Annotated in this window: 108 protein-coding genes and 2 tRNA genes (2 of these 110 only partly in view); 49 read left to right on the top strand and 61 right to left on the bottom strand. The window is 61.7% G+C overall.

What is annotated here, in order from left to right:
- Nucleotides 1-326 carry the 5' end (the start) of a radical SAM protein gene (locus tag BM254_RS03610; RefSeq protein WP_091998739.1) on the bottom strand. It extends 646 nt beyond the left edge of the window, so the window shows 326 of its 972 coding nt (coding positions 1-326); its start codon is at nt 324-326; its stop codon lies off the left edge, out of view.
- Nucleotides 327-404: 78 nt separating this feature from the next.
- Nucleotides 405-2,603 carry an FAD-dependent oxidoreductase gene (locus tag BM254_RS03605; protein ID WP_091998736.1) on the bottom strand — a complete coding sequence of 733 codons (2,199 nt, stop codon included), beginning with the start codon at nt 2,601-2,603 and terminating at the stop codon, nt 405-407.
- 188 nt (nt 2,604-2,791) lie between these two features.
- On the opposite strand from BM254_RS03605, the gene BM254_RS03600 reads away from it, so the two are divergent.
- Both BM254_RS03600 and BM254_RS03595 read left to right on the top strand, forming a co-directional pair.
- Entirely contained in the window at nt 2,792-3,412 is a 621-nt protein-coding gene (locus BM254_RS03600) for an RNA polymerase sigma factor (protein WP_091998733.1), read from the top strand.
- Entirely contained in the window at nt 3,406-3,666 is a 261-nt protein-coding gene (locus BM254_RS03595; protein ID WP_091998731.1) for an anti-sigma factor family protein, read from the top strand. Before BM254_RS03600 ends, BM254_RS03595 begins: the two co-directional genes overlap by 7 nt.
- 18 nt (nt 3,667-3,684) lie before the next feature.
- Here the strand turns inward: BM254_RS03595 and BM254_RS03590 are convergent, their stop codons facing one another.
- Nucleotides 3,685-4,437 (bottom strand): DUF6969 family protein, encoded by a 753-nt coding sequence (locus BM254_RS03590; protein ID WP_175497196.1) that lies wholly within the window; start codon nt 4,435-4,437, stop codon nt 3,685-3,687.
- Nucleotides 4,438-4,509: 72 nt separating this feature from the next.
- A complete protein-coding gene (locus BM254_RS03585) occupies nt 4,510-5,340 on the bottom strand; it encodes a cytochrome c peroxidase (protein ID WP_245777343.1) in 831 nt (276 codons plus the stop codon).
- Between the two features lie 145 nt (nt 5,341-5,485).
- Here BM254_RS03585 and BM254_RS03580 point away from each other — a divergent pair, with 145 nt between their 5' ends.
- Nucleotides 5,486-6,676, top strand: coding sequence for an ADP-ribosylglycohydrolase family protein (locus BM254_RS03580; RefSeq protein ID WP_091998727.1), 1,191 nt, complete (start codon nt 5,486-5,488; stop codon nt 6,674-6,676).
- Here the strand turns inward: BM254_RS03580 and BM254_RS03575 are convergent.
- From BM254_RS03575 to BM254_RS03560, 4 genes are all read right to left on the bottom strand, one after another.
- Entirely contained in the window at nt 6,662-6,856 is a 195-nt protein-coding gene (locus BM254_RS03575; protein WP_091998723.1) for a hypothetical protein, read from the bottom strand. The genes BM254_RS03580 and BM254_RS03575 overlap by 15 nt on opposite strands.
- Before the next feature lie 14 nt (nt 6,857-6,870).
- On the bottom strand, nt 6,871-8,085 hold the full coding sequence (locus tag BM254_RS03570) for a YeeE/YedE family protein (protein ID WP_091998720.1): 1,215 nt from the start codon (nt 8,083-8,085) through the stop codon (nt 6,871-6,873).
- 23 nt (nt 8,086-8,108) lie between these two features.
- A complete protein-coding gene (locus tag BM254_RS03565) occupies nt 8,109-9,068 on the bottom strand; it encodes a sulfurtransferase (protein WP_091998718.1) in 960 nt (319 codons plus the stop codon).
- Nucleotides 9,069-9,232: 164 nt separating this feature from the next.
- Nucleotides 9,233-9,787 (bottom strand): carboxymuconolactone decarboxylase family protein, encoded by a 555-nt coding sequence (locus BM254_RS03560; RefSeq protein ID WP_091998715.1) that lies wholly within the window; start codon nt 9,785-9,787, stop codon nt 9,233-9,235.
- A gap of 113 nt (nt 9,788-9,900) precedes the next feature.
- Here BM254_RS03560 and BM254_RS03555 point away from each other — a divergent pair, with 113 nt between their 5' ends.
- Entirely contained in the window at nt 9,901-10,503 is a 603-nt protein-coding gene (locus BM254_RS03555) for a TetR/AcrR family transcriptional regulator (RefSeq protein WP_091998712.1), read from the top strand.
- Nucleotides 10,504-10,640: 137 nt separating this feature from the next.
- Entirely contained in the window at nt 10,641-10,793 is a 153-nt protein-coding gene (locus tag BM254_RS17730; protein ID WP_175497195.1) for a hypothetical protein, read from the top strand.
- Here the strand turns inward: BM254_RS17730 and BM254_RS03550 are convergent.
- Nucleotides 10,782-11,633: a UDP-2,3-diacylglucosamine diphosphatase gene (locus BM254_RS03550; protein WP_091998709.1), complete on the bottom strand. Its 852-nt coding sequence runs from the start codon at nt 11,631-11,633 to the stop codon at nt 10,782-10,784. The genes BM254_RS17730 and BM254_RS03550 overlap by 12 nt on opposite strands.
- A gap of 111 nt (nt 11,634-11,744) precedes the next feature.
- Nucleotides 11,745-12,368: a YbhB/YbcL family Raf kinase inhibitor-like protein gene (locus tag BM254_RS03545; RefSeq protein ID WP_091998707.1), complete on the bottom strand. Its 624-nt coding sequence runs from the start codon at nt 12,366-12,368 to the stop codon at nt 11,745-11,747.
- 176 nt (nt 12,369-12,544) lie between these two features.
- On the opposite strand from BM254_RS03545, the gene BM254_RS03540 reads away from it, so the two are divergent.
- Nucleotides 12,545-12,988 (top strand): ankyrin repeat domain-containing protein, encoded by a 444-nt coding sequence (locus BM254_RS03540; protein WP_091998704.1) that lies wholly within the window; start codon nt 12,545-12,547, stop codon nt 12,986-12,988.
- 90 nt (nt 12,989-13,078) lie between these two features.
- The gene (locus BM254_RS03535) at nt 13,079-13,261 is read left to right on the top strand and encodes a hypothetical protein (protein ID WP_091998702.1); all 183 of its coding nucleotides are present in this window, start codon (nt 13,079-13,081) and stop codon (nt 13,259-13,261) included.
- Between the two features lie 35 nt (nt 13,262-13,296).
- On the opposite strand, the gene BM254_RS03530 is transcribed toward BM254_RS03535, so the two are convergent.
- Complete coding sequence (locus BM254_RS03530) at nt 13,297-14,685, bottom strand: alanine/glycine:cation symporter family protein (RefSeq protein WP_091998700.1); 1,389 nt, start codon at nt 14,683-14,685, stop codon at nt 13,297-13,299.
- Nucleotides 14,686-14,723: 38 nt separating this feature from the next.
- The gene (locus BM254_RS03525) at nt 14,724-15,284 is read right to left on the bottom strand and encodes an LOG family protein (RefSeq protein WP_091998697.1); all 561 of its coding nucleotides are present in this window, start codon (nt 15,282-15,284) and stop codon (nt 14,724-14,726) included.
- 241 nt (nt 15,285-15,525) lie between these two features.
- On the opposite strand from BM254_RS03525, the gene BM254_RS03520 reads away from it, so the two are divergent.
- The gene (locus tag BM254_RS03520) at nt 15,526-16,836 is read left to right on the top strand and encodes an NAD(P)/FAD-dependent oxidoreductase (protein WP_091998694.1); all 1,311 of its coding nucleotides are present in this window, start codon (nt 15,526-15,528) and stop codon (nt 16,834-16,836) included.
- Between the two features lie 26 nt (nt 16,837-16,862).
- On the opposite strand, the gene BM254_RS03515 is transcribed toward BM254_RS03520, so the two are convergent.
- Nucleotides 16,863-16,936: transfer RNA gene (locus BM254_RS03515), tRNA-Gly, on the bottom strand.
- A 71-nt stretch (nt 16,937-17,007) separates the two neighbouring features.
- Here BM254_RS03515 and BM254_RS03510 point away from each other — a divergent pair.
- The 3 genes from BM254_RS03510 to BM254_RS03500 all read left to right on the top strand — a co-directional run bounded on the left by BM254_RS03510 (nt 17,008) and on the right by BM254_RS03500 (nt 19,882).
- Nucleotides 17,008-18,732, top strand: a complete 1,725-nt coding sequence (locus BM254_RS03510; protein WP_091998691.1) for a potassium/proton antiporter — start codon at nt 17,008-17,010, stop codon at nt 18,730-18,732.
- A gap of 108 nt (nt 18,733-18,840) precedes the next feature.
- Nucleotides 18,841-19,401, top strand: a complete 561-nt coding sequence (locus BM254_RS03505; RefSeq protein WP_091998688.1) for a L,D-transpeptidase family protein — start codon at nt 18,841-18,843, stop codon at nt 19,399-19,401.
- 202 nt (nt 19,402-19,603) lie between these two features.
- Nucleotides 19,604-19,882, top strand: a complete 279-nt coding sequence (locus tag BM254_RS03500; protein WP_091998685.1) for an Lpp/OprI family alanine-zipper lipoprotein — start codon at nt 19,604-19,606, stop codon at nt 19,880-19,882.
- A gap of 107 nt (nt 19,883-19,989) precedes the next feature.
- On the opposite strand, the gene BM254_RS03495 is transcribed toward BM254_RS03500, so the two are convergent.
- From BM254_RS03495 to BM254_RS03465, 7 genes are all read right to left on the bottom strand, one after another.
- Nucleotides 19,990-20,772: a slipin family protein gene (locus BM254_RS03495; RefSeq protein ID WP_091998682.1), complete on the bottom strand. Its 783-nt coding sequence runs from the start codon at nt 20,770-20,772 to the stop codon at nt 19,990-19,992.
- Nucleotides 20,773-20,810: 38 nt separating this feature from the next.
- Nucleotides 20,811-22,268: an NfeD family protein gene (locus BM254_RS03490; RefSeq protein ID WP_091998679.1), complete on the bottom strand. Its 1,458-nt coding sequence runs from the start codon at nt 22,266-22,268 to the stop codon at nt 20,811-20,813.
- 22 nt (nt 22,269-22,290) lie between these two features.
- Nucleotides 22,291-23,340, bottom strand: a complete 1,050-nt coding sequence (locus BM254_RS03485) for a L,D-transpeptidase family protein (protein WP_091998676.1) — start codon at nt 23,338-23,340, stop codon at nt 22,291-22,293.
- 50 nt (nt 23,341-23,390) lie between these two features.
- A complete protein-coding gene (locus BM254_RS03480) occupies nt 23,391-23,960 on the bottom strand; it encodes a TMEM165/GDT1 family protein (protein WP_091998673.1) in 570 nt (189 codons plus the stop codon).
- Nucleotides 23,961-24,449: 489 nt separating this feature from the next.
- Nucleotides 24,450-25,841, bottom strand: coding sequence for an MDR family MFS transporter (locus tag BM254_RS03475; RefSeq protein ID WP_091998670.1), 1,392 nt, complete (start codon nt 25,839-25,841; stop codon nt 24,450-24,452).
- A gap of 10 nt (nt 25,842-25,851) precedes the next feature.
- Complete coding sequence (locus tag BM254_RS03470; RefSeq protein WP_091998667.1) at nt 25,852-26,277, bottom strand: MarR family transcriptional regulator; 426 nt, start codon at nt 26,275-26,277, stop codon at nt 25,852-25,854.
- Between the two features lie 162 nt (nt 26,278-26,439).
- Complete coding sequence (locus BM254_RS03465; RefSeq protein ID WP_091998663.1) at nt 26,440-27,723, bottom strand: MFS transporter; 1,284 nt, start codon at nt 27,721-27,723, stop codon at nt 26,440-26,442.
- A 276-nt stretch (nt 27,724-27,999) separates the two neighbouring features.
- Between BM254_RS03465 and BM254_RS03460 the strand changes: the two genes are divergently transcribed.
- From BM254_RS03460 to BM254_RS03445, 4 genes are all read left to right on the top strand, one after another.
- Nucleotides 28,000-28,902: a helix-turn-helix transcriptional regulator gene (locus tag BM254_RS03460; RefSeq protein WP_175497194.1), complete on the top strand. Its 903-nt coding sequence runs from the start codon at nt 28,000-28,002 to the stop codon at nt 28,900-28,902.
- A gap of 10 nt (nt 28,903-28,912) precedes the next feature.
- Nucleotides 28,913-30,664 (top strand): ExeM/NucH family extracellular endonuclease, encoded by a 1,752-nt coding sequence (locus BM254_RS03455; RefSeq protein ID WP_245777341.1) that lies wholly within the window; start codon nt 28,913-28,915, stop codon nt 30,662-30,664.
- A 123-nt stretch (nt 30,665-30,787) separates the two neighbouring features.
- Complete coding sequence (locus tag BM254_RS03450; protein WP_091998656.1) at nt 30,788-31,675, top strand: alpha/beta fold hydrolase; 888 nt, start codon at nt 30,788-30,790, stop codon at nt 31,673-31,675.
- A gap of 157 nt (nt 31,676-31,832) precedes the next feature.
- Nucleotides 31,833-32,876 (top strand): helix-turn-helix transcriptional regulator, encoded by a 1,044-nt coding sequence (locus BM254_RS03445; RefSeq protein ID WP_091998652.1) that lies wholly within the window; start codon nt 31,833-31,835, stop codon nt 32,874-32,876.
- On the opposite strand, the gene queE is transcribed toward BM254_RS03445, so the two are convergent.
- Both queE and queC read right to left on the bottom strand, forming a co-directional pair.
- Nucleotides 32,877-33,533, bottom strand: a complete 657-nt coding sequence (gene queE, locus BM254_RS03440; RefSeq protein ID WP_091998648.1) for a 7-carboxy-7-deazaguanine synthase — start codon at nt 33,531-33,533, stop codon at nt 32,877-32,879.
- Nucleotides 33,533-34,198 (bottom strand): 7-cyano-7-deazaguanine synthase QueC, encoded by a 666-nt coding sequence (gene queC / locus BM254_RS03435; protein WP_091998644.1) that lies wholly within the window; start codon nt 34,196-34,198, stop codon nt 33,533-33,535. The genes queE and queC overlap by 1 nt, the downstream gene beginning before the upstream one ends.
- A 156-nt stretch (nt 34,199-34,354) precedes the next feature.
- Between queC and BM254_RS03430 the strand changes: the two genes are divergently transcribed.
- A complete protein-coding gene (locus tag BM254_RS03430; protein ID WP_091998640.1) occupies nt 34,355-34,867 on the top strand; it encodes a 3'-5' exonuclease in 513 nt (170 codons plus the stop codon).
- Here the strand turns inward: BM254_RS03430 and BM254_RS03425 are convergent.
- The gene (locus BM254_RS03425) at nt 34,836-35,072 is read right to left on the bottom strand and encodes a hypothetical protein (RefSeq protein WP_091998637.1); all 237 of its coding nucleotides are present in this window, start codon (nt 35,070-35,072) and stop codon (nt 34,836-34,838) included. The two genes, BM254_RS03430 and BM254_RS03425, sit on opposite strands and share 32 nt — an antisense overlap.
- A gap of 547 nt (nt 35,073-35,619) precedes the next feature.
- Here BM254_RS03425 and BM254_RS03420 point away from each other — a divergent pair.
- Nucleotides 35,620-35,892: a hypothetical protein gene (locus BM254_RS03420; RefSeq protein ID WP_091998635.1), complete on the top strand. Its 273-nt coding sequence runs from the start codon at nt 35,620-35,622 to the stop codon at nt 35,890-35,892.
- A 35-nt stretch (nt 35,893-35,927) separates the two neighbouring features.
- Here the strand turns inward: BM254_RS03420 and BM254_RS03415 are convergent, their stop codons facing one another.
- Genes BM254_RS03415 through BM254_RS03405 form a run of 3 tightly spaced genes read right to left on the bottom strand, consistent with a single transcriptional unit; the run spans nt 35,928 to nt 40,471 of the window.
- A complete protein-coding gene (locus BM254_RS03415) occupies nt 35,928-36,341 on the bottom strand; it encodes a response regulator (RefSeq protein ID WP_091998630.1) in 414 nt (137 codons plus the stop codon).
- Between the two features lie 51 nt (nt 36,342-36,392).
- On the bottom strand, nt 36,393-36,950 hold the full coding sequence (locus BM254_RS03410) for a hypothetical protein (protein ID WP_091998627.1): 558 nt from the start codon (nt 36,948-36,950) through the stop codon (nt 36,393-36,395).
- A complete protein-coding gene (locus tag BM254_RS03405) occupies nt 36,947-40,471 on the bottom strand; it encodes a response regulator (protein ID WP_091999190.1) in 3,525 nt (1,174 codons plus the stop codon). Before BM254_RS03405 ends, BM254_RS03410 begins: the two co-directional genes overlap by 4 nt.
- A gap of 167 nt (nt 40,472-40,638) precedes the next feature.
- On the opposite strand from BM254_RS03405, the gene BM254_RS03400 reads away from it, so the two are divergent.
- Nucleotides 40,639-41,667, top strand: a complete 1,029-nt coding sequence (locus BM254_RS03400) for a hypothetical protein (RefSeq protein WP_091998624.1) — start codon at nt 40,639-40,641, stop codon at nt 41,665-41,667.
- Nucleotides 41,668-41,675: 8 nt separating this feature from the next.
- Here BM254_RS03400 and BM254_RS03395 read toward each other — a convergent pair whose 3' ends face one another.
- Nucleotides 41,676-41,924, bottom strand: a complete 249-nt coding sequence (locus tag BM254_RS03395; RefSeq protein WP_091998619.1) for a hypothetical protein — start codon at nt 41,922-41,924, stop codon at nt 41,676-41,678.
- A 228-nt stretch (nt 41,925-42,152) separates the two neighbouring features.
- Here BM254_RS03395 and BM254_RS03390 point away from each other — a divergent pair, with 228 nt between their 5' ends.
- Complete coding sequence (locus BM254_RS03390) at nt 42,153-42,497, top strand: hypothetical protein (protein ID WP_091998615.1); 345 nt, start codon at nt 42,153-42,155, stop codon at nt 42,495-42,497.
- On the opposite strand, the gene BM254_RS03385 is transcribed toward BM254_RS03390, so the two are convergent.
- The gene (locus BM254_RS03385; RefSeq protein ID WP_091998612.1) at nt 42,498-43,784 is read right to left on the bottom strand and encodes a serine hydrolase domain-containing protein; all 1,287 of its coding nucleotides are present in this window, start codon (nt 43,782-43,784) and stop codon (nt 42,498-42,500) included.
- A gap of 104 nt (nt 43,785-43,888) precedes the next feature.
- Nucleotides 43,889-45,127 carry a sensor domain-containing diguanylate cyclase gene (locus tag BM254_RS03380; protein WP_091998609.1) on the bottom strand — a complete coding sequence of 413 codons (1,239 nt, stop codon included), beginning with the start codon at nt 45,125-45,127 and terminating at the stop codon, nt 43,889-43,891.
- A 109-nt stretch (nt 45,128-45,236) separates the two neighbouring features.
- Between BM254_RS03380 and ybaK the strand changes: the two genes are divergently transcribed.
- Together ybaK and BM254_RS03370 are read left to right on the top strand one after the other, a co-directional pair.
- Nucleotides 45,237-45,707 (top strand): Cys-tRNA(Pro) deacylase, encoded by a 471-nt coding sequence (gene ybaK / locus BM254_RS03375; RefSeq protein ID WP_091998606.1) that lies wholly within the window; start codon nt 45,237-45,239, stop codon nt 45,705-45,707.
- Between the two features lie 9 nt (nt 45,708-45,716).
- Nucleotides 45,717-46,910: a cation:proton antiporter gene (locus tag BM254_RS03370; protein WP_091998602.1), complete on the top strand. Its 1,194-nt coding sequence runs from the start codon at nt 45,717-45,719 to the stop codon at nt 46,908-46,910.
- Between the two features lie 91 nt (nt 46,911-47,001).
- Here BM254_RS03370 and BM254_RS03365 read toward each other — a convergent pair whose 3' ends face one another.
- The 9 genes from BM254_RS03365 to BM254_RS03325 all read right to left on the bottom strand — a co-directional run bounded on the left by BM254_RS03365 (nt 47,002) and on the right by BM254_RS03325 (nt 58,595).
- On the bottom strand, nt 47,002-49,245 hold the full coding sequence (locus tag BM254_RS03365; protein WP_091998600.1) for an NADP-dependent isocitrate dehydrogenase: 2,244 nt from the start codon (nt 49,243-49,245) through the stop codon (nt 47,002-47,004).
- 108 nt (nt 49,246-49,353) lie between these two features.
- Complete coding sequence (locus tag BM254_RS17645) at nt 49,354-49,563, bottom strand: hypothetical protein (RefSeq protein ID WP_139227005.1); 210 nt, start codon at nt 49,561-49,563, stop codon at nt 49,354-49,356.
- Between the two features lie 140 nt (nt 49,564-49,703).
- Nucleotides 49,704-51,695 carry an acetoacetate--CoA ligase gene (locus tag BM254_RS03355; protein WP_091998594.1) on the bottom strand — a complete coding sequence of 664 codons (1,992 nt, stop codon included), beginning with the start codon at nt 51,693-51,695 and terminating at the stop codon, nt 49,704-49,706.
- 16 nt (nt 51,696-51,711) lie between these two features.
- Nucleotides 51,712-52,491: a 3-hydroxybutyrate dehydrogenase gene (locus BM254_RS03350; RefSeq protein ID WP_091998590.1), complete on the bottom strand. Its 780-nt coding sequence runs from the start codon at nt 52,489-52,491 to the stop codon at nt 51,712-51,714.
- Nucleotides 52,492-52,550: 59 nt separating this feature from the next.
- A complete protein-coding gene (locus tag BM254_RS03345) occupies nt 52,551-53,921 on the bottom strand; it encodes a TRAP transporter large permease (protein ID WP_091998587.1) in 1,371 nt (456 codons plus the stop codon).
- Between the two features lie 17 nt (nt 53,922-53,938).
- A complete protein-coding gene (locus BM254_RS03340) occupies nt 53,939-54,556 on the bottom strand; it encodes a TRAP transporter small permease subunit (protein WP_091998584.1) in 618 nt (205 codons plus the stop codon).
- Between the two features lie 79 nt (nt 54,557-54,635).
- Nucleotides 54,636-55,721 carry a TRAP transporter substrate-binding protein gene (locus BM254_RS03335; protein ID WP_091998581.1) on the bottom strand — a complete coding sequence of 362 codons (1,086 nt, stop codon included), beginning with the start codon at nt 55,719-55,721 and terminating at the stop codon, nt 54,636-54,638.
- A 317-nt stretch (nt 55,722-56,038) separates the two neighbouring features.
- The gene (locus BM254_RS03330) at nt 56,039-57,451 is read right to left on the bottom strand and encodes a sigma-54 interaction domain-containing protein (protein WP_091998578.1); all 1,413 of its coding nucleotides are present in this window, start codon (nt 57,449-57,451) and stop codon (nt 56,039-56,041) included.
- Between the two features lie 115 nt (nt 57,452-57,566).
- Nucleotides 57,567-58,595 carry a GlxA family transcriptional regulator gene (locus BM254_RS03325; RefSeq protein WP_091999187.1) on the bottom strand — a complete coding sequence of 343 codons (1,029 nt, stop codon included), beginning with the start codon at nt 58,593-58,595 and terminating at the stop codon, nt 57,567-57,569.
- Between the two features lie 171 nt (nt 58,596-58,766).
- Between BM254_RS03325 and BM254_RS03320 the strand changes: the two genes are divergently transcribed.
- The gene (locus BM254_RS03320) at nt 58,767-59,867 is read left to right on the top strand and encodes a class I SAM-dependent methyltransferase (protein ID WP_091998575.1); all 1,101 of its coding nucleotides are present in this window, start codon (nt 58,767-58,769) and stop codon (nt 59,865-59,867) included.
- Between the two features lie 112 nt (nt 59,868-59,979).
- Nucleotides 59,980-60,885: an alpha/beta hydrolase gene (locus BM254_RS03315; RefSeq protein WP_245777340.1), complete on the top strand. Its 906-nt coding sequence runs from the start codon at nt 59,980-59,982 to the stop codon at nt 60,883-60,885.
- Between the two features lies 1 nt (nt 60,886).
- Here BM254_RS03315 and BM254_RS03310 read toward each other — a convergent pair whose 3' ends face one another.
- Nucleotides 60,887-61,246: a DUF6164 family protein gene (locus BM254_RS03310; protein ID WP_091998572.1), complete on the bottom strand. Its 360-nt coding sequence runs from the start codon at nt 61,244-61,246 to the stop codon at nt 60,887-60,889.
- 87 nt (nt 61,247-61,333) lie between these two features.
- Between BM254_RS03310 and BM254_RS03305 the strand changes: the two genes are divergently transcribed.
- From BM254_RS03305 to BM254_RS03290, 4 genes are read left to right on the top strand one after another with little or no spacing between them, the layout of a single operon-like run.
- Nucleotides 61,334-62,746, top strand: coding sequence for a DUF2868 domain-containing protein (locus BM254_RS03305; RefSeq protein WP_091998570.1), 1,413 nt, complete (start codon nt 61,334-61,336; stop codon nt 62,744-62,746).
- The gene (locus BM254_RS03300; RefSeq protein WP_091998566.1) at nt 62,743-64,173 is read left to right on the top strand and encodes a GTPase/DUF3482 domain-containing protein; all 1,431 of its coding nucleotides are present in this window, start codon (nt 62,743-62,745) and stop codon (nt 64,171-64,173) included. The genes BM254_RS03305 and BM254_RS03300 overlap by 4 nt, the downstream gene beginning before the upstream one ends.
- A gap of 50 nt (nt 64,174-64,223) precedes the next feature.
- Nucleotides 64,224-64,619, top strand: a complete 396-nt coding sequence (locus tag BM254_RS03295) for an ectoine synthase (RefSeq protein ID WP_091998564.1) — start codon at nt 64,224-64,226, stop codon at nt 64,617-64,619.
- Between the two features lie 11 nt (nt 64,620-64,630).
- Nucleotides 64,631-65,821 carry an MFS transporter gene (locus tag BM254_RS03290; RefSeq protein WP_091998561.1) on the top strand — a complete coding sequence of 397 codons (1,191 nt, stop codon included), beginning with the start codon at nt 64,631-64,633 and terminating at the stop codon, nt 65,819-65,821.
- A gap of 256 nt (nt 65,822-66,077) precedes the next feature.
- Here the strand turns inward: BM254_RS03290 and BM254_RS03285 are convergent, their stop codons facing one another.
- Complete coding sequence (locus tag BM254_RS03285) at nt 66,078-67,253, bottom strand: type III PLP-dependent enzyme (protein ID WP_091998558.1); 1,176 nt, start codon at nt 67,251-67,253, stop codon at nt 66,078-66,080.
- Nucleotides 67,254-67,436: 183 nt separating this feature from the next.
- A complete protein-coding gene (locus BM254_RS03280; RefSeq protein WP_091998555.1) occupies nt 67,437-68,252 on the bottom strand; it encodes an ATP-grasp domain-containing protein in 816 nt (271 codons plus the stop codon).
- 151 nt (nt 68,253-68,403) lie between these two features.
- On the opposite strand from BM254_RS03280, the gene BM254_RS03275 reads away from it, so the two are divergent.
- Together BM254_RS03275 and BM254_RS03270 are read left to right on the top strand one after the other, a co-directional pair.
- The gene (locus tag BM254_RS03275; RefSeq protein WP_175497192.1) at nt 68,404-68,772 is read left to right on the top strand and encodes a DUF6746 family protein; all 369 of its coding nucleotides are present in this window, start codon (nt 68,404-68,406) and stop codon (nt 68,770-68,772) included.
- A 68-nt stretch (nt 68,773-68,840) separates the two neighbouring features.
- Nucleotides 68,841-69,704, top strand: a complete 864-nt coding sequence (locus tag BM254_RS03270) for an eIF2B alpha/beta/delta subunit family protein (protein ID WP_091998553.1) — start codon at nt 68,841-68,843, stop codon at nt 69,702-69,704.
- Here the strand turns inward: BM254_RS03270 and hrpB are convergent.
- The 7 genes from hrpB to BM254_RS03235 all read right to left on the bottom strand — a co-directional run bounded on the left by hrpB (nt 69,658) and on the right by BM254_RS03235 (nt 77,669).
- Nucleotides 69,658-72,132: an ATP-dependent helicase HrpB gene (gene hrpB / locus BM254_RS03265; RefSeq protein ID WP_091999164.1), complete on the bottom strand. Its 2,475-nt coding sequence runs from the start codon at nt 72,130-72,132 to the stop codon at nt 69,658-69,660. The genes BM254_RS03270 and hrpB overlap by 47 nt on opposite strands.
- A 16-nt stretch (nt 72,133-72,148) precedes the next feature.
- The gene (locus BM254_RS03260) at nt 72,149-73,354 is read right to left on the bottom strand and encodes a YbfB/YjiJ family MFS transporter (protein ID WP_091998550.1); all 1,206 of its coding nucleotides are present in this window, start codon (nt 73,352-73,354) and stop codon (nt 72,149-72,151) included.
- A 95-nt stretch (nt 73,355-73,449) separates the two neighbouring features.
- Nucleotides 73,450-74,112, bottom strand: coding sequence for an SCO family protein (locus tag BM254_RS03255; RefSeq protein WP_091998548.1), 663 nt, complete (start codon nt 74,110-74,112; stop codon nt 73,450-73,452).
- Nucleotides 74,113-74,259: 147 nt separating this feature from the next.
- On the bottom strand, nt 74,260-75,180 hold the full coding sequence (cyoE, locus tag BM254_RS03250; protein ID WP_091998545.1) for a heme o synthase: 921 nt from the start codon (nt 75,178-75,180) through the stop codon (nt 74,260-74,262).
- A complete protein-coding gene (locus BM254_RS03245; RefSeq protein ID WP_091999161.1) occupies nt 75,177-76,232 on the bottom strand; it encodes a COX15/CtaA family protein in 1,056 nt (351 codons plus the stop codon). Before BM254_RS03245 ends, cyoE begins: the two co-directional genes overlap by 4 nt.
- 68 nt (nt 76,233-76,300) lie before the next feature.
- Nucleotides 76,301-76,951 (bottom strand): hypothetical protein, encoded by a 651-nt coding sequence (locus tag BM254_RS03240; protein WP_175497191.1) that lies wholly within the window; start codon nt 76,949-76,951, stop codon nt 76,301-76,303.
- Complete coding sequence (locus BM254_RS03235) at nt 76,932-77,669, bottom strand: SURF1 family protein (RefSeq protein ID WP_091998539.1); 738 nt, start codon at nt 77,667-77,669, stop codon at nt 76,932-76,934. Before BM254_RS03235 ends, BM254_RS03240 begins: the two co-directional genes overlap by 20 nt.
- Nucleotides 77,670-77,749: 80 nt before the next feature.
- On the opposite strand from BM254_RS03235, the gene BM254_RS03230 reads away from it, so the two are divergent.
- Nucleotides 77,750-77,953 carry a twin transmembrane helix small protein gene (locus BM254_RS03230; RefSeq protein ID WP_091998536.1) on the top strand — a complete coding sequence of 68 codons (204 nt, stop codon included), beginning with the start codon at nt 77,750-77,752 and terminating at the stop codon, nt 77,951-77,953.
- A 12-nt stretch (nt 77,954-77,965) separates the two neighbouring features.
- Here BM254_RS03230 and BM254_RS03225 read toward each other — a convergent pair whose 3' ends face one another.
- The 3 genes from BM254_RS03225 to coxB all read right to left on the bottom strand — a co-directional run bounded on the left by BM254_RS03225 (nt 77,966) and on the right by coxB (nt 81,688).
- Nucleotides 77,966-78,853, bottom strand: coding sequence for a cytochrome c oxidase subunit 3 (locus tag BM254_RS03225; RefSeq protein WP_091998533.1), 888 nt, complete (start codon nt 78,851-78,853; stop codon nt 77,966-77,968).
- A 69-nt stretch (nt 78,854-78,922) separates the two neighbouring features.
- The gene (gene ctaD / locus BM254_RS03220) at nt 78,923-80,506 is read right to left on the bottom strand and encodes a cytochrome c oxidase subunit I (RefSeq protein WP_091998531.1); all 1,584 of its coding nucleotides are present in this window, start codon (nt 80,504-80,506) and stop codon (nt 78,923-78,925) included.
- Nucleotides 80,507-80,563: 57 nt separating this feature from the next.
- A complete protein-coding gene (gene coxB, locus BM254_RS03215) occupies nt 80,564-81,688 on the bottom strand; it encodes a cytochrome c oxidase subunit II (protein WP_091998528.1) in 1,125 nt (374 codons plus the stop codon).
- Between the two features lie 204 nt (nt 81,689-81,892).
- Here coxB and BM254_RS03210 point away from each other — a divergent pair, with 204 nt between their 5' ends.
- The 5 genes from BM254_RS03210 to BM254_RS03190 all read left to right on the top strand — a co-directional run bounded on the left by BM254_RS03210 (nt 81,893) and on the right by BM254_RS03190 (nt 86,188).
- The gene (locus BM254_RS03210) at nt 81,893-83,221 is read left to right on the top strand and encodes an MATE family efflux transporter (protein WP_091998525.1); all 1,329 of its coding nucleotides are present in this window, start codon (nt 81,893-81,895) and stop codon (nt 83,219-83,221) included.
- Nucleotides 83,222-83,423: 202 nt separating this feature from the next.
- Nucleotides 83,424-84,074: a hypothetical protein gene (locus BM254_RS03205; RefSeq protein ID WP_091998523.1), complete on the top strand. Its 651-nt coding sequence runs from the start codon at nt 83,424-83,426 to the stop codon at nt 84,072-84,074.
- Nucleotides 84,075-84,124: 50 nt separating this feature from the next.
- On the top strand, nt 84,125-84,511 hold the full coding sequence (locus BM254_RS03200; protein WP_091998520.1) for a DoxX family protein: 387 nt from the start codon (nt 84,125-84,127) through the stop codon (nt 84,509-84,511).
- A gap of 11 nt (nt 84,512-84,522) precedes the next feature.
- The gene (locus tag BM254_RS03195; RefSeq protein ID WP_091998518.1) at nt 84,523-84,750 is read left to right on the top strand and encodes a DUF1653 domain-containing protein; all 228 of its coding nucleotides are present in this window, start codon (nt 84,523-84,525) and stop codon (nt 84,748-84,750) included.
- A 115-nt stretch (nt 84,751-84,865) separates the two neighbouring features.
- Nucleotides 84,866-86,188: a Na+/H+ antiporter family protein gene (locus tag BM254_RS03190; protein WP_091998515.1), complete on the top strand. Its 1,323-nt coding sequence runs from the start codon at nt 84,866-84,868 to the stop codon at nt 86,186-86,188.
- Nucleotides 86,189-86,437: 249 nt separating this feature from the next.
- Here BM254_RS03190 and BM254_RS03185 read toward each other — a convergent pair whose 3' ends face one another.
- A complete protein-coding gene (locus BM254_RS03185) occupies nt 86,438-86,689 on the bottom strand; it encodes a YheV family putative zinc ribbon protein (protein ID WP_091998511.1) in 252 nt (83 codons plus the stop codon).
- Between the two features lie 71 nt (nt 86,690-86,760).
- Nucleotides 86,761-88,806: an oligopeptidase A gene (gene prlC, locus BM254_RS03180; RefSeq protein WP_091998508.1), complete on the bottom strand. Its 2,046-nt coding sequence runs from the start codon at nt 88,804-88,806 to the stop codon at nt 86,761-86,763.
- Nucleotides 88,807-89,016: 210 nt separating this feature from the next.
- On the opposite strand from prlC, the gene BM254_RS03175 reads away from it, so the two are divergent.
- The 5 genes from BM254_RS03175 (at nt 89,017) to BM254_RS03155 (ending at nt 94,155) form a co-directional block, all read left to right on the top strand.
- A complete protein-coding gene (locus tag BM254_RS03175) occupies nt 89,017-89,562 on the top strand; it encodes a gamma carbonic anhydrase family protein (protein WP_091998506.1) in 546 nt (181 codons plus the stop codon).
- 69 nt (nt 89,563-89,631) lie between these two features.
- A complete protein-coding gene (locus BM254_RS03170; protein WP_091998504.1) occupies nt 89,632-89,877 on the top strand; it encodes a hypothetical protein in 246 nt (81 codons plus the stop codon).
- Entirely contained in the window at nt 89,870-91,969 is a 2,100-nt protein-coding gene (mdoH, locus tag BM254_RS03165) for a glucans biosynthesis glucosyltransferase MdoH (RefSeq protein ID WP_091998501.1), read from the top strand. The genes BM254_RS03170 and mdoH overlap by 8 nt, the downstream gene beginning before the upstream one ends.
- Nucleotides 91,948-93,507, top strand: coding sequence for an alkaline phosphatase family protein (locus tag BM254_RS03160; protein ID WP_091998497.1), 1,560 nt, complete (start codon nt 91,948-91,950; stop codon nt 93,505-93,507). The genes mdoH and BM254_RS03160 overlap by 22 nt, the downstream gene beginning before the upstream one ends.
- 195 nt (nt 93,508-93,702) lie before the next feature.
- Nucleotides 93,703-94,155 carry an Hsp20/alpha crystallin family protein gene (locus BM254_RS03155; RefSeq protein WP_091998494.1) on the top strand — a complete coding sequence of 151 codons (453 nt, stop codon included), beginning with the start codon at nt 93,703-93,705 and terminating at the stop codon, nt 94,153-94,155.
- An 84-nt stretch (nt 94,156-94,239) separates the two neighbouring features.
- Here the strand turns inward: BM254_RS03155 and aroE are convergent, their stop codons facing one another.
- The 5 genes from aroE to BM254_RS03130 form a co-directional block, all read right to left on the bottom strand.
- Entirely contained in the window at nt 94,240-95,064 is an 825-nt protein-coding gene (gene aroE, locus BM254_RS03150; RefSeq protein WP_091998491.1) for a shikimate dehydrogenase, read from the bottom strand.
- Nucleotides 95,054-95,983, bottom strand: coding sequence for an oxygen-dependent coproporphyrinogen oxidase (gene hemF, locus BM254_RS03145; protein WP_091998488.1), 930 nt, complete (start codon nt 95,981-95,983; stop codon nt 95,054-95,056). Before hemF ends, aroE begins: the two co-directional genes overlap by 11 nt.
- A gap of 8 nt (nt 95,984-95,991) precedes the next feature.
- On the bottom strand, nt 95,992-96,564 hold the full coding sequence (tsaC, locus tag BM254_RS03140) for an L-threonylcarbamoyladenylate synthase type 1 TsaC (RefSeq protein ID WP_091998485.1): 573 nt from the start codon (nt 96,562-96,564) through the stop codon (nt 95,992-95,994).
- 43 nt (nt 96,565-96,607) lie between these two features.
- On the bottom strand, nt 96,608-97,786 hold the full coding sequence (gene dprA, locus BM254_RS03135; protein ID WP_175497190.1) for a DNA-processing protein DprA: 1,179 nt from the start codon (nt 97,784-97,786) through the stop codon (nt 96,608-96,610).
- A gap of 79 nt (nt 97,787-97,865) precedes the next feature.
- Nucleotides 97,866-98,882 carry a LysM peptidoglycan-binding domain-containing protein gene (locus tag BM254_RS03130; RefSeq protein ID WP_091998482.1) on the bottom strand — a complete coding sequence of 339 codons (1,017 nt, stop codon included), beginning with the start codon at nt 98,880-98,882 and terminating at the stop codon, nt 97,866-97,868.
- A 309-nt stretch (nt 98,883-99,191) separates the two neighbouring features.
- On the opposite strand from BM254_RS03130, the gene def reads away from it, so the two are divergent.
- The 9 genes from def (at nt 99,192) to BM254_RS03085 (ending at nt 109,498) form a co-directional block, all read left to right on the top strand.
- The gene (gene def, locus BM254_RS03125) at nt 99,192-99,695 is read left to right on the top strand and encodes a peptide deformylase (protein WP_091998479.1); all 504 of its coding nucleotides are present in this window, start codon (nt 99,192-99,194) and stop codon (nt 99,693-99,695) included.
- A gap of 90 nt (nt 99,696-99,785) precedes the next feature.
- Nucleotides 99,786-100,721: a methionyl-tRNA formyltransferase gene (gene fmt, locus BM254_RS03120; RefSeq protein ID WP_091998476.1), complete on the top strand. Its 936-nt coding sequence runs from the start codon at nt 99,786-99,788 to the stop codon at nt 100,719-100,721.
- A 1-nt stretch (nt 100,722) separates the two neighbouring features.
- A complete protein-coding gene (gene rsmB, locus BM254_RS03115; protein WP_091998473.1) occupies nt 100,723-102,024 on the top strand; it encodes a 16S rRNA (cytosine(967)-C(5))-methyltransferase RsmB in 1,302 nt (433 codons plus the stop codon).
- Nucleotides 102,021-103,424, top strand: a complete 1,404-nt coding sequence (gene trkA / locus BM254_RS03110) for a Trk system potassium transporter TrkA (RefSeq protein WP_091998471.1) — start codon at nt 102,021-102,023, stop codon at nt 103,422-103,424. The genes rsmB and trkA overlap by 4 nt, the downstream gene beginning before the upstream one ends.
- A gap of 127 nt (nt 103,425-103,551) precedes the next feature.
- Complete coding sequence (gene glyQ, locus BM254_RS03105; protein ID WP_091998468.1) at nt 103,552-104,580, top strand: glycine--tRNA ligase subunit alpha; 1,029 nt, start codon at nt 103,552-103,554, stop codon at nt 104,578-104,580.
- 2 nt (nt 104,581-104,582) lie between these two features.
- The gene (glyS, locus tag BM254_RS03100; protein ID WP_091998465.1) at nt 104,583-106,664 is read left to right on the top strand and encodes a glycine--tRNA ligase subunit beta; all 2,082 of its coding nucleotides are present in this window, start codon (nt 104,583-104,585) and stop codon (nt 106,662-106,664) included.
- A 102-nt stretch (nt 106,665-106,766) separates the two neighbouring features.
- Nucleotides 106,767-106,843 (top strand) — tRNA-Pro (locus tag BM254_RS03095).
- Between the two features lie 127 nt (nt 106,844-106,970).
- Nucleotides 106,971-107,291, top strand: a complete 321-nt coding sequence (locus BM254_RS03090; protein WP_091998461.1) for a nucleotide pyrophosphohydrolase — start codon at nt 106,971-106,973, stop codon at nt 107,289-107,291.
- Nucleotides 107,288-109,498 carry a DNA/RNA helicase domain-containing protein gene (locus BM254_RS03085; protein ID WP_091998458.1) on the top strand — a complete coding sequence of 737 codons (2,211 nt, stop codon included), beginning with the start codon at nt 107,288-107,290 and terminating at the stop codon, nt 109,496-109,498. Before BM254_RS03090 ends, BM254_RS03085 begins: the two co-directional genes overlap by 4 nt.
- Nucleotides 109,499-109,507: 9 nt before the next feature.
- Here the strand turns inward: BM254_RS03085 and BM254_RS03080 are convergent, their stop codons facing one another.
- The 3 genes in view from BM254_RS03080 to rbbA are tightly spaced (at most 10 nt apart) and all read right to left on the bottom strand, a layout consistent with a single transcriptional unit that may run on beyond the window.
- Nucleotides 109,508-110,020: a lipocalin family protein gene (locus BM254_RS03080; protein WP_091998455.1), complete on the bottom strand. Its 513-nt coding sequence runs from the start codon at nt 110,018-110,020 to the stop codon at nt 109,508-109,510.
- Between the two features lie 10 nt (nt 110,021-110,030).
- Nucleotides 110,031-111,149 (bottom strand): ABC transporter permease, encoded by a 1,119-nt coding sequence (locus BM254_RS03075; RefSeq protein ID WP_091999155.1) that lies wholly within the window; start codon nt 111,147-111,149, stop codon nt 110,031-110,033.
- A gap of 2 nt (nt 111,150-111,151) precedes the next feature.
- A protein-coding gene (gene rbbA, locus BM254_RS03070; RefSeq protein WP_091998452.1) for a ribosome-associated ATPase/putative transporter RbbA crosses the window boundary here: on the bottom strand, nt 111,152-112,542 show its 3' portion. Its footprint extends 1,345 nt past the window's final position; only the last 1,391 of its 2,736 coding nucleotides appear in the window; the start codon falls outside the window, past its right edge; its stop codon occupies nt 111,152-111,154.

Below are 112,542 nucleotides of genomic sequence, written 5' to 3'. Positions count from 1 at the left end.
TCCCGGATGACGAAAGGTTCGCCACCGGTGAACGAAAACTGCTCCACGCCCATATCGATGGCCTCGTGGATAAACGGCTTCACATCACTGAGCTTCATGCCGGGAATGCGACCGTCGCCAGGGTGGGAGCCTTCCAGGCAGAAGGGGCAGGCCAGGTTGCAGGCGGTGCCGGTGTGAATCCATAGCTCCTTGAGCTTGTCCGCATCGATGTAACCTCGCGGATCACCGTTGCGGGTGTGGGTCCAGCTGTCGAACGCCCGGGGTTCGAGGACTTCCACGGCCGGAATACGTTTACTGCGGGCCGGTCGGGTTTCGGTCAGGGGCATAGATGCTCCTCGATCATTCAATGTTATTGGGCACAGACACGGGCAGGACGGTTTTGTTACAGCGACCGCCTGATTTTTTTACCCCGTTGTCACTTCTTTACGCTTTTCCTGCCGGCTCTGATCTTTTTTACCCCGGCGCCATCCGTGAAGTTTCTCAAGAAGCCTGAGAATGCCTTCCGGCGCGTGGGCGCGTTTCCATTCTCCGGCCGCGTACTTGGCGGACTCGTTCCAGGTCGGGTAGGGGTGGATGGTGCCCAGGATCTTGTTCAGGCCCAGACCATGTTTCATCGCCAGGGTAAATTCCGCCAGGATTTCACCCGCGTGGGCGCCCACCACCACGGCACCGAGAATCTTGTCCTTGCCCGGCGGTGTCAGCACCTTGATGAAGCCATAGTCCTCGCTCTCGGCAATCGCCCGGTCCAGGTCATCCAGGCCGTAGCGGGTGACCTCGCAGGCAATTCCCTTTTCTTTCGCTTCAGCTTCGCTCAGGCCGACCCGCGCCACTTCCGGCGAGGTGAAGGTGACCCAGGGCATTACCCGGTAGTCCACCCGGAAGCGTTTGAACTGGCCAAACAAGCCGTTCACCGCGGCATACCAGGCCTGGTGGGCGGCGGCGTGGGTGAACTGGTAAGGACCGGCCACATCGCCACAGGCAAACACGTTGGGGTAACGCAGGCTCATATCCGCTTCAACCGGCACGGTACCGTTGGGCAGGGTATCCACGCCGATCCGTTCCAGGTTCAGTCCGGAGGTATCGGCCGCACGCCCCACCGCGACCAGCACCTGATCGAAGGGAATTCTCACGCGTTCACCCTCATGATCGCAGTAGGCAACCTTCTCGCCTTCCTCAATGCGAAACTCGGTGGCCGAATGCTTCAGCCGGACGTCGATGCCATCGGCCTCAAACTGTTTCATGACCACCGAGGCAACATCCGCATCTTCCTTCGACAGCAGACGTTCGCCCCGCTCCACCTGGGTTACCTTGATGCCCAGGCGCGCGAAAGCATGGGCCAGCTCGCAGCCGATCGGGCCCCCGCCCAGTACCAGCAAGCGCTCCGGTTGATCCTGCAGTTCCCACAGGTTCTCGGAGGTCAGCGGTTGCATGTCTTCAAGTCCCGGAATCGCCGGCATGGCCGGTTTTCCACCAGTAGCCACGATAATACTGCGAGCCGTCAGTCGCTCAGTGCGGCCATCGTTGTGCCGAACCTCCAGTTCCCAGGGAGATACGAAGCTCGCCTCGCCGGAGATGCAGTCGACACCCAGCTTTCGGTAACGCTCGGGGGAATCGTGGGGCTCCACTTTGGCGATCACGTCCTTGACCCGATTCATGATGTTCCTGAACGAGCCCTTCACCGGCACCGACTCCAGGCCATAGCGGTTGGCGTGGCGCAAGGTGTCGGCCGCCTTGGCGCTGCGAATCAGGGCCTTGGAAGGCACGCAGCCGGTGTTGAGGCAGTCGCCGCCCATTTTGTTCTTCTCGATAAGGGCCACTTTTGCCTTGACGGCCGCAGCGATGTAGGCGGAAACCAGTCCTGCAGAACCGCCGCCGATGACCAGCAGGTTGTAGTCAAAATGGTCGGGTTTCTGCCATCCGGCATACACCCGACGGCGGCGGATGAAGCCCACCACAAACTTGGCAATGAGGGGGAACAGCCCGAGCAGGGCAAAGGACAGGAGCAGGTCGGCCGAGACGATATCACCGGTGGACTGGATCTGGCCCAACTGGGTGCCGGCATTCACGAACACGAAGGTGCCCGGCAGCATGGCAATCCAGCTCACCAGGGCATAGGTGCGCAACTTCATGCCGGTCAGGCCCATGGCCAGGTTGATCAGGAAAAACGGAAACACCGGCACCAGGCGCAGGGTTGCCAGGTAGAAGGCACCGTCTTTTTCAATGCCCCTGTCGATCCTGGCAATGGTGTCCTTGTATCGCTCCCGCAGGGTATCCCTTAACAGGAACCTGGCCACCAGAAAGGCCAGGGAGGCGCCCACGGTCGAAGCAATGGATACCGCAGCCAGGCCATAAAGATTTCCGAAGAAGGCACCGCCGGCCAGGGTCATTATGGTTGCACCCGGCAGGGACAGGGCTGTCACGACCACATAAATCAAGCCATACCCGAGAACCGCCACCAGAAGGTGCTGATCAATCCATTGCGCCAGCGCAGCCTGATGGGACTGCAGGTTCTCCAGGGTCAGCAGCTTGTGACCGTCGAGGCCGATAAACACAGCCACGATCGCGGCGATAACCAGAATGAGTAAAAGCTTGCTTCGATTCATGTCCATACCTGCAAAAAATGTATAAACCAGTACGTTGTTATTGCTGAGACACGATCACCGGCTGGATGTTACATCGTCCTTGATTTAATATTTTTGAGCAATCGCTACAGAATACCGGAACTTTTCCGGAATCCGAACCACTATAAAGACACAGCGATCGAAGCCAGACTGACAAGGGACGGAAACCCATGGACACAGCAGTGCATCCGGACATCGAAGGTTCACTGATAGAAGCACTCAAACAGGGCGATTCGACAGCGTACAAGAAAGCGGTACGCGGGTACTCCCCTGGCATGCTGGCGGTTGCCCGGTTCTACCTGGACCACTCCAGTGCCGAAGAAATTGTCCAGGATTGCTGGGTTACGGTGATTGATGCCATACACAAATTTGAAGGCCGTTCCGGTCTGAAAACCTGGCTGCACCGGATCGTCGCCAACCGGTGCAAGAACAAGTTACGTTCCAGCAAGCGCGAAGTAGCGACCGATTTTTCCGAAGGCCTCGAACCGGAGCTGGCCGAACGCTTCAACGCTACCGGCCGATGGGACGTGCCGCCCAAGCTAAAGTTCCACGAATCCGCCGATACCCTGATGGAAAACGGAGCACTCAGCGATTGTCTCGATAAACACCTCTCCGCTCTGCCGGAAACCCAACGCTCCGCCCTGATGCTCTACGAAGCCCACCAGCACAAATCCGAAGATGTCTGTAACATTCTGGATGTCAGCGCCTCTAACCTTCGTGTACTTTTACACCGTGCGAGGCAGAAGATCTTTCTCATGGTGGAAACCTTCCAGGAGACGGGCGAATGTTAATGTGCAGGGACCTGGCCGAAATAGCCAGTGACTACATCGATGGCGAACTCAGCGCCCGCCAAAACCTTTCCGTGAAGATGCACCTGATGATGTGCCAGGACTGCCGAACCTTTATCGGCAACCTGCGCGCAAGTACCAGGCTTATGCAGGCGCACTCCTCCGGCCACCCGGACGAAGAGCTCCTGCGCCGGATCGATGAACGGATCTCCGAAGCACTCAAAACACGAAGAACCCGGGATAACGACGAGGAATGAATGTTCCCGGCGCGGGTGTCACACCCCCGGGATTTGTTGCATGTCCCTGTACTCTCCCGCACCAGCCGCCCGGGTTCGTCTTTTCCGTTCGGCTTCGAGCCTGTCCGCCCAACTCTCGACATCGATCGGAATGGTCCCGGTAATCTCCAGGGATCGATCCTCCAGTACCTGTTCCAGGCTTTGCTCTCGCCGTTGTTCTATCACCTCGTCCCGGTGGTGCAATAAGGCTTCGATCTGGGGCCGGAAACCACGCAACATGGCCGTCAGCCAGCGGTTCACCGGCCAGCTGGGGTAAGCGTGATCAATGGCAAACCGGTCCAGAACGGTCGTGATTGTTGTCGCCGGCAGCCAGCTCTCGTCCGTCACCCAGCGATTTACCGCAAACAGGTCGGTGGGGTAGCCCCAGGCATCCATGGAAATGGCAACCAGATGCGCCACCCGGTCCTCGCCGGTGGGCCCCATCGCTGGCTCTACCCCCTCAGGTAATGAGGCGTCACGAAGGAACAGATGGAAATGGCCATGTTCGGCATGATCCTCCCGGTGAGCATGATAGTAATACTGGGACGCCGTATCCCGGTCATAAACGTCTTCTTTCGGGTAATGATCCATTTCATAGAAAGGGCCCTGCCCCTTGAGCACTTCCCCAACCACATTCAACCCGCCTTTCTCCAACACCCGGTAGCACTCCCGGATATCGTCAATGGCCGCCAGACTTATTTCCAGCTGCGCGTCCGTCAGGGTCGCCAGCCTGGGAATACGAAGTTCTGTCATAGCCTTTCATCTCCTGCCGGGGCGACTTCCGAAAATTCCCGGAAGTCGGGCCCATGAACATTTGCAGCAACCTCAGGCAGCGGCATCTGCCAGACGTTTCCCGGCACTGGCGGAACAGGGGTTCTTCGCCGCACAGGGATTTTTAGTTGCGCATGGATTTTTCGTGGCGCAAGGATTTTTACCGGCGCACGGGTTACAGGCTCCGCATTTACCGCCCTTCAGGGCACAGGGATTAGCAGCCAGTTGCTCCTGGACCTTACCCATATAGGTGGTGAGTGCCGCCAGCTGCTCGCCACTCCAGTCCAGGGGCTCGGCTGCCATGGGCTGGACCATGCAGATCTGGACCATCTCATCCAGATGCACCGAATCCATACCAAACATGTCGCGAGCCATGGCCACGGAATGCGGATAGGCGTTGGCAAAGGTGGCGTTGTAACCGGCACCATCGTTATGGCAGGTCGCGCAGGACAGACCATTGCCGCTCAGGGAGGTGTCATTGAACAGTTTCTCCCCCAGCGCCATCAGCTTGCAGGGATTCCCCTCATAGGGCTGATAGTTGGCCGGCCTGGTGACCTTTTTGGCAGCACAGGGATTGGGTTTGGCGCCACACTTCCCGGAAGCCGCACAGGGATTACAGGTTTTCGTGGCACAGGGATTACAGCCTTTGCTTGCACAGGGGTTCTTGCTGGCGCAGGGGTTTTTAGCGGCGCAAGGGTTACATCCGGCCTTGCAGTACTGCTCTGCCTTGCACTTGTTCTTGCATGGAGAGCAGGCGCTGCAGGCTGCAGCTGCGAGCCCGCCGGTGCCCAGCATGGCCGTCACCAGCGCCGCAGACCACCAGGTGGCGCGGCGATGTTCAAACGAAGTACGAATCGCATTTCTCAGAGGATGTATTGTGGACATTGTCTCTCTCCCCGATCATGGAGTTATGGTTCGGGCCTGCAGAGCCCGTTGCCGCCCGAAGGGGCGGTCAGGAAAGAGACACATGAATTCCGGAACTATTACACCAATTTGGAAAACCAATCGGCATCTAATATGAGTGCAATGCATGACCGACGCCCTGCCCAACGACAGAAAACCTGACGTTATCGCCGCCCTGGCCGGAGGCTGGGTCGCGGATGCAGCCAGCCTTGGTCTGCACTGGTTGTATGACAGCGCACGCATTCTGGAAGTAGGCGGTGAATCACCGGAATTCCTGCCTCCGGATGACGATTATTTCAAAGGCGGATTCGGTTACTTCGCCCATGAGGGCAAACAGGTTGGCGATGTCAGTCATTACGGGGCGGCCACCGGGGTACTGACCGACAGCCTGCTGGCAAACGAGGGCAGGCTGGATATCCGCGATTACCAGCGCCGCTTTCGGGCGTACTTCGGGCCTGGTGGTCAATGGCAGGGCTACATCGACAACCCGACGCGGGTCACCCTGAACAACCTGAACACCATTGAGCAGGAAGCCATTAAACAGGCCCAATCAACCGTCAGGGCCGAATTGACCGATCAACAAAGGCGGATACTGGTGCAGAAGGTACTGCCCTACACCCGGCGCCTGAGTGGCGAGCAACTGGCGGATCCGGTTCGCAGGGCCATCGACCTGACCTACCATGAATCGGAGGTTCAGGAAGCGGGCGTTTACCTCGCTGAAACCATCGACCAGCACCTATTGCCGGAAAGCGGCGCCAACGACATGCAACTGCCCGCGGTATCCAAACTGCCGCCCCTGGTGGCCAGTTATTGCGGCAGTGATCGATTGATGGAGCTGACCGAAGCCGCTGTCCGGGTCACCAATCACAATGACGAAGCGGTGGCCTGGGCAAAATGCGCGGCGCGGCTTCTGGATCTTCTTTTCCGGGGCGAGTCGATGTCGGCGGCCCTGGAAACGGCCAAAGCCGAAGCTCCGGACCAGGCAAGCCTGGCCAGGGCCCAGTCCGGTTCATCACTGGATGCGATACAAGCCGGCGACACTTTCGGCCGCACCTGCTACCTGCATGAAGCCATGCCGGTGATCTTCCATATTCTGACCCGCGCCAGAAGTTATACAGAGGCCATTCGCGCCAATATTCACTGCGGCGGCGATTCCTGTGGCCGGGCCTGGATTATCGGCCCGGCAATGGCTGCCTTACACGGAGTCGGCGGTGAGCGCGGCATCCCTCTTAGCTGGCTGGCGCGGGTCACCCATGCGCCTGCGATCCTCCGGGATATTGAAACTATGGTTAACGGGTCCTGGTCAGTCTCGCGTTGAGGGGCAAGGCGCCCCGCAGGGCGCACAGGCGGTTTCATCCCGCTGCATCAAGGCAGTTTCCACGTTGCCCTGACCGGAATTGAACGCAAAGGTCGGGCTGCCGAGATGATCCGCCATGATCAATGCCAGAATCACCCCGAGCATGACCACGATGCGGGTACGACTGTAGGCTTTGTTCATCCTATCCTCCCGCATCAGTTTGGCAGCCGGAACCACGGCCGGAGCCGGATTCCGATCAGCGAGCCGGCAAACGCGCAGGCAAACCAGATCCATGCATGCAGGCTGGCTGAGGCAATACCTGAGAACAGCGCGCCGATATTGCAGCCGAAGCCCAGCCGGGCACCATAACCCAGCAGCAAGCCACCCACCACGGCGGCCAGGAACTGGCGACCTTCCGGCCGGTTACGGCTGGCCTCGTTGAAACGGTTGGCCAGACCCGCCGCCAGCATGGCGCCAAGCAGCAGACCGAAGTTCATCACCGAGGGAATGTTGGTCAGCACCGAATCCTTCAGGGCCATGGCGGGGTAATCCCAGGTCCAGAACTCGAACTGGGCCATATTGACGCCCACCACTTCCAGAGCCTTGGCACCCCAGACGTTGAAGGCGAAGGTAATGCTCCAGGGGGCACCGCCGATGGCCAGGGTCAAGGCATTGCCGGCGGCCAGGATCAGGATTGCCCAGGTGAACGGCCAGCGGCCACTGACCAGGGTTCGAAGCACCCCGTGGCCCTGACTTTTCCAAAGCAGTTCGTCCCGCTCGATAGAGCCGTGGGCCTTGCGTTCAATACGATTCACCCACCAGGCAACCAGCCCGAGCCCGATAAACTGGACCAGAATGGCTCCGGTCACACCAAAGCTGTTCACCAGTGGTACCGGATCGAACCCGGGCTGATCCAGCCACCAGGGCAGGTGGATGGAGCCGAGCACGGCACCGGCAATGAAAAAGACCAGCGTGACCACCATGCGAATGTTGCCAGCACCCACGGTGAACAGGGTACCGGAACCACAACCACCCCCCAGCTGCATACCGATGCCGAACAGGAAGGAGCCCACCACCAGCGAAGTACCTACCGGTGCTACGGCACCCACCAGTCCTGCCTGGCCGCTGTGGAGCATGGGCACCATGATCAGTGAACTCACTGCGAACAGCAGCAGCTGAGCACGCATACCGGCGCCGCGTTTCTTGACTACCAGATTGCGCCAGCCGGCGGTAAAGCCAAAGGCACCGTGATACAGGGCCATACCCAGCACGGTGCCTACCACAAACAGCACCACCATGAAGGGGGCCGTTTCCAGCCAGATCAGTCCACCCAGCAGAGCGAAGCCCGCCAGTGCCGTCGAAACAATAAACCGGTCCACCTGCCAGGGTGGTTGTTGGAGATCCGGCTGAAGAACTGCAGAATCAGTCATCACGTTTCCACTCAATCAGGCAATCAGTTAAACAGGTCCAGCAGTTTGCTGAGGCCTTTTTTCGCCACCTGCATCGGGCGGTCACTGTCCTGGGACCATTCCGCCATGGAGCCGTCGTACAGTGCCACTTCCTCGAAACCCGCCAGTTCGCTCAGCACGAACCAGTCGGTGGCGGCCCAGTGTCCGGTGTTGCAGAAGGCAATGGTGCGGGCACCGGGGTCCAGCTCGGCTGTGTTTACCTTTTCGGTAATCGCTTGCCGGTTCAGATAGAACACCTGGTCCTGCTGGTTGATGAACGAGTCATGGGGCAGGTTCCGGGAACCGGGAATGGTGCCGGGTGCTTTGGCCGCCGGCGACTTGGTCTCGCCCCGGAAATAATCCGCCGGGCGGGCGTCTACCAGCTGCGCCTGGGTTTCACGGGCCTGCTGGACCTCCTCAAGGCTCGCCAGGAGAGGTTCCTGAAGCTCGCCCTCGAACTGTGCCACCGGCAGGCGTGCGCCATCGCCCGTGGCAACGTCATAGCTCGCCGCCTTCCAGCCGGCCAAGCCACCGTTGAGAATCGTTACCGCGTCATGGCCTAAAACCCGGAAGGTCCAGTAGACCCGGGCCGCACTACCGAAATCGGTCACCCCGGTTCCGGCGGGCACGACAACCACCGTCGTGTTATTGGTAATGCCCAGGCCGCCAATCAGGCGTTCCAGGGAACGGACCGGCGGCATGAGGCCGGTCACGCCGTCCCGGGTTTCCCGCCAGCCATCATTGGTGTAGCTGCTATAGACAGAGCCGGGAATGTGCCCTTGCTGGAAGCTGCTCCGATCACCACCGTTATCAATGCCGGAGCGAACATCCAGAACCACCAGCTGGTCATCGCCCAGACGGTCATTCAACCAGGCAGCGTCGACCAGGGCTGACACCTGGGCCTTGGCGCCGTAGCAGAAGGCGCTGAACAGAAACAGAATTGATAATGTCGCCAAACGAATCATGGGCGCACCTCCAAAGGGAGATTAATTTTGAATGATTATTATGATTTACGATTGGCGTTATTAAAATAGGACTATCTATATTTTTTAGAACTATGCAAATGAGAAAAATTTCCACTCAAAAGCCAGCGCCGCGTGGAATCGACCACGCGGCCTGAACCGGCGGTTTACTGGTTTTTGCTCCAGGCGAACTTCTTGAACGGCTCATCAACCGGCGTCTGGGCAATGTGGTTGATGTAGTTGCTCATGGTCTTCTGGGACAGGGTCAGGATGACGTCCAGTACCTGCCGGTGACCGTAGCCTGCCTTGAAGAAAGCATCCAGGTCTTCCTCGCTGACGTTGCCCTGCTTGCGCATCACCGCCAGGGTGAAGTCTCGAAGCGCTTCGAGCTTTTCGTTGGGAAGCGGCGTCTCGTTACGCAGCGGCTCGATGATGTCATCAGATACTTCCATCATCTTGGCGATGCCGGTATGTGCCGGCACGCAGTAATGGCAGGCATTTTCGACATTGATGGTCTGCCAGACCACGGTTTTCTCTTCATTATCGAAACTGCTGTCCAGCACCAGCTGATGCAGCTTCTGATACGCATCCAGCACCTGGGGGGATTCCGCCATTACTGCGTGCAGGCTGGGAATCATGCCGAAACCTTTTTGCGACTTCTCCAGAAGTGGCTTGGCGCCTTCCGGAGCAGATTCGATGTCATGCAACTTGAAATCAGCCATGGTGTATCTCCGTTTTTGAATGTTTGCTCAACAACAACGAGACTAACTGTTATTGAGCAGTCATTCAAGATATAATTGAGCGAACATTCAAAGTAACGGTAGATGGTATCGGTATGCCCAGACCTCCAAGTTATAATCGGGAATCCGCCCTCGCGAGGGCCGTCAGCCTGTTCTGGGAAAAGGGCTACCATGGCAGTTCGATGAAGCAGATCGAGCAGGCCCTGGATATGCGGCCCGGCAGCATCTACGCCACCTTTGGCAGCAAGGATGGTCTGTATTCGGAAGCCCTCACCCGCTATGCCGAAGCGGGCGGCGCGGAGCTGGCCGAGCACATGGCCGGTTACGATTCCATCATCGAAGGACTAAAGGACTATCTCCGCAGGATTGCGCAGGGCTGTACCAAAAAAGGCGTTGCACCCTCCCGTGCCTGTCTGATCGTCAAGACACTTCTCGAATCCAGCAATACCCACGCGGGGCTGTCCGAACAGGCGCAGGCGATTCTGGGCGCGATAGAGCAGTCCTTCTCGGACTTGCTTGAGCAGGCCAGAGAACAGGGTGAACTGAGGGAATCCGTCGATCCCGGGCGCCTTGCCCGGCTATTGCAAAGCCAGATCATGGGGTTACGCTCCATCGCCGAGCGCAACCTCCCTGATGATGAGCTGGAAACCCTGGGTGATGATATGGCGAGGATTCTCGACGCCTATCGTGCGGACTGAGCCCGGACCCTGAAAATAAGCAGCCAATCTTCGAGTAGCTCTGTAACGCTCTCTGCTCTCATGTGTCCATGTTGTGAACACCGCCTCGTGCGTTCTTGCACGGGAGGCGGCAAATCCGCAACACGGAGGACACAACCATGAGAATCCTTACCTTGATCGGTATCCTGTTCGCTTTCGCCATGGGCGCAACCGCCCAGGCTGAAGGGGTCAGCAAGGAAGATATCGAATGCGGCAACAAGGCAACCTGCCTGCAAAGCCCGGGGGATGAAGACCACGGCTCAGCTGGCTAGGCGATTCACCTGCTCCACAAACCCGGCCGGAACGCTGTCCAGCACTGGCCGGGCATCACCGCACACTTCGGGATGGGGCGCATCCGGCTCCACCGCCAGAACAGAGGGGGACTCGGACCAGTGCAGCAATTGCAGCTTGCCATTCTCCTGCTCCACCAGCGCCGTGCAGTGCTCCACCCAGTCACCGTCATTGCAGTACAGCCCGTCCTCACTGCGCAGAAATCCTGCGGAATGAATGTGGCCACAGATAAAGCCGTCGTAATGACCCTTTTCCGCCACCGTCAGCGCCGCCAGCTCGAACCGACGGATGAAGGTACGCGCCCTGCCGATCCGGCTTTTCACCCAGGCAGCCAGTGACCAGTACGGCTTGCCCTGCAGTCGGCGCAGGGCATTGAACCAGCGGTTCAGACGCAGTAACAGGCCGTGGGCACGGTCACCGACCAGCAGCATCAGCGGGCTGCAACGCACCACCTGGTCAAACTGGTCTCCATGACACACCAGGAACTGCCGGCCATCGGCGGTGGTATGGACGGCTTTGTAGTTCAATTCGATACCGGACAGGGTCTGGCCACAGAAACGCCGGAAGAACTCATCGTGATTGCCGGGTATGTAGACCACACGGGTGCCGGAGGCGGCCAGATCGATCAGCTTGTGGATAACCTTGCGGTGTGAATCCGGGAAGTGAGAGCGCCGCTGCATGGCGATGAGATCGACAATATCGCCGACGAGGTAGAGGGTCTCGCACCGGATGTTGTGCAGAAAATCCAGCAGGTACTCGGCCTGGCAGTCGGCCGTTCCCAGGTGGACATCGGAAATGAATACACTGCGATATTGTCGCACGGTGCCTCCCGTTTCGCCGGAGCTTGCAGTCAGGTGTCCTTGAGACAACCATGGCAAGCTCCGGTGACAACCGGGTGACGCCCGCAAGACAGTTTGGTTACCGGGGAGGCGTTACCGGAGATCCGGATTCAGGGTGTAGGTTCCCGTTACCCGGGCACTGTCGAGAACATGGCCTTTCATGGCTTGCCTGACATCATTGCCATCAAACTCACCCTCAAGACCCAGGCTCTCCACATCCAGTGCATGAACCTCGAACTGGTAATGATGGATAATCTCGTCGTTCCAGGGCGGGCAGGGACCATCGTAACCGGCGTAGGTACCGGCCATGTCCGGATTGCCGGCCAGGAACTGGGTGTAGTTATTGACGCCACGAACACCAATGGGGCCGGGGCCATGGTCCTTGCCCTTCGGGCTGACGCCATCGCTGTCCTCCCCCTCGGGAATCCGGTTCACATTGGCGGGAATGTCCACCAGCAGCCAGTGGAAGAAATCCACCCGCGGCAAATCCTTTGAAACAGTTTTGCCCTCCTGGTTCACGTCGTCCGCCACGCTTGGCACATCCGGATCAAACATCATGACCACAAAGCTTTTGGTTCCTTCAGGGGCATCCTCCCAGGTAATCTCGGGGTTCCTGTTCGGACCAAAGCTCATGTGGTCCTCTTCGCTGTAGACGCCGAATGCAAATTTCTCCGGAATCGGCTGACCTTCTTCAATACCTCGGACCTGCAGTTTCACAGCAATGCCTCCTGTTGATAATTGACCTCGACCTGGTTGATTTTGCCAATCCGTGACCAGATCTTTGATACAAACGGTTTTAACAGTGGTGTCGACCCTATGTCCAGATTAGCAGACGACAGCCGATGCCACGTTCCGCCATAACCACGCCCCAACCGACGGAGACCCAGGTCACCATGAGCGACCAGAAACCCGGCAGTCCGCAACCACCCGAAAACCAGAAGGACGAGGACGCCATTGCCCTTGCCCAGGGGCTGTTTGATCTCGCCCGTAACGGCGGTACCCGGATGCTCCGGCCACTGCTGGAAGCCGGCGTGCCCGTGGACATACGCACCAGTGACGGCGACAGCCTGCTGATGCTGGCCACCAAACACGCGCGCCTCGAGACCGTCCGCCTCCTGCTGGAGAAGGGCGCCAACCCCAACCTTGCCAACGACCAACTGCGTACGCCGCTGATGTCGGCGGCCATGGCCAATCAACTGGAGGTCTTGGAGCTTCTGCTGGAGGCCGGCGCCGATCCCCGGGCGGCCGATACCGATGGGGCCAGCGCCCTGGATCTGGCACAAGCTCATGGCGCCACGGAAGCGGGGCAGCGACTGGCTGCCCGGCTCACGGGATGACCGGGGTCAAACCCTCGGGCAAATACCCTTGATCATGACGCCAGATCAACCATAGTTACTATCAGAAAGCCCACATCGAGGAGAGCGAGTATGAGTGACGAAGAAGACTACAAGAAGCTGCATCCGATTCTGAGTTCGGTGACCCAGACCTACGTGGATCTGTATACCAACAAGCCCAACGAGAAGAATCGTGAGCAGCTGATCAAGCTGGAGAAACTGCTGCACGAGAAGCTGGATGAACTCAAGAAGGCCCGGGGCGAGGAAAACAGCTGATTCCGGATGCCCCACCGGCGCTCTGATGATCGGCGTCAGAGTGCCGCATCCGCTGTCCGGCGGAGGAAGTAGTCCCTGGTGAGCCGGATCACCAGCGGCGACAGCAACAGGATCGCAATGAGGTTGGGCACCGCCATCAGCCCGTTGGCGATATCACACAACGCCCAGACCAGCTCAAGATCCATCACCGCCCCCACCGGCAGCAGCAGACAGAACAGGTTGCGGTACAGCCGTACGGACTTGTTACCGAACAGGTAGCCGGTCCCCCTGTCCCCGTAGTAACTCCAGCCCACCACACTGGAGAACGAGAAGAACAGCAGCGACACGGTAACGGCCAGCTTGCCAAGATCCGGGACGGCGGCATTGAACGCCATGGTGGTCAGCTCCGAACCGCTGACACCGGTGGTCCAGACACCGGTCGTGACAATCACCAGCGCCGTGATGGTGCAAACCACCAGGGTGTCGAACAGGGGGCCGTTCATGGCCACCAGTCCCGCCCGCACCGGCTCGTCGACACGGGTCGCCGCCATGGCAATAGGCGTGGTGCCCAGACCGGCCTCGTTACTGAACACGCCACGGGCCACTCCGAACTGGATGGTGGTCATCACGGCCGCGCCCGCAAATCCGCCGGTGGCCGCGGTGCCGGTAAAGGCATCGGAAATGATCTGGACGAAGGCGCCCGGGATAGCCTCTGCGTTCAGGCCAAGCACCACCAGCGCACTGCCCACATAGATCACGAACATCAGGGGGACCAGGCGGGAGACCACCGAACCGATGCGCCGGATGCCGCCGACAATGACCATCCAGATCAGCAATCCATAGACGACGCCAATGCCCAGTTTGACCCCGAGCACCCGGTTTTCCGAAGGCTCGTAACCAATGATATCCCGCAGGGAAAACTCCATAGTGTCAGCTACCGAGTTGGCCTCGACCATATTGCCGGTGCCGTAGGCAGCAATGATCGCGCACAGGGCAAAGAACTGGGCCAGGGGTTTCCACTTCGGGCCCAACCCACGCTCGATGTAATACATCGGGCCGCCGGCATAGCCGGTTTCCGGATCGTAGTGACGAAACTTGAGAGCCAGGGTGGTGCTGGCAAACACCGTGGCCATGCCCACCACTGCGGTCACCCACATCCAGAAGATAGCGCCGGGCCCACCGAGAGCAATGGCGGTAGCCACCCCGGCGATGTTGCCATTACCGATGGCCGCGGACAGGGCAACGGTCAGGGCCGAGAAATGACTCAACTCCCCGACCTGGGACTTCTCGGCATCGCGGCCGCTCATGATGCGCATGGACAGCCCGAGCCGAAGGAGCTGGATGAAACGCAGCCGTATGCTCAGGTAGAGACCGGTACCCACCAGCAACAGGATGGTCAGTGGCCCCCAGATAATCGCTCCGATCTGATCAACCAGTTCCTGCATTCTACGCCATCCCTGCCCGAACTATTGCCGTGTCACCCTCAGGTCCATTTCTCGTGGGGTGGCCGGTAGTTGCCGAAGGCTTCAACCACCGCCTCCGGCGTTTCCGCCCGGATGATCATGTCGATGTATTCCTGGTTCAGGAAGCCGTTTTCCTGCATGGTCTGCACCATTGCCAGCAGCGGGTCGTAGAAGCCGTTGATGTTATACAGGCCACAGGGCTTCTGATGAAAACCCAGCTGGCCCCAGGTCCACGCCTCGAACAGCTCTTCCAGGGTTCCGATACCGCCGGGCAGGGCAAGGAAACCATCCGCCAGCTCCGCCATCCGGGCCTTGCGCTGGTGCATATCACGAACCACATGCAGTTCGGTCAGGCGGTCATGGGCCAGCTCCCGGTCCCTCAGGCTCTCGGGAATCACGCCATAGACCCGGCCACCGGCCGCCAGGGTGGCATCGGCCACGATACCCATCAAACCGACGTGGCCGCCACCGAAAACCACATCAATGCCATGGCTGCCAAACCAGGTGCCCAGTTCCCTGGCCTTGTCCACAAACACCGAACTGTTGCCGGGTCTGGACCCGCAATAAACCGCCACTTTCATCGACATCTCCCGTATTCTGACTGGTGAAATGCTCCATAGTATGGGCGTTCAACCAAAGCAGTTAAATGTTTGGGGGAGGTAAACCCTCCTTCAGTGCAATTGTGCCGGCGACCAGCTCCGAGTTAGTATTACTTCGGCAGCATTAGCACCCTACCTTTAACGATGCCTTTCCCAGTGAGGACAGCCAAGCACTTTTGGTCGCAAGAGTGCTTGGCTCTCTTCACTTCAAGGTCTGATTGTTATGGATAACCTTCCTCATATCGTGGTGGTCGGCGGCGGTGCCGGCGGTCTGGAGCTGGTCACCAGCCTCGGCAACAAGCTGGGCAAGAAGCGCAAGGCCCGGATTACCCTGGTCGATGCCGGCCTCACCCATGTCTGGAAACCCCTTCTGCACGAAGTCGCCTCCGGCTCCCTGGACGCCAGCGCCAACGAGATCAACTACCGCGCCCATGCCCGGAAACATCACTACGAATTCCAGCTTGGACGCATGAGCGGGCTCGACCGCAAGGCCAAAGAGCTGGTCATTGCCCCGTTTCATGACGAAGAGGGCCGGGAAGTGGTGCCGGCCCGCACGATCAGCTACGACACCCTGGTGATCGCCGTCGGCAGCACCGCCAATGATTTTGGCACCCCCGGCGCCCAGGAGCACTGCCTGTTCCTGGACAGCCTGAAACAGGCCCGGCGGTTCCACAACCTGATGCTGAACGCCTTTCTGCGCAAGAACCACGAAGCGCTCCAGGGCCATGAGCACACCCTCAACATCAGCATTATCGGTGCCGGCGCCACCGGGGTGGAACTTGCCGCGGAGTTGCGCCTGGCGTCCCGCGAATTGCCGGTCTACGGCATGAACCACCTCAAGCCCTCCGACGTCTCCATTTCCGTGATCGAGGCAGCCGACCGGATCCTGCCCGCCCTGCCCGGCAGGCTCTCCGCGGCAGCCACCCGGGAACTGGAGCGCCAGCACGTTCAGGTGCTGACCGGACAGCCGGTGAGCGAAGTCCGGGAACACAGCATCATCATGAAGGACGGCACCGAACTGCCATCGGAAATGACCATCTGGGCCGCCGGGATCAAGGCGCCCGCTTTCCTCGCCGAGCTGGACGGGCTGGAGGTCAATCGGAGCAACCAGCTGGTTGTGGAACAGACGCTCCAGACCACGCAGGATGTGGATATCTTCGCCCTCGGGGATTGCGCCGCCTGCCCGCAGCCGGATTCCGATCGCCCGGTGCCACCCCGGGCCCAGGCCGCCCACCAGCAGGCGGACGCCCTGTTCAAGACCCTGTGCAACCGTCTGGAAGGCAAAGCCGATGAGCCCTTCGTGTACAACGACCATGGCTCGCTGATCAATTTCAGCCGCTACACCACGGTTGGCAACCTGATGGGCAATTTATCCGGGCGCAGCATGTACATCGAGGGCAAGGTGGCCAGGCTGTTCTATGTCTCCCTGTACCGTATGCACCAGGTCGCTCTGCACGGGTTTGTACGGACAGGCATCATCTGGCTGATGGATAAAATCAGCCGTGCCATGCACCCGCGTCTGAAACTACACTGAAGGGAAAACCGGCCAGGGAAAGCTGGTGGAGCGGGTGAAGGGAATCGAACCCTCGTATGCAGCTTGGGAAGCTGCCGTTCTACCATTGAACTACACCCGCATTTGCGTTGGCCGCGAGTGAAATATAAGCGGACGGCCCGCTTTTGGGCAAGCCTTGTGTCTGGAGATTGAATGGATCCCACTCTCACCCTAGTCGGAGCCCTGATGCTGGTGATCAGCATTGTGCTCAGCCCGCTGTCCAGCCGCGTCGGCATGCCGGTGCTGCTGATCTTCCTGGTGGTGGGCATGATGATGGGCGAGGACGGCCCCGGTGGCATCGAATTCGATAATTTCGAACTGGCCTTCCTGATAGCCAACCTGGCCCTCGGAGTGATCCTGCTCGATGGCGGCATGCGCACCCGGGCGGAAACCTTCCGGGTGGGGCTGCGTCCGGCGCTGGTGCTGGCCACCCTCGGCGTCTTCCTGACCGCCGCCGGAGCGGCCGTGGTCGCCCGCTGGGTGTTTGACCTGGAATGGCTGACCGCCCTGCTCATTGGCGCCATCATCTCCTCCACCGACGCCGCAGCGGTGTTCTCGCTGCTTCAGGGCCGGGGGTTGCACCTGAACGAACGGGTCAGCGCCACCCTGGAGATCGAGTCCGGCAGTAACGATCCCATGGCCATTTTCCTGACCCTTTTGCTGGTTACCCTGATCGGCAACGAGGGGGCGGGCGCCACCTGGTCGGCTTTGCTGATGCTGATCAAGCAATTCGGCATCGGCGGTATTGCTGGCCTGGCGGGGGGCTTTGCCGTGGTGGAGCTGGCCAACCGTATCCGCCTGACCCCATCCCTGTATCCCCTCCTGGTAGCCGCCGCCGGGATATCCGTGTTCTCTGCCACCAACGCCCTGGGTGGTTCCGGCTTCCTGGCCATCTACCTGACCGGCGTGGTGATCGGTAACCGGCCGGTGCGCATGATGCCGATGATCCTGCAGGTCCACGACGGCCTGGCCTGGCTGGCCCAGCTGTGCCTGTTCCTGATGCTCGGCCTGCTGGTCTCGCCCTCAGAGCTGCTGCCCCTGGCCGGGAGCGGCCTGATCCTGGCTCTGGCGCTGATCTTTGTCATCCGGCCGGCCACTGTCTTTGCCACCCTCTGGCCTTTCGGCTTCAAGCGTCGCGAGCTCGGCTTTATCGGCTGGGTCGGTCTGAGAGGGGCGGTGCCGATCGTCCTGGCGCTGTTTCCGATCATCGCCGACCTGCCGGAGGCCCAGCAGGTCTTCCATGCCGCGTTCTTTATCGTGCTGGTCTCCCTGGTGGTCCAGGGCACCACCATGGCGCCCCTGGCCCGCAAGCTCCGGCTGGAAGTGCCCGCCAGCGACGACCCCTACCGTCGCCTGCCCCTCGACGCTCCCGCCGCCGGCGACCACGAATTGATGCTGTTTCCCCTGCGCGGCAAGAACTGGGAAACGCCACGGCGCCTCGGCCAGCTGCGGTTTCCGGCCAATACCGCGGTGGCCGGTGTGTTCCGTAACCGTGTCTGCCTGCAGCCGAAGGCGGACCTGGAAGTCTCCAGCGGCGATATGGTGGCCATGTTTGCCACTCCCGGCGTGCTTCCGGAGCTGGGCAAGGCTCTCAGCGGCCGGCATGCGCCGGAGTACCTGGCCGAACGGGCCTTCTTCGGGGATTTCGTACTGAACGGAGACGCGCTGCTCGGGGATGTTGAGCAGGTCTATGGCATCGAGTTCGATGAACTGTCGCCGGACATCACCCTGACGGAGTGCTTCTCCCGTCGAACCAAGGGGCATCCGGTTGTCGGCGATACCGTGACCCTGGGCCCGGTTACCCTGGTTGCCCGGGCGACAGAAGCCGACCGGGTCACCAAGGTGGGTATGAAGATGGACAGGTCACAAAATGACTGACCGAGGAAAGGGATGGCTATAAAACTTAACAAAACCCCTTAACAGCCTCACCCTGAGCTATGATATAAACGGCGCTGCAGAAATATTAATGTTTGGTAAGTCAGGGTTATGGGTTTGCTTCGAAACGTCTGCCGTTGTCTATTTATCGTTATGCTGCTGGGGTCAGGGACTGCCAGTGCCTCGGATCTGCTTGCGAAGGCAGACGTTCGGATGCCCGACCCACAATCGTTCAACGCGGACCGTTTCGACATCAGCGAAGTGCTGGTGAAAAAAGCCGAACGCCGGCTCTATTTGCTGGACGGTGAGGACATTGTTCGCAGTTACCGCATCTCGCTTGGCGACAATCCCGAAGGTCACAAGCTCTACGAGGGTGATGAGCGCACACCGGAGGGTGAATACGTCCTGGACTGGCGCAATCACCAGAGCGATTTCTACAAGTCCATTCATATCTCCTACCCCAGCCCGCGGGACCGCGAACTGGCCGAGGCCTGGGGCCTCGATCCCGGCGGCAGCATCATGATCCACGGCCTGCCCAACGAAGCCGGCGACATGGCCTTTGCCTATGTCGGTCTGGACTGGACCGACGGCTGCATTGCCGTCACCAACGAAGCCATGGATGAGATCTGGCAATTGGTCTCCAATGGAACCCGGATCCGCATTCTTCCGTGAATAAGGCATGACACCACGATTAAGTTGTTGTCATAAGCTAAGAAATTTTGCGTATCCTTAGTTAACATTTTGTCTCGGAGTGTTTTACACTGTTTAACGACTCCGACGGAAAAAGATCTTCTGTCGGACCCGGTTTTACAGGAAGTGGTCTATACTCACTTCCGAGACTCAGGACATAAAACGACCAATAAGGGGATTTACTATGCGTAAACTGATGATCGCTGGGTTTGCAATGGCTACTGCTCTGACTGCCGGCTGTGCCAGCAACCAGGCTGCCATCGACGAGGCCAATGCTACTGCAACTTCTGCAGAGCAGACCGCTGAGAACGCACTGAACACTGCCAACAGCGCTGCTTCTGACGCACGCACTGCACAGCAGACTGCAGAAGAAGCCCTGGCCGCTGCCCGCGCAGCCCAGCAAGCTGCAGACGAAGCCAACGAGCGTGCCAAGCGCATGCTGGAAAGCGCCAGCCAGAAGTAATTGGCTCGGTTATGCTGAAAAAGGCCGGGATTCCCGGCCTTTTTTTGTGCCTGACCGTTAGGTAAGACGGGGTCAGAAGAAAGCCTTCTTCTGACCCCATTTTCAGATCAGCCCTGCTCACCAGAGGGCTGCGTCTTCACCTGCTTCTCCATGAACGTCTTCATCATATCCATCGGCAACGGGAACACGATGGTGGAGGAGTTGCTGCTACTCATGTCGGCCAGCGTCTGCAGATAGCGCAACTGCATGGCCCCGGAGTTGGCGGACATTACCTCGGCGGCTTCCACCAGCTTCTTCGACGCCTGCAACTCACCCTCGGCATGAATCACCTTGGCCCGGCGCTCACGCTCAGCCTCGGCCTGACGGGCAATGGCGCGGATCATGGACTCGTTCAGGTCCACGTGCTTGATCTCCACATTGGCCACCTTGATGCCCCATTCCTCGGTCTGGGCATCGATAATCTCCTGGATATCGGCGTTGAGCTTGTCACGCTCCGAAAGCATCTCGTCCAGGTCGTGTTTGCCAAGCACCGAACGCAGGGTGGTCTGGGCCAGCTGGCTGGTGGCTGAATTGAAGTCCTCGACCCGAATGATGGCCCGCTCCGGGTCCACCACACGGAAATAGAGCACCGCATTCACCCGTACCGTCACGTTGTCCTTGGAAATCACATCCTGGCTGGGAACATCCAGCACAATGACCCTCAGATCCACCCTGACAATCTGCTGGATTCCGGGGATGACAATGATCAGGCCAGGCCCTTTGACGCCCTGGAAGCGCCCCAGGAAGAACACCACGCCCCGCTCGTACTCGGGCAGGATCTTGATCGCCGATCCGAGGATCAGCAGTAACACCACCGTGGGTGCGAGATAGGGAATCAGATCACCAATCATACGGCCTCCTTGTTTGCCGTGAACTGTTGAACGCCGGGTCAGCCTTCGTCTTCGAGGACCTCGACGGTTACCGTCAAACCTTCGATGCCGGTGACCCGCACACGATCACCGGTCGTTACCGGCTGCCCGCTGCGGGCATTCCAGCGCTCACCACTGATACGCACATGACCAGTGTAGTGCTCGTGGTCCCGGGTGAAGGTATCCAGTGCTTCACCCTGTTCGTGGGTCAGCTGCTCCGAACCGCTGACCGGGTGCCTGCGTCGCAGACCGATGAAACGGGTTACCGTCCAGAGAATGAAGCCCGCCGCCACGATCGCGGTACCCCCGATGGTGGGTAATGAGATATCCCGGTGACTGCCGTCCATCAGGATCACCGAACCGGCGACAAAGGCGACGATGCCCCCGACCCCCAGCATTCCGAAACTCGGCATGAAAGCCTCGCCGACAATAAAGGCGAGTCCAAACATGATCAGCGCCAGGCCGGCGTAGTTCACCGACAGCACCTGGAAGGCGAAAAGGGCGAGGATCAAGCTGATGGCGCCGATGACGCCAGGGACGATGGCACCGGGATTGGCCAGCTCGAAGATGATGCCGTAGAAGCCGATGATCATCAGGAAGTAGGCCACGTTCGGATCGGTGATGACCGACAGCAGGTTGGTTCGCCAGTCCGGTTCCGCCCGCACGAGTTCCAGATCCGCCGTGCTCAGGGTCCGGTCACCGGAGGCCATTCGAACGGTACGGCCATCGATCTGTTGCAACAGATCCCGCAGGTTGGGTGCCACCACGTCGATGACGTTGCGCTCCAGGGCCTCGGCAGCACCCAGGTTGACCGCCTCCCGCACGGCCTGTTCGGCCCAGTCGGCGTTGCGGCCATGGCGCTCCGCCAGACCCCGGATATAGCTGACCGCATCTTCCAGGACCTTGCGCTCCATGGCGGTTTCGCCCCGGCGCTTGCTGTCTTCCTGTTCATCCGCCGTACCCTCCGATTCGGGCGCCTGCTCTGATTCCTGCGGTTCGGAGGGCTGCTCCGTGGGTTCGGTCCCGGGAATCCCTCCCATCTGGACCGGTGTCGCCGAGCCAAGATTGGTGGCCGGGGCCATGGCGGCGATGTGACTGCCGTAGAGGATGTAGGTGCCGGCACTGGCAGCCCGTGCGCCCTGGGGGGACACATAGGTTGCCACCGGCACCTCGGAGGCGAGGATGGTCTTGATGATTTCCCGCATTGAGTTCATCAGACCGCCCGGCGTATCCATCTCGATGACGACGAGCCCCATGCCTTCGGTCTCTGCGCGCCGGATACCCCGGGTCACATAGTCCATGGTCGCCGGACCAATGGCTCCCTGGACGGTAAGTACCAGGGCCCGGTCCGGACTATTCTGGGCAAGCAACTGGTGCGAGAGGGAAATTCCGGCGAGCAAAGTCCCGAGGAGGAAGACCGCCGCGAACAGATTCAGGCGCCGGGACTTTCCGGCTCTGATGGCTTGCTTCCCTTGCATGGCACGTCCCCCTTGTCAGTCATCAGAAGTAGAGTTTCTGCTCCGGCTCACTCCCTGTTTCAGGGGATTCCTCCCCGGCACTCTCATCAGTGGCAACCTGGGTGAGCTGCTCACCGATCATGGTGGGAATTCCATCCGCCTGGTCCACTGCCAGTTCGATGGCACGGCGATTCACTTCCACCGCCGGGTTCCGCTCACGGAACGCCTCGACCTCCGCGAAGACCCGTTGCCAGAGCTCGTCCCGATCTTCACGGGGATAATCCTCACCCGGGCGGTGAACCTCGAGCCAGATCTCACCTCCGGATATACCGATCTTGACCGGATCGCGGATCACCTGGACCGGTGTTCCCTTGTCCACCTGGTAGATAAACCGGGAGATATCCTCGTTGTACATCCGGAAACAGCCATGGCTGACCGCCATACCGACCCCGAAACGCTTGTTGGTGCCATGGATAAGATAGCCCTTTTCACTGAGCAACAGGGCGTGGGTGCCCAGCGGGTTGCCGGGGCCGGGCGGGATCATCTTGGGCAGGTATTCACCATTGGCCTCGTACTCCGCACGGATACTGGCCGGCGGATACCAGGCCGGCGACTCCAGCGGCATGGTCACTTGGGCATCGGTGAGGGGCGAGGGATTCTCCTCGGTACCTACCCCGACCGGATAGACCTGCACACCGCCATCCCCGGTAAAGTAATACAGACGGTACTCCGCCAGGTTGATCACGATACCCTTGCGGCGGGCCTCGTCCGGAATCACATACTGGCGGGGCAGGGTGATGGTGGTACCTTCGCCAGGCAGCCAGGGATCCACGCCGGGATTGGCCTTCACCAGCTCCAGATAACCCAGCGCCAGCCGGTTTCCGAGGTTGGCAAAGGTATCCTCGTAGCGGGTGGTAAAAGCCTGCAGCTCACCGGCGAGATCACCCCTGAGCTCGAAGGTGGGGACCCGCGGGCTCCGGTCAGGCTCGGCTTCAGACTCTTTGTCCGAAGCGGCATCTGTCGCCGCCATTGCCGGGGTGATCGCAAGGGCAACCAGCAGCGCCAGAATGTTCCAATACTTTCCAAACCGCATAATTCTGTTCCGAAATTCAGTGTGCACGCTAACGGTGACAGTAAACCTAATCAGGAGTTCATGGCCGTAGTCCAGACGGTTACCGTCGCCAGTAGAACAAACAGGACGCTGGCACTGATTCTCGCCGTTGCCAGGGGCATCCGCTCCATCAACCAGCGACCGGCCATAATAACCGGTATGTTGGCCAGCAACATCCCCACGGTTGTCCCAATGATAACCCAGAATGTGTCGGTAAACTTCGCCGCCAGCACAACCGTGGCCACCTGGGTCTTGTCGCCGATCTCCGCGAGGAAAAACATGATGGTGGTGGCCGTGAACGCGCCCAGCCCCAGAAACTTGGAATCCTCGCTGTCATCCTTGTCCGGTATCAGCAGCCACAGGGCAATGGCGACGAAGCTTCCGGCCAGGATCCACGGCAACCAGGCTTCCGGAATGAAGCTGGCAATCCAGGCGCCCAGCCAGGCCGAGAGGGCGTGATTGAGGATGGTGGCGATCAGGATACCGAGGATGATCGGGGTGCGCTTGGCATAGCGGGCCACGAGGAACAGGGAAAGCAGCTGGGTCTTGTCGCCGATTTCGGCAATGGCAACGGCAGCGGTAGAGGCGAGAAAGGCATCCATCAAACAACTCCAGGGCGGATATCCAAGACATGAGACAGCCCACCTTCCGCCCTTGGAGGTGATCTGCCTCAGGTCTTGCCAATCCCTGCATTGCGAACGCGGGACACGGTGGCCATGGAGATTGAGCCCCAAGTATGTTGACCACCGTCCGGCCGGATCTTCCGGCACGGAGGCTACTCCCCTGAAGGAGGGTGCATGCTAGCCAATTAAGGCCGACATCGCAACTAGTGTCCCGTCTGGTTAATTCGCTGACCTACTGCGTGGCGCTGGGGACCCTGGCCAAGGCGCCAGTGCGCAGGTGTGGTGGTTCCACATCAAGTGCTGGCAACACCGGTCAGGGTCCCCAGCGCCGCGCCCTTCGGGAGCCACTGAGAGCCTTGATAGCAGCGTTGCGCTGACTCGATTTGGAACCACCAAACCTTCGCCATCGCGCCTTGCTATCAAGGCTCTCAGTGGCTCAGTAGGTCAGCGAATTAACCAGACGGGACACTAGGCCCGCATCCGCCACACCGGAACCGCGGCTACGGCCACGAATACGGCGACCAGCCACCAGGCGCTGTGAAAGGCATCGATGGTGGGCAGGCCATCGCTGTGCGGTCCGAATTCGACGGTCAGGGCCACGATATTAACGCCAAAGGCTCCACCGAGCTGGCGGGTAAAATTGATGGTACTCGAGGCGGCACCCAGCTGCTCCGGCTGGAGCGGGTTGAGTGCGCCGGTGGACAGCGCCGGCAACATGAAACCGATCCCGATACGCCCCAGGATGGTCCACAGCGCCAGCCAACCGAATGCCAGGGTGACATCCGACACCGCAAACAACATCGCCGAGAGCGCAAACATGGCGATGCCGAACACCACCAGCTTGCGGGCACTCTGGCGATCGGCCAGGCGCCCGGCGAGCGGGAACGTGATGCCCAGCACGATGCCGGCCGGCAGCATCAGCAATCCCGCTTCGGTAGCACTGAACCCCAGGGAGGTCTGGACAAACAGGGGCACCAGGTAAGTGGATCCGAACAACGCCAGGCCCAGGGCCATGGCGCCCAGGTTGGCATAGACAAACGCGGGGTTCCGCAGGAGCGCGATGTTGACCAGCGGATGCCGGGCGGTCCGTTCCCGCACCACGAACAGGACCAGCAGTATGGCCGCCAACAACGCCTGCAGGCCGATGCGCCACTCGGCCCCGGCCAGTTCCTGCATGCGGTTGAGGGTATCCAGGGCCAGGCCGATGGTTGCCCCGAGCAGGAGCAGACCCGACAGATCAAAGCGGTAGGGTTCGGGGCGGGACGGAGGCAGCGGCAGGAACCGCCAGGCCATGAACACACCCAGCATGGTGACCGGAGCCGGTGCAAACATGACGTAGCGCCAGCTCAGCTGGTCAACCAGGAAGCCCCCCAGCACCGGCCCAAGCGCGGGCGCCAGGATGACGCCCATGCCGTAGATGCCCATGGCCTGCCCCCGGCGCTCCCTGGGGAAAATCCGGAACACCAGGTACATGCCCATGGGCTGCATCAGCCCCGCCATGGCACCTTGCCCGACCCGGGCGGCAATCAACTGTTCGGGCGTTCCGGCAAAGCCGCCGGCAATGGAAATCAGGGTGAACAGGACCATGGCGCCGGCCAGGGTCTTGCGGACACCGAAATGGTCCAGCAACCAGGAGGAAGCCAGCATGGTGGTGGTCATGGCGGCTATGAAACCGGTCGCAAGCCAGTGAACCTGGCCCTGGCGAATACCGAACTCCAGCATGATGTCATGCAGGGCCACGTTGACCACCGTGGCACTGAGCACCGTGGCCATGGTGCCCAGCATGACGGTGCACACCGCCAGCCAGCGCCAGCGGTCGCCGTAGCGGGCCCTGAGTCCGTCGACCGTGTTATCCGCCAGGATGAAACTCCTACTTCTGCTTTTCGGCGTTTTCCATGATCTTCTGGAACACCTTCAGTGCGCCCTCGATATCCTCATCGCTGATGCCTTCCAGCATTTCCTCGCGCAACTTGGCCGCACGCTCCGAGAGATCATCCATGAATGCCCGGCCGGCATCGGTCAGATGCAGACGACGCGCCCGCCGGTCATTGGGGCAGGGCCGGCGTTCGATCAGCCCCTGCTGTTCCAGGCTGTCCAGCAGGCGCACCAGCGTGGGATTCTCGATCGCCATCAGGCTGGCGAGTTCGCGCTGGGTCAGCCCCTCGCCGCCCTGCTGCAGGTAGACCATGGTGCTCCAGCGGGCCTGGGTCACACCCAGATCCTTCAGGCGCTCATCCAGCATCTTGCGCCAGCGGCGGGTAACCCGGGCAACGGCAAAGGGAAACTGGTCTCTCATGGGTTATCGCTCCTGTCCGGTGGCCGCCCGGTCACTTGAAGCACCGGGGCTATCGGCCAAAAAACTCACATTATGGGAAAGTCACCAATAGTATGCTAACCATTGAAATAAAAACAGATATCAGATCAAAAATATAATCGGGAAAACCGAGAGGAAGCCGGGTCAGCCGGTCTGACGCAGCTCTTCCTTCATCTCTTCGACCTCGGGAGACTCGTGAAATTCCTCGTTCCGCGGATCCAGTTCGGTCAGTACCGGAGAGGTCTCGGGCATGGCGGGCACGAAGTGCTCCTGCTCCTCCACCGGTACATCCTCGGTATGACTGATGCGGTAACTGGTGATCAGCGCCAGCAGAACCAGGAATCCGGTGTTACCCAGGAACAGCCCCCTGGGGCCCAGGAGCCCGATCAGCTCGGCCATGACAATGGGGCCGATCACGCTACCGACGCCGTAGCTGAGCAGCAGGGTGGCACTGGCCGAAACAATGCGGCTGGTTTCCATGCGGTCATTGGTGATCGCCACGGCAATGGGATACACACTGGCCGACAGGCCGGTGAACAGACCCACCAGCAAAGTCAGCATGGCAAGATTCGTCGTTTCCAGTACACCAACGGCCCCGGCCGCCGCAGCCGCAACCAGAGCCACCCAGAACATGACCCGGCGGCGGTCAAACCGGTCACAAACGCGGCCGAGCGGCCAGGCCAGGATCATTGCCGCCACGATGGCACTGGCCATGAAGGTGGAGGTTCTGGCCACGTCCAGGCCCACCAGCGTGGCGTAGACCGGTCCCAGGGCATAGAAGCCACCAATCATGACACCGCAGATCAGCGCACCGGCAACCCCTGAGAAGGACTGGCGGGCCAGGGTGAAGATGGACATACGGCTGGCCTGTTCGATGGCGGGCGCTTCCATCCGGGTCAGTGACAGGGGCACCAGCGCCAGAGTCAGCAGGATCGCAGCCAGCGAGAACGGCATGAAATTGGCGGGATCGCCCACGTTGACCACCAGCTGGCCGCCCGCCGCCGACAGGTAGAAGACAATCTGGTACACCGCGAACAGGGCACCGCGGTTGGCATTGGTGGCACGGCTGGAGAACCAGCTCTCGATCACCACGAGGACGCCGGCGATACTGAAGCCGGAGAGCACCCGCAGGAACGCCCAGAACACCATGGACACCGCCATGGGATACATCAGTGACGCCGCGGCGGCCATGGCCGCAAACACCGCAAACGCCCGGATATGGCCTACCCGGCCAATCACCCGGTGAACATACAGGGTGCCGAGCACGAAACCGATGGAATAGCACACCAGCACCCAGCCAATCACGTCCGGAGCCACCTGTTCGATACTCAGCCGGATGCCCAGCAGGGTCATCAGGAAGGCATTACCGCTCACCAGCAGAACAATGCTGAGAATCAGCGCAGACAGGGAAGTGACCATTCGGGTCATGACAACGGGCTCCGGCGGCGGACGTCAGACTGTAATTGTTTGGGCCATAAGATAGCACCAGCCTCCGGACTGTGCCGGCACGGCATTAGACCAGCGGCATCGGATGCAGGCTACTAGGGACTTCCCGAAACCCGCAAAATGTGATGCAGTGACTGATGGATGCCGCTCAAGCCGCGGTTTTTCGGGGTTTTTACATTAATGGGTCGTAACAGACCCTCTGACCCAGAGCAGGTAACATAAATCCAAGATAATCAATGGATCCGTGAGCGCCTGGATATGAAAAAGACGGACTGGCCCATCCGCTGGGATTTGCTGCTTCGCTATCGACTGATAGAAACTGTTGCCTTGTGGGAAGGTCGACTGACCACCAACCACATCTGCCACAGCTTTGGCATCGGCCGCCAGCAGGCCTCCAAGGACATCAACACCTACCTGCGGGAGCTGGCCCCGGGTAACCTGCTGTATGACCGCCACCTCAAGGGTTATGTGCCGGCGCCGAAATTCCGGCCGGTGGTTACCCGCGGCGAAGTCAGCGAGTATCTCGACCTGCTCGCCCGCCAGCAGAACCTTAGCCACACCTTCGAGTCACTGGATCTGGGTCTGCCCGACAGTCACGTGGTGGCAGGTCCCGGCCGGGTGATTCCGCCCGAAACCATGCGCGCTGTGGTAACCGCGACCCGTAATGGCAGGCAGTTGCGTGCCAGCTACACCTCTCTGAGTCGCCCGGAGCCGGTGGAAACCATTCTCGAACCCCATACCCTTGTCTGCACCGGCGACAGCTGGCACCTGAGGGCGTGGTGCGACTCCAACCGGGAGTTCCGGGACTTTGCCCTTAGCCGTCTGCGTACGGTACCGGAAGCCCTGCGCCAGCGGGCCCGTCACACCAGCCAGCACGATGAGGACTGGGTCCGGGAGGTCAACCTGGTGATCACGCCGGATCACCGTCTGACCGAAGCGCAGCAGGACATCATCGCCCGCGACTACGGCATGCAGGGCGGCCGACTGACCATCCGGACCCGCGCCGCGCTGACCCCCTATGTCCTTTCGCGCATGGGCATCACCTTTGACAACGAACATCCGGACCCCCTGGTTCAGCAGCTGGAGCTGGCCAACCCGGATGAGCTGGGTTTCGGCAGCCGCCGGGAACAGGCACTCAAAGCGGTGGCCGGACTCTGCTAGACTGGCCGGCGTGAAATCACCCGCGCTGTTTGCTGCCACAACCCTTGCCCTGATCCTGCTGACGCCCCTGGTGTCGGCAGCCACCGCCTGTGGCGGCGCCGCAACGCCCATTGCCCGCATCCAGGGCGAGGGCGACCGCTCCCCCTTCACCGGCCAGACCGCGACCGTCGAGGGTATCCTGACCCTCGACGCCCGGGGGAAAGGCGGTTTCCGCGGCTTCTACCTGCAACAGGCCGACGATCAGGCCGACGACAATCCGGCCACCTCCGAAGCCCTGTTTGTCTATACCCGTCGCCCGCAGGGCAGCCTGGGGCAACGGCTTCGGGTGACCGGAGAGGTGAAGGAATTTCATGGGCTAACCGAACTGGTCAATGTCCGGGAGCTGGAAATCTGTGGCCGCGGGACCATGCCGGAAGCAGTCAGCCTGGAGCTGTCCGGGGAGGTCACCTACGAAGCCCTCGAAAACATGCGGGTCTTCATTCCCTCCCCCCTGACCGTGATCGACAGCTATAACCTGGCCCGTTACGGGGAACTCACCCTGGCGCCCCGGGACCGGGTGATTGCCACCGAGTATCTGTCTCCCGGCCCGCTGGCCAGAAAGCTGAACGACGCCAACGGGCAGATCACTCTGGATGACCGCCAGGGCAATCGTGATCCGCGGCCCGTGCCCTGGCCACCGGGAGGTCTGGGGGCCGACAACACCCTACGTGCCGGGGATACCCTGCGCGGAGTCCGCGGTGTACTGGATTTCCGATTCGGGCAATGGCGGATCCAGCCCGGGTCACCACCGGAGTTTATCGCCACCAACCCCCGCGAACCGGCACCGGCGCGCCCGGCAGGATCGGTGCTGCGGGTGATGACCCTCAACCTCGCCAACCTGTTCAATGGCAATGGCCGGGGCGGCGGGTTCCCGACTCCCAGAGGCGCAACAAACGAATCCGCCTACCGGCAACAGCAGGCACGCCTGGTCTCGGCGCTGACCGCCCCGGACCCGGACATCCTTGCGGTCAGTGAACTGGAGAACGACGGCTACAGCGACAACAGTGCCGCCGCCACACTGGCAAAGGCCCTGGGGCCGGACTGGCGCTATATCCGGACACCGGAGAAAGACGGCAACGACGCCATCCGTACCGCCCTGTATTACCGCCAGGACCGGGTGATCCCGGTCGGCGAGGCACACCGGTTGACCAGCGGTCCTTTCCGGAACACGGGACGGCCGCCGTTGGCGCAGGCGTTCCGGTTACGAAACAGCAATGACCCGGTGCGGGTGGTGGTTCCCCATCTCAAATCCAAGTCCTGCCGGGGAGCTACCGGCGCGGACCGGGACCAGGGCGATGGCCAGGGCTGCTATGCCCACCGCCGGACCCGGGCCGCCGAGGCGATCGCCGACTGGCTGGCGGATCTGCCCGAACAGGGGGCTGGCGCCGGCACCCTGATCACCGGTGATATCAACAGCTACACCCGGGAAACGCCCCTGGAGGCCTTCCGCCAGCGTGGCTACACGAGCATGGTGGCGCAACACCACCCATGCACACCTGCCCACTGCTCCCATTACACATACCGGTACAAGGGCCGCAAGGGTTCCCTGGATCATGCCCTCGCATCAGACCGCCTCGCGCCACGGGTTGTAAACGCCTTCACCTGGCGCATCAATGCCGACGAACCCAGGGCGCTGGGCTACCAGCATGACCTGGCCCCGGACAGCTCCGGGCCCTGGCGCTCCTCGGATCACAATCCGGTCATCGTCGACATCCGCCTCTGACCCTATCTGTCGGGCCCTCCCTTGCAGGTGACTCCCGCGCCCGAGCTGCAAGGCCGTGGAGCCAAGGCTGACTGATTCCCGACAGGTAAACTGGATCTGTGTCTCACTCCGACAGGACCTGTGATGAGAATTCCTGCCCCCAATTTCTGGCCCGCCGCCCGCACCGGGCAGCGCTGGCTGCTGAATGCCCGACGCCGGGTGGCCACCGTTGACGGCCACCGGATGGTTTACCTGGAGCGGGGCGAACCCGGCCCCGGTCGGCCAACAGTCCTGCTGATCCATGGCTTTGCTGCCATGAAAGAGAACTGGGCCTTCTGGCTACAACGGCTGCCGCGGCACTGGCATCTTCTGGTACCGGATGTTCCGGGCCTGGGCGAAAGCGATTACCGGGAGAATGCCAGCTACCGCTACCTGGCCCAGGCCCTGCGCCTGCGCGAGTGGCTCGCCAGCCTGCCAACGGACAACATTCACCTGGTGGGTAGCTCCATGGGGGGCGCCATCGCCGCCGTACTGGCCCACGAGATGACGCAGGCACCCCGTTCCCTGACCCTGCTCAACAGCGCCGGCATACCCGAGCACCCCGATGTGGACCTGGACCTGCCTTTCGAAACCGATCGCGACGACCTGCTGATTCCCCGGGACTGGAAAGGCGTCTACCGGATGTTCAACAGCGTCGGCAACGGCAAGGCCACGGCCACCGGTATCGCCATGGCCGGCCTGCTGGGACCGGATCTGTTGAGCCGTACCGATGCCCTCCGGCACATTTTCGCGGACATGGTCGCAGACGCCCTGGCCCCGGCCCGTTATCTGGGGCCGGACACACCACCACTTCAGGTCCAGTGGGGAGACCGGGATGTGATCACCCCGACCCGCTGCGTCCGCTGGTTCGAGACCGCCACGCCCGATGCCGAAGTGCATGTCTTTCCCCGGGTCGGCCACCTGCCGATGCTTGAGACTCCGGGCAAGTCTGCCGCTGTGCTGGAACGCTTTGTCGAACGCCATGCCCGGTGACAGCGAGCCAACCGGTGTATCGGGTCAGTCGGGCCAGTTGGCCCGACCGGCCTTGGCCCCCGTCAGACCAGCCATGGGAATGCTCAGCCACGCCGGCATAATCCCTCAACATCACCGATCCATTACATAACAAAAACGGTACTGAACGAGGAAACCCATGCGCGCCTCCGTCTCGACTGCTCAGGATCTGGGTATGCCGGCCATCTACCTGCACACCCTGGCCGGATTGCTCCACAGGATTGGCGTCGACGAACAGGATCTTCTGCTCCGCGTCGGCCTGGACCCCACCCGTCTGAACTGTCCGGAGCTCAGGGTAAGCCAGGCCCAGGCAAGCGAGTTTGTCACCCGCGCCATCATCGAAAGCGGGGAACCTGGCCTTGGCATCCTGCTGGCCCGGGAAATGAAACTGCCTCTGCACGGCACCCTGGGTACGGCGGTGATGAGCAGCCGGACCCTGAAGGATGCCCTGGAACTGGTCACCCGCTACCTGACCCTGCGCGCGCCGCACCTGAAGGTGAACCGGCACAAGTTCGAGAGTCATGCCCGCTATACCGTATCCTGCGACGTCGACATGGGTCCCCTGCAGGGCTTTATCCTCGATGCGACCCTGTTCGGCTGCGTTTTCATGGGAGCCCAGCTGACGGGCACGCCGGTGGATGGCACCCGGATTGTCAGGCAGGGCCCGGAACCCCACTATTTCCAGAGGTTCCGCCAGGTCATCCCGGTACCCGTGGAGTACGAGGCCCGGGAGGATGCCCTGATCATCCCGGAAAGCCGGCTGGCATTGCCCATCCGGTTCACCAATGACCAGCTCGCTGCCGCCTCCCGCGCCCAGTGCGAAGAGGCCCTGCAACGCCTGACCGAGGATGCCTGTTTCGCCAGCCGGGTCCGGCGGGTGATTGAAACCAGCCATCCGTTTCCTCCCAAGCTGGCTCGCGTGGCCGGCACCTTGTTTGTCTCGGAACGAACCCTGAAACGGCGCTTGCAGGAGGAGGATGCCAGCTTCCAGAACCTGGTGGACCAGGTCCGGCTGGAACGGGCGGGGGAACTGCTGACCAGCACCGGCATGAACCTGAGCCAGATTGCCGATGCCCTCGGCTACGCCGACGCCGCCAATTTCACCCGGGCGTTCAAACGCTGGACCGGCGAAAGCCCGAGCCAGTACCGCAATAAAGCGCTCCGGCCCGTGGCCACGGCCTGATCAGTCGATACCGATGATCTTGTGCATCTGCAGGGTCAGGCGCCAGCGGGGGTGGGCCAGGCAGTAATCAGTGGCCTTGCGGGTGTTGCTTTGCTTGACCGGGTCGTCACCGGTCGCCGGCAGGCTCGGAGAGGCCATGGGCGACAGGAAGTAGTGCCGGGCCCGGATATGCTCGAACCGTTCCGGCATGGCCAACGGCTGCGGATACACCAGCTTGAGTTCATCACAGGCCTCGATGACTACCGGCGCATCCGCCTTGGGGCTGACGCACAGCCAGTCAATGCCGGCGGGTGCCGGCAGGGTACCGTTGGTTTCCACGCCGACCTCAAAGCCGGCACGGTGAAAAGCGTCGATCAGGGCTTCGTCGAGCTGCAACAGGGGCTCACCGCCGGTGCATACCACGTAGGGGCGGCCCGGCGCCTCGGGCCAGAGACTGCGGATATGCCGGGCCAGCTCGTCTGCGGTTTCAAACCGGCCCCCGTTCTGGCCATCGGTGCCGACAAAGTCGGTATCACAGAAATCGCACACTGCACTGACGCGATCCTTCTCCCGGCCGGTCCACAGGTTGCACTTGCTGAACCGGCAGAAGACCGCCGCCCGGCCCGCCTGGGCACCCTCCCCCTGGAGCGTGTAGAACGCCTCTTTGACCCGGTACATCAGACCTGCTCCTCGTATTCCAGCGGATCGGTCACAGCATTGGCGGCAAAGGCCTCGAGCCGTTCCACGCACGAACCACAGCGGCCACAGGCCTTGTCCCGGCCGTTGTAACAGGTCCAGGTCTGACTGTAGTCAAGGCCCAGCTTCAGTCCCTCGGCCAGGATTTCGCCCTTGTCCATACGAATGAACGGTGCCTCGATCCCCACCGGCTCGTAATTGGCTACCCGGCACACCGCATCCATCTTCTCGACAAACTCGGGGCGGCAATCCGGATAGATGGCGTGATCCCCGCCGTGGGCACCGAACCATACTTCCGAAGCACCTGCCGTCACAGCGTATCCGGTAGCCAGGGACAGCAGGATCATGTTGCGGTTGGGCACCACCGTCGACTTCATGCTGTCCTCCTCATAATGGCCCTCGGGCACCTCGGTGTCGGAGGTCAGGGAAGAACCACTCATGACTTCGGACATGGCGCGGATGTCGATTTCCTTGTGGGGAATGCCAAGGTCCGCGCATACCTGCCGGGCGCAATCCAGCTCACGGACATGGCGCTGGCCGTAATTGAAGGACAGGGCGTGAACCTGATAGCCACGGGCCCGGGCCAGGTGCAACAGGGTGAAGGAGTCCATGCCTCCGGAATAGATTACAACCACGGTTTCAGTCATTCAGGCTCCCACAGGTTTCCGGGACAACAACGGTGTGTCATCGGGGTTTTACATTGAGTGGACATATTGTAACAGTGGACGCACAGGTTGGGTTCGCGTCTCGGGTACGGGGCGGGTAAACTCAACGAAAAACAACGCAGCAATGACCCTGACACCATGACCAGCGAATTCACTCCGGCATTCATCGATTTCGAGGCTTCGAGCCTGGATCTGATTGCGAGCTACCCGATTGAGGTGGGTATCTGCATGCCGGATGGAGAGCTTCACAGCTGGCTGATCCGACCCCACGTACTCTGGCAGGACTGGTCACCAAGCGCGGAACAGATTCACGGGATTTCCCGGGACACCCTGAACGAGGAAGGCAAGGCGGTGGAGGAAGTGGCCCACCAGCTGAACCGTCTATTGCCGGAGCAGGTGTTCTGTGACGCCTGGACCTTCGACAGCTTCTGGCTGCACCGGCTGTTCCGGGCCGCAGGTGTGCAGACCGAATTCCAGCTGGAATCAATCTCCATGCTGCTGAACAGCCAGCAGGTCCGGTTGTGGTCGGGCGTTCGTCAGCAGGTAATCTCGGAACTGGGATTACCCGTTCACCGGGCTGCCAACGACGCCCTGATCCTCCACAGGACCTGGCGGCGGATTATTTTCCAGGACGAAGCCGCACTGCAATGAACTGCAGGCCGTCCTTGAGGGTATGCAGGGTCCAGTAAGTTGCCACGGCCATCAGTGCCGCGCCGGCAACGGTAAAGCTCAGGTCATCCCCTACAATCTTGTCCTGGGCCAGCACCATGTAAACCGCCAGGGCGGCGATCAGTGCAATTTCAACGATAAAATCAGAACGGAACTTGTTTCTGGCAGATCCGGGTTCGTCGGGCATTTGCTTCGGTTTCAACCTCTGTATTCAAGATAAGTCAATTGACAGGTTAGTGTGCAAATTATCGCCAATCCGGACTGATCCATCTGTACGAAGTAGTGGCTACGAACTTTCCGAGATGCCAAAAAAAACGCAGCCAAGGCGGCTGCGTAGAAAGGAGAGATCCATTGATACCCGACTCGGCAGGTATCGCGGATTGCACAACGTAAAAACACGTGACGCTGCAAATTATGGGCTTCCCGGGCGCATCCGTCTGTACGGGTTTGCCGAAGCCGGAGGGCTCTTGCAAACCGTCCGATAGCCTATACACTGAGTAGTGAACCGAAACCAAAGAGCCGGTATGACCAGGATGATTTTACAGTTCATTGTTTACCCAGCCGCTGATTGCCAGAAAGGGCAGTCTGCGCGCGCCATGGTGAAAGACATCTAACGGCTTTCGGTCAGTCCCGGGAGCCTTCGCAGCGACCGGGTCAGCTTCTCCGCCAAACCCCGGTTGCCCTTGGCTCCGGGGTTTTTGTTTTTGCAGCCGCAAAACGACAAGGAGAACATCATGAAAAGACGTCCGACAACACGTGCGGCGAACCAGCCGATGGGCAACCGCCAGGGCCCGATCAAGCGCCCGGAAAAACTGCCGCTGCTGGATGCGATCTGCAAGAAGCTGAACCAGCGCGTCAATCTGGATGATGAACAGCGGGTGCTGGGACTGTATGAGCGAGGCTGGATCTTCAACGGCGTGCTGGCCAATCTCAGTGGCGCCGAGGCCCGGTATGTGCGGGCACTGGCCACCCGCTACAATTCCTGGATTGCCCGCCAGGTGGCCTGAGCAGGCAGCCAGCTTCGAACGGAAGACTGGACCGGTCAATGTTGCCGGTTCAGTCCCTCCAGCATCGCCATCTCACCACCGTGAACCATCGCGTAGTTATTGATCACATCGTGAATCTTGTCCTGGGAATAGGGCTTGACCACGTAGCCGTTGGCACCGGCGCTGATCGCCCGCTGGATGCTGTCGATGGAATCGTCCGCGGTCACCAGCACAATATGCTGCTCTTCCCGTCGCCGCTTGAACTCCTGCATCAGCTCATGACCATCGCCATCCGGCAATCCCAGATCCAGCAGGATGATGTGATACTCACTGGCGTCGAACGCCTGCCTCGCTGAGACTGCATCCACCGCCCCGGTCACTTCCGTGGCACCGGCCCGGTAGAGCATTTCCACCAGGCGTTCCCGCATCAGGGGCTCGTCTTCCACCACCAGAACTTTCAGATCCGTCATCGGTTTTCTCCACTGATTCCTTGGCTGTACCTTGTATCAAAACATTGCCGGTTACAGCCGGTCATTGCCGGTCCGCCGGGGCAGGTCCAGGGGTGCCGGCCGGGGCCTGCTGTCCTGCTCCGGGCTGTCCGCCGGCCTGCCATCGTCCTGCCCCAATGCGAATGCTTCGGTGCCGAACCGGGTCAGCAGGTTACTGATGCTCACCGCGGTGCTGTACAGCGATATGGCGATGATCAGCAGGACCGGCTGGACGAAAGCAACAAAACCGGGCACTTCCTCGTTACCGACGATGCTCAGCATCAGGATAATGGAAGGACCGAGCACCACGAACAGGGTCAGGGCAATAAAGAAGACAATCCGCTCCTTGTACCGTCCCAGCTCCCGGTTGGTCACCAGGCCCAGGACAAACTTGCCGATCGCCAGGCCCGCCAGGATGGCGGCGGCAATGCTCAGGTCCGGCTGCATCAGGGTGTCGTACAGCCGCCCGTCCCAGAGCCGTTGCATGCCGATCACCAGGAAGGGAAAGAGCACAAACAGGATATCGGCGTAGGTTCCGTACATCATGCTCAGGGAATACTGTTCACTGCGTTGGGGCGACCTGTCTGTCATGGCATTTTCCTGTTGTTGCTGTTATCGGATACGCAGGGTTGTGTCGCTGCAGCCGCGCGGGCACGGTCTATCATGTCATCGAGTACCTCCAGTTCGCTGCCAATCCGGCTCCAGTCCGGCTCGCCAGGCTCCTTCAGCATGGCTTCGAGAATCCCGGCCTGCCGGGTCATCGCAGGGTATCCCATGGCCCCGGCGGTACCCTTGATCTGGTGCGCCTCGGTGCGCAGGGCGTCGGACTGCCGGTTCGCAAGCGCGTCGTCCATCACCCGCTTGCGTTGGGCCAGGCCCTCCAGAAAGCGGGACACGAGTGCTGCAATTTCCCGGTCTTCATCAGGCTTCTGGGCCTCTCGCACGGGATTGGCCATATACCTGCCCAGGATGGTCTCCAGGCGGGACTGGTCTATCGGTTTATTCAACACCCCGTCACAGCCGGCTTCAAGCAGGGCATCGGTTTCCTGCTGATCACCGGCGGTGAAAGCAATGATCGGGTGCCGGAATCCGGCCTGACGAAGCAGCCGTGTCGCGGCCACGCCATCGAGCCCTGGCATGTGCCGATCCATCAGCACCAGGTGCACCGTGTCCGACAGCGCCGTGCGCACCGCCTGATCCCCGCCACTGACGGCAATAACTTCCAGCCCCAGCCGGCGCAGCATGCGCTCCACCAGCTGCCGGTTTTCCTCGTTGTCCTCCGCCACCAGCACCCGGCCCTGGTAACTACCGCGCCGGTCCGGCACCGCGTCCTGTCGCACCACCAGGTAACGGGCCAACACCTCGTAGAAACGCTGCTTGTCGATGGGCTTGGCCAGGTGCTCGTTACAGCCGGCCCGGCGGTAATCGGCAATGTCCTCGGCCATCACGTTGGCGGTCAGGGCAATCACGGGCGTATTCACCCCCGCCTCCCGGAGCGCGGCGGTGGCGTCCCGGCCATTCATCACCGGCATCTGGATATCCATCAGAATCAGGTCGAACGGCTCCCGGATGGCCAGTTCCAGGGCTTCGGCACCATTGACCACGTGTACCAGATCCGCGCCGGTGCGCGACACCAGCAGGGACACCAGACGCCGGTTAACCTCGTTATCCTCGGCACAGAGAATGCGCCCGGTGAGCCGGGGTGCGGCCACCATGGGAATGGCTCGCCGGCGCTGGCTGAGTTCGGAGGCATCCCGGAGAAAATGCACCTGATCCAGCGGGCCGGTGCGGATTGACAGCTCGAATTCGCTACCCTCACCGTAGGTGCTGGCCACGGTGATATTGCCACCGAGCAGCTCCGCCAGCCGCCGGGAGATACTCAACCCCAGGCCGGTACCGCCATACTGGCGTGAAATCGCCGCACTGCCCTGGGCGAACGGGTCGAACAGCCGGCGCAGCTGTTCCTGCTTCATGCCGATCCCGGTGTCCACCACCCGGGCCATCAGCATCCCGGTCTCCCGGTCACACCTGATGCTCAGGGAGATCGAACCTTTTTCCGTAAATTTGAGCGCATTTCCGCACAGATTGATGATGATCTGCCGGAAACGCGTGGGATCGGTGCGGATCTGCTCGGGCAGCGGATACTCGCAGATGATGGAGAAATCCAGACCCTTCTCCCGGGCACGGGGAGTGAAGAAAGCCCGGATCTCGTCCAGCAATTCCGGCAGATTGACCGGAATCACATCCACATCGAGCTTGTTGGCATCGATCTTGGAGTGGTCGAGAATGTCGTTGACCAGATCGAGCAGGTGGCGGCCGCTGCGCACCACCGTCTCGGCGCTGCTCTTCTTTTCCGTCTCGGTCAGGTCCGGATCCAGCAAGGTCTCGCCGTAGCCGATGATCGCTGCCAGCGGCGTGCGGATCTCGTGGCTCATGTTGGCCAGGAACTGGCTCTTGGCCTCGGCCGAGTTGCGCGCCAGTTCTTTCTCCAGCCGCTCCTGTTCCCGCTCCCGTTCGATCCGCTGGCGCTGTCGGCTCTCGGTCACATCGATGCAGGTACCCTCCAGATGGGTGGGCTCACCGTCGGTATCGTAGGCGGTATGCAGGGATATGGTAGCCCAGCGTTCCTCGCCATCCCGGGTCAGGTACCGGGCCTCGATGCCCTTCACGGTGCCCCGGGCCTCCAGCTGTTCAACCACCAGGCGCCGCAGGCGGTCATCCGCGATACAGGTTTCCAGTACATCCGGATTACGCCGCAGCAGCTCCCGGCTACTGTTGTAACCGAGCATCCGGGCCATGGCCGGGTTGGCGGTCACGAAGCGGCGGTCCGGAGACATCTGGAACACCCCCTCCACGGCATTATCGAACAGCGACTGGTAACGGCGGAGGTTGGCCAGTGCCCGCTCACTCCAGCCCAGGGCCTCCCCCTGCACCTGCTTGATGCGGTCAGCCAGGGCAAACGAGAACAGGATGATCTGGGCGGTAAGGCCAAACTGGGGGGAATAGCTGGTGAAGGTGTTCAGTGGCAAATACCCCATGACTGTCAGGGCATAGATCCCGAACCCGATCAGGGCCAGGGTCCAGGCAAAGAAGTAGGACCGCGCCGCCGGGTTGTAGTAGCGCCAGGACAGGTAACTGACCACGATCAGGATAATGCTGAGCAGAATGGAGCCCAGCACGATCCACTCCATGGCGACGTGATAGGGCAGGAAGAAGCAGAGAACGAAGGTAGCCCCGACAGAATACAGGCACAGACGGACAATCTGGTCCAGGTCCCGGGAACGCTCCCGGGTCTCCAGCAGCGAACGGGCCATCAGCAGGCCCCAGAACCAGGTCAGTACAATCTGGAAGTGCAGGTATTCCTTGTTGAACAGGACCGGGCGGCTGTCCAGCAGCTGTACGCCATGGACCTGCTCGGTGAAGATGAAGATGGTGGCCGAGACCAGGTACAGGACGTAATAGACGTTACTCCGCTCGCGCACCGATACTGCGACGAACAGGTTGTAGGCAAGTATCGCCAGCACCGCCCCCAGCAGTACGCCCCGCACCGCCTCATCCACGGAAACCTTCTCGATGTAACTGTCCGGATGCCAGAGGCTGATAGGGAGGCGGAAGGTATTGGTGTTGGTAATGCGCAGGTACACCGTGTTGACCGTGTCCGGCGCCAGTTTCAGGCGGAAGGTGGGATTCGGAACGGCCAGGTCCCGCTCCTGCCAGTTATCCTGGTACCCGGCCTGACGCTGGTCCACCAGCTCGCCGTCACGCACCAGGAAGAGATTGACCTGATCCACCAGGGGCAACGCCAGCTCCAGGATCCAGTCGGTCCGGGCCGCGCCGGCCCGGGGCTCCAGGTCCATGCGGGTCCAGTAGGCAGATTCGGTATAGCCAAAGTTGAGCACGCCGCCTTCATGGCGGGTGAAGGCCCCGGGCTCCAGTGCCAGCACCTCCCGGAATGTCATGGATTGTCCGGGATCTTCCAGGTACGAGACGCAACTGCCCAGGTTCCGGATGCTGCTGGTATTTGAATCAAGCACCAGCTTGCCGTCACGGCACAGGTCCTGAGCCGCCACCGTCGACGGCAGCAAAACCAGCGCCAGCAGCACCCATACCATCAGGGCCGGGACCGAAACCAGGTTTGTGAGCCGTTGCTGCAAAATGTGATCTCCGCGAGGGCAGATGCCGGTGTTATGTTTTATTGTCAGCATTCGGGCCGAAGCGGGCCCCGCGCGTATCCACTTTAGCGGTTAATGATCCGTAACGCATCTCAGGGCCTTCTGAAATGAGACATTCCTGCATTTTCGCCGTCTTTTCCCTCGCTTTGGTGAACCTTGGCGGTTGTGGCCTTGAGGATACCGGCCCATCGGCGCTGAATCCGGCCACCAACGTGGACCCGGTATTCTCCAGCTTCACCCTGACCGAACAGACGTCCACCACCCTGTTCCACGACCTTTCCCTGGCCGTTGAACCGGCTACGTCAGACAACAGCCAGGCCAGCGCCATGGCCAGGGACATCCGCCAGCAGCTGTCCGCGTTTCTAACCATCGCCTACAACGAGGTCACGCCTCCGACCATTGCTTCGGTGCGCAACCCCCTGGATCTCATGCGCCGGGTCATCGGTGAAGGGGAGATTGCGAATTTCGTGGAAGCCCGCCAGTACATCAGTGACCGGATCGACGCCGGAGAAGCCGGTGAATACAGCAACACCACCAACGATGTGTCTGTCCGCTTCACCGACCAGGGCGCGTTCGAGGAAGGTTTGCCAGTGGCGGACTATGAATGGCGTTATCCCATCGTCAAATGGGTCTACACTCCGGACACCTCGAACCTGGTGACCCGGGTGTTTACCTGGGTGTCCTCCGGCACCTTTCCCGAAGGCAGCACCCGGCCAAGCGCGACCCTGGGTACCGAGTTTCTGCCCCGGGATTTCCTGACCACCGGCTACAACGATCAGGCCCGGCTGCACAGCGAAGGCAGTATTGTGATTGAGGGCGAGCGGGAAATGGCGTTTGTCCGTGAGTACGACGGGCTGAACACGGACACCATCAATATCGACGGCACCGACATTGGAACCAATCAGGGCACTACCGGAGGTCCTGAGTTCTCGTTTGCCGGCGAGACGGTCGACTGCCTGAAAATCCGGATGCTTTACGCCGAGCAACGGGTCGAGGTGTTCACCTCACTGGATCAGCCGCCACGGGTGGAGAATCCGGACAACCCCGGTGAACTCATGTCCAATCCCGATTACTGCCTGAACCGGGATGCCTCGACCCACAGCTACCAGGCCATGAACACCGGGCTACGCATCTGAAGTGGTCTTCAGCGCGGGCCACCGTCCTTCAGGTTCCAGCTCTGCAGAAAGCCCTTCTTGCGATCGAGTAACCGTTCATAGGTCGAGATCAGGATATCGGCATGGGGTGCCCGGCTCAGGCGAAGGCTGGCGATACGGCGTTCGAGGTGCTCGACTTCCGAGCTGATGCGCTCGCGCACATGGCTGCGGACACTGTCGTGGTGATCGAGCTTTACGGCCCGACGGATGGGTTTTTCGGGGGAAGCTGGCTTGTCCATTTGCGGCCTCGTCCATTGAGTCATGAATAATCCATATTCTTTCAGCGAGAGTCTGCCCCTTTCCGCGGTAGCCTGCAATAAAAATGAATATAGTTTCACTTTTATTGACGGTTCCGGGGGCAGGACCACGTCGACCAGCACATTACACGACGAATCCCCTGCTATAGTTCCTTGTAGCACCGAATCTCTCAATCGGCCAATTCCGGCCCGCAATGAATCGAGCACGCCATGACCCAGACCACCATTGCCGACACTCTGCGCGAATACCAGTCCCTGCTGGAGCTGCTGGACGATGCCTACTGGGAAGCGGGCAGCATCCAGCACAAGGACATGCTGTATGACATCATCAGCGTTCTCAGTCAGGAGATTGCCGAGATCAACAAGCTGAACACCCAGGACCACCACTATCCCTACGAAGTCATCACCGAAGGGATGCGGCGCCTGGTACCCAAGCTGGAGCGGCTGGATGAACAGCGTGAGGACGTGATCCAGCGCACCCAGACGCTGACCGATTTCCGGGACCTGCTGTCATCGGTGCTCGGCATCCTCGAAGCGCAGGTCCAGACCCTGTAATCAGGCGGCCACCAGGGGCCGCTGGGTCTCCGGAATCAGGGGGAACTGCCGGCACACGGTATAGACGAACTTCGCCAGCGCCGGCAGGTGGTGCGCGACAATAGGCAGCCCGGTGTTGAGCAGGCTGACGGAAATATCCCGCGCCGGGTCGGCCCAGCACAGTTTGTTGATCAGGCCCACATGGCCGAAGGCGTAACGGCTGTTCGGCCCCCACAGACCAACGGGATTGCCCCCCAGCATCATGCCGGCACTGAACCGCATGGGAACCAGCATGGTGCGGTCGATCTGCAGGGAGCCGAATTGCTGGATGGCACGCTTGACCGTGATTTCACTGCAGACCCTGCGGCCGTTCCAGATACCCCCGTTGAGCATCATCTGGAAGAACCGGCCCATTTCCTCGGCGGTCCCGCACAGGTTGCCGGCCGGAATCACCGCCTCCTGAAACCGCGGGTCGTTGGTCACCGACTCCACCGTTCCGATATCGCCGCCCAGGGCCCGGCGCACCACCCAGGACACCGGGAAATGCGGTGTCGGACCGGTGGCGTAATTGACCGCCAGGTCATTGAGATTCTCCGGCGCAATGCCATAGGTGAACCACTTCATCCCCATGGGCTTGCGCAAGTGTTTGTCCAGATAGTTCTCGATGGTATCGCCGGTGACCTTTTCCAGCACCCGTTGCAACACGAAACCACCGGTGATCGCGTGGTAGGCAACCTTGGCGCCGTCCACTTCCACCGGCCGGGCCTGACACAGGATGCGCCAGATTTCGTCCCGGTCCCAGAGCACTTCGATGGGAGTCTCCCTGGGAATGGCCGGAATCCCGCCCCGGTGGGAAAGAATCTGGTGCACGGTGATGGTTCGCTTGCCACGGCGGGCAAACTCCGGGCAGTAGTAGGACACCGGGTCCATCAGGTTCACCAGCCCCTGCTCGGACAACATGTGCATCAGCAACGCCGTGACCGCCTTGGAGGCGGAGAAATAACAGACCGGGGTGTCCGTGGTCATCGGTACCCGCACCACATCGCGTCCGTCGTGGGGACCGTTGCCACTGGCATGGCCGATGGCCCGGTGCAGGACCTGGTGCCCCCGGTGCCGGACCGATACCTGGATACCCGGATGGACCCCGGTACGGTATAGCGATTCGACACTCTGCCAGATCGCCTCGACCGTTTCCCGGCTGATACCGGCGGCATCCGGATGTTCACCGGCCACGTCCCGACTGGTGACGGAACTCAGGTCTTTGGCAATCAATGAGGTATTCAGGGCTCGACGGGCAATGGGGATCATGGCTGGTACTCTGACATCCTGGACTGATTTTTATTGTAGTGTGGACAGCCCGGCCGTCGGTGGCATTGGCCGAAGCGGAACCCGGTTCGCGTCACTGGCTGCACTCAGCCACGGGCGTCCTTCCGGTCATTATGATCCCCATCGACCTCCGGCGCCATCACCACACAGTTCCGGCCCCGGCTCTTGGCGGCGTACATGGCGCGGTCCGCCGCTGCACACAGGGTGGCTGCATCGGAGCCGTGGTCGGGATAGACCGCCACGCCGACGCTGATGGTCATGGGAACCGCCGGGCCGTTGTTCAGCGGATGCAGCTGGCCACTGACCCGGTGACGGATCCGTTCGGCGGTTTCATGGGCTTCATGGACGCCCATTTCCGGCAGGATGATGACAAACTCCTCACCGCCAAACCGGCCTACCGAATCGACGCTGCGCACGCTGTCATCGAGCAACTTGCTGACGGACCTCAGCACCGAGTCGCCGGCAGCATGGCCGTAGGTGTCGTTGATTTCCTTGAAGTGATCGAAATCCACCCATAGCAGGGCCATGGGGCGGTTATAGCGGCGGGCCCGCTCAAGTTCCTCCTCCAGCAGGCGCGAGCTTTCCCGCCGGTTATACAGGCCGGTCAGGGGATCGCGGGTTGCCAGCTCCTCCAGCTCGTCCTCCAATGCCTTTCGGTCGGAAATATCCAGGATGATGCCTTCCAGCAGGATTTCGCCGTCATCGTCCTCGACACCACGGCCACGTTCCCAGACCCAGATCTGACGGCCATCCTTGCGGATCAGCGGGTATTCAATGGAGAAGGGTTCCCGATTCTCAACCGCCTTCCTGACCTCCTCCACGACCTTTTCGCTACTCTGGGGATCGGCTATCAGTTCGGCAAAGGTGACCTTGTGATTGCGAACCAGTTCTCCGGGCAGGTAACCGGTCAGCCGCTCGCAGCCCTGGGACACGAACAGCATGGTCCAGTGTTCGTCAAAACGGCAGCGGTAGGCCATGCCCGGGAGGTTATCCATCAGTACCGAAAGTTGTCGCTCGCGCCGGCGCAACGCCTGACGCTGGTCATACTGCAGGGCCAGCAACTTGCGATCCTTGTGGAACTGTCGAAGGGTGGCGGCAAACAGGACGGCGCCGGTTACCATGACGAACAGGAAACCCTTCCAGGTCTGGACCAGGGACAGGGTGTCGGCGTCAGAAAACCAGGCTTCGACCAGACGGTCCGAGAAAACGATCCAGACCAGCCCGACCGCGATATAGATCGCAGCCGCCCACAGGGCCCGGCGGGCGGGACCCCGGTGATCGGACAATCGCCTGTTCCGCTGCTTGTCGACACCGGTTGAAGCCATGGATACCCTGTTATCAGATAACGGTGCTGGATGTGTACGAAAATAGCCGCACCGGGCCCATAAGTCGAGCATAATGCCAGTCGTCCCGCCAACCGCAGCAGGAGTAGCCATGACCCCCGGAATCAATGTGGCGAAGAAAGCCAGGGTTCCCCACCGGATTCACGAATACGACCACGATCCCAACAGCGAGAGCTACGGCACCGAGGCGGCTGAGAAGACCGGCGCCGATCCGGCCCGGGTGTTCAAGACCCTGGTGGCCTCGGTGGACAACCGGGAGCTGGTGGTAGGTGTCCTGCCGGTGACCGAGATGCTCAGCATGAAACTGATCGCCAAGGCAGCCGGCGGCAAGAAGGCCACCATGGCGGACAAGCAGGAAGTCCAGCGGGCCACCGGCTATGTCCTCGGCGGTGTCAGCCCTCTGGGCCAAAAACGGCGCCTGAGAACCTTTATCGACCAGTCGGCTCGCAACTTTGACACCATCTATGTCAGCGCCGGCCGCCGGGGCCTTGAGATTGAGCTGGCGCCTGAGGACCTGGCCAACCTCACCTCCGCTCAATTTACCGACCTGCAACAGGCATAGGGAGGCCCCGTGCAGCACGCAACGGATCTGCTTCTGATCGGCGGCACCCTGCTGCTGGCGCTGGCCGCACACGGGCTGGGCCAGAAAATCCATGTGCCGCGGGTAACCCTGTTGTTGCTGGTGGGGGCCGCATCCGGTCCAGACATGCTCGCCCTGCTGCCCGAGGACAGCGACCAGAGCTTTACCCTGATTACCCAGCTGACCCTTGCCATGGTCGGCTTTTTGCTCGGCGAACGGATGTCGGTCAAGAATCTGAGTGAAGGCCGGGAAGCGCTGATCGTGAGTCTGGCCGTGACCCTGGTGACCGCGGCCACGGTGGCGCTGGCGGTCTGGCTGATTACCGGCAACGGTGCCGCGGCGCTGCTGCTGGGCTCCATTGCCACCGCAACCGCACCGGCTGCCACCCTGGACGTGCTCCGGGAAGCCGGTGCCCGCGGGCCCCTGACCCGGCTGGTGTACCAGGTGGTGGCCATTGATGATGCCTGGGGCGCAATCCTGTTCAGCCTTGCCCTGGTCACCGCGGGCCTGCTGGCCGGTACCAGCCAACCGGGTACCGACGCGCTGCTGCACGGCGTCACGGAAGTCGGCGGCTCGATTGTACTCGGGCTCTTGCTGGGCTTCCCCATGGCCTGGTTGACCGGGCGCCTGCGGCCGGGGGAACCCATGCTGCTCGAATCCGCCGGTTTCGTTTTTGTGGCGGCGGGAATCGCGGGCCTGTTTGAACTGTCCTACCTGCTCACCTGCATGACCCTGGGGGTGGTGGTTGCCAACAGGGCGCGCCACCATGTCCGGCCTTTCCGCTCCATTGAAGGCATCTCCGAGCCATTCCTGGCGCTGTTCTTCTTCATGGCCGGCTACCAGCTCGAATGGTCCGCCCTGCCCACCCTGGGAGCACTCGGGCTGGCCTATGTCGGTGCCCGGATTGTCGGCCGACTGCTCGGAGGCCAGATCGGTGGCTACCTGGCCGGCTCGGACCACCACACCCGAAAACGCATCGGCGCCTGCCTGATGCCCCAGGCCGGTGTCGCCCTGGGCCTCGCCCTGGTGGCTACCGACCGGTTCCCGGAAATGAGCTATATCCTGCCCCTGGTCATCGGGGCAACGGTGATTTTCGAGCTGGTGGGGCCGCCACTCACCCTGATCCAGCTGCGCCGCGCCGGTGAAATCGGCAAGGGTTATGAGGAAGAACCGGACGAAGACTGACGACAGCCAATAAAAAACCCGGAGCAGCTCGGAGCTGTCCGGGTTTCATCTCAGGTGGCCGGAACAGACGCCCGGCCGGTTTCCCGAGGGATCACTTCACGGATGCGCACGCATCCTCGAGGATCTTGTTGAAGGTTTTGCTCGGCTGCATGACTTCGCAAACCTTCTCCATCGGCGGGTGATAGTAACCACCGATATCCGCAGGATGACCCTGCACAACCGTCATCTCTTCCAGGATCTTGTCCTTGTTCTCTTCCAGCTGCTTGGACAGCTTGCCGAAGAACTCCTTCAGTTCCTTGTCATCGTCCTGCTTGGACAGTTCCTCGGCCCAGTAGCGGGCCAGGTGGAAGTGGGAACCACGGTTGTCCAGTTCGCCAGTTACCCGGGACGGAGACTGGTTGTTCTCCAGCAGGCGCTCGGTGGCCTTGTCCAGAGTCTGGCCCAGCAGGCGGGCACGCTCGTTGTGATGCTTCTCGCCCAGCTCCTCCAGGGACACGGCCGTAGCCAGGAACTCGCCCAGGGAATCCCAGCGCAGGTGGTTTTCCTGAATCAGCTGCTGCACGTGCTTGGGCGCGGAACCGCCGGCACCGGTCTCGTACAGACCACCACCATTGAGCAGCGGTACGATGGACAGCATCTTGGCACTGGTGCCCAGTTCCAGAATCGGGAACAGGTCGGTCAGGTAGTCACGCAGCACGTTGCCGGTCACGGAGATGGTATCCAGACCACGGATCAGACGCTCCATGGTCCAACGGATGGCGCGCACCGGAGACATGATGCGGATATCCAGACCCTCGGTGTCGTGATCCTTCAGGTACTTCTCGACCTTCTTGATCAGCTGGGCGTCGTGGGCACGCTCGTCGTCCAGCCAGAACACCGCCGGCATACCGGTGGCACGGGCACGGTTGACCGCCAGCTTGACCCAGTCGCGGATCGGCAGGTCCTTGGTCTGGCAGGCACGCCAGATGTCGCCTTGCTCGACGTTGTGCTCGGTCAGCACGGCGCCGTCCTCGGTCACGACGCGGACAATGCCGTCTTCCTTGATTTCGAAGGTCTTGTCGTGGGAACCATATTCCTCGGCCTTCTGGGCCATCAGACCTACGTTCGGCACGGTACCCATGGTGGTGGGATCGAAAGCACCGTGGGTCTTACAGAAGTTGATCACTTCCTGGTAGATGGTGGCGTAGGTGGACTCCGGCATTACGGCCTTGGTGTCCTTGAGCTTGTTGTCACGGGCCCACATCTTGCCGGAGTTACGGATCATCGCCGGCATGGAGGCGTCGACAATCACGTCACTCGGTACGTGCAGGTTGGTGATGCCCTTGACGGAATCGACCATGGCGATTTCCGGACGGTGCTCGTAGCACGCGTGCAGGTCTTCCTGGATCTGCTCCTGCTTGGATTCCGGCAGCTGCTTGATCTTCTCGATCACGCTGGAGAGGCCGTTGTTCGGGTTCACACCGATCTCGTCGAACAGCTCACCGTACTTGTCGAACAGGTCCTTGTAGAAAACCTTCACCGCGTGACCGAACACGATCGGGTGGGAGATTTTCATCATGGTGGCTTTCACGTGCAGGGAGAACATGACGCCGGTCTTTTCGCAGTCTTCGATGGCATCTTCGAAGAACTTCACCAGCGCCTTCTTGCTCATGAACATGCCGTCGAGCACTTCGCCTTCCTGCAGCGGCAGGTCGGATTTCAGGACGGTCTGCTCGCCCTTCTTGTTCTCGAACACGATGCGGGCGTTGGTGGCCTTGTCCAGGGTTACGGACTGCTCGCTGGAGTAGAAGTCGCCACCGCGCATGTGTGCCACGTGGGTGCGGGAGGCCGGGCTCCACTCGCCCATGGTGTGCGGATGCTTGCGAGCGAAGGCCTTGACCGCAGCCGGGGCGCGACGGTCGGAGTTGCCTTCACGCAGTACCGGGTTAACGGCACTGCCGAGCACCTTGGAGTAACGCTCCTGGATTTCCTTCTCTTCGTCGGTCTCCGGATGCTCCTTGTACTCGGGCACCTTGTAGCCCTGCTCGTTCAGCTCCTTGATGGCTGCGCGCAGCTGGGGGATGGACGCGGAGATGTTCGGCAACTTGATGATGTTGGCGTCCGGATCCTTGGTGTACTCACCCAATTCAGCCAGGGCATCCGGAACCCGCTGGTCTTCCTCGAGGTAGTCGGGAAACGCTGCCAGGATACGCGCCGCGAGAGAGATATCGCTGGTTTCGAAGTCGATACCAGCCGGCTTGGCGAAGGTTTCCAGGATGGGAAGCAGTGACCGGGTGGCGAGGGCGGGGGCCTCGTCGGTCAGTGTGTAGACAATCTTGGCTTTGGATGATGTCATTTTCGTCCTCAGGCTATTGGGTGGGTTCAGGACGGTCATTGCAGGGTCAGGCGTCTTTTGGACGTCCGGCCTGTGCCATGACTGATTTCGGAACTTTTGATAGACCTACTAAGATACCATTTTTTCGTAATTTTTGGTTACGATCTTAGTATTAGAACGGACTAAAAATGCCGGATCTTCGGTTACAGGACGATGAAATGGCGGGAATTTACGAAATTTTCTAACATTATGATTTTTCTGGTTTGGGAGTGTCGCGGTGGTGTGGCCGCCTCCCAAAACCCGCTCAAGCCCGTCCATGGGGCGCTTGAGCTCCGCCATCCATGGCTCCGCACAGTTTTGGGAGGCGGCCACACCACCGCTCTTCAGACCACTCAGTTAAGCCCCCGAACGAAGGTCCGGCACGGCGTATTTCAACCCGGTTTTGTCAACAATACGCCATGGCAGACCATCAAGGCTCCCTAACCTTCCGGCAACAAATTGGCCTGCTGGAGCCGGTCCCGGATCTGGTCCAAAGCTTCCGGATTGCCCAGGGCATCCCGGTTGTCGGCTTTTTTCGAGCCGTTGATCAGCCGGGCCACCGCCAGCTCTACCTTCTTGCCGCTACGGGTGTAGGGAATGTCCGGTACCTGGACGATGTGTTTGGGCACATGCCGGGGGCTGGCGCCTTCGCGGATTCGGGTTTTGAGCTGTTTTCTCAGGTCGTCGGTGACGTCCTGGCCGTCGGCGGGGACGACCAGCAGAACGACTTCCACGTCACCCTCGATCTGGCGGCCGACCACGAGGCTGTCTTTGACCTCGGGGATGGTTTCCACCTGGCGGTAGATTTCGGCGGTGCCGATGCGGACGCCGCCGGGGTTGAGGGTGGCGTCGGAGCGGCCGTAGATGATGGCGCCGCCGTGTTCGGTGAATTCGATGAAGTCGCCGTGGGCCCAGACGCCGGGGAAGGTGTTGAAGTAGGCATCGCGATAACGCTCGCCGTTCGGGTCGTCCCAGAAGCACACGGGCATGGACGGCAGGGGCTGGCGGCAGACGAGTTCGCCGCGCCCTTCGCTGACCGGTTTGCCGTCATCGCCGTAAGCGACGGCGTCGACGCCGAGGAAGCGGCACTGGATTTCGCCGCGGCGTACCGGGAGCAGCGGGGTGGAGCCGACGAAGCAGCCGCAGATGTCGGTGCCGCCGGCGATGGAGCCGAGCAGCACGTTCGGGGCGCCGTCGGTGTACATCCAGTCGTAGTCTTCGGGTAGTAGCGGGGAGCCGGTGGAGAACACCACGCGCAGGGCGCTCTGGTCCAAGGTTTTCGTGGGCTGGAGTTCGGCCTTGCGGCAGCCGGCGATGAAGCGTGCGCTGGTGCCGAAGTGGGTGACTTTTTCCCCGGCCACGGTGTCCCACAGGAAGCTGAGGCTGGGGTAGCCCGGGGAGCCGTCAACGGTGATCACCGCGGCACCGGTCAGCAGGGCGGAGGCCTGCCAGTTCCACATCATCCAGCCACAGGTGGTGAAGTACAGGAAGCGGTCCTCGGGGCCGACGTCGCCGTGCAGCATCAGTTCCTTGGCGTGGTTGACCAGCAGGCCGGCGGTGCCGTGGACGATGCACTTGGGTTTGCCGGTGGTGCCGGAGGAATAGAGGATGTAGACCGGATGGTCCGGGTCCATCGGGGTGAAGGACGGGGCCTGGCCACGGCCTGCGGCCAGGGCGTCTTCCCAGGTGGTGACCAGCTCACCGGGGATGGGGGCTTCGTCCGGCAGCTGCGGGATGCTGACCACGGTCTTGAGGGATGGCAGGCCGGCGATCAGTTCGGCGAAGTCATCCTGGCGGGCGAAGACCTTGCCGCCGTATCCATAGCCGTTCACCACGATCAGGGCTGACGGTTCAATCTGCCCGAAGCGGTCGTTGATGGCACCGATGCCGAAATCCGGGGAGGCGGAGCTCCAGATGGCGCCCATGCTGGTGGCAGCCAGCATACCCACCATGGCTTCATAGCCGTTGGTGACCACACCCGCGACCCGGTCGCCCTGCGCGATGCCCTGGCTGCGCAGGAAGGCCTCGAGGGCGCCGGTGTCGGCCTTGAGTTCGGCGTAGGTCTTGCGCAGGACCGGGCGGGTTTCACAGTAGGCCACCACGGCCTCTTTGTCGGCGTGGTCACCGTCCGCCAGCCGCAGCAGGTTGGCGGCAAAGTTCAGCTTCATGCCGGGGAACCACTGCGCTCCGGGCATTTCCCGCTTGCCCAGCACCTTGTCCGCGGGAGTATCACAGACCAGGCCACAGTAATCCCAGACCTTCTGCCAGAAGGTGTCGAGCTCAGTGATGGACCACTGGTGCAGGGCATGATAGTCGGCAAACGGACCGAAGCCCTGCTGCTCCAGCCAGGCCTTGAACCGGCCCATGCGGGAGTGCGTCAGGGTGTCTTCCGTGGGAGACCAGACTACCGGTGATTGTTCTGTATTGCTCATCCGTCTCTCCTGAGTGTTACTGCATATGCCAGCCGTGACTGACCACGATCGACTGGCCGGTCAGGGCGGCGGACGGGAAAGCGGCCAGGTGAACGGCCAGTTCCGCAACGTCTTCGAGGGTGGTGAACTCCCCGTCCACAGTGTTCTTCAACATGACTTTGCTGATCACTTCCTCTTCGGAAATGCCCAGCTCCCTGGCCTGTTCCGGAATCTGCTTGTCCACCAGGGGCGTACGCACGAACCCGGGGCAGATGATGTTGCTGCGCACCCCGTGTTCCGCCCCCTCCTTCGCCACCGCCCGGCACAGCCCGAGCATGCCATGCTTGGCCGCCACGTAGGGCGCTTTCAGCGGCGAGGCTTCCAGCGAATGCACCGACCCCATGTACAGCATGGTGCCGCCACCGCTCTGGTACATGTGCTTCAGCGCGGCACGGGTCACCAGGAAGGCGCCATCGAGGTGCACGCTCATGACCTTGCTCCAGTCGGAATAGGCGAGCTTGTGCACCGGATCGATGTGCTGGACGCCGGCATTTGCCAGAGCGATGTCCAGACCGCCCCACTGTTTAACCACATAGTTTACGTTTACGTCAACTTCTTCTTCGTTGGTGACATCCATTTTAAGCGCCATGGCGGTGCCACCCGCCTGCTCTATGGCCGCCACGGTTTCCCGGGCCGACTCGAGTGTCAGGTCGGCTACGGCGACTTTGGCACCTTCACGGCCATAGGCCTCGGCGATGGCCCGGCCGATGCCCCGGCCGGCCCCGGTGATCAGTGCGATGCGGTTTTCGAGACGCATGGTTTTGTCCCCTTGTTGTTATTCATGGAAAGTCTAGCGGAAAAATGCCGGGGCCCCGGTCAGGGCCCACCATAAACTTCGTTGGGCAGCCAGGTGGCGAGTGGCTGGAACCAGAACACCAGGGCCAGGGCCAGCAGCTGCAGGGCGATAAAAGGCAGTACGCCCAGATAGATATGCCGGGTGGTGATCCCTGGCGGGCACACGCCCTTGATGTAGAACAGCGAGAAGCCCACCGGCGGCGTCAGGAACGAGGTCTGCAGACAGATGGCGAACATGATGGCAAACCACACCGGTTCCACTCCCAGCTTGAACAGCACCGGCGCCACCAGGGGCAGGATGATCAGGGTGATCTCCACCCAGTCCAGGAAGAAGCCCAGCAGAAAGGTGATGAACAGAACCGTCAGCAGGATGCCGGTGGTACCAAACGGCAGGCCGGTGATGGCACCTTCGATCACTTCGTCGCCACCCAGGCCGCGCAGCACCGAGGCGAACACGGTGGCGCCGATAAAGATGCCGAAGATGAACGCCGAGGTCCGGCTGGTCTGGTACAGGGATTCCTTCAGGGTGGCCATGTCCAGGCGCTTGCTCACCAGCGCCATCAACAGGGCACCACCGGCGCCGACCGCCGAGGCTTCGGTGGTGGTGGCAATGCCGAAGAAGATCGAGCCCAGCACCGCGATGATCAGCGCCATCGGCGGCAGTACCGCCCGGAGTACATCCAGCCAGGCCCGGGCATCAAAGGGCTCCCGGTTCTTCGGAGCCGGGGCCAGGTCTTTTTTCAGGAACGAGGCAATGAGGATGTACAGGATGTACATGGCCCCGAGCATGATGCCCGGAATCAGCGCCCCCATGAACAGCTTGCCGACGGAGGCATCGGAGGTGCCCAGGCGGTCAGCCATCAGTACCAGCATGATGCTTGGCGGTACCAGGATGCCCAGGGTGCCCACCGAACAGGCCGTGCCCACGGCCAGGGACTTGTTGTACTGGGCCTGCATCATCGGCCCCAGGGACAGCATGCCCAGCAGCACCACCGAGGCACCGACGATACCGGTGGACGCGGCGAGCAGAACGCCGACAATCACCACGGTGATGGCATAGCCACCCCGCAGCGGGCCCAGCACCCGCACCAGGCTGTGCATCAGTTTCTCGGCAATACCGGAGCGGTCGAGCATGATGCCCATGAAGATGAACATGGGCAGCGCCACCATCAATTCGTTGGCGACGATACCGTAGATCCTGGCGTCCAGCACACCGATGGTGCCTTGCCAGGTGAACCACAGCGGAGAGTCGAAATACTCCACCATAACGTGTCCGACCACGCCGAACACAAGGCCAATACCCGCCAGTGACCAGGCTACCGGGAAACCCAGCAGCAACAGCACCATGAAGCTGGCGAACATGGCGATAACAAGAATCGCTTCTACACCCATGACGTCTGCCTCTTCACTCAGGGATTGGGATGGCCGGTGGACCGGCGGTCATCTTTGGGGGGCGTCACCGCTCTCGGGAAGCCGAACAGGTAAGTGGCGCAGCGCAGGGCCCGGGAGAACAGGGCGATCATCACGAAGGCCAGCCCCAGGGGCAGCATGCTCTTGAAGATGAAACGGTAGGGCAGCCCGCTCGGTGCCTGGGATCGTTCGTCGTAGATCCAGGCCTTCCAGGCATAGGGCACCAGGGCGTCAATCATCAGGTAGATGACCGGCAATGCCAGCAGCAGGATGCCAAGCAGCTCAATCACCGCCTGAGCCCTGGGCGAGAATTTTTCCTTGAGTACATCGACCCGTACATGATCATCCCGGACCACCGCATATCCCAGGGTGAGCATGGTCGCGGTACCAAACAGGTGCCAGGACAGCTCCTCGAGGGCGATGGAGCCCTGGGACAGCACGTACCGTGAAAACACATTGATCAGCACCACGACAAGGACGCCGATCCAGAGCCAGGAGCTGAGGCGGCCAACCGCCACCACCAGCCGGTCCAGGCGCCAGGACAGGGCGTTGGCGGGCAGAAAATCGTCGTCCGGTGTCGGGGATTGGGCATCCCTGGACGCATTGGTATCAGTCACAACAACCTCGGTTCATTCGGATGGGGGAGGGAAAGCAGACAGCGGGAACCCGCTGTCTGCCGTGATCATCATCCGCTGATCAGTCGTACTGGTAGAAATCCCGGGGCAGGTAGCCGTTGGAGTGCCAGATGGAGTGGTGCTCCATGAACTCGCGCTGGCTGGTCAGGACCCGCTTGAACATTTCGTCCTCGGCGGCGATCTCGTCCAGCACCTCGTTGGTCACCTTCTGCAATTCACGCAGGACCGGCTCCGGCAGGGTCTGGGCAGTCACGCCTTCCTTCTCGTACTCGCGCAGGGCGGTCGGCTGGGCCCACTCGCTCTCGGCAAAGCCTTTCAGGGTAGCGGACTCACAACCCATCTCGATCAGGGCGCGGGTCTGGGGCTCAAGGCCATCCCAGGTGTCCTTGTTGACCAGCAGGTGGGAGGTGGTCAGGGTCTGGTGCCAGCCCGGCATGATGTAGTTCTTGATGATCTGGTCCAGGCCCAGCATCTTGTCGATGGCCGGCTGGGAGAACTCGGTTGCGTCGATGGTCTTGCGTTCCAGCGCCTGGTAAATCTCGCCACCAGGCACCATGGTCACGGACGCGCCCAGCTTCTCCAGCACCTTGCCACCGATACCGGCAAAGCGGATCTTCAGGCCGTCGAAATCACCCATGCCTTCAATCGGTTCTGCGAACCAGCCGGCACCTTCGGGACCGATGATGGAACACAGCATCGGATGGATGTTGCGCTCGGCGTAGATTTCTTCCAACAGCTCACGGCCGTCACCCTCATAGTACCAGGCCAGGTAGGCCGGCGGCTCCATGTTGAACGGGGCGCCCGAGTAGAGCGGCAGGGCGGGAATGGTGCCCTGGTCATAGCCGACCCAGGTGTAACCGGCCGGGTACTTGCCACTGCCAACGGCATCCATGATCTCGAACGGCGGAACCAGCTCGCCCGGCTCATAGTAGCGCATCTGGATGTCGCCGCCGGAGATTTCCTTGAGGTTCTCGGTCAGGTGCTTGACCGGCGTGGTCAGACCCACCAGGTGGGAGGGGAAAGCCAGGGGTACCTGCCAGCGGACCTTTTCCGCAGCCAGGGCGTCACTGCTCGCCAGGCCGCCGGTAATGACGGCAGCGGCGGTAATTCCATAGGTCAAACGGGAAAGCTTGTGCTTGATAGACATGAAGTTTGATCCTTCTTGTTGTTTTCTCGGACCTGCGCTGTGGCGCGGGTCGGGTCCGGGTTTGGCCAGACAACGCAGGCATTCAGACTGAACCGGGTTCGGGTCCAAGATGTGAGCGTCAGTCTTGTTGTCTGCGTTGTTCTGACGTCCTGCAACCACGGCATAGCAGAGGGCGTGCCAGATCGGCATTCCGTTTATTTTTCAACGTACTAGGTGACGAACAGCAATTAGAGGGGGACAGAGCTGTCCGATATTCCGGACACTTTCAGACCCGGGTCGTAAGTAGTTGTACGGATACCGGGACAACCGTCCGGTAATCAGGACATCTTGGCGAGCTTTTCGTAGAGGACGGAGCGGGAGATTCCGAGCAGCTTGGCCGCACGGGTCCGGTTGCCACGGGCGGCCACCAGGGCCTCCTCGATGGCCTGGGCCTCGGCTTCCGCCATGGTCTGGCCCAGGGGCCGGACGGGGCGTGGAGCCAGGGTCGACACCGGACGGTTGCCGTTGCGCGGGAGCACCTTGAAGATGGCATCGGCGTCCAGCTGGCCGCCGTCCTCGCCCATGGTCAGGGCCCGCTCCAGCACATTGCGCAATTCCCGGATATTGCCGGGCCAGTCGTAACCGGCCAGGGCCGAAACACCGGCGTCGGTGATCTCGCCACGGACATCCAGGCCGTCACCGATATCCTCCAGCAGTGCTTCGCAAAGCACCCCGAGGTCGGCGAGACGGTCGCGCAAGGGCGGAATGGGGATTTCCAGTACGTTGAGACGGTAGTACAGATCCGACCGGAAGCTGCCCTCGGCAATCATCGCTTCCAGGTTGCGGCTGGTGGCGGCAATAACCCGGACATCCACGGGCACCACCTTGTTCGAACCCAGCGGTTCGATCTCACCTTCCTGGAGGGCGCGCAACAACTTGGCCTGCAGTGGCAACGGCATATCGCCGACCTCGTCCAGGAACAGGGTGCCGCCGTTGGCCAGCTGGAACTTGCCATCGCGGGTGCGCCGGTCCGCGCCGGTGTAGGCGCCGGGGGCGACGCCAAAGAACTCGGCCTCGAGCAGGTTGTCGGGAATCGCCGCCACGTTCACGCCCACGAAGGGCTTGTCGGTGCGGGTGGAGACCGAGTGGATAGCCTGGGCCAGCACTTCCTTGCCGGTGCCGGTCTCGCCCAGCAGCAACACCGGCATGTCCCGTCCGGCAGCCAGACGGGCCCGGCGCTTCACTTCCAGCGCAGCCGGACTTGCGCCGACAAAATCCCCCAGACTGTAGCGGGTGCCCCGGGCCTTCTTCGCCAGCGCCTTGCGCGCCGCCGCCAGATCCTGGTGCAGCCGCCGGTACTTGCTGACCAAGGGGGTCAGGGGCTGCAGGTCATCGTAGAGGACGAAAGCCACCGCCCCGACAATCTCACCGCCGTCGTCGTAGTAGGGCAAGCGGGTGACCACCAGCTGCTGTTTGTCATGCTCCATGATGTCCAGCAGCAACGGTTTGCCGGTTTCCACCACCTCGGGCATGCGGGTATGGGGAATCACCGCCCGCACCGGCTTACCGATAGCGTTACCGGCATCCCCGAGCCCCAGCAGCTGGGTGTAGCTCTGGTTGATCCAGGTGATCCGGGCCTCCCGGTCCACGGCGATGGCACCGGCGCTGGCTTCCTCGAACATGGGAAACAGCGCTTCTATTAATTCACGAGTGAGAACACTGCGATTTTTCGCTTCAAACAACCGGGTCATGTCGCTTGCAATGCCGCCCTGGGTACGCTGGGTGAAATCGAAGGTGTATCCGGATAACCGGACACATCGAGTATATGGCGCCCCCGAAAAGGGAGCAAATACCCCACCAGCGGGACTAAACTCGACCAACGCCGGCAAACTTCCTCCGGTACTGGGCCGGTGTCAGCCCAACCCGCTGCTGGAATTTCCGGGAGAAGAACGCCGCGTCCTGATAGCCCACCATCTCCGCCACCGCTTCCACCGAAACATGGCTGGTCTCGAGAATCTGTTTGGCCTCCTCCAGCCGCAGCGTCAGAACATACTCGATGGGGGTCATCCCGGTGGCCTGGCGGAAGCGGCGATGGAAAGAGCGTTCACTCAGGCCACTGAGGCTGATCATGCCGGCCACCGGTGAGTGCTGGTCGTAATGATGCGCCAGCCAGCGTTGGCACTCGGCGATCACTGCGTCACTGGATTGGCGCTGGTGGTTGATAGCAACGAACGGCTGCTGGCCGTCCTCGTGCCATTCGATCAGGTGCACCTTGGCAACGCGGATCGCCTCCGCCTGGCTGCAGAAGCGGGCAATCAGGTACAGGCCCAGATCCATCCACGACGTGCCGCCGCCGGACATGATCAGGCGCTGACCGGTGCCGGAGGCGACCATGGCCCGCTCCGGATGCATGCGCACACCGGGATAACGGCTGGCCATGAACTCACAGAAGCCCCAGTGGGTGGTGGCATCCTGGCCCGCCAGCAGCCCCGCCTCGCCCAGCAGGACCGCGCCGGTGCAGGCTGTGGCCAGCAGTCCGCCCCTGTCCCAGTAGTCCCGGATCCAGGCCACCTCGCGCTCGAACAGTCCATCCGGCCCCTCCGCCGGGTCGAACGTCACTTCCAGAATGCACAAGGCATCGGGGCAATAATCCCGGTCCAGCCGGCGGGTGGGTCGCACCAGGGCGCCGTTGGCCAATTCCATGGGCTCACCTTCCACCGACACGATCTCCGCCCGGATCAGTGGCGTGCCGGCTTCCCCCTCCACCAGCAGACTCCAGTCCCTTCCCGCCGAACCCAGCACCTCCTGCATGCCATAGATCGGCGAGGCAGTGGCCTGGGGCATGGCCAGGATGCCGATCTGCACCGGCCCGGCCGTCTTGTTGTCGTTCGCCATGGAGTTTTCCTCGGTGTTCCTGTCCAAATCTTCCGCCATGGGGCAAAAAACGCAAGTCCGGGGGTCCGGTGGCGGAATCGGACAGGAACTGACCGATTTCGCTGAAGGACAACAGCAACATAGCGCGCACGATCAGGGGGCATCCACAACAACACCAGAAGGAGCACCAACATGAACGCACCCCTGAAACTCGACACCCGGCAACCACGGACACCGGAAGCTTTTGGCGAACACTTCGCCACCATGGTCAACCACGCCGCCGTGGTGACCATGACCTCCCTGGGCCACCGGCTCGGACTGTTCGATACCCTGGCCAGTCTGCCGCCCTCGACCAGCCAGCAGATTGCCGACGCCTGCGGCCTGAACGAACGCTATGTCCGGGAATGGCTGTCAGTGATGGTCACCGGCAGTATCGTGGACTACCAGCCAGAAGCGGGAACCTTCAGCCTGGACCCGGCCCATGCCGCCTGCCTGACCCGCAGCGCCAGCCCCGACAACCTGGCGGTGACGGCCCGTTTCATTCCCGTGATCGCCAGCATGGAAGGACCCCTGACCGAGTGTTTCCGCACCGGGGAAGGCCTGCCCTACCACCGTTATCCCTGCTTTCATGAGGTGATGGCCGAAGACAGCCACCAGACCGTGGTGTGCGCCCTGTTTGACCACATCCTGCCACTGGCCCCGGAGCTCCGGAGCCGTCTGGAGCAGGGCATCTCGGTACTCGACGCCGGCTGTGGCCGGGGACTTGCCCTGCTTACCCTCGCGAAGGCCTTCCCGAACAGCCGGTTCCAGGGCTATGACCTGTGCGAGGAAGCCTTTGGGCCAACCCGGGCCGAAGCCGAGAGACTGGGGCTGAGCAACCTGCACTTTGGCGCCCGGGATTTGCGGGATTTCGATGAGCCCGGGCACTACGACCTGATTACCTCCTTCGATGCCGTGCACGACCAGGCCGACCCCGCGGCGTTACTGCGCGGAATCGCCAGGGCCCTCAGACCGGGCGGCATCTACCTGATGCAGGATATCGCCGGTTCCAGTTTCCTGGAAAACAACCTGGACCACCCGCTGGGGCCGCTGCTCTATGCCATTTCCTGCGCCCACTGCACGCCGGTATCGCTGGCCCAGGGTGGTCCGGGCCTGGGTACCCTGTGGGGCGAGGAACGGGCAGAACTGATGCTCCGGCAGGCCGGTTTCGGAGACATCCGGTCCCATAGGCTCGACCACGACCCGTTCAATGTCTACTTCATCGCCCGGCATGGCGAGGGAGAGCAGTCATGATCAAGGTCCAGTTTCTGGACTATGTCCCGGCCAGCTATCACCATGCGCGCATCCGCAGCCGGCAATCCCTCGTAGATTGTCCTGACAGGTAACAATGACAGGAGTCCTGCGGGTGAGACAACGCTGGAACGCGAACCTGGCCGCCCTGATTATGGGCGGCCTTTTGCTGGCCGGGTGCGCCAGCCATGACAAAGCACGCCAAGAGCCAGTGGCCTTGCCGGAGACCGGCTACGAGGTGCGCTCCCCGGTCCGTTTCTCGCCGGATGACTGGCCCGAACCATTGTTTGCGGACCTTTACCTGCCACAGCGGCCGGACCCGGCACCGGCGGTGTTGCTGGTTCACGGTGGTGGCTGGGAGCGACGCTCCCGGGAAGACATGACCTGGATTGCCGAGGAACTGGCCGGGCGTGGTTTCGCGGTGATGAACATCGATTACCGCTTTGCACCGGAGTACACCTTCCCGGCACAGCTCCATGACCTGCAGGTGGCCATGCGCTGGCTGCGGCAGCAGGCAACAACCTACCGGATTGATCCCGATGCCATCAGCGCCTTCGGGTTCTCTTCCGGCGCCCATCTGGTGAGCCTGCTGGCCCTGACCAGCGATCCCCGGAATCCGCTGAGCAAACCCCATGGCGGGCCCGGGGCCCGGCCGGTTGCAGTGGTGGCCGGCGGCATCCCCAGCGATCTGCGCCGGTTCGATTCGGGACGACTGATCCGCCAGTTCCTGGGTGGGACCGAGCAGGAGAAGCCGGAAATCTATCGGCTGGCCTCACCCATGGCCCATGTCTCCCCCGATGCGCCGCCGTTCTTCCTGTTCCACGGCAACCTGGACATGCTGGTGCCGCCGGAGCAGGCGGAGGAATTCCACAATGCCTTGCTGGCGAAAGGGGTGCACTCCGAGCTCTACCTGATGCATCTGCGGGGCCACATCACCAGCTTCCTGACCGCCGGCAATGCCGTGGAACAGGCAACGGAATTCCTGGTCCGTTTCGGTGGTGGGCCCAGTCATCAGCCGTGATCTAGCCGAGACCAACGAACGGCGCGAGGGTTAACGCCAGTATGACCAGGATGGCGACACAGGCGGCAAGGATAGTCACCGGCTTCCGGCGGAAGCTGTGCCAGAAACCCACTTCACCCCGGGCCTGGCGCGCTTCAAAGTCCTCCCGCTGCCGGTCTCGCCTCTGCCTCTGGTATTCGTCCAGCAACGACCGGGCCCGGGCAGCCTCATCGTCATCATGCACCCAGAAGCCCCCCATACTGATACCCCAGCGGCTCGGGGGCGTCTCGTAATAGCGAACCCCGTGTTCGTCGAACAGGGCCCGGATCTCGTCGGCCTCGTCATCGGGTACATGGCGCAGATTCATCAGGTGGTGGGGCATGGGCTTCCATTGGCTGGTATCAGGATCGGGATTGCCTATATGCTAACAGCAAAGCATCCATGACCGAATTTGCCATCAGGACACTGCATGAGCCAGAACCCCCTTCGTCTGCTGCTGGATTTTGACGACCGTATCCAGCGGGACAGGGACCAGCCCTCCGCTTTCCTCCACCGACGGGACCGTCGCTTTGCCCTCGACTGCGAGCAGCAGGGAATAACCCCCGACGCCTCGCACTGGCTGGCACACATGGATCGCCTGTCCGGTCCGGGCAGCACCGTCACTGCCGGCAGCCGCGAGCTCCGACTCTGGCGCCGGGTCAACGGCGGCTTCGTGGCCGCCGGATGCCTGATCGGCATCCTCACCATGCTGGGCCTGCTGTTCTATGACGGCGGCCAGCGCATCAACATCACCGTGATCCTGGCGTTTGTCCTTTTCCAGCTGCTGCTGGCGCTGGCAACCACCGTGCAGGCACTGGTCGGCTGGCAACCCTGGCGCTGGTTGCTGAAACGGCTCCGCCGGGACCACGCCAGCCCGACCCGGGCCCGGCTCCAGCCACTGCTCATGGCCCGCGCTGCCCATGCCGGCGGTGTTGCTTTCGGCCTCGCCGGCCTCGCCACCCTGCTGGTAATGGTCGTGGTCCAGGATCTGGCCTTCGGCTGGAGCACCACCCTGGATACCGCGGCCTCCGGCTACCACAACCTGGTCAACACCCTGGCCACGCCCTGGTCCTGGCTCTGGCCCGCAGCCGTGCCGTCCCTGGAGCTGGTGGAGGCCACCCGTTTCTTCCGGGCCGCGTCGGGCACCACCGGGATTGATCCTTCCCGCTGGGGCCAGTGGTGGCCATTCGTGGTCATGCTCTGGCTGACCTGGACCGTGATACCGCGGGTACTCCTGCTGATCCTGAGCCAGGGTCTGCTACGGCACCGAGCCGCCCGGCTACTGGCCCGTCATCCGGGCATGCAGGCACTGTTGTACCGGATGGAAACCGCCACCCTGGATACCGGCAGCAGCCACAACGACGCCGCCGACCTCCCCGACACCCGGACCCGATCACGCCCGGACCTGCTGCCGGACACACCCATCATGATCTGCTGGGCCGGAGCCGGGGAACCGGAACTGCCCCAACGCCTGCAGGCGCCGGATACCCGCATTTTCCGGGCCGGAGGCCGGGCCACCCTGGCCCAGGACGACGAGGTACTGGCGCAGGTGGGCGATCAACTGGCCGGCCAGAAAGCGCCTGCCGTGATTGTCGTCACCCGCAGCTGGGAACCACCCACCGGGGAACTGCACGACTTCCTGGAGACCGCGCGCGAGCGCTGGCCATCCGGGGCCCGGGTGACCCTGCTGCCCCTGGCCAGCGACCCGAACCGGCCCCCGGAAACGCACCTGGTGCAACCCTGGCTCCGATTCACCGAGCGCCTGGCCCCGGGTTTTGCCTCGGTCGCGCTGCCACCCACCGACGAGCCGGATCCCTACCTGGCCGGGAGCGTCCAGCCATGACCACAGCACCGGTGTTCGCCGTCGTCGGCCACCCGAACAAGGGCAAATCCAGTGTCGTGGCCACCCTGTCCCAGAACGACGCCATCGCCATTGCCCTGGAACCAGGCACCACCCGGGCCCGGCAGGACTATCCGCTGACCGTGGACGGCCAGAAACTCTACACCCTGGTGGACACCCCCGGCTTCCAGCGCCCCCGGCGGGTACTGCAATGGCTGGAAGCCCACAGCATCTCCGCCTCGGACCACCCGGAGACGGTCAGGGCGTTTGTGCTTCAGCACCGGGGCGATGACCGGTTTGTTGATGAATGCGAACTGCTGGCGCCGATCGTGGAAGGAGCGGGAATCATCTACGTGGTGGATGGCTCGGTGCCCTACAGCGCCGAACACGAAGCCGAGATGACCATCCTGCGCTGGACCGGCCGCCCGAGCCTGGCCCTGATCAACAGCATCGGCGAGGACGATTACAGTGATACCTGGCAGTCGGCACTCGGCCAGTTCTTCCAGGTAGTCCGCAAATTCGACGCCGTTCGCGCCCCGTTCGAACAACATCTCAGCCTGTTACGGGCATTCGGCCAACTGGAGCCGGACTGGGAGGAACCGCTGGAACGGGCCACCCGGTTCCTGTCCGAACAACGTCACCAGCGCAGGCACCAGTCTGCCGGCCTGATTGCCAGGGCCCTGGAAGACCTGATGTCCTACCAGGAAAAACGCACCCTGACCCTGAACCAGGTGGCCGAAACCAGCGATGCCAGCCTGGCGGAAACCCTTCGGGACCGATGGTACCGGCACCAGCGCAAGCGGGAACAGACCCTGCGCATCGACATCGAGCACCTGTACCAGCATCAGCGCATCCGACGCCAGGAAGCGGAACTCCAGTGGCACAGCCAGCATGACCTGTTCTCCGAAGACACCCGCAAACACTGGGCGGTCAGCAAGCGCTACCTGGCCACCGCAGGCTTTGGCGCCGGGGCTGTGGGCGGCGCCGGCATCGATGCCATAACCCTGGGCTCCTCCCTGGGGACCGGTGCCCTGGTCGGCGGCCTGATTGGTGCCGCCGGCAGCTACTTCTACGGCGACCGGCTGCTGCTCCCGGCACTGAACATCGGGCCCCTGAAAGACGGTCTGAAAACCGCCAGCTTCGGGCCTGTACAGGACAGCCAGTTCGGCTATGTTGTATTAGGGCGGGCCGTGGACCACTGGTGGCATATCAGCCACCGGAACCACGCCGGACGTGAGCTGCTGGAACTGGAGCCGGCCGATCACCACTGGCTGGAACAGCTCGACAAGACCAGCCGGCGGGAGATTCAGCGGGCTTTTGACCGGTGTCGGAAACAGCGGCCCCTGACCCACCAGCAGAGGGAAAATCTGACTGCGGCCATCGAGCAGGCGATGTCGGCTTATGACGACTGGCGGTTGAACCGGGCCTGAGGCGCATGTTTATACTGTATGGCTATTCCATCACAAAATGAGGAATGCGAATGAAAATTGTACGAGTGCAAGACATCATCGGTACCGAGCGCGAGGTCAGCGACAAGCAATGGACCAGCCGCCGGCTGCTGCTGAAAAAAGACGGCATGGGATTCTCCTTCCACGAGACCATCATCAAGGCCGGCTCTGAACACACCTTCTGGTACAAGCACCACCTGGAGGCCGTGTACTGCGTTGCCGGTAACGGCCGCATCAAGGACCTCGCCACCGGCGAAGTACATGAAATCACCGACGGCACTCTGTACGCCCTGGACAAGCACGACCGGCACACCCTGTACGGCGGCACCGAAGACATGCGCTTGATCTGCGCCTTCAACCCGCCAGTCACCGGCCGTGAGATCCACGACGAAGACGGCGCCTACCTGCCGGACACCAGCGAAGACTGATCCGGCATACCGTGGCTGAACACCAGGCCGCGAACACACCGCCACCGCCAGCCCGACTGCTGCCGGTGGCGGTGTTGCTTTGGCTATCCGGCGTTTACCTGCGCATCCCCGTGCTGGTGGCGCCGCCTCTGGCTCCCTTCATCGGCGAGGAACTCGCCCTGTCCAAGGCCCTGACCGGCGCCCTGACCACCTTGCCCATCCTGATGCTTGCCATCGGCGCCATGCCCGGTTCCCTGGCTATCTCCCGCATCGGACCGAGAAATACCCTGGCGCTGGCCATGGTCATCATGGTGATCGGCTCCGCCAGCCGTGGCCTCGCACCTGAAACCCTGACCCTGATGATCGCCAGTGCCGTCATGGGCCTGGGGGTGGCCATGATGCAACCGGCGCTGCCGGCCCTGTTACCAAGGTGGCTGCAGCCCCACCACCTGGCCCTGGGCACCGCCATCTACATGAACGGCATGCTCATGGGCGAATTCATCGGCGCCGGCGTCACCCTGCCGGTGCTTATGCCGCTGCTGGACAATAGCTGGCGCGCGACCCTGATTGCCTGGTCGCTACCGGCCTTGCTGGTCGCCGCCGCCCTGTTCCTGCCCAGACGGGACCTTGCCCGCCCGGTCCGCAAAGCCGCCTGGCTCCCGGACTGGAGCAACCCCCTGACCCTGAAACTCGGCCTGCTGCTCGGCCTCTCCGGCTCCATGTTCTTCGGCCTCAACGCCTACATGGGCAACCTGCTCGAACAGCAGGGCCAGTTCGACAGACTCTCCGAAGCCCTGTTCTGGTTTAACATCGCCCAGGTCTTCGCCTCGCTGACCATGCTCAAATTCGCCCGCGCCTGGGTTGGCCGCCGAACCCTGATCATCACCATGGCCGCCCTCAGCATCCTCGGTACCGCCGGCACCATTGCCCTGGACGGCTGGTGGTCCATCGCCAGCGCCACCCTGATGAGTTTCGTTGCCGGCATCCTGTTGATCCTGCTGGTGGCCCTGCCGCCCATGCTGGTCCGCTCCGAAGAAACCGGGCGCCTGTCCGCCGGCACCTTCCTGGTGGGCTATACCCTGGCGTTCTCTGTGCCCATGCTCGGCGGACTGCTGGCCGACTGGACCGGTGATGTGCGTCATGCGGTGATGGTGATGATTGCTTATAGCGTGGCGGTTTTGCCGCTGGCGTTTACGTTGGATTTGAGGCGGAGGGAGAGGTGAGTGAAGTTGGGGTCAGAAGAACGAGATCTTCAGACCCCTGAGCGGGGCGGAAAATCGGGTGAAAGAGCATCCAAGATGGGGTCAGAAGAAGGCTTTCTTCAGACCCCGAAGAGGCAGAACAATCCCCCAGCGCCCCCCCACCAATGGCCGAACGGCCGAGGCAAGGGGTGCTTTTCCGCAGGGAACAATTGTCTGAGCGAAGCGAGTTTTTTGTTCCCGAAGGAAAAGCACCCCTTGCCTCGGCCAGACTCCCAAATCAGATGTAATAGTCCTCAAGCGGAGGAAACCCATTAAACTCAATAGCACTATAAGTGGTCGTATAGGCTCCCGTAGAAAGCCAGTACATCCGATCCCCGATGGCCAGATTCAGCGGCAGCGGATACTTGTGATGTTCGTACATGATATCGGCACTGTCACAGGTCGGCCCCGCAATCACACAGTCCTCGCCCTCGCCGGACTTCTCCGTCCAGATCGGAAACTTGATCGCCTCATCCAGCGTCTCGATCAGCCCCGAGAACTTGCCCACATCGGTATAGACCCAGCGGTGCAGGGCCGTACGGGACTTACGGGAAATCAGCACCACCTCACTCACCAGCACCCCAGCATTGGAAATCAGTGACCGCCCCGGCTCGATGATGATCTCCGGCAACTCCTCACCGAAATCCTCGCGCAGGAAACGGGCAATCTCCTCGGCGTACACCCCCAGCTCATTGGTCCGGGTGATGTAGTTGGCCGGGAAGCCACCGCCCATGTTGATCATCTTCAGCTCGATGCCGTCCTCTTCCTTCAGGCGCTCGAAGATCACCTTCACCTTGTTCAACGCCGCATCCCAGGCGCCGATTTCCCGCTGCTGGGAACCCACGTGGAAGGACACGCCGTAGGGCACCAGGCCCAGGTCACGGGCCAGGATCAGCAGGTCCATGGCCATGTCGGTCTGACAGCCAAACTTGCGGGACAACGGCCAGTCGGCGGTCAGGGTGCCCTCGGTCAGGATGCGAACGTACACCTTCGAACCCGGAGCCGCCCGGGCAATGTTGCGCAGGTCGGCCTCGGAATCGGTGGCAAACAGGCGCACACCCTTCTCGTAGAAGGTGCGGATGTCCTTCGCCTTCTTGATGGTGTTGCCGTAACTGATCCGATCACCGGTCACGCCCAGGGCCAACACTTTCTCCAGCTCATACACCGACGCGATGTCGAAATTGGCACCCTTGTCCCGCAGCATGGTCAGGATCTGGGGCGCCGGGTTCGCCTTCACCGCGTAGTAGACCTTGGCGTAGGGAAAACCTTCCACCAGCTCGTTGTACTGGCGGTCGATGGTTTTGGTATCGATCACCACGAACGGGGTCTCTTTGGTGTCGGCGAAATCCTTGATCCGCTTGAAAGTCTCGGCGTCGTAGTAGTCGGCGATGTTGGCGTTAACGGCTTCGGTCATGGGTGGTGTTTCCCTCCACAGGGCAAACAGGCATAAAAAAAGGCGCTACAGCAACGCTGCAGCACCCGTAAGATGGCGCGATCATCGGGCTTTTCTCCGATCACCGCAAATGCGCATATCTACCCATAGGTAAAACAGGCAGGGCGGGTGGGTTATGGCACGGAAATTGGTGCGACGGCGCGCTCAGATTGCCACCGGCCACAGGGGCGGCCCGGTAGGACCGTCCGGATCCCGCGGTACGGTCTGACGCCTCAGGTAGCCGAGGATGGCCTGTTGCAGGTCGGTGCCCTTGTCCAGGCCCTTGTTGCCAAACAACCGGTTGAATTCCAGTACGTAGGGATAACCTCCCACCAGGGCAATGTCGAACCCGGCGTGATCCACCCCCAGCTCGTGAGCAAGACGCAGGGCCAGCCCTGTGGCCGCCTCGGGCACCGGACTGTTATCGATCTGTCCGCCCCGCGCCACATTGTTGTAGAAGCCCTGGTCCGCCTGGGTCCGCCAGTAGGCCGTCAATACCTCATCACCAATCACCACCACCCGGACATCCCGGTCAATGGGCAGGTATTCCTGGGCATAGAGCACCTCGGTGCGCTCACAGTAACGGCGCCAGTCCTCACGGGTCTCGATCAGCCACACGCCCTCGCCCATGCTCGCCTTGGGCAGCTTGGCCACGAAGGGCAGGCTCATGGCATCCCAGATCTTGTCCCGTTCCAGGGGGCCGTTGGCCTCGATCATGGTCCAGGGCGTGTGCTCCGGCGCCACCGTCTGGAAGGCGCGGGTCATCTCGACCTTGTCATGGCCGATCCGGTAGCTGGCAATGCTGGGGAAAACCCGGCACTTGAGGCCGTGAACCAGGGCGTTCAGTTGCCAGTACTCCGGGAACAGCACCCAGTCTGCCTCCTGCAGCAACGCTTTGTGCTGCAGGTAGTGCTCGGGCTTGAGCACCATGGTATCGGGGAAGCCGAGGGTACGGAACGCGTTGAAGGAAACAAGGTGCATGGTAACCGCCTGGTGGAAAACTGAACGCATTTTATTCAGCTCCCGGCATCTGGCAAGGGGTATTTTCCGGACGGTATTGATCGATCTCATGGATTCCTTTAAGGTTTATGATAATCATTCGTATTACAATTCTTCTGAAAAGGAAAACGCCATGAAAATCACCCGCAAACTGACCGTTACCGCAGCTGCCCTGATGTTCTCCCTGCCCGCATTCGCGGAAGACTACGAGCACTACAAGGGCGAGCCGGCAGAAACCCTGGAACAGGCCGTGGCCAACTTCTCCGAATACAACAACCGGCTCGACAAGGTGCTGGCCGGCGAACTGACCCCCGAAGCCATGAACGAGATCCATCAGCTGACCTACACCCTGGAGAACGCCCTCGGTAAACTGAACGAGGAATTCGACGACTTGGCCGAACGGCTGGAGCTGGTGCACAAGGCCTCCGAGCATGCCGATCCGGAAACAATCCAACGGGAAGGTTCGGTTTACCTGGAGAAAAGCCGGAAAGTGATCCCGTAAAATCCCGGTCGGAAATCCCTGCTACGCTGGAGATAAACAGCCCAGCTTCGCAAACCGGAGTAACGACCATGGATCAGCAGACCCGGCGGATAATCCAGACGATCAGGGACGATCGTCAGTCGGGTGCAACCCAGCTGGCGTCCGCCGCATTGTCCGTAGTTCGGGACTGGCTGGCCTCAGGCAAGGTGCCCGCCAGCCTGCTGGAACAGCTGCTGGATGAGCTGACCCGGGCCCGCCCGAGCATGGTGCCCCTGGCCAACGCCATAGCACGCTGCCAGGAGCTGTTCGGCCCCTGGCGGGACAGCAGCAATGTCTCGGAGCAGGCTGCCCCGGTGGTCCGCTCGGTACTGGAACAACTGGCCCGGGCCAACGAGCGGGTGGCCCTCAGCGCCTTCGAACTGGTGCCGGAACAGGCAACCATCCTGACCCACAGCCGCAGTTCCCAGGTAGTGGCCCTGTTCCGCTTGCTCGCTGACCGGCAGCATCCCTTCTCGGTCATCTGCACCCAGAGCAGTCCCGGCAATGAGGGCTTCACCCTGGCGCGGGAGCTGGACGAACTGGGCGTCCCGGTAACCCTGATCACCGATGCCCAGACCGGACTGTTCATGCCCGAAGCGGATCTCGTCTTCAGTGGCTGCGACACCTGGCTTTCGGACCAGCACTTCGTGAACAAGAGTGGCACCTACCTGCTCGCCCTCGCCGCCCGGGACCAGGGCAAGCCGCTCTGGGTCCTGGCTGACAGCTTCAAGGACAGCCCGGACACGGTCCAGTCGGTGGCCCTGGAGGAAATGACGCCGGAAGAACTCGGGGGTCCCACCGGTGCTCACATCCGGACCCGCAATATCTATTTCGAAACCGTGCCGGTACAGCTGGTCACCGGACGGGTCAGCGATCAGGGCGTTTTTTCGTTCCCTGCTGAGCCTCGGCGGTGAACGGATCTTCGGGCCAGGGGTGTTTGGGGTAACGGCCACGCATGTCCTTGCGCACCTCCGGATAGGCATTACGCCAGAAACTGGCCAGGTCCGAGGTAACCGCCAGGGGCCGCTGGGCCGGAGACAGCAGATGGATCACCACCGGCACCTGCCCACCTGCCACCCTCGGGGTTTCGGTCCAGCCGAACAGAGCCTGTAGCTTGGCCGCCAGCACCGGGCCGTGATCCGGGGTGTAATCCAGAGTGACTTTCTGGCCGGTAGGGATGGTCAGGGTCCTGGGTGCCAGGGTCTCCAGCTGTTGCTCCTGTTGGTAATCCAGGAGTGAAGCCAGGGCCTGAAGCAGGTTGAGCCTGGCGAGATCGGACCAGCGCTGCAGGCCGGCAATGAACGGGCCGAGCCAGGAGTCCAGGCTCGCCAGCAGGGCATCATCCCCGGTGTCGGGCCAGTCGCCGGGGAACTGCGCCGCCAGCAGGCCGACCCGGGCACACCACTGCCGGGCCTCGGCGGTCCAGGGCAGACTGGCCAGACCTTTCCTGCGCACGGCATCCAGCAGCCCCTGTTGAATCAGGGCGGGATCCACTTGGGACAGCGCCTGCTCCGCCAGCACCAGCTCCCCGAGTTTTCGGACCTTGCGGGCAATCACCGTACCCCGCCGGTCGTCCCAGGTGGCCTCATCCTGCTCGACGATGTGGTCGGCCAGATCCTGTTCCAGATCCGGCAGATCCACTGGTGCGGCCAGGTAGATGGTCGCCTCCCGGGCCTTGCCATCCAGATCGGCAGCCACCAGCCAGTCGTGGCGGGCGAGCGGGTCATCCTCTCGCAACACCGCCCCCTTGCCGTTGCTCAGCTGATAACGCGGCGCCGATCCGGGACGCCGGCGGGCGATCCGATCCGGATACGCCTGGGCCAGCAGCCGGCCAACCAGGGCCTCTCCGGGTTCCGGCCCCTGCAGCGCACCGGTATCCAGTCGTTTCGCCGCCTGCCGCACGGCTTTCAGGCGGGCCGGATCCAGGCGACGGGTGCCCATCTCGCCACGGAGCAGGCGCACCCGCTGGTGCAGGTCCGCGCCGTCGTCCGGTCCCAGCAGGTCCCGCTCTCCCAGCAGGGCGGCCAGTTCCGCCGCCAGTCCGCCGAAACCCAGCACCCGCCCCCGAAGCACCATATGGGCCAGGCGGGGGTGGATACCCAGATCCCGGGCGGCCTTGCCGTGATCGGTGATGGCGCCGTCGTCATCGAGCAGGTCAAGCCATTGCAGCAGGGCCACCGCCTGTTGCCAGTGGGGTCGGGGGGGAGCGTCAATCCAGGCCACCTGATCTGGCGAACGGGCGCCCCACTGGGCCAGTTCCAGCACCAGTGGCGCCAGATCCGCCTCCCGGATTTCCGGGGGCGTGAACTCCGCCAGGCCAAACTGTTCCGATTCACTCCAGAGCCGGTAACACACTCCGGGCTCGACCCGTCCGGCCCGGCCCTTGCGTTGTTCGGCCGAGGCCTTGGATACCCGACCGGTCACCAACCGGGTCATACCGCTATTGGCATCAAACACGGCCCGGCGCTGCTGACCGGCATCGATGACCACCCGCACCCCCTCGATGGTCAGACTGGTCTCCGCTATGGCAGTCGCCAGCACCACCTTGCGGGTACCGTCTGGCGCCGGCGCAATGGCCCGGTCCTGGTCTTCACCGCTCAGATTACCGTACAGGGGCGCCAGGATGACCTGATCCGGTACCTGCCACTGCAGCTGCTGCGCCACCCGACGGATTTCGCCGGCACCGGGCAGGAATATCAATATTGAACCGGTCTGGTCTCGAAGAGCTTCCTGCACCACCGCCACAAGCTGGTCGACTATCCGTGTATTCCGCGGCAAAGGCCGATACAGCACCTCCACCGGGAACGCCCGCCCTTCGCTGCTGATCACCGGCACGTCTCCAAGCACCCGGGCGATCGGCGCAGTCTCCAGTGTGGCCGACATCACCAGCAGGCGCAGATCTTCGCGCAGCGCCTGCTGGGACTCCCGAACCAGGGCCAGACCCAGGTCCGCCTGCAACGAGCGCTCATGGAACTCATCAAACAGAACAGCGGCGTAGTCTTCCAGCATGGGATCGCTCTGGATCAGCCGCGTCAGGATGCCCTCGGTCACCACCTCGATCCGGGTGGCACCGGAGACCCTTGTATCCAGCCGGGTCCGGTAGCCCACCGTCTGGCCCGGCTTTTCTCCCAACTGTCGGGCCATGAACCGCGCCGTCGACCGTGCCGCCAGCCGCCTGGGCTCCAGCATCAGGATCTTGCGGTCCTCGCGCCAGGGAGCATCCAGAAGAGCCAGAGGTACACGGGTGGTTTTACCGGCGCCCGGAGGGGCCTGCAACAGGGCGCTGGTGGACTGTTCCAGGGTCTGCTTCAGGTCCGGCAGGATCTGGTCAATGGGCAGCATGGCTTTGGCTTTGTTTTCAGGATTCACGCGAATGCCAGAGCTCCGGGCGGGGCACGAAGAACGCGAAAAACAGTCCGAACGCCAGCGCTCCGACACCAATTCCGAACGCCGAAACCAGGGTACCGCCTGCCTCAAGCCATTGTTTGGTCAACCACGGCCCGACCATCTGGGTGAAGCCGTAAAGCGCCACCATGGCGGCAGACAGCCTTGGCCCCTGGTGCGGATGCAGGGCACGACCGATGCGCTGGGTCAGCAGCACAGTACCGAGGAAGGTACTGCCCACCAGGACAGAACACAGAAACAGGCCGACATCACCCGGCCATACGACCGCTACCAGGACACCCAGCAGCTGGATCAGAAAATTGAGCCTCAGTGCAGGCAGATCGCCGATTGTCCCGCCCACGCGGTTCCAGATCCAGGCGGCGGGAATGGTACACAACGCCACGATGACCCAGGCACCATCCAGCAACCAGTGGCCGGACGGCAGTTCGATTTTGGCCAGCAGTGGCAGGAAGGTCATTGGCAGGATGTAGCCCAGTCCCGCGCCGGCGTACGACAAAAAGAGCGGGATGCTTGCCCGATCCAGCAGGGGCGTGGACGTAACGACCTTGCCCGAGTCGTCATGAGTGGAGGACGGGATATCAAGACGAATAAGCCGCACCGCCCCCCACCAGGCCAGGGGAATCGACAACAGCGCCGCGGGCCACCACCGCTGGGCACCTTGCAGCCAATCTGCCGTGCCTGTCACCAGTCCACTGGACAACAGCAGCCCGACACCCACGCCAAAATACACCAGGCCACTGATCGACGCCCGGTTTCGCAATACCAGCCACTCCAGGATCAAGGCCGGGGCATGGACAAAGACCATGCCATTGGCGACACCGTTCAGCGTGGGGATGGCAGAAATGAGGGTCAGGTTATCGGTCTGGGTGATCGCCAGGGTGGTGATCACATGGACAGCAAGGGACACCGGCAGGAGTGTGCGGATCTGATCAATGCGGTGCCACCAGATCGCCAGCATCGCGCCTATCAGATAACCCAGGTAGTTCCAGGTGGCCACCGCCGCACCATCGGCAGCACTGAATTGACCGTCGTCCACCAGGTAGGGCAAAAGCGGGGTATAGATGAACCGGCCAAGACCATGCACCACCAACAACACCACTGCGCCGGCAGTTAGGACGGAAAACAGCTCTTTTGGTGGCGTTGAAGTCTGGGTTGGCATCAGCAAACAGTCCGGCGGTCAGTTAATCAGCCCAACAGTCTAAGCCACCCCTGCCCGGATGTCTTTTGGACCTTGGCCGAAAAATTACTAGTCAATCAGGAACTTGTCCTGTCCCGATTGGCCCTGGCCCACTGATAGATCCGCTCGAAGGCCTGCGCCAGTTCCTCCGGCCGATGCGGCGGCTGGATCAGCGCCTGCAGCTGGCCTTCGGGGTTCAGAAGGGCGAAATGACCACTGTGGTCCACCAACAGCTCGCCGTCCACTTCCCGGTGGACAAACACCGCACTCAGGCTCTTCGCCAGTGCCCGTGTCGTTTCCAGGTCCCCGGTCAAACCGTGGAAGTGTTCGCCAAAGAAACCGGTGTAATCTTTCAGCTTCTGCGGGGTGTCGTGCTCCGGATCAGCACTGATCAACAGGTAGTCGGGCTGCGGCAATTCCGCGGGTAGCCGTTGATCCAGCTGGCGCAGATTGGCCATGGCCGCCGGGCAGATATCCGGGCAGTTGGTGTAGCCGACAAAGGCAAAGGTCCAGCGTCCCTTCAGATCTTCCCGTGTGACGGTCTCGCCGTTCTCGTCGGTGAGGGTAAACTCCGCCAGCGGTTTCGCCTGATCATAAACGTAGGTATTGAACTCGGAGAGATCCGGCGCCGGCTCGGGATCGCCCCCCACCAGATACACCTGACGGGCAACCACCAGCCCGAAAATCAGAAGAACAATCAACAACAGCGCAACGAGCGTAATCCGCACAGACCGATTCATCAGTACTCCAATACCGAACTCCGATGCTGGGAGGTGGCGGGGGGATCCTTTTCTGCCGGGAACAATTGTCTGAGCGAAGCGAGTTGTTTGTTCCCAGAAGAAAAGGATCCCCCCGGCGCCTCCCGACCCCGGCACCAGGCCAGAGGATCAGAAGAATACAAAGTGATCCACAAGAAGTACCACAAACAGGGCCATGAGATAAGTGATGGAGTACTTGAAGGTATTGAGAGCAACGCGGCGATCATCGCCCTTCAGCAGCCGGATGGCGTACTGCAGGAAGCGCAGGCCAAGGGCCAGGGCGCCGATGAGGTAGATGCCACCGGACATTCCTGTGACAAAAGGTAGCAGGCTCACGGCAAGCAGCATCAGGGTGTACAGCAGGATATGCAGCTCGGTGTACTTGTTGCCGTGGGTGACCGGGAGCATGGGGATGCCGGCCTTGGCGTATTCTTCCTTGCGATGGATGGCCAGGGCCCAGAAGTGCGGCGGGGTCCAGGCGAAGATGATCAGGACCAGCAGCAAGGCGTGGCCTTCCACCTGGCCGGTCACGGCGGTCCAACCCAGCAGCGGCGGCATGGCGCCGGCGAGGCCGCCGATGGTGATGTTCTGGGGCGTGGCGCGCTTGAGGAACAAGGTATAAACGCCAGCGTACCCGACCAACGAGGCCAACGTCAGCCAGGCGGTCAGGTGATTGACCATCAACATCAGGATTGCCATGCCGACGCAAGCCAGCAAGGTCGCAAATACGATGGCATCCACCGGGGAAATCTTGCCGGTGGCCACTGGCCGCTTGCGGGTGCGGGCCATGACGGTGTCGATCTTCTGGTCCACCACGTGGTTGACCACGGCGGCGGCACCGGCCAGCAGGGCGATGCCGAGGTTGCCGAACAGCAGCACACTCCAGCCGGGCACGCCCGGGGCCGCCAGCAACATGCCGATCACGGAGGTAAGGATCATCAGTGCGACCACCCGGGGCTTGGTCAGCTCCAGGTAATCCCGCCAGGAAATGGTCTTGCCGGAAGCACTCGCAGTATTCCGGGCCGGCAGTGCTTTCACTTGCTCGCTCATGCCGTTACCTCTCGTTTTATCGTTGTAGTATGGGTTGCGCTTGCGGTCTGGGTCCGCAGCAGCAGGTGATGACGCCAGACCAGATGAATCACGGACAACAGCAGTCCGGCGCCCATGGCGTTATGTGCCACCGCTATGGACAGGGGAATGTGCAGTATGACGTTGGCCAGCCCCAGGGCGATCTGCGCGGCCAGAACCACGGCCACCAGCTGAATCGAGTCGTCCAGGCCGCTGGCTTCCCGCCGGCGCCACATCAGGGCCAGCAAGACAGTGAAATACGCCAGCACGATCATTGCTCCGAGGCGGTGGGTCACGTGAATGGCCACCCGGCCATCGGCCGTGAGCTGGCCACCGAGGTAGTTCGGGCCCACGTGCTGGGCAACGTCAAAGCCGTGGCGGAAATCCATGCCCTCCGGCCACCACTGGCCCTGGCAGGTAGGCAGGTCGGTGCAGGCCACGGCGGCATAGTTCGCGGCGGTCCAGGCACCCAGCGCAATCTGCAGGACCACCAGCAGCAATCCGCCGTAGAGCCAGGGTCGGAACCGGGCGAGGCCCGGAGCGGCCGGAGGCCTGGGTGCCGCTTTTGCCCTTCGCCACAGGCGCAGGCTCAGCAGGGTCAACAGGCTCAGGGTGGTGAAGCCGCCCAGCAGGTGTAGCGCGACCACCTGGGGCCAGAGTTTCAGGGTGACGGTCCACATGCCGAACGCACCCTGGAGAACGATGAATCCGGCGATGAACAGGGGCAACTTGACCGGCACGCCAACCCGGCGGTGCCGAAAGGCGTAGGCAGCCAGGCCGAACACCACCAGGCCCAGAGTGCCGGCGGCATAGCGGTGAATCATTTCCGGCCAGCCCTTTTCCACATCCACCGGGGTTTCAGGGAACCGGGCATTGGCGATGGCAATGCTGGATTCGCTCTGGGGCACGGTGAGGAAGCCGTAACAGCCCGGCCAGTCAGGGCAGCCCAGGCCGGCGTGTACCAGCCGGGTCCAGGCGCCCAGCATGATCACAACGACGGCTAGACAGGCGGCAATGGTTGCCCAGCGCGCCATGGTGCGATGGACACTGGCAGTCGAAACCTCGGGGTGGACGAACTGATTCACTGGGACTACCTCCGGCCTCAGCCAATCTGGGACAGTTTCAGGAGGTGCTTGAGGTCGTCAAGCATGTCCTTGCCACTGTGTTCCGCACCGTAATGCATCATCACGTTACCGAAGGGATCCACCAGCAGGATCCGGGGCTCGCTGGCAGGATTGATGCCGGTCGGCCAGGCCGGGGTGGTGCCCTCTGCCGGCACCAGCCGTTCCATCAGGCTGTATTCCCGGGACCATTTGGCGGAAAGGTCCGACGGCACGGAACCCAGCGCGGCCGCCCGGGATACCCGGTTGGCATTCTTGCCCAGGGCGATGTTCACCTGCCGGGCCAGGTACAGCAGTTCCTGACAGTTGCTGCCGCAATCACCGGCGACCACCATCAGGAGCCACTCCGGCTCGACCTTGTCCGGACCGAATCGCGCTTCCAGGGGTTCACCGGATTCTGTCTGGAGATGCAGCGCCTGGACCGGAACCACCGGCTGAACCAGGGTGCCATTGTTGGTGTGTCCCGCCGGATTGAGCCAGCCGGTGTAGAACATCACGGTGGCCACGATCATCGGGCCGAAGCCGAGGGCAAACAGCAGAAAGGCCGTGCGACGCCCCCGGCGAACCTGGTCAGGTGTCGGCTCGTCAGCCTGATGTTGTCGGGTACCCTTTTCAGCCATTGTCATTGTCATTATTGGCTCCTGTCTTTCGGTAACTCGCCACTACAGTCAATATAGTCAGTGCCACCGCAAGCGCAAACCATTGAGCTGCATAGCCATAATGGGTTCCCGGACCCATCAGGTCCGGCGCCCAGTCAGCCCGGAAAGCGCCGGGTTGTTGGCCACTGTCGAGGCGGATTATCAGGGCCGGTAATCCTTCCACCTCATTCGTGACCCCCTCTCTCGGGAGACGCTGAACCCTGCGCGGCCAGCCCTGTTCTTCCTGACCCTGGTCGGCAAGCACCGGTGGCACCGGATAGTCCGCCAGCCGGCCCGACAGGGTGAACAGTCCCTCCGGGGTATCGATACCGGGCAGGCGCTCGCGGCTTCGGGGCGCCTGAATCCAGCCACGATTCACCAGTACCGGGGGTCCTTCCAGGGGATAGAAATCCGTGATCACTTCGTACCCGGGAACGCCGTCGCGGGTCCGGTTATCGAGCAACCAGCTATGGTCGCCGTACATCCCCGTCACCCGGACCGGCTTGCCGGAACGCACCTCGCCTTCGATCAGTTGCTGCCAGGGAAGGTTTTCCGCCTGCTGCTGCCAGCTCTCCAGCATTGCCTGCTTCTGGCCGGCCCGGTCCAGCTGCCAGATGCCGAGGCCCAGGAGCACCGGCAGGAAGAATCCGCTGAACAGCATCAAACGCCAGTCAAAGTGCCATTTTCGTTTTGATACCTGCGGATCAGCCATGCTTTGCTATAGTGACTCCACCGGCACCGCAAACTTCCGGTTTCCGGCTACCCCCGAAACCTATAACAACAGGGATTACCATGCTCAAGGCCGTCATCGTTGTCCTGATGCTCGCCGTTGTCGCCAGCCTCTTCAGCGGGCTGTTCTTCCTGATCCGGGATGGCGGCAAAACCAACCGGGTTGTCAATTCGCTTGCTGTCCGGGTCGCCCTCAGCATACTGCTCCTGCTGGTTATCCTGATTGCCTTGTGGCAGGGCAGCCTGACGCTGAATCCGACGCCCTGACCACGCAACCAGTCAGATGATGTAGACAAACACGAACAGGCCGAGCCAGACCACATCCACAAAGTGCCAGTACCAGGCAGCCGCCTCGAAACCGAAATGGTTATCGGCTGTGAAGTGGCCCTTGAATATGCGCACCAGCATGACCGTCAGCATCAGCGATCCCAGCAACACGTGTGCGCCGTGGAAACCGGTGAGCATGAAGAAGGTACTGCCGTAGATGCCAGACTGCAGGGTCAGGTCCAGATCCTGGTAGGCGTGCATGTACTCGTAGCCCTGAACAAACAGGAACACGACCGCCAGGGCAAGGGTGGCGCCCAGCCAGAGTTTCGTCTTGGCCCGGTGACCTGCCTTGAGGGCATGGTGGGCTATGGTGATCGTGAAGGACGAGGTGACCAGCAGAATGGTGTTCATCAGCGGCAGTCCCCAGGGACCAATCACCTCACTGGGTCCCGGATAAGCCTCGGGATTGGGGTTCTGGACCAGTGGCCACGCCGAACTGAAGCCCTCCCACAGCATCGCGGAGGAGCCCTTGTCCCCCTCACCACCCAGCCAGGGCACGACAAACACCCGGACATAGAACAGGGCGCCGAAGAAGGCGGCAAAGAACATCACTTCCGAGAAGATGAACCAGCTCATACCCCAGCGGAATGAGCGGTCCATCTGGTCACTGTAAAGCCCTGCCCGGCTTTCCCGGATCACGTTGCCAAACCAGCCGAACAGCATGTAGGCCATGATCAGTGCGCCGATGAAAAACATCACCCAGGAGGCCGTGGTGCTTTCTCCCTGGTTGCTGTTCACCATGATCGAGGCAACACCGTACAGGGTGACCCCGAGGCCGACCGTCGCAACGATTGGCCACTTGCTCTGTTCCGGAACGTAGTAGGTCTGGTTTTCCGCCATGACAGTCTCCGATGGCTTAGCCGTTGTCGTTTGTTTTTGTTGTCGCCTTCACAGGCCCCCGCCGGTGGCCTATTTCACCTCCGGCGGCGTGGCGAAGGTGTGATAGGGCGCCGGCGAAGGTACGGTCCATTCCAGGCCCTCGGCACCGTCCCAGGGTTTGGCCGCCGCTTCCTTGCCACCCCGGATGCACTTGATCACGATCAGCAGGAACAGCAATTGGGTGGCGCCGAACATGAACGCGCCGATGCTGGAGACCATGTTGAAGTCGGCAAACTGCAGGGCGTAATCGGGGATCCGGCGCGGCATGCCGGCCAGCCCCAGAAAGTGCATGGGGAAGAAGGCCAGGTTCATGCCGATGAAGGACAGCCAGAAGTGCGTCTTGGCCAGGGTCTCGTCATACATGTGGCCGGTCCACTTGGGCAGCCAGAAGTAGGCTGAGGCAAAGATGCCGAAGATCGCGCCGGGCACCAGTACGTAGTGGAAGTGGGCCACCACGAAGTAGGTGTCGTGATACTGGAAGTCTGCCGGGGCGATGGCCAGCATCAGGCCGGAAAAACCGCCGATGGTGAACAGGATCACGAAGGCCACGGCAAACAGCATGGGCGCCTCGAAGGTCAGCGACCCCCGGAACATGGTGGCCACCCAGTTGAACACCTTCACCCCGGTTGGCACGGCAATCAGCATGGTGGCGTACATGAAGAACAGCTGACCCGCCAGCGGCACACCCACGGTGAACATGTGGTGAGCCCAGACGATGAAGGACAGCAGGGCAATGGCACCGACTGCGTACACCATGGAGGCGTAGCCGAACAGCGGTTTGCGGGAGAATGCCGGAATGATATGGGATACCGCACCGAAGGCCGGCAGGATCATGATATAGACCTCGGGATGCCCGAAGAACCAGAACACATGCTGGAACAGGACCGGGTCACCGCCGCCGGAGGCATCAAAGAAGCTGGTGCCGAAGTTGATGTCCATCAGCATCATGGTGACCACACCGGCCAGCACGGGCATGACGGCAATGAGCAGGAACGCGGTGATCAGCCAGGTCCAAACGAACAGGGGCATCTTCATCAGGGTCATGCCCGGGGCCCGCAGGTTCAGGATGGTGGCAATCACGTTGATCGCGCCCATGATGGAGGAGATCCCCATGATATGGACGGCGAAGATGAAGAAGGTGGTACTCGGCGGCCCGTAGGTGGTCGACAGGGGCGCGTAGAAGGTCCAGCCGAAGTTGGGCGCGCCGCCTTCCATGAACAGGGTGGACACCAGGATCAGGAACGCGCACGGCAGCAGCCAGAAGCTCCAGTTGTTCATCCGTGGCAGCGCCATGTCCGGCGCGCCGATCATCAGTGGCAGCATCCAGTTGGCCAGGCCCACGAATGCTGGCATGACCGCGCCAAAGACCATGATCAGACCATGCATGGTGGTCATCTGGTTGAAGAATTCCGGCTGCACGATCTGCAGGCCGGGCTGGAAGAGTTCTGCCCGGATGACCATGGCCATGGTTCCCCCCAGGAGGAACATGGTAAAACTGAACATCAGGTACATGGTCCCGATGTCCTTGTGGTTGGTGGTCAGCAGCCAGCGGCTGATGCCTTTGGCCGGGCCGTGATGATGTTCCTGGGCGTGGGTATCTGCAACCGCACTCATGAAAACCCCCGTTACCGCCGTTAATTTTGGCTGGTGATCGTTATTATCTGGCGTCGATTACTGCTGGTTCTTGTAATCCAGAATTTCCTTGGGCGTGACCATGTCACCGGTGTTGTTACCCCAGGCATTCCGCTCGTAGGTAATCACCGCCGCCAGGTCCACCTCGCTCAACTGGTTGCCGAAGGCCTGCATGGCCGTACCGGCTTTACCGTTGACCACAATGTCAATGTGCGCAGTCATGTCTCCGGTGGCAATCGGGCTACCCTTGAGCGCCGGGAAGGCCGGAGGCGCGCCACTGCCATCAGGCTGGTGACAGGCGGCACAGGCGGTCTGGTAGGCCTTCTCGCCACGGGCCATGAGCTCGTCCATGGTCCAGTCCTTCTGTGTCAGCTCACGCTCTTTCTCGGCAGCGGCTTTCTGTTCCGCCAGCCAGGTATTGAATTCCTCTTCCGGGACGGCTTCGACCACCACCGGCATGAAGCCGTGGTCCTTGCCGCACAGTTCGGTGCACTGGCCGCGATAAGTACCCGGCTCGTCCACCCGGAACCAGGTTTCGTTGATGAACCCCGGAATGGCATCCTTCTTGACGCCGAACTCCGGCACCCACCAGGAATGAATGACATCGTTGGCGGTCAGCAACAGCCGAACCTTCTTGCCAACCGGAACAATCAGCGGGTTGTCCACCTCAAGCAGGTAGTTTTCACCCTTGTCCTGCCGGTTTTCGATCTGATCGCGGGGAGTCGCCAGGTTGGAGAAGTAGCCGAAGTCCTGATCGACATACTCGTATTGCCACTTCCACTGGTAACCCGTGACCTTGATATCCACCTCGGACTCGGTGGTGTCGTACATGTCGACCAGCGTGGCCGTAGCCGGGATCGCCATGACCACCAGGATGACAAACGGTATGATGGTCCAGAGAATCTCCACCATCGTGTTCTCGTGGAAATTCGCCGGTTTGTGACCCTGGGATTTGCGGTGGGCGAAGATGGACCAGAACATGACCCCGAAGACCACCACGCCGATGACGACGCAGATCCAGAGAATGGTCATGTGAAGGCTGAAAATATCATTACTGGTGCCGGTTACCCCGGGCGTCATGTTCATCGTCCAGTCCGCCATGGACCAGGTCGGGAACACAAGACCACCCAACAGGGCACCTGCCCGCTTAGCGTGCACGCGCATACTGTGTCTCCACAGAGTGTTATTCTTGTCGGATTTTGCGTTATCCCTCTGTTTTGACGGCACTCGCAGAAACACCAGCCAAACCAGAGTGAAAGCCTGCTTACGGATACTTCAAATTCGAGTATAGACACAGATCAAAAAAAAACTAAAAAATCACCTAAATCTAAAGCTGCTAACCCGGGATTTTTAAGAATCAAAGCGAATATGACTTTTCAACTGGCCACCACCGACCGGCGACTCTGGGCGCTGGCCTGGCCCCTGATGCTGACCAATCTGACCGTGCCCCTGCTCGGCCTGGTGGACACCGCCGTACTGGGCCATCTGGAGAGCCCGGAATACCTTGGCGCGGTCGCCGTCGGCGCCAACCTGTTCAGCATCCTGTACTGGACCTTCGGCTTCATGCGCATGGGCACCACCGGCCTGGCAGCCCAGGCGTGGGGCAAACGGGACAGCTTTGGTCAGGTGGCGTTGCTGCTGCGCTCGGTGCTGCTTGCCGTGGGCATTGGCCTGCTGCTGATCCTTTTTCACCAGCCGCTGATCCGCATTGGCCTCGCGCTGATGAACCCGAGCCCGGATGTGACCGGGCTGGCAGCCGAATACGCCGCCATCCGGATCTGGAGCGCACCGGCAGTGCTGTGCCAGTACACCCTGGTGGGCTGGCTGATCGGCATGCAGTTTCCCCGGGGGCCGATGATCATGCTGATCGTCGCCAACGGCCTCAACATCGTGCTGGATGTGCTGTTCGTGACCGGGCTGGGCTGGAACAGCCGGGGTGTGGCCATTGCCACGGTGATCGCCGAATACGGCGCCGCCATGATCGGCTTCGCCATTGTGCTGACCCGCTTGCCGGAGGGGCAGCGCCTGACCCGGGAACTCTTTGGGCAGATGTCCGACTACCTGAAAATCCTGCGAGTCAACCGCTACATCATGGTGCGGACCATCGCCCTGTTGCTGGTGCTGGCCTTCTTTACCGCCCAGGGTGCCCGACAGGGCGATACCATCCTGGCCGCCAATGCCGTGCTGATCACCTTCCTGCTGGTAATCTCCAACGCCCTGGACGGCTTCGCCAATGCCGCCGAGGCATTGATCGGCGAAGCCATCGGCAAGGACAGCCGGCGCCGGTTCCGCGTGGTGTTCCGCAGCGCCCTGCGGTGGTCCCTGTGGGGCGCCCTGCTGCTGACGATTATCTTTGTCTTCGGCGGGCAGCATCTGATCGCGCTGCTCACCGGCATCGAGTCGGTCCGGGTGACCGCCTGGGAATACCTGCCGTGGCTGTGGCTGCTGCCGTTCGCCTCGGTCTGGGGCTTCCTGCTGGACGGGGTGTTCATCGGCGCCACCCGCACCCGGGACATGCAGAACACCATGCTGTTCTCTGCCCTGGGCGTGTTCCTGCCGGTGTGGTGGCTGACCACCGGCTGGGGCAATCACGGCCTGTGGTTCTCCCTGATCTGCCTGATGCTCGCCCGGGCCGTCACGATGGGCTGGCTGTGCTGGTCCCACACCCGGGCCGGGCGCTGGTTCGAGCCGTCCTGATCCCGGCCTGTACGGACGGTAATTTTCGGGCGTCGTATTTTGCAGGCAACGGACCGGCAAGCGGACAAATGTCGACTACACTAGTCAGAAACAGCAGGCGGGTTGGTACAGTGCACCGCTTCCTGCTGCACTGATTGACTCGTTGCAGACAACGGGAGGCGCCTTGCGACCTCAATTCGTACAGACACTGGCATCTCCTCACATGACACCACAGGTAGTGCTCGAAATCATTGACGACGCCCGGCGCAAGGAAGCCCGATCCGGGACTTTCCTCCGCCAGCTTCGCGAGAAGGCAGAGCGGTTGCCGTCGTCTGTAGTGATCGAGGGTTACCAGCCGGCCACCGCGCTGTTCCAGTTCGCCATCGAATACATCGAGATGGCGCCCCGGCTGATCGAATGCGTGGAAGCCTGCGCCCGTGAGGCAGGCAAAGCCGAACTGTTCCGGCCCTTCGTGGACGCCGCCATCCGTTACTTCACCCAACCCTCGGTGCTCCTGGTCCGCTACGACGGACTCGATGGCCTGCTGATCCGCGCCTACCTGTGCCACCGGCTGATGGAAGAAATGCACGAAAACAATCGTTCCATCCGGCAGAGCGAACTGGTGGATATCGAGGCCACACGGGCCAATCTTCTGGTTCACGAACTGATCGGCGAACCCTTCGCCAACGAGCTGGATGATTCGGTGACAGTCACAGTCCTGCAGATCGCCGGCACACCGGACTACTACGACCTGAACCTGGATCCGTTTGTCGAGCAGGTGAACAACGCGGCCTGGAACTGGATGCGCCAGTACTGGGAAAACCTGCTGGTCCGCAACCATATCCGGTTTTCACTGGGCGGAGGTCTGGTTTAGACGGTATCCTTGGCGGCTTTCCAAGACTGCAATCAGCCACAGGAGACGTCATGCTGGAAAATGCCGATCTGGGTAAACTCATTCTGCGCCTGACTTTGGGCGGACTGATGCTGTTTCACGGCATCGCCAAGCTGCTCAACGGCATCGGCTTTATCGAAGGGGAGCTGGCTAGCCACGGGCTACCCGCTTTTCTGGCCTATGGTGTGTTCATCGGTGAACTGATTGCGCCGCTGATGGTGATCCTGGGCTACCAGACCCGTATCGGTGCGATGCTGATTGCGTTCAACATGGTCGTGGCCATCGTACTGGTTCACGCCCATGAACTGCTGGCACTGGGCCGCAACGGTGGGCTGGCGCTGGAACTCCAGCTGTTCTTCCTGTTCACCGCCGTCGCCGTGGTCTTCCTCGGGCCCGGCAGGTACAAGCTCAAGAACTGAAAGGGCTGACCATGACTGACAAGAAACCGACCATAAGCCCCGGGCGTTACCGCCATTACAAGGGCCAGGATTACGAAGTAATTGGCGTGGCCCGGCACAGCGAAACCGAAGAGCCCCTGGTGGTGTACCGCTGCCTGTACGGTGACTACAGCCTCTGGGTGCGCCCCCTGGCCATGTTCCGGGAGACTGTGGAAGTCGCCGGCGAACAGGTTCCCCGCTTTGCCCGCATCGACGACTGAGTTCGGGAATCCCGTTTTGACTCGGGCGGTCATTTCCTGCACATTAGCGCGCTTTTCATGATGCCGGCCCCCACAAGGGGCCGGAACAACCCCTGATTCCTACCCGGAGTTTGCCATGAATGCCGTTGTTGCCGCGGTACTGATCATGCTCGTGTTGAGCCTGTGCCGTATCCACGTTGTCGTTGCCCTGATCGTCGGCGCTATTTCCGGCGGCCTGATCGCGGGCATGTCCCTGGACGCCACTATCGAAGCCTTCAACAACGGGCTGGGTGGTGGGGCCACGGTCGCACTGTCCTACGCCACCCTGGGCGCTTTCGCCGTTGCCATCGGCAAATCCGGCCTGGCCCACGCCCTGGCCGACCGCGCCCTGGCCCTGGTCGGCCGCCAGGAAGACGGCACCGCCGCCACCGGCATCCGTTTCCTGATCGTCGGGCTGCTGCTGGCCATTGCCATTTCATCCCAGAACATCCTGCCGATCCACATTGCCTTCATTCCGCTGGTGGTGCCGCCGCTGCTGTACGTAATGGCGAAACTCAACATGGACCGCCGGCTGGTCGCCTGCGTACTCACCTTTGGCCTGATCACCCCGTACATGTTCCTGCCGGTCGGTTTCGGCGGCATCTACCTGAACGAAATCCTGCTGGCCAACGTGGCCGACAACGGCGTCGACGCCAGCGAGCTCAACGTCATGTCCGCCATGGCCCTGCCGGCCCTGGGTATGCTCGTGGGCCTGCTGATCGCGGTGTTCTTCAGCTATCGCGGCGACCGCAAGTACAACATGGAAGCCATCGCGAAGACCGAGCGGGTCAACGTCGCCTACAGCCCCCGCACCCTGATCATGGCCCTGGCGGCCATCGTGGTCGCGTTCGTGGTGCAGCTCTGGCTGGGCTCGATGATCCTGGGTGCCCTGGCCGGCTTCGTGCTGTTCAACCTGTCCGGCGTGGTGAAGTGGAAAGAGGCCGATGACCTGTTCACCGAGGGCATGAAGATGCTCGCCATGATCGGCTTCATCATGATCGCCGCCAACGGCTTTGCGGAAGTGATGCGGGAAACCGGTGACATCGCCAATCTGGTGCAAGGCTCCGTCGCCGCCATCGGCGAAAACAAGGCCCTGGCCGCGTTCCTGATGCTGGCGGTAGGCCTGCTGATCACCATGGGTATCGGTTCGTCCTTCTCCACCATCCCGATCATCGCAGCCCTGTACGTGCCGCTGGCCCTGCAGATGGGCTTCAGCCCCCTGGCCATCGTGGCCCTGGTCGGCACCGCCGGCGCCCTGGGTGACGCCGGTTCCCCGGCCTCCGACTCCACCCTCGGCCCCACCGCCGGCCTGAACGTCGACGGCCAGCACAACCACATCTGGGATACGGTGGTGCCGACGTTCCTGCACTACAACCTGCCGTTGCTTGGCTTCGGGTGGTTGGCGGCTATGGTGCTCTGACTTCTGGGGTACGCCGTTCTTTTGTAGCCTGCTGGTTTTGGGGGCTTACGAGGGGGCGGGGTCCCGTTTCAGGAATCTCCATGGACGCCGAGCGCGGCGCCCTAGATATATCGGAGTGTTCCGTGAAAGAGGGAGTGGGGGTGCTTTCCTGCAGGGCACAATTGTCTGAGCGAAGCGAGTTTTTTGTGCCTGAAAGGAAAGCACCCCCACTCCCTCAAAGCCCCCAAATCCAACAGGCTAGGACCAAAGTCAGTCCTCAGACCCAGCCTTGAAAAACACCACCTGCTTGACGGTGTGATCGTCCTCATTCTTGCGCTTGTTCACCCGGGTCTCCAACTCCAACACCTGGGTATCCGGCTCCTCGGATAACCCATCGGTGAACCCGCAGGCCACGCACTCGCGTATCTGCTTGTCGTTGTCATCCGTGAACATCATGATCTTGTCCATCTCCGCACAGCGGGGGCAAACCGCACCGGCGATGAAACGTTTCGGACTTGCCATAGCTTACTCCGGTTTCTCAGATCGGCAGCCGGGCTTCGCAGGGTTCCACCCGGCCGATTACCGACATTGTATCAGGCGGCTTCGTCCGTGATGCCGGATTGTCTCAAAAGGGCGTCCACCTGAGGCTCTCGACCGCGGAAGGCCTTGAACAGTTCCATGGGCTCCTGGGAGCCGCCTTTCTCCAGAATGTTCTGCAGGAAGGCCTTGCCGGTTTCCGGGTCGAAGATGCCTTTTTCCTCGAACAGGGAAAAGGCATCCGCCGCCAGTACTTCCGCCCACTTGTAGCTGTAGTAGCCTGCCGCATAGCCGCCGGCGAAGATGTGGGAGAAGGCGTTGGGGAAGCGGTTGAACTCCGGTGCTTCCACCACGGCGATCTCTTCCCGCACCTTGCGGTGCATGTCCAGCGGGTTGGTGGGAGCCTCGTCCGTGAATTCCGCGTGCAAGCGGAAGTCGAACAGGGAGAACTCCAGCTGGCGCACCATGGCCATGCCGGACTGGAAGTTCTTGGCGGCCAGCAGCTTCTGCAACAGGTCCTCGGGCAGTGGCTCGCCGGTTTCGTGGTGGCTGGCGATCAGTGCCAGGGAATCCGGGTTCCAGCACCAGTTCTCCAGGAACTGGCTGGGCAGCTCCACCGCATCCCAGGCCACCCCGTTAATGCCGGATACGTCCAGTACGTCCACCTGGGTCAGCATGTGGTGCAGGCCGTGCCCGAATTCGTGGAACAGGGTAGTGACTTCGTCGTGGGTCAGCAGTGACGGCTTGCCATTCACCGGCGGGGTAAAGTTGCAGGTCAGGAACGCTACCGGGAGTTGCAGCCTTCCGCGCTGGTCACGCCAGCGTACCCGGCAGTCGGCCATCCAGGCACCGCCACGCTTGCCCTGACGGGCGAACAGATCCAGGTAGAACCAGGCCACCGGTTCGCCATGGCGGCTGATGCAGTAGGCAGTGGCATCCTCGTGCCAGGTCTCGACTTCGGGGCGTTCTTCAATCTGGACATCGAACAGCTTTTCGGCCACCCGGAACAGGCCCGGCACCACCTTGTTGACCGGGAACCAGGGACGCAGGGTCTCCGGGGAGATGTCGTACTGCTTCTGGCGCAGTTTCTCGCTGTAGTAGCCGATGTCCCAGGCCTGCAGATCCTCCACACCGTGCTCGTCCTTGGCGAAGGCTTTCAGTTCGGCAAATTCCTTTTCGGCCACCGGCTTGGACTTGGCCGCCAGCTGGTTCAGGAACTCCAGCACCTCGTCGACGCTACGGGCCATCTTGGTGGCCAGCGAGCGCTCGGCGTAGTTGCCGAAGCCCAACAGCTGGGACAGGGCGTGGCGGCGCTTGAGGATTTCCGCCATCACCGGGGTGTTGTCCCAGGTAGCGGCGTCCGGACCCTGGTCGGAGGCACGGGTAACAAACGCTTCGTAGACTTCCCGGCGCAGGTCCCGGTTATCACAGTAGGTCATGACCGGGTAGAAGCTGGGGAAGTCCAGGGTGATAACGTAGCCATCCAGCTCTTTCTGGCGCGCAGCCTGCTTCGCGCCCTCGATGGCGGTTTCCGGCAGGCCGGACAGCTCGTCCACATCGGTGATCTGTTTATACCAGTGCTGGGTGGCGTCCAGTACGTTGTCGCTGAACTTGTTGGACAGCTCCGCCAGCTCCCGGGACAGGTCAGCGTAACGCTTTTTCTTGTCCGCGGGCAGATCGACACCACCGAGGTGGAAATCACGCAGGGTGTTCTCGACGGATTTGCGCTGGGCCTCGCTCAGGTCCTTGAAGTCGTCCCGGGCCGCCAGTTTCTTGTAGGCGTTGCACAGGGCTTCGTTCTGGCTGATTTCGGTGCTGTACTCGGTCAGCTTCTCCAGGCAGTTCTTGTAGACCTTGCGCAGCTCGTCGTTGTTCATCACTCCGTTCAGGTGTGAAATCACCGACCAGGCGTTGGAGAGTTTGTCTTCCAGCGCCTGCATGGGCTGGGCCAGGGTGTCCCAGGTGGGGTCGTCCTGCTCGGCGAGCTGGCTGATCTTCATGCGGTTCTCGCTGAGAATCTGGTCAATCGCCGTTTCCATGTGCTCGGTGCGCACATGGTCGAATTTCGGCAACAGATCGTCGGTCAATAAAGGGTTATTCATAAGTCCTCTTCTCAGCAGTACGTGGATACGATAGTTTCAGGCGACTGCAATGTTCGGGGAGTCTCCGGGGGAAGGCTTTCCAAAACTGTGCGGAGCCATGGATGGCGGAGCCCAAGCGTCACAGGGACGTGCCGCCAGGAGCGTGTTTTGGAAAGCCTTCCCCCGGAGACTCCTTCCTCCAAACTCAAAAACACCTGAAAGGTATATGTAATGACGAATGTACGCTCTCACAAGGGTATTACGCCACATTTTGGGGAACGGTGCTGGGTAGATCCAAGTGCCGTGGTCATCGGCGATGTCCAGACGGGTGAGGATGTCTCCATCTGGCCGATGACCGTGGTGCGGGGTGACATGCACCAGATCCGGATCGGTGATCGCTGCAGTATCCAGGACGGGTCGGTGCTTCATATCACCCATGCCAGTGACTACAACCCCGGGGGCTATCCGTTGACGCTCGGCGACGACGTCACTGTCGGCCACAAGGCCCTGTTGCACGGCTGCACGATCGGTAGCCGGGTGCTGGTCGGGATGGGCTGCATCATCATGGATGGCGCCGTGGTCGAAGACGAGGTGATCGTTGCCGCCGGCTGTCTGGTACCGCCCGGCAAGACCCTGGAATCCGGTTATCTGTATGTGGGATCACCGGCCAAACAGGCCCGGCCGCTGACCGACAAGGAAAAAACCTTCTTCAAGTACACCGCTGCCAATTACGTGAAGCTCAAGGATGAGTACCTCGGCGAAGCCGGGCAGAAGTAACACCGAAGTGGTCTGAACCTTGAGGGATCTCCGTATGTTTCCCAGCTATCGAGACACCGGGAGACCCTCATGGATGTTACCGATCCCCTTTACCAGCGGGCACTTCTCTACCTGCGGGCTGCCGGCCACGAGACCGGCGCACGGACCCGCCTGCGCCTGCAGGAACACTTCCACCGCTGCCGGGCTGACCGGCAGGATTTGACGGCAGCGACGCTGCTGCCGCAACTGCACCAATGGTTCGATTTGCCCGGCCAGGCCCACATGCCTGCTCCGCCGCGTCTGGTTCGCGGCAGCGTCGGATATCCCGGTGGCTGACCAGCCCTGGTACACCGTCGCGCGCCGGCGGCGGTGGCTGCTTGCCGCCCTGGTGATCAGCCAGACCCTCGCCGGACTCTGGCTGCTGCAACAGGGGCTGCCGGCAGGTGCTCCGGGCTGGGCGGCCATGCTGTTGTTGGTGGTATTCGCCACCCTGTTCCTCTGGATCGGTCTGGGCTTCTGGACCGCAGCCTTCGGTTTTTTCTTCCTGCGCCGTGGCGGTGACCGCTGGAGCCCGGACCACCAGTGCCCTGAGGAAGCTGGTGGCGAACTGCCTCGCACGGCGGTGATCATGCCCATCTGCCATGAACCGGTGCAGCGAACCCTGAACAATCTGGCGGCCACCTACCGGGAACTTCAGCAACGGGGCGACCTGGAGGCGTTCGATTTCTTCGTGCTCTCGGACAGCGAGGACCCGGAGATCTGGCTTGAAGAGCAGGCGGCGTGTGCCGACCTGTGTGCCAGGGTTGGCGGCCATCGAAGGATCTTCTACCGGCGGCGGCGAATCCGGCTCAATTACAAGAGCGGCAACATTGCCGATTTCCTGCGACGCTGGGGCCAGCGCTACCGTTACCTGGTGGTGCTGGATGCCGACAGCCTGCTGGAGGCCGATGCCATTGTCCGGCTGGTTCAGCTGATGGAGCATCGGCCCCGGGCCGGGATCATCCAGACAGCGCCGCGCCTGGCTCGGGCGGAGACCCGGTTTGCCCGGCTCCAGCAGTTCGCTAACCGGTGCTACGGAAGGCTCTACAGTGCCGGACTGGCCGCCGTTCAGCTGGGAGACGCCACCTACTGGGGCCACAATGCGATTCTGCGCACCTCGGCCTTTATGCGCCACTGCGGGCTTCGACGACTGCGAGGACCTGGACTGTTCAGCGGCCCCGTCCTCAGCCACGATTACATCGAGTCAGCCCTGATGGGGCGAGCCGGTCTCGAAGTCTGGCTGGAGCCTTCCATCGGGGGCAGTTTCGAGGAATCCCCGCCTACCTTCGAGGATGATCTGATCCGGGACCGACGCTGGTGCCGGGGCAATCTTCAACACCTGTGGCTGCTGGCCACCCTGGACCGGCTACGCCCGGTCCATCGCCTGGCCCTGGTTACCGGTATCCTGTGCTACCTGGCTTCGCCGTTGTGGCTCGGTTTCCTGGGGCTGTCCGGCTATCTTGGCGTGCACAGTGAGAGTCCACCACCGGTACTTCCCGGCCTGGTCGGTGGCAGCGCCAGCTTCTCCGGCGCCAGCCATCTGCTGATGGCACTCACCGCGACCCTGTTGCTCGGGCCCCGGATCCTGGCTCTGGTGGACCAGGCCCTTGCCCGCCGGACGACCTTGTTTGGCGGTGCCGCGCGACTGCTCGCCAGTGCCATTGGCGAGACGCTGGTGGCTCTGACCCTGGCACCAGTACGCATGGTGACTCACAGTGTTCATGTTACCCGGGCACTACTCAATCTCCCCACCGGATGGCATGGCCAGAACCGGACCGGTAGCCAGCACAACCGAACGCAGTGGCGGCAATTCCTCTGGCCCATGGCGACCGCCGGGGCGATACTGGTGTTGGTGCATTGGCAGGCGCCCGAACTCACGCCCTGGGCCCTGCCGGTTATTGTCCCGGTGCTGGCAACACCGTTACTGGCTCATTGGCTGGCCAGGCCTGTTCCGGCCCGGGGTTGGTGGTTCGTGCCCGAGGATTTCCGGAGACCACCGGTCCTTGCACGTGCGGATGCAGGTGCAGGGCTCGCGCCGTTATGGCCCGGCCTGAGCCGGTTCGAACAGCGGGTACTGGCGCCGCCATCGGCGGAACCTGCAGCCAGGAACCGGCAGGACCTCCACGGCAGCAAACAGCAACGGCTGGCCCGGCTGGTGGAGCGCTGTGCATTCGGAGGCAGCCAGGCGCTCAGTGCCCCGGAGATCACCCTGCTGTGCGAGCACCCCGAAGCACTCAGGGCTTTGCATTACCGGGTCTGGCAGGCCGAGCCCGGCACACCCTGGGGCAGGGTTCTGGAGCGCCTGGCGCAAACACCGGAAAGGCACACGGAACCGGCCGGTATTGGCATTGAGGAGATGGAGCAACAATGGGTCGAAGTCGCATCCTGATGGCCATTGCCTTCCTGTTGTTCAATGGCCTGCTGCTGGTTCCGGCACTGGCGGTGCCGGGCAGGGTGCCATGGCTCGCGGTGGAAGCGCTGGCCATCTGGGCACTGCTGGCTCTGCGGCAAAGGCCTCCGGGGCTCCTGCTCCGCATTCTGGCGGTGGGCTACGGTGCACTGGTACTGCTGGTCGCGGCCGATGCCTTGCTCCGGGAGAGCCTCGGGCGGGGCCTGAATCTGTACCTGGAAGTGGGCCTGGTGGATGCCGCCTGGCATCTTCTGCACACCAACCTTGGCACGGCCGGCGCCGTCCTTGCCCTGGCTTTGCTGGCCCTGGTGCTGGCCGTGCTCACCAGGCTGTTCCTTGCCCTCGCTATGCGGTTGTCGAAACACTCGCCGCAATCCCTGGGAAAGCCATTATTGCTGATTACCGGCCTGGTGGCTGCCCTGGCGATCACGCCCTGGGTCGGCAGCCCGGCCATGGCCTTTGTCGCCAACCAGGGTTCCCTGATCACCCATACCCACCGTACCACCGAAGCTTTTGCCGAGCAGCTGCGGAAACAGGCGGCTGCCGGTGAACCCAGGGAGCTGGTCCGCCTGGCAGACAAGGACGTGATTCTGGCCTTTATCGAATCCTATGGCATGACCGGCCTGACCGACGAGCCCTACCGGTCCATCATCGGGCCCCGGCTGGAGACCATGGCGGATGAGCTGGCACAGGCGGGCCTGACCGTAGCCACCGGTCGACTGGAATCGCCGATCCAGGGCGGCCAGTCCTGGCTCGGGCACCTGTCGGTTCTCAGCGGGCAATGGATCGAGAACCAGCTGGCCTACGAAACGCTGCTGAGCAGCGATTACCCGACGCTGGTGGACGACTTCCGCCGTACCGGCCATGAAACGCTGGCGGTGATGCCCGCAATCACCGAACCCTGGCAGGAGGGCAGGCTGCTGGGGTACGACCGGATCTTCGACCACGACGACCTTGGCTACCAGGGTCCGCCCTTCAACTGGGTCACCATGCCGGATCAGTACACCTGGCACTGGTTCGGGCGCCACCGCACAGAACGTCCCGGCCCGATGTTTGCGGAGCTGGCGCTGATCAGCAGCCACGCACCCTGGGTGCCCATTCTGCCGGTGCTTGCGCAATGGGACGGCATCGGGAACGGCCAGGTGTTCCGGCAATGGGAGGGGGCCGGTGAGGCGCCGGCGTCACTCTGGCGGGAACCGGACCGGGTGCGTGAGCATTACGCCCGGGCGACCGATTATGCCCTGGCGGTCGCCAGCGGCTTTGCCGTCCGCCACCTGGGCGACAACACCCTGATGTTCGTTCTGGGTGATCACCAGCCTGCGCCCCTGATCACCGGCGAAAGCGCGAGCCGGGATGTCATCGTGCATGTGATCAGCAGTGACCCGGCCCTGGTCGCGCCGTTCCTGTCCGGGGAGCTGCCCGGCTTCCGGCCGGGCACCCGGCCCGACATGGACACCGCCGGCGCGCCCATGAGCCGATTCCGGGCCTTTCTGCACCAACACTATGGCGCTCCCTGAACAGCTGACAGCGCGATTGATGCCGGTCAAATATTGACCACAGCCACCCTTGAAAACCGACCGGGAGCGCCTACATTCCAAGGTAGCAGATGTTCACGGATAACCGGCCGGTTGGCGCCGCCGGCAGGGAGCTGTTCCGCGAGCGAAGCTGATAACACACTTTCAGATTCGTTTTCGTACCAAGGAGGAATGACTATGAGCAACCTGACACGCTGGAATCCGATCAATGAATTCGAAGACCTGATGAACCGCTACAACCGGATGTTCGGGCTGACCCGGGCCGGTGAGCGGGAAGGCAAGGACCTGTTCAGCCGCAGTGACTGGGCTCCGGCGGTGGATATCAAGGAAACCGACCAGGCCTTTACCGTGGAGGCCGAGTTGCCGGGCATGTCCAAGGACGATGTGAAGGTAACCGTGCATGACGGTGTCCTGACCATCAAGGGCGAGCGCAGGCAGGAAGAGGAAACCGAGGACAAGAAGATGCACCGCATCGAGCGGTTCTACGGCAGCTTCATGCGCCGCTTCACCCTGCCGGACAATGTGGACGAGAACAGCGTCAAGGCCAACTTCAAGGATGGTGTGCTGACCCTGACCATCAACAAGGCCGAACCGAAGGAGCCGAAGGCCATCGAAGTGAACGTGGAGTAAGTCCGCTTCGCTTCACACTGACCCTTCTCCGGGCAGGCGCCGGGATCACGCCCCGGCCACTGCCTTTCTTTTTGCCCGCCCGGCTCAGTCGGTACGTAACTCCTCAACCACCGAGGCGGTCTCCGGGCGCACGCCACGCCAGACCCGGAACGACTCCGCGGCCTGTTCCACCAGCATACCGAGGCCATCGAACACCCGGGTTGCCCCTTGGTCCAGTGCCCACTGGTTGAAGGTGGTGGTCTTCAAGGAATACATCATGTCGTAGACCACGGTCTGCGCCCCGATAACCTTCGGTGACAGGGCCGGCAGGTCGCCCTGGAGGCTGGCGCTGGTGCCGTTGATAATCAGGTCGAAAGGCTGATCCGGCTCTCCGAACCCGCAGGCGCTGAGGCGGGTGTTGCCAGCGTCGTCGGAAAACAGATCGACCAGGGCTTCAGCCTTCGTTACGGTCCGGTTGGCGATCACCAGCTCCGCCGGTTGTTCCGCCAGCAGCGGACCGATCACGCCCCGCACGGCACCGCCGGCGCCGAGCAACAGAATCCGGGCGTCCTTGAGGGTCACACCGTGGTTATCAACCAGATCCCGGACGATCCCGCAGCCATCGGTGTTATCCGCCACCAGTCGGTCGTTGTCGTAATACAGGGTATTGGCCGCGCCGGCCTTCTCCGCCCGCCCGGTACGCTGGTCCGCCAGCTGCCAGGCCTGTTCCTTGAACGGGACCGTGACATTGAGGCCTTTGCCACCCCGCTCGAAGAACTGCCGGACGGTACCGGCGAAGTCGTCGAGGGGCGCCTGGATGGCGGTGTACTCCACCGGCTCACCGGTCTGCTGTGCAAACAGGCTGTGAATCCGCGGGGATTTGCTGTGGCTGATCGGATGCCCGATCACCGCGTACAGATCATTGGTCATGGTGCTCTCCCAGCCAGTCCCGGCCCGTGAGGAAATACTCGGTCAGCCGGGCTTCCTCGGTGCCGGGCTCCGGTACCCGGTTATAGTCCCAGCGCACCAGCGGCGGCAGGGACATCAGGATCGACTCGGTGCGGCCGCCGGACTGCAGGCCGAACAGGGTGCCACGGTCGTACACCAGGTTGAACTCGACATAGCGGCCCCGGCGGTAGAGCTGGAAGTTGCGTTCGCGCTCGCCGTATTCCATGCCCATCCGTTTCCGGACGATCGGTTCATAGGCTTCAATATAGCTGTCGCCCACCGATTGCATCAGGGCAAAATCCTGGCCGAAATCACCGGTGTTGTGGTCGTCGAAGAACAGACCGCCGACACCCCGGGGCTCGTTCCGGTGCCTGAGATAGAAATAGTCGTCACACCAGTCCTTGAAGCGCCGGTAGGTATCCTCGCCGAAGGGCTCACAGGCGGCTTTGGCAGTCCGGTGCCAGTGCACGCAATCCTCGTCAATCCCATAGTAGGGCGTCAGGTCATACCCACCACCGAACCAGTACACCGGCTCACCGTCTTTGGGTGTGGCGATAAAGAACCGGACGTTGGCGTGGGAGGTGGGCACGTAGGGATTGTTCGGGTGAATCACCAGGGAAACGCCCATGGCCTGCCAGGGAGCGCCCGCCAGATGGGGCCGGTGGGCCGTGGCGGAGGCGGGCATGGTGTCGCCCATGACGTGGGAGAAGTTCACGCCGCCTTTCTCGAACACCCGGCCTTCACTGATGACCCGGCTGATACCACCGCCACCTTCCGGACGGTCCCAGGAATCACGAATGAACGAGGCCTCGCCGTCCACCGCTTCCAGGCGACGACAGATGTTTTCCTGCAGGCCGAGCAGGTATTCCTTGACGGCCTGACTGTCGGGTTGTTGTGACATGGACTCTCCTATCGAAGCTGCTGGCCGGTGACGATATCAATAATGCGGCTGGGTTTGCGATTGCCACCGAGTTCGCCGGGTACGATCCAGTCCAGCTGGTCACCGAAATACCGGCGTACCTGCCAGGAGTGACGGGCCGGCTGGCGCCCGGCGGGATTGCAGGAGGTGGAGACCAGCGGCATGCCGGCCGCCTCGCACAGGGAACGGACGACCGGATGGTCACTGACCCGCACCGCAATGGAGCTGTGGCGGCCCCGGACCCACTCCGGAATCTGTTCGTTCACATCCGGCAGCAGACAGGTCACGGGCCCCGGCCAGTGACTCAAAGCGGTTTGCTGGAGGTCCGCCGGCAACGGGTCGAGCAGGAAACGCACCTGCTCCACGGAGGCAGCCACCAGGATCATGCCCTTTTCCATGGGGCGCTGTTTCAGTTCCAGGATGCGCTCTACCGCCAGGACGTCCCAGGGATCACACCCCAGGCCCCAGACCGCTTCGGTCGGGTAGGCGATAACACCACCCTGGAGCAGGGTGCGGCGGGCACGACGGCATTGCCAGTCATTCAGTGGTTTGGACACGGGCATCGAGAATCATCTGTTCAGAACGGGGTGGAACAGGGCACCGGGTTCAGGCGATTCGCAGGTAGCCGCCGGGTGCTGAACTGGCCAGCCCTTCCAGCTCCAGGAGCAACAGGGACTGCATCAGCTGGTCCGCGGCCAAACCGGTCGCCGAACTCAGTGCATCGGTTGATACCGGATCATACCCTAATGCCTCAAATACCGCGATTTCCCGCTGCCCCAGGCGCGACAGGTCCGGTGCCCCCGGCTCCCGGGCAGGGTCCGCTTCACCCGCTTGGAGCGACCACCAGGCACCCAGTTCTTCCAGCACGTCATCCACGGTTTCCACCAGCCGGGCGCCCTGCTTGATCAGGTGGTGGCAGCCGCGGGCCACCGGACTGTGAACGGAACCGGGAATAGCAAACACCTCGCGGCCCTGCTCCAGCGCCAGCCTGGCGGTGATCAGAGAACCACTCTTGAGGCCCGCCTCCACCACCAGTACACCCCGGGACAACCCGCTGATGATCCGGTTGCGCTGAGGGAAATGGGCGGCACGGGCCGGCGTCCCCGGGGGATATTCCGACACCAGCACACCTTGTTCGATCACCCGCTGGCCCAGTCTCTGGTGCTGGCGGGGATAGATCTGATCCAGCCCGCAGCCGATGACCGCAATGGTGGGAAAGCCGGCATCGAGGGCGCCGGCATGGGCGGCACCGTCCACACCCAGGGCGAGTCCACTGGTGACCACCAGTTCCCGGCGACTGAGCTCCGCCGCGAACCGGCGGGCATGGTCCAGGCCCGGGCGGGTGGCATGACGGCTGCCGACAATGCCGATCTGGTCCCGGCCAAGAAGGGCACGATCCCCCAGGATATAGAGCACCAGGGGCGCATCATGGATGTGGCGCAATGCTTCAGGATAATCAGCATCAGCCCAGGTAACGAGGTGGATGCCGTGTTGGCCGCAGGCAATGAGGGCCTCCGCGATTTCCAACAGGGCAGGGTGGCTGGTGTCTTTGTCCTGCCAGGCGCGGATTCCGGTGATGGTTTCCGGATGCAGGCCGACAGCTTTCAGGGTGGCCGGGTTCATGGCCAGCAGATCGGTCAGTTGTGCGGTTGCGGCCATCGCGGCCTCACGCCGCCGGATACCGAACCGGGGCAGGATTGCCAGCAGGAGCCAGGGCGCAGCGGGATGTTCAAGCGCCTGGCAGAAACGGTCGCGGGAACCCGCGCCGGAAAGCAATTCGTTCATGATTCTTCATCCTTGAAAACAACAATGGCCGGGCAATCCCGCCCGGCCATTCAACTTGCAGCTGGAAGCTACTGTCCGATCAGGGATTGGTAACCTTGTCACCCACGGACAGTGGACGGGTGGCCTGCAGGACCAATCCGTAGCTCATCTTCTCGTAGGCCTGGAATACCATCAGCAGACCGGCACGCTCCGACGGCAGCTCGATGGTCTCACCGGTGACCGGATCGCGCACCAGGTTGCCGCTCTTGAGTACCGCCATGACGTTGCCGGCTTCAAGGCCATCCCGTTCACCGCGGTTGATCGCCACCACGTCGTACTGACCGATCTGGCTGACACCGCCATCGACAGCGATCATCTCGCCCTCAACGGTTTCGTCCGGCGAGCTGGGCACAAAGCTGGTGGCGATGGGGCGATCAACACTGGTCAGCAGGCGATCACCGATACGGATCTCCTGGTTGGACTTGGTCAGGCGCAGGGTCAGCACATCCCCGTTCTCGGCGGTGATGTTGCCGGCACCGATGCTACGGGCCTCCAAACCCAGGAACTCGCCGGTATCCGGATCGCGGAATTCCTTGGTACGGCGGAAGATACCCACCTTGTCGGCCGGCTTGTCGCCCCGGGCATAGACCCGGTCACCGGCACCGGTGATGATGCGACCGTCCTCGCCTTCCAGGACGTAGGGCGCACCCTCGAGCTCTTCCGGGGTCACGATACGGGTATCGGTCAGGAAGCTGCTGATGGCATCCAGCGGAATGGCCGGGATCGGGGTATCAATCGGCTCGGAACGCACCTGGGGCGAGAGCTTCACCACGCCGTTGGAAGCCACCTTGGTGATCCGCGGTTTGCCGTCGATGTAGACCAGGGCGAGGCGATCACCAGGGTAGATGAGGTGCGGGTTGGCAACCTGGGGATTAACGTGCCAGATTTCCGGCCAATACCACGGATTGTTCAGAAAGCGCGCCGAAATGTCCCAGAGGGTGTCCCCCTTCACGACAGTGTAACGCTCGGGATGGTCGGACCGCAGTTCCGGTTGAGCCTGGGCCCAGGAAGTAAACAGCAGCGCAGTGGCTGCCAGAGCGTACAGCAGTTTCCTCATTGTGTAAGTCCTTGATCGCGTGCCTTGAGTCTTTGCATTCTGTTGGGATGCAGCCGGAGTATCTGCAGCTTATTACGTTGTTATTCCTGATACTATAGAAGAAGTCTCGGAAATTGTGATGTTATCTTTTGTTCTTCCAGTGAATTCTATTCTGCCAGTGAAAGATTTTAACTATTAACTGATCAGTTTGTACTCAATCGTGGATTTGGGGGATAATATCGAGACTTCCTTCACAGGATTACAAAACTCAAACGGTAGCCGGGCAGATTGCCTGAACTGCCGGACATACGGACCAGAAACGCGAGCGTTATGATACTAGAAATCCTCGAATACCCGGATCCCCGTCTGCGCACCATTGCCAAGCCGGTGGACGAAGTCACAGACGACATCCGCAAGCTGATCGACGACATGTTCGAGACCATGTACGATGCGCCCGGAATCGGTCTGGCGGCGACCCAGGTCAATGTTCACAAGCAGATCATCGTGATGGACCTGTCCGAGGACAAGAGCGAGCCGCGGGTATTCATCAACCCCGAGGTGGAAGTCCTGGATGGTGACTACGAAGCCATGCAGGAAGGCTGTCTCTCCGTCCCCGGTTTCTACGAGGACGTGGAGCGCATCGAACACTGCCGGATCCGGGCACTGGACCGCAACGGCGAGCCGTTCGAGATTGAGGCGCAAGGCCTGCTGGCGGTCTGTATCCAGCACGAGATGGACCACCTCAACGGCAAGCTGTTCGTGGACTATCTCAGCGCCCTGAAGCGGAACCGGATCAAGAAGAAACTGGAAAAGCTTCATCGCAAGAGTGCCTGATCTGTTTCAGGCCACCAGAACAGACAGGCAGTGACGGACCGGGCGATGACCCGGTCTTTTCGTATTCAACGGAACAGAGACGACACCACAGTGCGAATCGTATTTGCCGGCACGCCCGACTTTGCCGCTACCGCCCTGAAAGCACTTCTGGCGACCCACCACGACATCGTTGGCGTTTACTCCCAGCCGGACCGGCCCGCCGGCCGGGGCCGCAAGCTGATGCCCAGCCCGGTCAAGAAGGTGGCCCTTGAAGCTGACCTGCCGGTGTTCCAGCCCGAGAACTTTCGCAGTCCGGAAGCCCGGCAGGAACTGGCGATGCTGAACCCGGATGTGATGATTGTTGCCGCCTACGGCCTGATCCTGCCCAAGACCGTGCTGGAAATCCCGGCCCACGGCTGCCTGAACATCCACGCCTCACTGCTGCCGCGCTGGCGCGGTGCCGCCCCGATCCAGCGGGCCATTGCCGCCGGCGACCGGGAAACCGGCATCACCATCATGCAGATGGACGAAGGCCTTGATACCGGTGCCATGTTGCTGAAAACCATTACCCCGATCCATGACGACGATACTGGCGGCAGTCTCCATGACCGGCTGGCAACCCTGGGCGGGGAGGCCATCGTCAAGGCGCTGGCTCTGCTGGAAAAGGGCGAACTGTCCGGGGAAGCCCAGAACGACGATCTGGCCTGCTACGCCCACAAGCTGTCGAAAGAGGAAGGCCATATCGCCTGGCACCAGGATGCCACCGGCATCGAACGGCTGGTGCGCGCCTTCAATCCCTGGCCCGGCACCTACACCGACCTCGACGACCAGCGCATCCGCATTCACGAGGCCAGTGCCCTGGCCGATGCCTCCACCGAAACCCCAGGCACCGTGATTCGCCGGGAACGGGAAGGCATCGACGTGGCCTGTGGTGAAGGCACCCTGCGCATCACCCGCCTGCAGCTGCCCGGAGCCCGCGCCCAGAGCGTGAACGACCTGATCAACGGCGGCAAGCAGCTGTTGCTGCCCGGCCAGGAGCTGAACTGAGATGGGCTCCGGCCAACAACCCATGCGGTCCGTGGCGGCCAGCGTCCTGCTGGCGGTCGAGCAGGGCCAGTCCCTGTCCCAGTGCCTGCCGCCGGCCCTGAGCCGGGTCGGTGAGGGCGAACGGGCGGAACTGCAGGCACTGTGTTACGGCACCTGCCGCTGGTTCCACCGGCTCGATGGTGAACTGCAGGGCCGGCTGAAGAAACCGCTGCGCAAACAGGACCGCATCGTCCACCACCTGATGCTGGTTGCCCTGTTCCAGCTCCGGTTCAGCGAGCAGGCCACCTACGCCGTGCTCAATGAATCGGTGGAAGCCTGCCGGGCCCTGGACAAGCCGCACCTGACCGGTCTGGTCAACGGGGTACTACGCGCTGCCGAGCGTGAAGGCGCCCCCGAGCCGAAAGACGACGCCGAACGCTTCAGCCACCCCCAGTGGATGGTGGACAAGCTGCGCCACAACTGGCCGCAGGACTGGCAACGGATTCTCGAGGCCAATAACACCCAGGCGCCCATGACCCTGCGGGTCAATGCCCTGCGTTTCAGCCGCGAACACTACCTGGGCCTGCTGGACGAGGCGGGCATCGAGGCCTCGCCGACCCGGTTCGCACCCCACGCCATCCAGCTGGCCCGCCCGGTGCCGGTGGATCGGCTACCCTGGTTCGCCGACGGTGCCGCCAGCGTCCAGGACGAGGCCGCCCAGCTTTGCACCACCCTGCTGGACCTTGCCCCGGGCCAGCGGGTGCTGGATGCCTGCGCGGCCCCGGGTGGCAAGACCTGCGCCATCCTGGAAGCCTGCGGGGAACTGTCCGAGGTGGTAGCCATCGACGAATCCGCCGAGCGCCTGCCCCGGGTACAGGAAAACCTGGACCGCCTGGACCTCACCGCCACCCTGAAACAGGCAGATGCGGCGGATATCGACAGCTGGTGGGATGGCGTCGGGTTCGACCGGATCCTGCTGGATGTGCCCTGCAGCGCCACGGGCGTGATCCGCCGGCATCCGGACATCAAGCTGCTGCGGCGGGAATCGGACATCACGCCCCTGGCGGGCATCCAGATGGGGCTGCTCGAGGCCATGTGGTCGATCCTCAAACCCGGTGGCCGCCTGGTGTATGCCACCTGTTCCGTGTTCCCCCAGGAAAACCACCGTATAATCCAACGGTTCATGAAACAGCAGCCGGACGCCGGCCTGATCGAGCCGGATGTGGCCTGGGGCCGGGACACCGGCGCCGGTCGCCAGTTGCTGCCGGACCCCGACAGCCACGATGGCTTCTTCTACGCGGTACTGGAGAAACCCGAACCATGAAGATCCTGATTCTCGGTGCCGGCCAGGTGGGCGGAACCCTGGCCGAAAACCTCGCCAACGAAGCCAACGACATCACCGTGGTCGACAGTGACAGCGTCCGGCTGCGGGAACTGCAGGATCGCCTGGACATCCGGACGGTCCAGGGCAAGGCCTCCTACCCGACGGTGCTCCGCCAGGCCGGCGCCGAAGACGGCGACATGGTGATCGCCGTCACCAACAGCGACGAGACCAACATGGTCGCCTGCCAGGTCACCAAACTGCTGTACAAGACCCCGACCACCATCTGCCGGGTCCGGGCCAACGCCTACCTGGCCAAGCCCGAGCTGTTCTACCAGCGGGACAAGGCCAAGGACCTGGACAGCCTGCGCGGTTTTCCCATCGATGTCCTGATCAGTCCCGAGCACCTGGTGACCAAGCACATCACCCGGCTGATCGAATACCCGGGTGCCCTGCAGGTACTGGAGTTCTCCAAGGGCCTGGCACGACTGGTGGCGATCCAGGCCACCGAGGGCGGGCCGCTGGTCGGGCACGAGCTGTCCTACCTGCGCACCCACATGCCCAAGATCGATACCCGGGTGGCCGCCATCTTCCGCAAGGACCGGGCGATCATGCCCCAGGGCGACACCGTGATCGAGGACGGCGACGAGGTGTTCTTCATCGCCGGCGCCGACCACATCCGCTCGGTCATGAGCGAATTGCAGCCCCTGGAAAAGCCCTACAAGAAGATCTTTATCTGCGGCGGCGGCAACATCGGCCAGCGCCTGGCCAGCACCCTGGAGGGGCGCTACCAGGTCAAGCTGCTGGAGCGGGACCACGAACGCTGCGTGATGCTGTCCGAGAACCTGCGCAAGACCGTGGTGCTGGAAGGGGATGCCGCCAACAAGGACATCCTGCTGGAAGAGAACATCGAGAACACCGATGTCTTCTGCGCGGTGACCAACGATGACGAGGCCAACATCATGGCCTCCCTGCTGGCCAAGCGGCTCGGCGCCCGCAAGGTGCTGACCCTGATCAACAATCCCGACTACGTGGACCTGATCCAGGGCGGGGATATCGATGTCGCCATCTCGCCGCAGCAAACCACCATCGGCAGCTTGCTCACGCACGTCCGCCGGGGCGACGTAGTTAACGTTCACTCACTGCGGCGCGGCGCGGCCGAGGCCATCGAGGCGATCGCCCACGGCGATCACCGGTCCTCGAAGGTGGTGGGCAAACGGCTCGACGAGATCTCCCTGCCGGAAGGCACCACCATCGGTGCCATCGTCCGCCACAACGAGGTCCTGATCGCCCACGACCACCTCCGGGTGCAGCCGGACGACCACGTGATCCTGTTCCTGGTGGACAAGACCAAGGTCAGGGATGTGGAGAAACTTTTCCAGGTCGGGCTGACCTTCTTCTAGTTCAAAATCAACGCAGTGAAGACCTCTTAGAAATACCGCATTGGCAAGCGTATAATGCGCCTTTTTTCGGAGTGCCCCGGAGGATGATCGGGGCGCCACACACAGACTGAATCAGCAGGCAAACGTCGTGACAGACAAGGCAACGAACAACTCCGCGCCGGATATCAAGACCTTCCAGGGTCTGATCCTGGCTCTGCAGAATTTCTGGGCGCAGCACGGCTGCGTGGTTCTCCAGCCCCTGGATATGGAAGTGGGCGCCGGTACTTTCCACCCGGCCACCTTCCTGCGGGCGATCGGTCCGGAGACCTGGAATGCGGCCTACGTTCAGCCCAGCCGTCGTCCCACCGACGGCCGTTACGGGGAAAACCCGAACCGTCTGCAACACTACTACCAGTTCCAGGTGGTCCTGAAGCCGTCCCCGGACAACATCCAGGAGCTTTACCTGGATTCCCTGCGGGCCCTGGGCCTGGACCCGCTGGTCCACGACATCCGTTTCGTCGAGGACAACTGGGAATCCCCGACCCTCGGCGCCTGGGGTCTGGGCTGGGAAATCTGGCTCAACGGCATGGAAGTGACCCAGTTCACCTACTTCCAGCAGGTGGGCGGCCTGGAGTGCTATCCGGTGACCGGCGAGCTGACCTACGGCCTCGAGCGGATCGCCATGTACCTGCAGGGCGTGGACAGCGTCTATGACCTGGTGTGGACCGAAGGCCCGGATGGCGTCGTCACTTATGGTGATGTGTTCCACCAGCAGGAAGTGGAGATGTCCACCTACAACTTCGAGCAGGCGGATACCGAGTTCCTGTTCCACAGCTTCGACGTCCACGAGCGCGAGAGTGCCCGGCTGATCGAGGCCGGCCTGCCGCTGCCGGCCTATGAACAGGTTCTGAAAGCCTCCCACACCTTCAACCTGCTGGATGCCCGCCACGCCATCTCCGTGACCGAGCGTCAGCGTTTCATTCTGCGCGTACGTACCCTGGCCCGTGCCGTGGCCCAGGCCTACTTCGACAGCCGCCGCAAGCTCGGCTTCCCGCTGGCCCCGGAGGCCCTGAAACAGGAAGTGCTGTCTGCGGCAGAAGCCGCTGAGGCCAAGGCCAACGGCAAGAAGAAAGGCAAGAAAGCGAAGAAGGCACAGCAGGAACAGGGGAACGCATAACCATGGCTACACAGGATTTTCTGGTTGAACTGGGCACCGAAGAACTGCCCCCCAAGGCCCTCAAGCCACTGTCTGATGCCTTTACCCGGGGTATCGCCAAGGGCCTCGAAGATGCCGGCATCGAGTTCGGCAAGGTCGAAGCCTTTGCCGCTCCGCGCCGACTGGCTGTCCGGGTCCGCGACCTGGCCGACGCCCAGCCGGACAAGCCGGTGGAGAAGCGTGGCCCGGCGGTCAAGGCCGCCTTCGACGACTCCGGCAACCCGACCCGGGCGCTGACCGGTTTCGCCACCTCCCTGGGCATCACCCCGGACCAGCTCGACACCATGGAAACCGACAAGGGTGCCTGGGTGGTCTATCGCACCGTGGAAAAAGGCCGGCCGACCGTGGAACTGATGCCGGAACTGGTGGAGCAGTCCCTGGCCGCTCTGCCCATTCCCAAGCGCATGCGCTGGGGTGCCTACCGCACCGAATTTGTCCGGCCGGTCCACTGGCTGGTCCTGCTGTTCGGCACCAAGGTGATCGACGCCTCCATCATGGGCCTGAAGCCCGGCAACACCACCCGCGGCCACCGGTTCCACTGCCCGAAACCGCTGATCGTGCCGACACCGAATGACTACGAGGTGGTACTCAAGCAGGAAGGCTATGTGCTGGCGGACTTCGCCGAGCGCCGGGAGCATATCCGCGCCGGTGTTACTGCCCTGGCCGAGAAGGAAGCCGGCGGCAAGGCGGTCATCGACGAGGACCTGCTGGACGAGGTTACCGCCCTGAACGAATGGCCGGTGCCGCTGATGGGCCGGTTCGAGGAGCGCTTCCTGGAGGTTCCGGCAGAAGCCCTGATTTCCTCCATGAAGGAACACCAGAAATACTTCCACGTGGTGGACAGGGACGGCAAGATGCTGCCGCTGTTCATTACCGTGGCCAACCTGGAAAGCAAGGACCCGAGTCAGGTCATCTCCGGCAACGAGAAAGTGATCCGCCCGCGCCTGGCCGACGCCGCCTTCTTCTACGACACCGACCGCAAGACCCGGCTGGAAGACCGCATCGAGTCCCTCAAGCCGATCGTGTTCCAGGAGAAGCTGGGCAGCATTTACGACAAGTCCGTGCGGGTTGCCGCCCTGGCGAAGAAGATCGCCGAGGCGATCAACAGCGATCCGGCCCTGGCCGAGCGCGCTGCCATGCTGGCCAAGACCGACCTGGTCACCGAGATGGTCCTGGAGTTCACCGACCTACAGGGCATCATGGGCCAGTACTATGCTGCCAACGACGGCGAGCACGAGGACGTGGCCAAAGCGCTGAACGAGCAGTACATGCCGCGCTTTGCCGGTGATGACCTGCCCGGCACCCTGACCGGCTGCGCCGTCGCCATCGCCGACCGAATTGATTCCCTGGTGGGCCTGTTCGGCATCAACCAGCCGCCCTCGGGCACCCGTGATCCGTTCGGCCTGCGCCGGGCCTCCCTGGGCGTGCTGCGCATCATCATCGAGCGTGAGCTGCCGCTGGACCTGCAGACCGTCTGCGAGTGGGCCGAGCAAAACTTCAGCGTGCTGACCGAGCAGAACACCGCCACCACCGTGGTGGACTACATGCTCGAGCGCTTCCGCGCCCACTACGAAGAGCAGGGCATCGGCGCCGAGGTTTACCTGGCGGTACACGCCCGCCGGCCCACCAAACCGCTGGACTTTGATCGCCGGGTCAAGGCCGTGGAAGCCTTCCGCCAGCTGCCCGAGGCCCAGGCCCTGGCAGGCGCCAACAAGCGGGTTTCCAACATCCTGACCAAGCAGGGTGGTGACAGCATCGGGGAAACCGTGGACGAGAACCTGCTGCAGGATGCCGAGGAAAAGACCCTGGCGGCCCAGGTGGAAGAGCAAGCCCAGAAGGTCCTGCCGCTGTTCGAAAAAGGGGACTACGCCAGTGCCCTGAGCTCCCTGGCGAGCCTGCGGGAACCGGTGGATACCTTCTTCGATGAGGTCATGGTCATGGCCGAGGATGAGGCGATCCGCAACAACCGCCTGGCGCTGCTCAACCGCCTGCGCAACCTGTTCCTGCGGGTGGCGGACATCTCCCTGTTGCCCACCGCCGGGTAACAGGGAAGGCGATACGGCCGGTCTCCGCAGTTATACGGACGAAAATTCCCCGCCCGAGGGGTAGCCAAAACTCGTTTAATCCGTATAATACCGGCCGTTGTTCGGCGTGTGGCGCAGCTTGGTAGCGCACTTCGTTCGGGACGAAGGGGTCGCAGGTTCGAATCCTGCCACGCCGACCACTTTCCCGCCTTTCTGTATCTCCTTTTTATAATTCGCAACACCGTTTCCCTGTCAGGTTCTTGCACCTGAAGCCGCCGAATTTCTGTATCCTCTATAAATCTGCTAGAGATCAAAGGGGTTATTTTGATGAATGAGGCGATTGCCCGACTACGACAATTCCGGGATGACAGAGACTGGAAGCAGTTCCATAACCCAAAGGACCTCTCCCTGGCATTGAGTATAGAGGCGGCGGAACTGCTCGAGCTTTTCCTGTGGAAATCACCTGATCAGGCCGATATCGGTAAAGTGAAGGAAGAGCTGGCCGATGTCATCGCTTATGCGCTGCTACTGGCAGACAGCTATGAGCTGGACGTTGAACAGATTGTTCTGGACAAGATTGCACTGAACGAAAAGAAATACCCTATAAGCAAAGCCAAGGGAACAGCAAAGAAATACACCGAGCTATGAGTCACTCGCCGTTGGTAGAAATTCAGCGCTACCCATTCAGCCGGGAAGCTCTGGACGACTTGCGTGACAATGCGTTTGCCGCGGGCAACTGGCCACTGGTGTACGTTCTCAGTGACGAAAAGCACCGGCGCGCCTACATCGGCGAGACCACCGATACGCTCACCCGCATGAGCACACACCTAAAACACGATGAGAAGCAGCTGCTTACCGCGGCTCATCTGATCACCAGCGAGTATTTCAACAAATCCGCTACCCTGGATGTAGAATCCCTGCTGATCAAATACATGGCCGCCGACGGCAAATACACCCTGCTGAACGGCAACCTGGGGCTGGCTGATCACAACTATTACCAGCGCGATGCACTTTATGAAGAGGTATTCCGGGAAGTCTGGAACCGGTTGATTGCCAAGGGTGTTGTATCCCGCACCCTGGACCATCTTGATAACTCCGATGTCTTCAAATACTCCCCCTACAAATCCCTGTCTTTCGACCAACGTCAGGGATTGCTCACCATACTGCATGAGCTGACCAACCCCGGTGTGCAGAACATTGTGGTGGAAGGGGGAGCCGGAACCGGCAAGTCCGTGTTAGCAATCTTTCTGTTCAAACTGCTCAACTCAGAAGATCACCATATCAATCTCCGAGAATTCTCTGACGAAGAGGCCGAAATCCAGTCTCTGTTGGCGTCACTCAGAGAATCCCTTCCCAAGCCGAAAATGGCGCTGGTGGTACCGATGACCTCCTTCCGAACCACCTTGAAGAAGGCGTTCAAGCATGTTTCCGGACTTAGCCCCAACATGGTGATCAGCCCATCTGAGCTGACCAAACAGCACTACGATATTGTACTGGTGGATGAGTCTCACCGTTTGCGCAAGCGCAAGAATCTGGGCGCGTACTTTGGCAGTTTTGACAAAGCTGCGGCTACGCTGGGTATAGACAAGCATACCTGCAGCGAAGTCGACTGGGTTTGCCTGCAGGCGGACAAGGCGATTTTCTTCTATGACGAAGGCCAGTCCATCAAACCCTCCGATGCCGATGTGGAGGTTTTCCAGCGGCTAAAATCTGCCAGAGGCTCAGTGACGCACCAGTTGCTGTCCCAGTTCCGGGTCAAAGCCGGTCAGCCCTATGTGGAGTTTGTGGATAAGTTGCTTGACGGCCGTGTTGATGAAGGTGAGGTATTCGCCGCCAAAAACTATGAGTTTGAAGTGTTCGATTCCCTCAGTGACATGGTCAGCACTATAAACGAGAAAGAGGAGCAGGTAGGACTATCCCGGCTGATTGCTGGCTATTCGTGGCCCTGGGCTTCCAGGAAGGACGGTGAAGCCTATGACATAGTCATCGACGATGTTCGCCTACGCTGGAACAGCACCAATACCGACTGGATCAATAAAGCAGGCTCCCACAGGGAAGTCGGCTGCATTCATACCACTCAGGGGTACGACCTGAATTACGCCGGCATTATCTTTGGTGAAGAGATCCGGTATGACCCGGAAAGCCAGTCTATTGTGATCCAAAAGGACAACTACCACGACCGCACCGGTGGACAGGGCATCAAAGACCCGGCAGAGCTGAAGCAGTACATCATCAATATCTACCGTACCATTATGCTCCGGGGTATCCGCGGAACCTTTGTCTACGCTTGTGACAAAGCACTGCGGGATTATCTGAAACAACACATTCCAGTCCACGTTACCAATGCAGCAAGGCCTGAACCCCTTAAGGCGATTGAGCTCGAACCCTATGTAAATGCAGTACCACTGTTCGACCTCCAAGCCGCAGCAGGGGATTTCGGTGCACTCAAGGATGTCAGTGACCTTGACCCCACCAATCACCAAGACTGGGTCGTTGTGCCCACGGGAGTCCCCGTACACAAAGACATGTATGCCTGCCGAGTCTTCGGCGAATCCATGAATCGGGTAATCCCCAATGGTGCCCTGTGCCTGTTCCGGAGCGACCGCGGCGGTTCCCGAAACGGCAAGACAGTGCTGGTTGAATGCATAGACAGCATTGATACCGACTCCGACTCACGCTACACAGTGAAGGTGTACGAAAGCTTCAAAACTGAAGACGAACACGGCTGGCGCCATACCCGTATTCAGCTGAAACCTAATTCATACGATGACATCTTTCAGCCCATTGAGGTGACCGATCAAGAAGCTCTTCAGTACCGAGTGGTAGGGGAGTTCCTTTGTGTGATTGACCAGTGATGTACACACTCACTGCTCCACCACAATCAACTCCCCAAGCTCAAACCCCTCCGCCTCAGCCCGGGCCTTGAACGCCTCCAGCACCTCGTCACTCACCTCCGGCGTACGGGACATCAACCACAGGTAATCCCGGTTGTAGCCGGTCAGGTAAGCCGTGGAGTAATCCTCATCCAGGCCGAACACCACGTAAGAGCCGTAAAAGGGTCCGAAGAAGGACACTTTCAGGTGGCCCACATCGCTGTCGCCCACAAACACGGCGCGGCCTTCGGCTTGTTCCCACTTGCCTTCTTCAGCGTTATATCCCCGGTTGATTACTTTGATGCTGCCGTCCTCATTCAGGGTGTACTCGGCGGTCACCTTGCTCAGGCCTTCCTCGAAGGAGTGGTCCAGGCGGGCGATTTCGTACCAGGTGCCCAGGTAACGGTCTTTGTCGAAGCCGGTGACCGGCTGAATGCCTTCGGGCAGGCCGGTGCAGCCAACCAGTAGCAGCAGGGTGACAGCAGTCAGGCTCAGTGCTTTCATGGTGTTATCCTCAAACCGACAGGTGTCTGCGGAACAGTATCAGAGCGGTGGAGAAAAACACTACGCCAATGGCCACCAACGCCAGCATTTGCGGCCACACCACCTCCAGCCCGGCACCCCGGTAAAGAATGGCCTGGGCCATGCTCACGAAGTGGGTGGTGGGGGCCGCCAGCATCAGGTTCTGTACCAGGTCTGGCATGCTTTCCCGGGGGGTTATGCCGCCGGATAACAGCTGCAAGGGCAGGATGGTGAGAATGAGCAGCAGGCCGAACTGGGGCATGGTGCGGGCCACGGTGCCGATCAGGATGCCGATGGCGGTGGTGGAGAACAGGTGAATCAATGCCCCCAGCAGGAACAGCCACACGGAGCCGGCGATGGGTACGTTCAGCCAGCCCTGAATCACCAGGGTGATAGACACAGACGCCGCCACCAACACCACCAGGCCGTTGGCCCATACCTTGGAGGCCATAATCTCGAACGGCCGCAGCGGCATCACCATCAGGTGTTCCACGGTGCCGTGCTCCCGCTCGCGAATAAGCGCCGCGCCAGTCAGGATGATGCTGATCAGGGTGACCTGGGTAATTAGTTCCATCACGCCACCAAACCAGGTGCCGTCCAGGTTGGGGTTAAAGCTGGCGCGGGTGACCAGGGTCACCGGCAGGCCGTCACTTGAGCTGCCCGGCTGCAGGAATTCCGCCACTTCGGTCATGGCGAAGCGTTCTATGTAGGTGGTGCCGATAAAGGCCTGGCTCATGCGGGTAGCGTCGATGTTCAGCTGCAGACTCACTTGCTGGCCCTGGCGCACCTTGCGCTCGAAGCCTTCCGGGATCACCAGGGCGAAGGTGTGGCTACCCTTGTCCAGCAACTCGTCGATCTCGTCATAGCGCACCATGTCCGGCGGCAGAAACCAGGGCTGCTGCAGGGCATTGATGACCCGGCCGGAGAGCACGGTCTGGTCTTCATCCACCACCGCCACCGGGGCGTTGTGCAGCTCCATGGAACCGGCGGAGCCTGCGGTGTAGATCATCAGGGTGAAGGCCACCAGCACGAACACCATCAGCACCTTGTCCTGCCACAGGCTGCGCAGTTCCTTGATGCCCAGATGCCAGATATTCCCGAGAGATTCCATCATCAGCGCCCCTGTTTCCGTAGCAATACCATGGCCAGGCCGGTCAGCACCGGAATGAACGCCGCCAACGCCAGAAACGCCCCCTCCATATCCGCCAGGGTCAGGCCCTTGGTGAACACGCCCCGGCTAATCTGCAGGAACCAGGTGGCCGGCCAGAAGGGGCCGATCCAGGCACCGGCACCGCTCAGGGAGGATACCGGCTCGGTCAGGCCGGAGAACTGCACGGTGGGCAGGATGGTGAGTATGGCAGTGGCGGCCAGAGCGGCAATCTGGGTGGAGGCAAAGGTGGACATCACCTGGCCCAGGGCGGTGGTGGCGGTCACAAACAGCAGGGCACCGAAGGTGAGGGTGAGCAGGCCGCCCTTCAGGGGTACATCAAACAGGTACACCGCCAGCAGCACCAGGCTGGCGTAGCTGACCATGCTGAAGGCAATGTAGGGCAACTGCTTGCCCAGCAGGAATTCCAGCCGGGTGACCGGGGTGACGTACAGGTTGGTGATGGAGCCCAGCTCTTTCTCCCGGACAATGCCGAGGGCCATCAGGATGGCGGGAATGAAGATCAGCAGGATCGGAATCACCGCCGGCACCATGGCATCCAGGCTGCGAAAATCCTGGTTGTAGCGGTAGCGGTCTTCCAGGCTGACCAGGCTCAGGCTGGGCACCTCGCCCCAGGCACGCCGGGCCTGTTCACTCAGGTAGCTGATGTGCATGCCCTGCACGTAGCCGAGGATGGTTTCACCGCGGAACGGCATGGCGCCATCCACCCACACCGCCAGCTCGGTGTCGCGGCCCCGTTTCATATCCCGGCCGAAGCCGGAGGGGATTTCGATGGCCAGGCTCAGCTCCCCGGAACGCATGCGCCGCTCCAGCTCCTCGGACGACGACAGCGCCGGTTGCTCAACAAAGTAACGGGAGCCGGAAATAGCCGCGGTGTAATTCCGGCTCTGGGGCGTCTGGTCCCGGTCCAGCACCGCAAAGGGCAGGTCTTCCACATCCAGGGTAATACCGTAGCCCAGTATCAGCATCAGCAGGGCCGAACCGATAAAGGCAAAGGCCATGCGGATCGGGTCCCGCAGTAGTTCCCGGGCTTCACGCCGGCCGTAGGCCAGCAGCCGTTGCGGGCTGAAGACCTTGTGGCGTTCCGGCTGGCCGCTGTCCCGGCTCAGCAGTTTGCCGCCGTTCTGGCTTTCCGGTTCCTTGTCTACCGTTTCCAGGGTGGTCATAAACGCGCCTTCCAGGCTGTCGCTGCCGGTTTGTTCGATCAGCGCTTCGGGCGTGTCGCATGCCAGTACTTCCCCGGCGTGCATCAGCGAGATGCGGTCGCAGCGCTCGCCTTCATTCATGAAATGGGTGGAGATAAAGATGGTGACTCCGTCTTCCCGGGACAGCCGCA

Source organism: Marinobacter pelagius, from assembly GCF_900114925.1.
Lineage (GTDB): Bacteria > Pseudomonadota > Gammaproteobacteria > Pseudomonadales > Oleiphilaceae > Marinobacter > Marinobacter pelagius.
This window is presented reverse-complemented; position numbering and strand designations above follow the sequence as displayed.

What these genes read in the sequence shown, in the direction of transcription:
- BM254_RS03295 (WP_091998564.1), top strand. Translation starts at nt 64,224, where the DNA reads ATGAAAATTGTACGAGTGCAAGACATCATCGGTACCGAGCGCGAGGTC.
- BM254_RS03590 (WP_175497196.1), bottom strand. Translation starts at nt 4,437, where the DNA reads ATGACAGAACTTCGTATTCCCAGGCTGGCGACCCTGACGGACGCGCAG.
- BM254_RS03305 (WP_091998570.1), top strand. Translation starts at nt 61,334, where the DNA reads ATGAGCCAGAACCCCCTTCGTCTGCTGCTGGATTTTGACGACCGTATC.
- BM254_RS03190 (WP_091998515.1), top strand. Translation starts at nt 84,866, where the DNA reads ATGAATGCCGTTGTTGCCGCGGTACTGATCATGCTCGTGTTGAGCCTG.
- BM254_RS03485 (WP_091998676.1), bottom strand. Translation starts at nt 23,340, where the DNA reads ATGCGGTTTGGAAAGTATTGGAACATTCTGGCGCTGCTGGTTGCCCTT.
- def (WP_091998479.1), top strand. Translation starts at nt 99,192, where the DNA reads ATGATACTAGAAATCCTCGAATACCCGGATCCCCGTCTGCGCACCATT.
- BM254_RS03335 (WP_091998581.1), bottom strand. Translation starts at nt 55,721, where the DNA reads ATGTCTATCAAGCACAAGCTTTCCCGTTTGACCTATGGAATTACCGCC.
- BM254_RS03075 (WP_091999155.1), bottom strand. Translation starts at nt 111,149, where the DNA reads ATGGAATCTCTCGGGAATATCTGGCATCTGGGCATCAAGGAACTGCGC.
- queE (WP_091998648.1), bottom strand. Translation starts at nt 33,533, where the DNA reads ATGTACCGGGTCAAAGAGGCGTTCTACACGCTCCAGGGGGAGGGTGCC.
- queC (WP_091998644.1), bottom strand. Translation starts at nt 34,198, where the DNA reads ATGACTGAAACCGTGGTTGTAATCTATTCCGGAGGCATGGACTCCTTC.
- BM254_RS03595 (WP_091998731.1), top strand. Translation starts at nt 3,406, where the DNA reads ATGTTAATGTGCAGGGACCTGGCCGAAATAGCCAGTGACTACATCGAT.
- BM254_RS03500 (WP_091998685.1), top strand. Translation starts at nt 19,604, where the DNA reads ATGCGTAAACTGATGATCGCTGGGTTTGCAATGGCTACTGCTCTGACT.
- ybaK (WP_091998606.1), top strand. Translation starts at nt 45,237, where the DNA reads ATGACCCCCGGAATCAATGTGGCGAAGAAAGCCAGGGTTCCCCACCGG.
- BM254_RS03445 (WP_091998652.1), top strand. Translation starts at nt 31,833, where the DNA reads ATGCGCGCCTCCGTCTCGACTGCTCAGGATCTGGGTATGCCGGCCATC.
- BM254_RS03380 (WP_091998609.1), bottom strand. Translation starts at nt 45,127, where the DNA reads ATGGCTTCAACCGGTGTCGACAAGCAGCGGAACAGGCGATTGTCCGAT.
- BM254_RS17730 (WP_175497195.1), top strand. Translation starts at nt 10,641, where the DNA reads ATGAGAATCCTTACCTTGATCGGTATCCTGTTCGCTTTCGCCATGGGC.
- ctaD (WP_091998531.1), bottom strand. Translation starts at nt 80,506, where the DNA reads ATGAGTGCGGTTGCAGATACCCACGCCCAGGAACATCATCACGGCCCG.
- BM254_RS03425 (WP_091998637.1), bottom strand. Translation starts at nt 35,072, where the DNA reads ATGCCCGACGAACCCGGATCTGCCAGAAACAAGTTCCGTTCTGATTTT.
- BM254_RS03555 (WP_091998712.1), top strand. Translation starts at nt 9,901, where the DNA reads ATGCCCAGACCTCCAAGTTATAATCGGGAATCCGCCCTCGCGAGGGCC.
- BM254_RS03240 (WP_175497191.1), bottom strand. Translation starts at nt 76,951, where the DNA reads ATGACAATGACAATGGCTGAAAAGGGTACCCGACAACATCAGGCTGAC.
- BM254_RS03390 (WP_091998615.1), top strand. Translation starts at nt 42,153, where the DNA reads ATGACCCAGACCACCATTGCCGACACTCTGCGCGAATACCAGTCCCTG.
- BM254_RS03465 (WP_091998663.1), bottom strand. Translation starts at nt 27,723, where the DNA reads ATGACCCGAATGGTCACTTCCCTGTCTGCGCTGATTCTCAGCATTGTT.
- BM254_RS03170 (WP_091998504.1), top strand. Translation starts at nt 89,632, where the DNA reads ATGGATGTTACCGATCCCCTTTACCAGCGGGCACTTCTCTACCTGCGG.
- BM254_RS03365 (WP_091998600.1), bottom strand. Translation starts at nt 49,245, where the DNA reads ATGACATCATCCAAAGCCAAGATTGTCTACACACTGACCGACGAGGCC.
- BM254_RS03565 (WP_091998718.1), bottom strand. Translation starts at nt 9,068, where the DNA reads ATGATTCGTTTGGCGACATTATCAATTCTGTTTCTGTTCAGCGCCTTC.
- rsmB (WP_091998473.1), top strand. Translation starts at nt 100,723, where the DNA reads ATGGGCTCCGGCCAACAACCCATGCGGTCCGTGGCGGCCAGCGTCCTG.
- BM254_RS03260 (WP_091998550.1), bottom strand. Translation starts at nt 73,354, where the DNA reads ATGCCAACCCAGACTTCAACGCCACCAAAAGAGCTGTTTTCCGTCCTA.
- BM254_RS03570 (WP_091998720.1), bottom strand. Translation starts at nt 8,085, where the DNA reads ATGACTGATTCTGCAGTTCTTCAGCCGGATCTCCAACAACCACCCTGG.
- BM254_RS03245 (WP_091999161.1), bottom strand. Translation starts at nt 76,232, where the DNA reads ATGGCGCGCTGGGCAACCATTGCCGCCTGTCTAGCCGTCGTTGTGATC.
- BM254_RS03600 (WP_091998733.1), top strand. Translation starts at nt 2,792, where the DNA reads ATGGACACAGCAGTGCATCCGGACATCGAAGGTTCACTGATAGAAGCA.
- BM254_RS03605 (WP_091998736.1), bottom strand. Translation starts at nt 2,603, where the DNA reads ATGAATCGAAGCAAGCTTTTACTCATTCTGGTTATCGCCGCGATCGTG.
- BM254_RS03325 (WP_091999187.1), bottom strand. Translation starts at nt 58,595, where the DNA reads ATGGCGAACGACAACAAGACGGCCGGGCCGGTGCAGATCGGCATCCTG.
- BM254_RS03330 (WP_091998578.1), bottom strand. Translation starts at nt 57,451, where the DNA reads ATGACCCGGTTGTTTGAAGCGAAAAATCGCAGTGTTCTCACTCGTGAA.
- BM254_RS03160 (WP_091998497.1), top strand. Translation starts at nt 91,948, where the DNA reads ATGGGTCGAAGTCGCATCCTGATGGCCATTGCCTTCCTGTTGTTCAAT.
- BM254_RS03525 (WP_091998697.1), bottom strand. Translation starts at nt 15,284, where the DNA reads ATGAAAGTGGCGGTTTATTGCGGGTCCAGACCCGGCAACAGTTCGGTG.
- BM254_RS03580 (WP_091998727.1), top strand. Translation starts at nt 5,486, where the DNA reads ATGACCGACGCCCTGCCCAACGACAGAAAACCTGACGTTATCGCCGCC.
- BM254_RS03155 (WP_091998494.1), top strand. Translation starts at nt 93,703, where the DNA reads ATGAGCAACCTGACACGCTGGAATCCGATCAATGAATTCGAAGACCTG.
- BM254_RS03395 (WP_091998619.1), bottom strand. Translation starts at nt 41,924, where the DNA reads ATGGACAAGCCAGCTTCCCCCGAAAAACCCATCCGTCGGGCCGTAAAG.
- trkA (WP_091998471.1), top strand. Translation starts at nt 102,021, where the DNA reads ATGAAGATCCTGATTCTCGGTGCCGGCCAGGTGGGCGGAACCCTGGCC.
- BM254_RS03085 (WP_091998458.1), top strand. Translation starts at nt 107,288, where the DNA reads ATGAGTCACTCGCCGTTGGTAGAAATTCAGCGCTACCCATTCAGCCGG.
- BM254_RS03405 (WP_091999190.1), bottom strand. Translation starts at nt 40,471, where the DNA reads ATGGTATGGGTGCTGCTGGCGCTGGTTTTGCTGCCGTCGACGGTGGCG.
- BM254_RS03495 (WP_091998682.1), bottom strand. Translation starts at nt 20,772, where the DNA reads ATGATTGGTGATCTGATTCCCTATCTCGCACCCACGGTGGTGTTACTG.
- BM254_RS03385 (WP_091998612.1), bottom strand. Translation starts at nt 43,784, where the DNA reads ATGATCCCCATTGCCCGTCGAGCCCTGAATACCTCATTGATTGCCAAA.
- BM254_RS03410 (WP_091998627.1), bottom strand. Translation starts at nt 36,950, where the DNA reads ATGACAGACAGGTCGCCCCAACGCAGTGAACAGTATTCCCTGAGCATG.
- BM254_RS03585 (WP_245777343.1), bottom strand. Translation starts at nt 5,340, where the DNA reads ATGTCCACAATACATCCTCTGAGAAATGCGATTCGTACTTCGTTTGAA.
- BM254_RS03275 (WP_175497192.1), top strand. Translation starts at nt 68,404, where the DNA reads ATGAAAATCACCCGCAAACTGACCGTTACCGCAGCTGCCCTGATGTTC.
- BM254_RS03310 (WP_091998572.1), bottom strand. Translation starts at nt 61,246, where the DNA reads ATGCCCCACCACCTGATGAATCTGCGCCATGTACCCGATGACGAGGCC.
- glyS (WP_091998465.1), top strand. Translation starts at nt 104,583, where the DNA reads ATGGCTACACAGGATTTTCTGGTTGAACTGGGCACCGAAGAACTGCCC.
- tsaC (WP_091998485.1), bottom strand. Translation starts at nt 96,564, where the DNA reads ATGCCCGTGTCCAAACCACTGAATGACTGGCAATGCCGTCGTGCCCGC.
- BM254_RS03560 (WP_091998715.1), bottom strand. Translation starts at nt 9,787, where the DNA reads ATGGCTGATTTCAAGTTGCATGACATCGAATCTGCTCCGGAAGGCGCC.
- BM254_RS03460 (WP_175497194.1), top strand. Translation starts at nt 28,000, where the DNA reads ATGAAAAAGACGGACTGGCCCATCCGCTGGGATTTGCTGCTTCGCTAT.
- BM254_RS03080 (WP_091998455.1), bottom strand. Translation starts at nt 110,020, where the DNA reads ATGAAAGCACTGAGCCTGACTGCTGTCACCCTGCTGCTACTGGTTGGC.
- BM254_RS03205 (WP_091998523.1), top strand. Translation starts at nt 83,424, where the DNA reads ATGACACCACAGGTAGTGCTCGAAATCATTGACGACGCCCGGCGCAAG.
- prlC (WP_091998508.1), bottom strand. Translation starts at nt 88,806, where the DNA reads ATGAATAACCCTTTATTGACCGACGATCTGTTGCCGAAATTCGACCAT.
- BM254_RS03490 (WP_091998679.1), bottom strand. Translation starts at nt 22,268, where the DNA reads ATGCAAGGGAAGCAAGCCATCAGAGCCGGAAAGTCCCGGCGCCTGAAT.
- BM254_RS03255 (WP_091998548.1), bottom strand. Translation starts at nt 74,112, where the DNA reads ATGAATCGGTCTGTGCGGATTACGCTCGTTGCGCTGTTGTTGATTGTT.
- aroE (WP_091998491.1), bottom strand. Translation starts at nt 95,064, where the DNA reads ATGACCAATGATCTGTACGCGGTGATCGGGCATCCGATCAGCCACAGC.
- hrpB (WP_091999164.1), bottom strand. Translation starts at nt 72,132, where the DNA reads ATGCTGCCCATTGACCAGATCCTGCCGGACCTGAAGCAGACCCTGGAA.
- BM254_RS03520 (WP_091998694.1), top strand. Translation starts at nt 15,526, where the DNA reads ATGGATAACCTTCCTCATATCGTGGTGGTCGGCGGCGGTGCCGGCGGT.
- BM254_RS03450 (WP_091998656.1), top strand. Translation starts at nt 30,788, where the DNA reads ATGAGAATTCCTGCCCCCAATTTCTGGCCCGCCGCCCGCACCGGGCAG.
- hemF (WP_091998488.1), bottom strand. Translation starts at nt 95,983, where the DNA reads ATGTCACAACAACCCGACAGTCAGGCCGTCAAGGAATACCTGCTCGGC.
- BM254_RS17645 (WP_139227005.1), bottom strand. Translation starts at nt 49,563, where the DNA reads ATGGCGGAGCTCAAGCGCCCCATGGACGGGCTTGAGCGGGTTTTGGGA.
- BM254_RS03175 (WP_091998506.1), top strand. Translation starts at nt 89,017, where the DNA reads ATGACGAATGTACGCTCTCACAAGGGTATTACGCCACATTTTGGGGAA.
- BM254_RS03090 (WP_091998461.1), top strand. Translation starts at nt 106,971, where the DNA reads ATGAATGAGGCGATTGCCCGACTACGACAATTCCGGGATGACAGAGAC.
- BM254_RS03540 (WP_091998704.1), top strand. Translation starts at nt 12,545, where the DNA reads ATGAGCGACCAGAAACCCGGCAGTCCGCAACCACCCGAAAACCAGAAG.
- BM254_RS03185 (WP_091998511.1), bottom strand. Translation starts at nt 86,689, where the DNA reads ATGGCAAGTCCGAAACGTTTCATCGCCGGTGCGGTTTGCCCCCGCTGT.
- BM254_RS03210 (WP_091998525.1), top strand. Translation starts at nt 81,893, where the DNA reads ATGACTTTTCAACTGGCCACCACCGACCGGCGACTCTGGGCGCTGGCC.
- BM254_RS03280 (WP_091998555.1), bottom strand. Translation starts at nt 68,252, where the DNA reads ATGCACCTTGTTTCCTTCAACGCGTTCCGTACCCTCGGCTTCCCCGAT.
- BM254_RS03235 (WP_091998539.1), bottom strand. Translation starts at nt 77,669, where the DNA reads ATGGCTGATCCGCAGGTATCAAAACGAAAATGGCACTTTGACTGGCGT.
- BM254_RS03530 (WP_091998700.1), bottom strand. Translation starts at nt 14,685, where the DNA reads ATGCAGGAACTGGTTGATCAGATCGGAGCGATTATCTGGGGGCCACTG.
- BM254_RS03535 (WP_091998702.1), top strand. Translation starts at nt 13,079, where the DNA reads ATGAGTGACGAAGAAGACTACAAGAAGCTGCATCCGATTCTGAGTTCG.
- BM254_RS03420 (WP_091998635.1), top strand. Translation starts at nt 35,620, where the DNA reads ATGAAAAGACGTCCGACAACACGTGCGGCGAACCAGCCGATGGGCAAC.
- BM254_RS03510 (WP_091998691.1), top strand. Translation starts at nt 17,008, where the DNA reads ATGGATCCCACTCTCACCCTAGTCGGAGCCCTGATGCTGGTGATCAGC.
- BM254_RS03225 (WP_091998533.1), bottom strand. Translation starts at nt 78,853, where the DNA reads ATGGCGGAAAACCAGACCTACTACGTTCCGGAACAGAGCAAGTGGCCA.
- BM254_RS03200 (WP_091998520.1), top strand. Translation starts at nt 84,125, where the DNA reads ATGCTGGAAAATGCCGATCTGGGTAAACTCATTCTGCGCCTGACTTTG.
- BM254_RS03230 (WP_091998536.1), top strand. Translation starts at nt 77,750, where the DNA reads ATGCTCAAGGCCGTCATCGTTGTCCTGATGCTCGCCGTTGTCGCCAGC.
- BM254_RS03505 (WP_091998688.1), top strand. Translation starts at nt 18,841, where the DNA reads ATGGGTTTGCTTCGAAACGTCTGCCGTTGTCTATTTATCGTTATGCTG.
- BM254_RS03400 (WP_091998624.1), top strand. Translation starts at nt 40,639, where the DNA reads ATGAGACATTCCTGCATTTTCGCCGTCTTTTCCCTCGCTTTGGTGAAC.
- BM254_RS03130 (WP_091998482.1), bottom strand. Translation starts at nt 98,882, where the DNA reads ATGAGGAAACTGCTGTACGCTCTGGCAGCCACTGCGCTGCTGTTTACT.
- dprA (WP_175497190.1), bottom strand. Translation starts at nt 97,786, where the DNA reads ATGAACGAATTGCTTTCCGGCGCGGGTTCCCGCGACCGTTTCTGCCAG.
- BM254_RS03355 (WP_091998594.1), bottom strand. Translation starts at nt 51,695, where the DNA reads ATGAGCAATACAGAACAATCACCGGTAGTCTGGTCTCCCACGGAAGAC.
- BM254_RS03415 (WP_091998630.1), bottom strand. Translation starts at nt 36,341, where the DNA reads ATGACGGATCTGAAAGTTCTGGTGGTGGAAGACGAGCCCCTGATGCGG.
- BM254_RS03345 (WP_091998587.1), bottom strand. Translation starts at nt 53,921, where the DNA reads ATGGGTGTAGAAGCGATTCTTGTTATCGCCATGTTCGCCAGCTTCATG.
- BM254_RS03575 (WP_091998723.1), bottom strand. Translation starts at nt 6,856, where the DNA reads ATGAACAAAGCCTACAGTCGTACCCGCATCGTGGTCATGCTCGGGGTG.
- BM254_RS03300 (WP_091998566.1), top strand. Translation starts at nt 62,743, where the DNA reads ATGACCACAGCACCGGTGTTCGCCGTCGTCGGCCACCCGAACAAGGGC.
- BM254_RS03480 (WP_091998673.1), bottom strand. Translation starts at nt 23,960, where the DNA reads ATGGATGCCTTTCTCGCCTCTACCGCTGCCGTTGCCATTGCCGAAATC.
- BM254_RS03195 (WP_091998518.1), top strand. Translation starts at nt 84,523, where the DNA reads ATGACTGACAAGAAACCGACCATAAGCCCCGGGCGTTACCGCCATTAC.
- BM254_RS03430 (WP_091998640.1), top strand. Translation starts at nt 34,355, where the DNA reads ATGACCAGCGAATTCACTCCGGCATTCATCGATTTCGAGGCTTCGAGC.
- BM254_RS03270 (WP_091998553.1), top strand. Translation starts at nt 68,841, where the DNA reads ATGGATCAGCAGACCCGGCGGATAATCCAGACGATCAGGGACGATCGT.
- cyoE (WP_091998545.1), bottom strand. Translation starts at nt 75,180, where the DNA reads ATGAGCGAGCAAGTGAAAGCACTGCCGGCCCGGAATACTGCGAGTGCT.
- BM254_RS03470 (WP_091998667.1), bottom strand. Translation starts at nt 26,277, where the DNA reads ATGAGAGACCAGTTTCCCTTTGCCGTTGCCCGGGTTACCCGCCGCTGG.
- BM254_RS03350 (WP_091998590.1), bottom strand. Translation starts at nt 52,491, where the DNA reads ATGCGTCTCGAAAACCGCATCGCACTGATCACCGGGGCCGGCCGGGGC.
- BM254_RS03285 (WP_091998558.1), bottom strand. Translation starts at nt 67,253, where the DNA reads ATGACCGAAGCCGTTAACGCCAACATCGCCGACTACTACGACGCCGAG.
- coxB (WP_091998528.1), bottom strand. Translation starts at nt 81,688, where the DNA reads ATGCGCGTGCACGCTAAGCGGGCAGGTGCCCTGTTGGGTGGTCTTGTG.
- BM254_RS03320 (WP_091998575.1), top strand. Translation starts at nt 58,767, where the DNA reads ATGAACGCACCCCTGAAACTCGACACCCGGCAACCACGGACACCGGAA.